Annotated in this window: 113 protein-coding genes (1 of these 113 running past the window's edge); 94 read left to right on the top strand and 19 right to left on the bottom strand. The window is 33.6% G+C overall.

The annotated features are described in order from the left end of the window. The 10 genes in view from priA to BUA73_RS00525 are tightly spaced (at most 43 nt apart) and all read left to right on the top strand, a layout consistent with a single transcriptional unit that may run on beyond the window. On the top strand, nucleotides 1-993 hold the 3' end of the coding sequence (gene priA, locus BUA73_RS00570; RefSeq protein WP_072901526.1) for a primosomal protein N'. 1,206 nt of this gene lie to the left of the window's left edge; only the last 993 of its 2,199 coding nucleotides appear in the window; its start codon lies beyond the left edge, outside the window; its stop codon occupies nucleotides 991-993. A 13-nt stretch (nucleotides 994-1,006) separates the two neighbouring features. After that, nucleotides 1,007-1,453, top strand: a complete 447-nt coding sequence (gene def / locus BUA73_RS00565; protein ID WP_072901147.1) for a peptide deformylase — start codon at nucleotides 1,007-1,009, stop codon at nucleotides 1,451-1,453. A 5-nt stretch (nucleotides 1,454-1,458) separates the two neighbouring features. Continuing rightward, nucleotides 1,459-2,388 carry a methionyl-tRNA formyltransferase gene (gene fmt / locus BUA73_RS00560; RefSeq protein ID WP_072901145.1) on the top strand — a complete coding sequence of 310 codons (930 nt, stop codon included), beginning with the start codon at nucleotides 1,459-1,461 and terminating at the stop codon, nucleotides 2,386-2,388. 36 nt (nucleotides 2,389-2,424) lie between these two features. Next, a complete protein-coding gene (rsmB, locus tag BUA73_RS00555; protein WP_072901143.1) occupies nucleotides 2,425-3,750 on the top strand; it encodes a 16S rRNA (cytosine(967)-C(5))-methyltransferase RsmB in 1,326 nt (441 codons plus the stop codon). Between the two features lie 9 nt (nucleotides 3,751-3,759). After that, a complete protein-coding gene (gene rlmN, locus BUA73_RS00550; protein ID WP_072901141.1) occupies nucleotides 3,760-4,797 on the top strand; it encodes a dual-specificity RNA methyltransferase RlmN in 1,038 nt (345 codons plus the stop codon). Between the two features lie 13 nt (nucleotides 4,798-4,810). Next, nucleotides 4,811-5,530: a Stp1/IreP family PP2C-type Ser/Thr phosphatase gene (locus tag BUA73_RS00545; RefSeq protein ID WP_072901132.1), complete on the top strand. Its 720-nt coding sequence runs from the start codon at nucleotides 4,811-4,813 to the stop codon at nucleotides 5,528-5,530. 1 nt (nucleotide 5,531) lies between these two features. Further along, nucleotides 5,532-7,406 (top strand): Stk1 family PASTA domain-containing Ser/Thr kinase, encoded by a 1,875-nt coding sequence (pknB, locus tag BUA73_RS00540; protein ID WP_072901130.1) that lies wholly within the window; start codon nucleotides 5,532-5,534, stop codon nucleotides 7,404-7,406. 43 nt (nucleotides 7,407-7,449) lie between these two features. Next, a complete protein-coding gene (rsgA, locus tag BUA73_RS00535; RefSeq protein WP_072901128.1) occupies nucleotides 7,450-8,310 on the top strand; it encodes a ribosome small subunit-dependent GTPase A in 861 nt (286 codons plus the stop codon). A gap of 3 nt (nucleotides 8,311-8,313) precedes the next feature. Next, entirely contained in the window at nucleotides 8,314-8,964 is a 651-nt protein-coding gene (rpe, locus tag BUA73_RS00530) for a ribulose-phosphate 3-epimerase (protein WP_072901126.1), read from the top strand. After that, nucleotides 8,964-9,599, top strand: a complete 636-nt coding sequence (locus BUA73_RS00525) for a thiamine diphosphokinase (RefSeq protein ID WP_072901124.1) — start codon at nucleotides 8,964-8,966, stop codon at nucleotides 9,597-9,599. The genes rpe and BUA73_RS00525 overlap by 1 nt, the downstream gene beginning before the upstream one ends. A 205-nt stretch (nucleotides 9,600-9,804) precedes the next feature. Here BUA73_RS00525 and rpmB read toward each other — a convergent pair whose 3' ends face one another. Beyond that, on the bottom strand, nucleotides 9,805-9,993 hold the full coding sequence (gene rpmB / locus BUA73_RS00520; RefSeq protein ID WP_072901122.1) for a 50S ribosomal protein L28: 189 nt from the start codon (nucleotides 9,991-9,993) through the stop codon (nucleotides 9,805-9,807). Nucleotides 9,994-10,186: 193 nt separating this feature from the next. Between rpmB and BUA73_RS00515 the strand changes: the two genes are divergently transcribed. The 6 genes from BUA73_RS00515 (at nucleotide 10,187) to BUA73_RS00490 (ending at nucleotide 15,988) form a co-directional block, all read left to right on the top strand. Continuing rightward, nucleotides 10,187-10,537, top strand: a complete 351-nt coding sequence (locus BUA73_RS00515; protein ID WP_072901120.1) for an Asp23/Gls24 family envelope stress response protein — start codon at nucleotides 10,187-10,189, stop codon at nucleotides 10,535-10,537. A gap of 13 nt (nucleotides 10,538-10,550) precedes the next feature. After that, nucleotides 10,551-12,218 carry a DAK2 domain-containing protein gene (locus BUA73_RS00510; RefSeq protein WP_072901117.1) on the top strand — a complete coding sequence of 556 codons (1,668 nt, stop codon included), beginning with the start codon at nucleotides 10,551-10,553 and terminating at the stop codon, nucleotides 12,216-12,218. 105 nt (nucleotides 12,219-12,323) lie between these two features. Further along, a complete protein-coding gene (recG, locus tag BUA73_RS00505) occupies nucleotides 12,324-14,360 on the top strand; it encodes an ATP-dependent DNA helicase RecG (protein WP_072901115.1) in 2,037 nt (678 codons plus the stop codon). 38 nt (nucleotides 14,361-14,398) lie between these two features. Further along, the gene (gene rsmD, locus BUA73_RS00500) at nucleotides 14,399-14,959 is read left to right on the top strand and encodes a 16S rRNA (guanine(966)-N(2))-methyltransferase RsmD (RefSeq protein ID WP_072901113.1); all 561 of its coding nucleotides are present in this window, start codon (nucleotides 14,399-14,401) and stop codon (nucleotides 14,957-14,959) included. 1 nt (nucleotide 14,960) lies between these two features. Then, nucleotides 14,961-15,449 (top strand): pantetheine-phosphate adenylyltransferase, encoded by a 489-nt coding sequence (gene coaD / locus BUA73_RS00495; protein ID WP_072901111.1) that lies wholly within the window; start codon nucleotides 14,961-14,963, stop codon nucleotides 15,447-15,449. Nucleotides 15,450-15,466: 17 nt separating this feature from the next. Beyond that, the gene (locus BUA73_RS00490) at nucleotides 15,467-15,988 is read left to right on the top strand and encodes a hypothetical protein (RefSeq protein WP_072901109.1); all 522 of its coding nucleotides are present in this window, start codon (nucleotides 15,467-15,469) and stop codon (nucleotides 15,986-15,988) included. A 27-nt stretch (nucleotides 15,989-16,015) separates the two neighbouring features. On the opposite strand, the gene ylbJ is transcribed toward BUA73_RS00490, so the two are convergent. Both ylbJ and BUA73_RS00480 read right to left on the bottom strand, forming a co-directional pair. Beyond that, a complete protein-coding gene (ylbJ, locus tag BUA73_RS00485) occupies nucleotides 16,016-17,146 on the bottom strand; it encodes a sporulation integral membrane protein YlbJ (protein ID WP_084671873.1) in 1,131 nt (376 codons plus the stop codon). Nucleotides 17,147-17,208: 62 nt separating this feature from the next. Continuing rightward, nucleotides 17,209-18,423, bottom strand: coding sequence for a nucleotidyltransferase (locus BUA73_RS00480; RefSeq protein ID WP_072901104.1), 1,215 nt, complete (start codon nucleotides 18,421-18,423; stop codon nucleotides 17,209-17,211). A 301-nt stretch (nucleotides 18,424-18,724) separates the two neighbouring features. On the opposite strand from BUA73_RS00480, the gene lplA reads away from it, so the two are divergent. From lplA to BUA73_RS00380, 20 genes are all read left to right on the top strand, one after another. Beyond that, a complete protein-coding gene (gene lplA / locus BUA73_RS00475) occupies nucleotides 18,725-19,705 on the top strand; it encodes a lipoate--protein ligase (RefSeq protein ID WP_072901102.1) in 981 nt (326 codons plus the stop codon). Nucleotides 19,706-19,787: 82 nt separating this feature from the next. Further along, the gene (gene lipA / locus BUA73_RS00470) at nucleotides 19,788-20,633 is read left to right on the top strand and encodes a lipoyl synthase (RefSeq protein ID WP_072901099.1); all 846 of its coding nucleotides are present in this window, start codon (nucleotides 19,788-19,790) and stop codon (nucleotides 20,631-20,633) included. 150 nt (nucleotides 20,634-20,783) lie between these two features. Beyond that, the gene (locus tag BUA73_RS00465; RefSeq protein ID WP_072901097.1) at nucleotides 20,784-21,977 is read left to right on the top strand and encodes an acetate/propionate family kinase; all 1,194 of its coding nucleotides are present in this window, start codon (nucleotides 20,784-20,786) and stop codon (nucleotides 21,975-21,977) included. A 117-nt stretch (nucleotides 21,978-22,094) separates the two neighbouring features. Then, nucleotides 22,095-22,607, top strand: a complete 513-nt coding sequence (locus BUA73_RS00460; RefSeq protein ID WP_072901095.1) for a YceD family protein — start codon at nucleotides 22,095-22,097, stop codon at nucleotides 22,605-22,607. 47 nt (nucleotides 22,608-22,654) lie between these two features. After that, nucleotides 22,655-22,837 carry a 50S ribosomal protein L32 gene (rpmF, locus tag BUA73_RS00455; RefSeq protein WP_072901093.1) on the top strand — a complete coding sequence of 61 codons (183 nt, stop codon included), beginning with the start codon at nucleotides 22,655-22,657 and terminating at the stop codon, nucleotides 22,835-22,837. Between the two features lie 180 nt (nucleotides 22,838-23,017). Continuing rightward, entirely contained in the window at nucleotides 23,018-24,040 is a 1,023-nt protein-coding gene (gene plsX / locus BUA73_RS00450) for a phosphate acyltransferase PlsX (RefSeq protein WP_072901091.1), read from the top strand. A gap of 100 nt (nucleotides 24,041-24,140) precedes the next feature. Next, nucleotides 24,141-24,374 carry an acyl carrier protein gene (gene acpP, locus BUA73_RS00445; protein WP_072901089.1) on the top strand — a complete coding sequence of 78 codons (234 nt, stop codon included), beginning with the start codon at nucleotides 24,141-24,143 and terminating at the stop codon, nucleotides 24,372-24,374. Between the two features lie 47 nt (nucleotides 24,375-24,421). Then, entirely contained in the window at nucleotides 24,422-25,156 is a 735-nt protein-coding gene (rnc, locus tag BUA73_RS00440) for a ribonuclease III (RefSeq protein ID WP_072901087.1), read from the top strand. After that, entirely contained in the window at nucleotides 25,149-26,261 is a 1,113-nt protein-coding gene (locus tag BUA73_RS00435) for an elongator complex protein 3 (protein ID WP_072901085.1), read from the top strand. The genes rnc and BUA73_RS00435 overlap by 8 nt, the downstream gene beginning before the upstream one ends. A 192-nt stretch (nucleotides 26,262-26,453) precedes the next feature. Next, nucleotides 26,454-30,032, top strand: coding sequence for a chromosome segregation protein SMC (smc, locus tag BUA73_RS00430; protein WP_072901083.1), 3,579 nt, complete (start codon nucleotides 26,454-26,456; stop codon nucleotides 30,030-30,032). A 5-nt stretch (nucleotides 30,033-30,037) separates the two neighbouring features. Further along, nucleotides 30,038-30,940 carry a signal recognition particle-docking protein FtsY gene (gene ftsY / locus BUA73_RS00425; protein ID WP_072901080.1) on the top strand — a complete coding sequence of 301 codons (903 nt, stop codon included), beginning with the start codon at nucleotides 30,038-30,040 and terminating at the stop codon, nucleotides 30,938-30,940. A 73-nt stretch (nucleotides 30,941-31,013) separates the two neighbouring features. Beyond that, entirely contained in the window at nucleotides 31,014-31,349 is a 336-nt protein-coding gene (locus BUA73_RS00420; protein WP_072901078.1) for a putative DNA-binding protein, read from the top strand. A 9-nt stretch (nucleotides 31,350-31,358) separates the two neighbouring features. Further along, a complete protein-coding gene (gene ffh, locus BUA73_RS00415; protein ID WP_072901076.1) occupies nucleotides 31,359-32,705 on the top strand; it encodes a signal recognition particle protein in 1,347 nt (448 codons plus the stop codon). 30 nt (nucleotides 32,706-32,735) lie between these two features. Next, on the top strand, nucleotides 32,736-32,981 hold the full coding sequence (gene rpsP / locus BUA73_RS00410; RefSeq protein ID WP_072901074.1) for a 30S ribosomal protein S16: 246 nt from the start codon (nucleotides 32,736-32,738) through the stop codon (nucleotides 32,979-32,981). Between the two features lie 20 nt (nucleotides 32,982-33,001). Beyond that, the gene (locus BUA73_RS00405) at nucleotides 33,002-33,229 is read left to right on the top strand and encodes a KH domain-containing protein (protein WP_072901072.1); all 228 of its coding nucleotides are present in this window, start codon (nucleotides 33,002-33,004) and stop codon (nucleotides 33,227-33,229) included. An 81-nt stretch (nucleotides 33,230-33,310) separates the two neighbouring features. Continuing rightward, nucleotides 33,311-33,805, top strand: a complete 495-nt coding sequence (rimM, locus tag BUA73_RS00400) for a ribosome maturation factor RimM (protein ID WP_072901070.1) — start codon at nucleotides 33,311-33,313, stop codon at nucleotides 33,803-33,805. A gap of 4 nt (nucleotides 33,806-33,809) precedes the next feature. Continuing rightward, nucleotides 33,810-34,496, top strand: coding sequence for a tRNA (guanosine(37)-N1)-methyltransferase TrmD (trmD, locus tag BUA73_RS00395; protein WP_072901068.1), 687 nt, complete (start codon nucleotides 33,810-33,812; stop codon nucleotides 34,494-34,496). A 137-nt stretch (nucleotides 34,497-34,633) separates the two neighbouring features. Continuing rightward, nucleotides 34,634-34,978, top strand: a complete 345-nt coding sequence (gene rplS / locus BUA73_RS00390; RefSeq protein WP_072901066.1) for a 50S ribosomal protein L19 — start codon at nucleotides 34,634-34,636, stop codon at nucleotides 34,976-34,978. Nucleotides 34,979-35,046: 68 nt separating this feature from the next. Continuing rightward, entirely contained in the window at nucleotides 35,047-35,886 is an 840-nt protein-coding gene (gene ylqF / locus BUA73_RS00385) for a ribosome biogenesis GTPase YlqF (RefSeq protein WP_072901064.1), read from the top strand. A gap of 12 nt (nucleotides 35,887-35,898) precedes the next feature. Next, nucleotides 35,899-36,708, top strand: coding sequence for a ribonuclease HII (locus BUA73_RS00380; protein WP_072901062.1), 810 nt, complete (start codon nucleotides 35,899-35,901; stop codon nucleotides 36,706-36,708). On the opposite strand, the gene BUA73_RS00375 is transcribed toward BUA73_RS00380, so the two are convergent. After that, the gene (locus BUA73_RS00375; RefSeq protein ID WP_072901060.1) at nucleotides 36,705-37,073 is read right to left on the bottom strand and encodes a YraN family protein; all 369 of its coding nucleotides are present in this window, start codon (nucleotides 37,071-37,073) and stop codon (nucleotides 36,705-36,707) included. The genes BUA73_RS00380 and BUA73_RS00375 overlap by 4 nt on opposite strands. A gap of 122 nt (nucleotides 37,074-37,195) precedes the next feature. Here BUA73_RS00375 and BUA73_RS00370 point away from each other — a divergent pair, with 122 nt between their 5' ends. The 41 genes from BUA73_RS00370 (at nucleotide 37,196) to BUA73_RS00170 (ending at nucleotide 84,088) form a co-directional block, all read left to right on the top strand. Next, the gene (locus tag BUA73_RS00370; protein WP_072901059.1) at nucleotides 37,196-38,734 is read left to right on the top strand and encodes a YifB family Mg chelatase-like AAA ATPase; all 1,539 of its coding nucleotides are present in this window, start codon (nucleotides 37,196-37,198) and stop codon (nucleotides 38,732-38,734) included. A gap of 18 nt (nucleotides 38,735-38,752) precedes the next feature. Next, a complete protein-coding gene (gene dprA, locus BUA73_RS00365; RefSeq protein ID WP_072901057.1) occupies nucleotides 38,753-39,814 on the top strand; it encodes a DNA-processing protein DprA in 1,062 nt (353 codons plus the stop codon). 50 nt (nucleotides 39,815-39,864) lie between these two features. Then, a complete protein-coding gene (gene topA / locus BUA73_RS00360) occupies nucleotides 39,865-41,934 on the top strand; it encodes a type I DNA topoisomerase (protein ID WP_072901054.1) in 2,070 nt (689 codons plus the stop codon). A gap of 222 nt (nucleotides 41,935-42,156) precedes the next feature. Further along, the gene (gene codY, locus BUA73_RS00355; RefSeq protein WP_072901052.1) at nucleotides 42,157-42,930 is read left to right on the top strand and encodes a GTP-sensing pleiotropic transcriptional regulator CodY; all 774 of its coding nucleotides are present in this window, start codon (nucleotides 42,157-42,159) and stop codon (nucleotides 42,928-42,930) included. A 348-nt stretch (nucleotides 42,931-43,278) separates the two neighbouring features. Next, nucleotides 43,279-43,980, top strand: a complete 702-nt coding sequence (rpsB, locus tag BUA73_RS00350) for a 30S ribosomal protein S2 (protein WP_072901050.1) — start codon at nucleotides 43,279-43,281, stop codon at nucleotides 43,978-43,980. A 39-nt stretch (nucleotides 43,981-44,019) separates the two neighbouring features. Continuing rightward, nucleotides 44,020-44,940 (top strand): translation elongation factor Ts, encoded by a 921-nt coding sequence (gene tsf / locus BUA73_RS00345; RefSeq protein WP_072901048.1) that lies wholly within the window; start codon nucleotides 44,020-44,022, stop codon nucleotides 44,938-44,940. 66 nt (nucleotides 44,941-45,006) lie between these two features. Beyond that, nucleotides 45,007-45,717 (top strand): UMP kinase, encoded by a 711-nt coding sequence (gene pyrH / locus BUA73_RS00340; protein ID WP_072901046.1) that lies wholly within the window; start codon nucleotides 45,007-45,009, stop codon nucleotides 45,715-45,717. A gap of 13 nt (nucleotides 45,718-45,730) precedes the next feature. Further along, on the top strand, nucleotides 45,731-46,285 hold the full coding sequence (frr, locus tag BUA73_RS00335) for a ribosome recycling factor (RefSeq protein WP_072901044.1): 555 nt from the start codon (nucleotides 45,731-45,733) through the stop codon (nucleotides 46,283-46,285). A 63-nt stretch (nucleotides 46,286-46,348) separates the two neighbouring features. After that, nucleotides 46,349-47,116 (top strand): isoprenyl transferase, encoded by a 768-nt coding sequence (locus BUA73_RS00330; RefSeq protein WP_072901042.1) that lies wholly within the window; start codon nucleotides 46,349-46,351, stop codon nucleotides 47,114-47,116. A gap of 1 nt (nucleotide 47,117) precedes the next feature. Then, nucleotides 47,118-47,930, top strand: a complete 813-nt coding sequence (locus BUA73_RS00325; RefSeq protein WP_072901040.1) for a phosphatidate cytidylyltransferase — start codon at nucleotides 47,118-47,120, stop codon at nucleotides 47,928-47,930. 123 nt (nucleotides 47,931-48,053) lie between these two features. Then, nucleotides 48,054-49,034: an AI-2E family transporter gene (locus BUA73_RS00320; protein WP_072901038.1), complete on the top strand. Its 981-nt coding sequence runs from the start codon at nucleotides 48,054-48,056 to the stop codon at nucleotides 49,032-49,034. 30 nt (nucleotides 49,035-49,064) lie between these two features. Next, nucleotides 49,065-50,231: a 1-deoxy-D-xylulose-5-phosphate reductoisomerase gene (gene dxr, locus BUA73_RS00315; RefSeq protein ID WP_072901036.1), complete on the top strand. Its 1,167-nt coding sequence runs from the start codon at nucleotides 49,065-49,067 to the stop codon at nucleotides 50,229-50,231. Then, nucleotides 50,231-51,253, top strand: coding sequence for an RIP metalloprotease RseP (gene rseP / locus BUA73_RS00310; protein WP_178139195.1), 1,023 nt, complete (start codon nucleotides 50,231-50,233; stop codon nucleotides 51,251-51,253). The genes dxr and rseP overlap by 1 nt, the downstream gene beginning before the upstream one ends. 24 nt (nucleotides 51,254-51,277) lie before the next feature. Next, nucleotides 51,278-52,327 carry a flavodoxin-dependent (E)-4-hydroxy-3-methylbut-2-enyl-diphosphate synthase gene (gene ispG / locus BUA73_RS00305; RefSeq protein WP_072901520.1) on the top strand — a complete coding sequence of 350 codons (1,050 nt, stop codon included), beginning with the start codon at nucleotides 51,278-51,280 and terminating at the stop codon, nucleotides 52,325-52,327. A gap of 36 nt (nucleotides 52,328-52,363) precedes the next feature. Then, entirely contained in the window at nucleotides 52,364-56,647 is a 4,284-nt protein-coding gene (locus BUA73_RS00300; protein WP_072901034.1) for a PolC-type DNA polymerase III, read from the top strand. A gap of 280 nt (nucleotides 56,648-56,927) precedes the next feature. Beyond that, nucleotides 56,928-57,389, top strand: coding sequence for a ribosome maturation factor RimP (gene rimP, locus BUA73_RS00295; protein ID WP_072901031.1), 462 nt, complete (start codon nucleotides 56,928-56,930; stop codon nucleotides 57,387-57,389). A 1-nt stretch (nucleotide 57,390) separates the two neighbouring features. Continuing rightward, nucleotides 57,391-58,479, top strand: coding sequence for a transcription termination factor NusA (nusA, locus tag BUA73_RS00290; RefSeq protein ID WP_072901029.1), 1,089 nt, complete (start codon nucleotides 57,391-57,393; stop codon nucleotides 58,477-58,479). Nucleotides 58,480-58,502: 23 nt separating this feature from the next. After that, complete coding sequence (rnpM, locus tag BUA73_RS00285) at nucleotides 58,503-58,769, top strand: RNase P modulator RnpM (RefSeq protein WP_072901027.1); 267 nt, start codon at nucleotides 58,503-58,505, stop codon at nucleotides 58,767-58,769. Further along, nucleotides 58,762-59,103: a ribosomal L7Ae/L30e/S12e/Gadd45 family protein gene (locus tag BUA73_RS00280; RefSeq protein WP_072901025.1), complete on the top strand. Its 342-nt coding sequence runs from the start codon at nucleotides 58,762-58,764 to the stop codon at nucleotides 59,101-59,103. The genes rnpM and BUA73_RS00280 overlap by 8 nt, the downstream gene beginning before the upstream one ends. Nucleotide 59,104: 1 nt before the next feature. Next, on the top strand, nucleotides 59,105-61,192 hold the full coding sequence (gene infB / locus BUA73_RS00275; RefSeq protein WP_072901023.1) for a translation initiation factor IF-2: 2,088 nt from the start codon (nucleotides 59,105-59,107) through the stop codon (nucleotides 61,190-61,192). A gap of 11 nt (nucleotides 61,193-61,203) precedes the next feature. Next, complete coding sequence (rbfA, locus tag BUA73_RS00270) at nucleotides 61,204-61,557, top strand: 30S ribosome-binding factor RbfA (RefSeq protein ID WP_072901021.1); 354 nt, start codon at nucleotides 61,204-61,206, stop codon at nucleotides 61,555-61,557. Further along, nucleotides 61,550-62,521: a DHH family phosphoesterase gene (locus BUA73_RS00265; protein ID WP_072901018.1), complete on the top strand. Its 972-nt coding sequence runs from the start codon at nucleotides 61,550-61,552 to the stop codon at nucleotides 62,519-62,521. The genes rbfA and BUA73_RS00265 overlap by 8 nt, the downstream gene beginning before the upstream one ends. Continuing rightward, nucleotides 62,508-63,383, top strand: a complete 876-nt coding sequence (gene truB / locus BUA73_RS00260) for a tRNA pseudouridine(55) synthase TruB (RefSeq protein WP_072901016.1) — start codon at nucleotides 62,508-62,510, stop codon at nucleotides 63,381-63,383. Before BUA73_RS00265 ends, truB begins: the two co-directional genes overlap by 14 nt. Nucleotides 63,384-63,408: 25 nt before the next feature. Then, complete coding sequence (locus BUA73_RS00255; RefSeq protein WP_072901013.1) at nucleotides 63,409-64,329, top strand: bifunctional riboflavin kinase/FAD synthetase; 921 nt, start codon at nucleotides 63,409-63,411, stop codon at nucleotides 64,327-64,329. A gap of 118 nt (nucleotides 64,330-64,447) precedes the next feature. After that, entirely contained in the window at nucleotides 64,448-64,711 is a 264-nt protein-coding gene (gene rpsO / locus BUA73_RS00250; RefSeq protein WP_072901011.1) for a 30S ribosomal protein S15, read from the top strand. A 195-nt stretch (nucleotides 64,712-64,906) separates the two neighbouring features. Beyond that, entirely contained in the window at nucleotides 64,907-67,009 is a 2,103-nt protein-coding gene (locus BUA73_RS00245; protein ID WP_072901009.1) for a polyribonucleotide nucleotidyltransferase, read from the top strand. 149 nt (nucleotides 67,010-67,158) lie between these two features. Beyond that, the gene (locus BUA73_RS00240) at nucleotides 67,159-67,395 is read left to right on the top strand and encodes a YlmC/YmxH family sporulation protein (RefSeq protein ID WP_178139194.1); all 237 of its coding nucleotides are present in this window, start codon (nucleotides 67,159-67,161) and stop codon (nucleotides 67,393-67,395) included. A gap of 80 nt (nucleotides 67,396-67,475) precedes the next feature. Beyond that, nucleotides 67,476-68,660, top strand: a complete 1,185-nt coding sequence (gene dapG, locus BUA73_RS00235) for an aspartate kinase (protein WP_072901004.1) — start codon at nucleotides 67,476-67,478, stop codon at nucleotides 68,658-68,660. 215 nt (nucleotides 68,661-68,875) lie between these two features. Continuing rightward, the gene (locus tag BUA73_RS00230) at nucleotides 68,876-69,493 is read left to right on the top strand and encodes a ClpP family protease (protein ID WP_242942307.1); all 618 of its coding nucleotides are present in this window, start codon (nucleotides 68,876-68,878) and stop codon (nucleotides 69,491-69,493) included. Between the two features lie 125 nt (nucleotides 69,494-69,618). Beyond that, nucleotides 69,619-71,898, top strand: coding sequence for an FtsK/SpoIIIE family DNA translocase (locus BUA73_RS00225; RefSeq protein WP_072901002.1), 2,280 nt, complete (start codon nucleotides 69,619-69,621; stop codon nucleotides 71,896-71,898). 81 nt (nucleotides 71,899-71,979) lie between these two features. Continuing rightward, on the top strand, nucleotides 71,980-73,311 hold the full coding sequence (gene rimO / locus BUA73_RS00220; RefSeq protein WP_072900999.1) for a 30S ribosomal protein S12 methylthiotransferase RimO: 1,332 nt from the start codon (nucleotides 71,980-71,982) through the stop codon (nucleotides 73,309-73,311). Continuing rightward, nucleotides 73,298-73,843: a CDP-diacylglycerol--glycerol-3-phosphate 3-phosphatidyltransferase gene (pgsA, locus tag BUA73_RS00215; RefSeq protein ID WP_072900997.1), complete on the top strand. Its 546-nt coding sequence runs from the start codon at nucleotides 73,298-73,300 to the stop codon at nucleotides 73,841-73,843. Before rimO ends, pgsA begins: the two co-directional genes overlap by 14 nt. A gap of 142 nt (nucleotides 73,844-73,985) precedes the next feature. Continuing rightward, nucleotides 73,986-75,104: a recombinase RecA gene (gene recA, locus BUA73_RS00210; protein WP_084671865.1), complete on the top strand. Its 1,119-nt coding sequence runs from the start codon at nucleotides 73,986-73,988 to the stop codon at nucleotides 75,102-75,104. Nucleotides 75,105-75,262: 158 nt separating this feature from the next. Continuing rightward, entirely contained in the window at nucleotides 75,263-76,804 is a 1,542-nt protein-coding gene (gene rny / locus BUA73_RS00205; protein ID WP_423230375.1) for a ribonuclease Y, read from the top strand. 169 nt (nucleotides 76,805-76,973) lie between these two features. Beyond that, on the top strand, nucleotides 76,974-77,681 hold the full coding sequence (locus tag BUA73_RS00200) for a pseudouridine synthase (RefSeq protein WP_072900993.1): 708 nt from the start codon (nucleotides 76,974-76,976) through the stop codon (nucleotides 77,679-77,681). An 8-nt stretch (nucleotides 77,682-77,689) separates the two neighbouring features. Then, the gene (gene mnmM, locus BUA73_RS00195; protein WP_072900991.1) at nucleotides 77,690-78,235 is read left to right on the top strand and encodes a tRNA 5-(aminomethyl)-2-thiouridylate-methyltransferase MnmM; all 546 of its coding nucleotides are present in this window, start codon (nucleotides 77,690-77,692) and stop codon (nucleotides 78,233-78,235) included. A 71-nt stretch (nucleotides 78,236-78,306) separates the two neighbouring features. Then, entirely contained in the window at nucleotides 78,307-79,179 is an 873-nt protein-coding gene (locus BUA73_RS00190) for a MurR/RpiR family transcriptional regulator (RefSeq protein ID WP_072900988.1), read from the top strand. Nucleotides 79,180-79,301: 122 nt separating this feature from the next. Further along, a complete protein-coding gene (locus BUA73_RS00185) occupies nucleotides 79,302-80,528 on the top strand; it encodes a BaiN/RdsA family NAD(P)/FAD-dependent oxidoreductase (protein WP_072900985.1) in 1,227 nt (408 codons plus the stop codon). A gap of 30 nt (nucleotides 80,529-80,558) precedes the next feature. Continuing rightward, nucleotides 80,559-81,221, top strand: a complete 663-nt coding sequence (gene cmk, locus BUA73_RS00180) for a (d)CMP kinase (RefSeq protein WP_072900983.1) — start codon at nucleotides 80,559-80,561, stop codon at nucleotides 81,219-81,221. Nucleotides 81,222-81,224: 3 nt separating this feature from the next. Next, entirely contained in the window at nucleotides 81,225-83,144 is a 1,920-nt protein-coding gene (locus BUA73_RS00175; protein WP_072900980.1) for a bifunctional 4-hydroxy-3-methylbut-2-enyl diphosphate reductase/30S ribosomal protein S1, read from the top strand. Nucleotides 83,145-83,206: 62 nt separating this feature from the next. After that, entirely contained in the window at nucleotides 83,207-84,088 is an 882-nt protein-coding gene (locus BUA73_RS00170; RefSeq protein ID WP_072900978.1) for a GNAT family N-acetyltransferase, read from the top strand. Nucleotides 84,089-84,126: 38 nt separating this feature from the next. Here the strand turns inward: BUA73_RS00170 and BUA73_RS00165 are convergent, their stop codons facing one another. Beyond that, the gene (locus BUA73_RS00165) at nucleotides 84,127-85,311 is read right to left on the bottom strand and encodes an aminotransferase-like domain-containing protein (RefSeq protein ID WP_072900976.1); all 1,185 of its coding nucleotides are present in this window, start codon (nucleotides 85,309-85,311) and stop codon (nucleotides 84,127-84,129) included. A gap of 138 nt (nucleotides 85,312-85,449) precedes the next feature. Here BUA73_RS00165 and BUA73_RS00160 point away from each other — a divergent pair, with 138 nt between their 5' ends. Then, on the top strand, nucleotides 85,450-85,635 hold the full coding sequence (locus tag BUA73_RS00160; protein WP_072900974.1) for a hypothetical protein: 186 nt from the start codon (nucleotides 85,450-85,452) through the stop codon (nucleotides 85,633-85,635). A 13-nt stretch (nucleotides 85,636-85,648) separates the two neighbouring features. Beyond that, a complete protein-coding gene (locus BUA73_RS00155; RefSeq protein WP_072900972.1) occupies nucleotides 85,649-85,897 on the top strand; it encodes a spore coat protein in 249 nt (82 codons plus the stop codon). Nucleotides 85,898-86,053: 156 nt separating this feature from the next. On the opposite strand, the gene BUA73_RS00150 is transcribed toward BUA73_RS00155, so the two are convergent. Further along, nucleotides 86,054-87,304, bottom strand: a complete 1,251-nt coding sequence (locus BUA73_RS00150) for a hypothetical protein (RefSeq protein WP_072900969.1) — start codon at nucleotides 87,302-87,304, stop codon at nucleotides 86,054-86,056. Between the two features lie 143 nt (nucleotides 87,305-87,447). Here BUA73_RS00150 and miaB point away from each other — a divergent pair, with 143 nt between their 5' ends. The 7 genes from miaB to BUA73_RS00115 all read left to right on the top strand — a co-directional run bounded on the left by miaB (nucleotide 87,448) and on the right by BUA73_RS00115 (nucleotide 96,378). After that, entirely contained in the window at nucleotides 87,448-88,776 is a 1,329-nt protein-coding gene (miaB, locus tag BUA73_RS00145; protein WP_093426654.1) for a tRNA (N6-isopentenyl adenosine(37)-C2)-methylthiotransferase MiaB, read from the top strand. Nucleotides 88,777-88,801: 25 nt separating this feature from the next. Then, a complete protein-coding gene (gene mutS, locus BUA73_RS00140) occupies nucleotides 88,802-91,417 on the top strand; it encodes a DNA mismatch repair protein MutS (RefSeq protein WP_072900964.1) in 2,616 nt (871 codons plus the stop codon). Continuing rightward, nucleotides 91,417-93,246 (top strand): DNA mismatch repair endonuclease MutL, encoded by a 1,830-nt coding sequence (mutL, locus tag BUA73_RS00135; RefSeq protein WP_072900962.1) that lies wholly within the window; start codon nucleotides 91,417-91,419, stop codon nucleotides 93,244-93,246. The genes mutS and mutL overlap by 1 nt, the downstream gene beginning before the upstream one ends. Before the next feature lie 11 nt (nucleotides 93,247-93,257). After that, the gene (gene miaA, locus BUA73_RS00130; protein WP_072900960.1) at nucleotides 93,258-94,187 is read left to right on the top strand and encodes a tRNA (adenosine(37)-N6)-dimethylallyltransferase MiaA; all 930 of its coding nucleotides are present in this window, start codon (nucleotides 93,258-93,260) and stop codon (nucleotides 94,185-94,187) included. Between the two features lie 113 nt (nucleotides 94,188-94,300). Beyond that, the gene (gene hfq / locus BUA73_RS00125; protein WP_072900958.1) at nucleotides 94,301-94,546 is read left to right on the top strand and encodes an RNA chaperone Hfq; all 246 of its coding nucleotides are present in this window, start codon (nucleotides 94,301-94,303) and stop codon (nucleotides 94,544-94,546) included. Nucleotides 94,547-94,626: 80 nt separating this feature from the next. Continuing rightward, on the top strand, nucleotides 94,627-95,910 hold the full coding sequence (locus tag BUA73_RS00120) for a methionine gamma-lyase family protein (RefSeq protein ID WP_072900956.1): 1,284 nt from the start codon (nucleotides 94,627-94,629) through the stop codon (nucleotides 95,908-95,910). Between the two features lie 30 nt (nucleotides 95,911-95,940). Further along, on the top strand, nucleotides 95,941-96,378 hold the full coding sequence (locus BUA73_RS00115) for a hypothetical protein (protein WP_072900954.1): 438 nt from the start codon (nucleotides 95,941-95,943) through the stop codon (nucleotides 96,376-96,378). A gap of 46 nt (nucleotides 96,379-96,424) precedes the next feature. Here BUA73_RS00115 and BUA73_RS00110 read toward each other — a convergent pair whose 3' ends face one another. Both BUA73_RS00110 and purB read right to left on the bottom strand, forming a co-directional pair. Continuing rightward, on the bottom strand, nucleotides 96,425-97,423 hold the full coding sequence (locus BUA73_RS00110) for a tyrosine recombinase XerC (protein ID WP_072901516.1): 999 nt from the start codon (nucleotides 97,421-97,423) through the stop codon (nucleotides 96,425-96,427). Nucleotides 97,424-97,540: 117 nt separating this feature from the next. Further along, nucleotides 97,541-98,971: an adenylosuccinate lyase gene (purB, locus tag BUA73_RS00105; protein WP_072900952.1), complete on the bottom strand. Its 1,431-nt coding sequence runs from the start codon at nucleotides 98,969-98,971 to the stop codon at nucleotides 97,541-97,543. 189 nt (nucleotides 98,972-99,160) lie between these two features. On the opposite strand from purB, the gene BUA73_RS00100 reads away from it, so the two are divergent. Then, nucleotides 99,161-99,367 carry a DUF378 domain-containing protein gene (locus tag BUA73_RS00100; RefSeq protein ID WP_072900950.1) on the top strand — a complete coding sequence of 69 codons (207 nt, stop codon included), beginning with the start codon at nucleotides 99,161-99,163 and terminating at the stop codon, nucleotides 99,365-99,367. Nucleotides 99,368-99,450: 83 nt separating this feature from the next. Further along, nucleotides 99,451-99,885, top strand: a complete 435-nt coding sequence (locus BUA73_RS00095) for a CBS domain-containing protein (protein WP_072900948.1) — start codon at nucleotides 99,451-99,453, stop codon at nucleotides 99,883-99,885. 68 nt (nucleotides 99,886-99,953) lie between these two features. Here the strand turns inward: BUA73_RS00095 and BUA73_RS00090 are convergent, their stop codons facing one another. The 4 genes from BUA73_RS00090 to BUA73_RS00075 are packed head-to-tail and all read right to left on the bottom strand — an operon-like array spanning nucleotide 99,954 to nucleotide 103,626. Further along, the gene (locus BUA73_RS00090) at nucleotides 99,954-100,991 is read right to left on the bottom strand and encodes an ABC transporter substrate-binding protein (RefSeq protein ID WP_072900946.1); all 1,038 of its coding nucleotides are present in this window, start codon (nucleotides 100,989-100,991) and stop codon (nucleotides 99,954-99,956) included. Between the two features lie 2 nt (nucleotides 100,992-100,993). Beyond that, nucleotides 100,994-101,764 (bottom strand): ABC transporter permease, encoded by a 771-nt coding sequence (locus tag BUA73_RS00085; RefSeq protein WP_072900944.1) that lies wholly within the window; start codon nucleotides 101,762-101,764, stop codon nucleotides 100,994-100,996. Beyond that, nucleotides 101,758-102,576 (bottom strand): ABC transporter permease, encoded by an 819-nt coding sequence (locus BUA73_RS00080; protein WP_072900942.1) that lies wholly within the window; start codon nucleotides 102,574-102,576, stop codon nucleotides 101,758-101,760. Before BUA73_RS00080 ends, BUA73_RS00085 begins: the two co-directional genes overlap by 7 nt. Continuing rightward, nucleotides 102,577-103,626 (bottom strand): ABC transporter ATP-binding protein, encoded by a 1,050-nt coding sequence (locus BUA73_RS00075; protein WP_072900939.1) that lies wholly within the window; start codon nucleotides 103,624-103,626, stop codon nucleotides 102,577-102,579. It lies immediately after the preceding gene. Nucleotides 103,627-103,831: 205 nt separating this feature from the next. Here BUA73_RS00075 and BUA73_RS00070 point away from each other — a divergent pair, with 205 nt between their 5' ends. Further along, entirely contained in the window at nucleotides 103,832-104,323 is a 492-nt protein-coding gene (locus tag BUA73_RS00070) for a YajQ family cyclic di-GMP-binding protein (protein ID WP_072900937.1), read from the top strand. Nucleotides 104,324-104,403: 80 nt separating this feature from the next. Here the strand turns inward: BUA73_RS00070 and BUA73_RS13965 are convergent, their stop codons facing one another. Further along, nucleotides 104,404-104,556 carry a hypothetical protein gene (locus tag BUA73_RS13965; protein ID WP_178139193.1) on the bottom strand — a complete coding sequence of 51 codons (153 nt, stop codon included), beginning with the start codon at nucleotides 104,554-104,556 and terminating at the stop codon, nucleotides 104,404-104,406. Nucleotides 104,557-104,719: 163 nt separating this feature from the next. Here BUA73_RS13965 and BUA73_RS00065 point away from each other — a divergent pair, with 163 nt between their 5' ends. Next, nucleotides 104,720-105,445, top strand: a complete 726-nt coding sequence (locus tag BUA73_RS00065) for an HAD-IB family hydrolase (protein WP_072900934.1) — start codon at nucleotides 104,720-104,722, stop codon at nucleotides 105,443-105,445. A gap of 48 nt (nucleotides 105,446-105,493) precedes the next feature. On the opposite strand, the gene BUA73_RS00060 is transcribed toward BUA73_RS00065, so the two are convergent. From BUA73_RS00060 to BUA73_RS00050, 3 genes are all read right to left on the bottom strand, one after another. Beyond that, entirely contained in the window at nucleotides 105,494-106,369 is an 876-nt protein-coding gene (locus tag BUA73_RS00060; protein WP_072900932.1) for a sigma-70 family RNA polymerase sigma factor, read from the bottom strand. 289 nt (nucleotides 106,370-106,658) lie between these two features. Then, nucleotides 106,659-107,177 carry a serine O-acetyltransferase EpsC gene (gene epsC / locus BUA73_RS00055; protein ID WP_072900930.1) on the bottom strand — a complete coding sequence of 173 codons (519 nt, stop codon included), beginning with the start codon at nucleotides 107,175-107,177 and terminating at the stop codon, nucleotides 106,659-106,661. Between the two features lie 161 nt (nucleotides 107,178-107,338). Then, on the bottom strand, nucleotides 107,339-108,208 hold the full coding sequence (locus BUA73_RS00050) for a hypothetical protein (protein ID WP_072900928.1): 870 nt from the start codon (nucleotides 108,206-108,208) through the stop codon (nucleotides 107,339-107,341). Between the two features lie 357 nt (nucleotides 108,209-108,565). Here BUA73_RS00050 and BUA73_RS00045 point away from each other — a divergent pair, with 357 nt between their 5' ends. After that, nucleotides 108,566-109,723: a DEAD/DEAH box helicase gene (locus tag BUA73_RS00045; protein WP_072900926.1), complete on the top strand. Its 1,158-nt coding sequence runs from the start codon at nucleotides 108,566-108,568 to the stop codon at nucleotides 109,721-109,723. An 86-nt stretch (nucleotides 109,724-109,809) separates the two neighbouring features. Here BUA73_RS00045 and BUA73_RS00040 read toward each other — a convergent pair whose 3' ends face one another. The 3 genes from BUA73_RS00040 to BUA73_RS00030 all read right to left on the bottom strand — a co-directional run bounded on the left by BUA73_RS00040 (nucleotide 109,810) and on the right by BUA73_RS00030 (nucleotide 112,122). Continuing rightward, complete coding sequence (locus BUA73_RS00040; protein WP_072900924.1) at nucleotides 109,810-110,136, bottom strand: hypothetical protein; 327 nt, start codon at nucleotides 110,134-110,136, stop codon at nucleotides 109,810-109,812. A gap of 162 nt (nucleotides 110,137-110,298) precedes the next feature. After that, entirely contained in the window at nucleotides 110,299-110,691 is a 393-nt protein-coding gene (locus tag BUA73_RS00035; RefSeq protein WP_072900922.1) for a hypothetical protein, read from the bottom strand. Nucleotides 110,692-110,769: 78 nt separating this feature from the next. Further along, complete coding sequence (locus BUA73_RS00030) at nucleotides 110,770-112,122, bottom strand: MATE family efflux transporter (RefSeq protein ID WP_072900920.1); 1,353 nt, start codon at nucleotides 112,120-112,122, stop codon at nucleotides 110,770-110,772. Between the two features lie 563 nt (nucleotides 112,123-112,685). Here BUA73_RS00030 and BUA73_RS00025 point away from each other — a divergent pair. The 3 genes from BUA73_RS00025 to BUA73_RS00015 all read left to right on the top strand — a co-directional run. Beyond that, nucleotides 112,686-113,864, top strand: coding sequence for an ornithine cyclodeaminase family domain (locus BUA73_RS00025; RefSeq protein WP_072900918.1), 1,179 nt, complete (start codon nucleotides 112,686-112,688; stop codon nucleotides 113,862-113,864). A 17-nt stretch (nucleotides 113,865-113,881) separates the two neighbouring features. Beyond that, nucleotides 113,882-114,973, top strand: a complete 1,092-nt coding sequence (locus BUA73_RS00020; RefSeq protein WP_072900916.1) for a putative NPN-dependent ornithine cyclodeaminase — start codon at nucleotides 113,882-113,884, stop codon at nucleotides 114,971-114,973. A 126-nt stretch (nucleotides 114,974-115,099) separates the two neighbouring features. Further along, nucleotides 115,100-115,343, top strand: a 244-nt coding sequence (locus tag BUA73_RS00015; RefSeq protein WP_341465296.1) for an HTH domain-containing protein, incomplete at its 3' end; no start/stop codon positions are given.

The following is a 115,343-nucleotide window of genomic DNA, read 5'->3' as shown; positions in this document are numbered from 1 at the left end:
TTCAGCAGAATACTGTATGAAGAAATAGATAAATGTCTAAATCAAGGTAATCAAGTTATACTATTCCTCAATAGACGTGGTTTTTCACCCTTTGTATCCTGTAGAAAATGTGGTTACGTGTTTAAATGTAAAAATTGTGATATAAGCCTCACCTACCACAATAATGGCCAAATGGTATGTCATTACTGTGGGTACACTGAGACTGCAGTAAATATATGTCCAAAATGCAAGAGCAAATACGTGAAGTATTTTGGAGTGGGAACTGAAAAAGTGGAAAAGGAAATTAATCGTTGTTTTAAAAATGCCAGAGTAATTAGAATGGATTATGACACCACTAGAAAGAAAGAATCCTACGAAACTTTGTACAATATTTTCAAAGAGAAGAAAGCTGATATATTGATAGGAACTCAAATGATAGCAAAGGGCTTAGATTTTGAGAATGTAACTTTAGTTGGCATATTGGCGGCTGATTTATCCTTAAATAATCCTGATTATAGAGCTGCGGAAAGAACATTCCAATTGATAACCCAAGTATCCGGTAGAGCAGGTAGGGGAGAGAAGAGTGGAAAAGTCATAATACAAACATATTCACCAGATAATTATAGCATTCAATGTGCCTTTAAAAATGACTATGCTTCCTTTTTTTCAGATGAAATAAAAATGAGAAAAGTCATGGAGTACCCTCCCTTTGGAAGAGTACTGCTTATCAATATAAGTTCACAGGATAAAAATAAATGTTACGAATATGTAAGTATTTTAAACCAAAAAATACGGAAGTTTGCGCATAATTATGATAAAATAAATATATTAGGACCTAGTGCTAGCACTATATTTAAATTGAAGAATGAATATAGATGGAATATAATCATTAAAGGAGATTTCAATCAAATTTTTGCAACAAATATAAAAAACATTGTTTATGAAACATTAAATATGGGAAAATATAAAAATATAAAGATAAGTTTAGATATAAATCCCAACTCATTTATATAAAGGGGGAAGTACAATGGCAACAAGAAACATAAGATACAATGGAGATCCTATATTGAGGAAGGAATGTCGCCTGGTAGAGGAGATAACAGAAAGAGAACTTGTTTTAATCGAAGACATGAAAGAAACTATGTATAGGTGCCAGGGCGTTGGTCTAGCAGCTCCTCAGGTTGGAATACTAAAGAGCATAGCGGTTGTTGATGTAGGTCAGGGTCCCATGGTAATGATTAATCCTGTTATTGTAGAGAGCAGCGGTTCTCAAATTGATTTTGAAGGATGCTTAAGTGTAAAGGATGTTAGGGATAAGGTGGAAAGGCCTAATTACGTAAAGGTAAAGGCATTAAACGAAAGAGGTGACAATATCACCATCGAGGGAACTGAGCTTTTGGCGAGAGCTCTTTGCCACGAAATAGATCACCTTCATGGTGTATTGTTTATAGATAAGAGCCTAAAGGAGAGATAAGGTTTATGAAGATTGTTTTTATGGGAACTCCGGACTTTGCAGTTCCTGCTTTAAAAGCTTTAATAAAAGAATTTGAGGTGTGTGCTGTGTTTACTCAGCCAGACAAACCAAAGGGAAGAGGCAAAAAGCTTTCTATGTCTCCCGTAAAGGAAGTGGCTTTGGAACACCATATTCCAGTGTATCAACCTACTGTTTTGAGAAAGGACAATGATTCAATAAATATAATAGAACAGTTAAAGCCGGATTTTATAGTTGTAATTGCCTATGGACAGATACTAACAGAAGAAGTGCTTAAAATACCTTCAAAAGGTTGTATAAATGTCCACGGTTCCATACTGCCAAAGTACAGAGGTGCGGCACCGGTGAATTGGGCAATTATCCAAGGGGAAAAGATCTCAGGAAATACAACTATGCTTATGGATAAGGGTCTTGATACAGGAGATATCCTTCTTAAGGATGAAGTTGTTATTGATGATGATATGACTGCAGGACAATTGCACGATATTCTCATGGAGAGAAGTGCAGACTTACTTGTAAGGACGTTGGAGGGTATTTGTAGAGGCGAAATTACCCCTGTAAAACAAGGTGAAACTACTACAATGTACGCATCCATGCTAAATAAAGAAATGGCAAAGATAGATTGGCACAAATCTGCAGAAGAAGTTCACAATTTTATAAGAGGTCTTAATCCATGGCCTGTTGCCCATACAAACTACAAGGATATTGTTATGAAAATACACAAAAGCACAGTTATAGAAAAAAACACACAAAATGAGCCTGGTATAATATTAAAGGTGGACAAAAAAGGTATAGTGGTGGCATGTAAAATGGGCAGCATTCTTATAAAAAATATACAATTTCCTGGAAAGAAATCAATGGATGTGTCTGAGTTCATAAAGGGGAATACAATTGAAGAAGGAGTAGTTCTTATATAAATATGAACAATTTATATAAAGAGCTTAATTTAATACATGAATAGTAGAGAAATTGCAGTAGAGATAATAAACCAGGTATTATATAAAAATGCCTATTCAAACATTACTTTAAATATGTATTTGAACAAGTACAAGGATATGAGCAAAGAAGATAAATCCCTCATTACTGAGATTGTGTATGGTACTTTAAAATACAAATTAATCATAGATGAAACTCTAAACTATTATTTGAGGGAAGGTGTGGATAGTCTTGACAAGATAACCTTATCTATTTTAAGAATCTCCATTTATCAATTCAAGTATTTGGACAAAATTCCCGACTTTGCCATAGTAAACGAGGCTGTGAATATTTGCAAAAAGCTAAGAGGTATAAAAGAGAGCAAACTTGTAAATGGTGTGCTCAGAAATTATATGAGAAAGGGCGAACCTCATTTAAAATGTGAAAGCTATGAGGAAAAGATATCTTATAAGTTCTCTTTCCCTCAGTGGATTATTAAATTGTACAAAGAGCAATACGGTGAGCACACTATGATTAAAATATTGGAAGGATCCAATATAAGACCAGCAGTTACTGTTAGGGCGAACCTTTTAAAAGCCCAGTACAATGAAATATTTGACATGTTATGCCAGGAAAATTATGAAGTAGAAGAAAGTGATGTTTGTCCTGAAGGCATAATTATAAAACATGGTAGTTCTATAGAGAAAAACAGGCTTTTTAAAGAAGGATACATAACGCCACAGGATGAAAGTGCCATGCTGGTAGCACCTCTTATGGGAGTGAAGGCCAATGATAGAGTTATTGATATGTGTAGTGCTCCTGGAGGAAAGACAACACACCTAGCAGAAATAATGCAAAATAAGGGTGAAATACTAGCCTTCGATATACATGAACATAAGATTAAACTAATAAAAGAAAATGCTGAAAGACTGGGAATTGATATAATTAAAGCATCCATAAATGATGCTGAACATTTTTATGAAGAGCTCTCTTGTTATGCTGATTGTGTGTTGGTGGATGCTCCTTGTTCTGGTTTAGGCATAATAAGAAAAAAGCCAGAAATAAAGTGGAATAAAGCAGAAAAACAGCTAAATGAGCTTTGTAACTTGCAAAAAACTACTTTGCAAAATGCAGCTAGATATGTAAAAAAAGGTGGGACTCTAATTTACTCTACATGTACACTGAATATGAAGGAAAATGACGGGATAATTGATGACTTTATAAAAAACAATGAGGAATACCATATTGAACCATTGTATATAGGCAAAAATGAAAATATACTATATAGTAACTTGGGGACAATAACTATACTACCCAATGAATATATGGATGGCTTTTTTATCTGTAAACTTAAGAGAGTGTAGGTGTAATGCATGATAAATTTATTGGATTTAACACTAGATGAACTTAAACAATGGATGAGTGAAAATGGAGAAAATTCATTTAGGGCTAAACAAGTACTAGATTGGATATATAAGGGTGTATTTGAATTTCAGCAGATGAACAATATTCCCAAGAGTAGTAGAGAAAAGTTCAATGAGGTTTTTACTATATCTATCCCCAGGGTTTTGGAAAAGATGGTTTCAAAAAAAGATGAGACTAGAAAGTACCTTCTTATATACGAAGACGGAAACATCATTGAGTCTGTAGTAATGAAATATGTTTATGGATATTCCATATGCATATCTACTCAGATTGGGTGTAGAATGGGTTGCAAATTCTGTGCATCTACCATTGATGGAAGAGTAAGGGATTTGACAGCTGGTGAGTTAATTGGAGAGATTTTGGCAGTTCAAAAGGACCTAGGACAGCGCATATCAAACATTGTTCTCATGGGAAGTGGTGAGCCATTAGACAATTATGAAAATGTAATTAAATTCATAAAAATGGTGAATGAAAAATATAGTTTAAATATAGGACAGAGACATATTACACTATCAACTTGTGGAATTGTTCCTAAGATATATGACCTTGCCCGTGAAGGACTCCAAATTACTCTTGCTATTTCTCTCCATGCTCCTAATGATATAATACGAAAACAGAGTATGCCAGTGGCAAATAGTTATAGCATTGATGAGCTCATAAAAAGTTGCCAATTCTACATAGATAAAACTAACCGAAGGGTAACCTTTGAGTATGCACTGATCAAGGGATTAAATGATTCTCCCTCCTGTGCAGAAGAGTTAAGTAAGATGCTTAAGGGCCTTCTCTGTCATGTTAACCTTATTCCTATTAATGAAGTAAAAGAGAGAGAGTATATAAAAGCTGACAAAGAAATTATAAATGAATTCAAAAGTATTCTTTTAAAAAATGGAATTGAGGCTACATTAAGACGGGAAATGGGAGGAGACATAAACGCGGCTTGCGGACAACTTAGAAGAAGCTATATTAACGGTTCTAAGATACCATAAGGGGGGATTATAATTGACAGGTGTTATTTCTGATATTGGAAATTACAGAAATCTCAATGAAGATTCGGTTGGGTATTTTGAAGAAGAAGATTTCAGAGTCTATGCAATTGCAGACGGCATGGGGGGGCATCTTGCTGGAGAAGTGGCCAGCAAGCTGGCTATAGACGGATTTTTAACATTCTTTAAACGCAAGGAAAATAGAATGGATATAGCTTCCTCTCTAGAAGAGGCTATAAAGCGAGTGAACACTTTGATTTATGAAAAATCACTGGGCAATGAAAAGTACAATGGCATGGGTACAACTATAACGGCTTGTGTAATATCTGACAAGATGATGTATGTTGGTCATGTGGGAGATAGTTCCTGTATGGTTATATATAAAGATATGTCCATTGCAAAACTTACAAAGGATCATTCCTATGCACAAAAATTAGTGGACTGTGGTGTAATAACAGAAGAAGAAAAAAATAAATGTGTAAACAAAAATATTATTACCAGAGCTGTAGGCACAGATTTTGATGTAGTTGTGGATATCATGAAGGTAAATATAGAAAATATATTTAAGGTTATTTTATGCAGTGACGGGTTGACTAATGGAGTTACACCTTATGACATTTTAGATAAGGCTGGAAAAATGTGCGAAATTGAAGCTTGTAAAGACTTGGTTGATTTGAGTAAGAATAATGGCAGTAAGGATAATATATCCATTATGATTTTTAAAGGAGCGGAGTAATATGGTTGGTATGGTGCTTGGTAATAGATATGAGATTTTAGAAAAAATTGGAGAAGGCGGCATGGCTGAGGTTTACAAGGCAAAGTGCAGGCTTTTGAATAGATTTGTAGCAGTTAAGATACTTAAATCTGAGTATTCTCATGATGCAGATTTTGTGGAGAAATTTAAGATGGAGGCAACGGCTTCAGCTATATTGTCTTCCAATAATATTGTTGGCATTTATGATGTGGGTTCTGATGAGGGCATAAATTACATAGTGATGGAACTTGTAACTGGTGAAACCCTTAAACAATGTATAAAAAGAAACGGCTCTTTATCAATTGAGGTGGTTTTGCATCTTGGAATACAGATTGCAAGGGCAATTGATTGTGCTCATAGAAATGGCATAATTCATAGGGATATAAAACCTCAAAATATATTAGTTACAAATGACTGGGTTGCAAAAGTAACAGACTTTGGCATAGCAAAAGCTGTGAACTCAGCTACAGTTACTAATACAACAAGGGTTATAGGTTCGGCACATTATTTTTCACCTGAACAGGCAAAAGGTTCAGTGTTGGATGGAAGGACCGATATTTATTCTTTTGGAATTGTTTTATATGAAATGCTTACAGGTAAAGTACCTTATGAGGCAGATAGCGCTGTTACAGTAGCCCTAAAGCATATACAAGAAAATGCAGTACCACCTATGAGCATAAATCCTAGGATACCTAAAAGCATGAACGATCTTGTTTTAAAGGCCATAAGCAAAGAACCGCTGAAGAGATATCAATCCATAAGAGATATGATATCCGACATGATCAATATTAAAAATAACAAAGATGTAGAGATTGATTTAGGTGAAGATAATGAAAATGATTTTACAAGGGTAATGAGACCGGTAAAAGCAGAGGAATATAAAAATAGAAGAGTTAACAATGATTCCAGTGCAAAAAGAAAGTATGACGAAGAAGATGATGATGAAGATGATTATTATGAGGAGTACGACGAGAACTCTAAAAAAGACAAGAAACAAAACATTATACTTGGAACTAGTATTGGTGTAGCCATTATAATAATAGCCTTACTGGGCATTTTCATATATAAAATGGTCAGCAGTGGGGGCGGCTATGTGTCAGTTCCTAGTATTGTTGGACTTGACAAATATGAAGCTGAAAAGAAAATCCAAAGTGCCGGCCTACTTTTTAAGGTAGAGGGTGAAGAAGATAGTATAAAACCTAAAGATGAAGTTATAAGTTGTAATCCATTAGAGGGTGAAAAAGTTGATAAGAATACAGTTGTAAAGGTAAAGATAAGCAAAGGTCAAGAGGAAACTGTTACTTTAGATGATTTTCATAATAAGGATTTTGAAGAAGTAAGAAGTAAACTTACAGATTTAAAATTACAAGTTGGAGAAGTAAAAAGAGAGTACAGCAATGATTTTGAAGAAAACCATATTATAAGCTACAGCCCTGGTTCAGGTGCTTCTGTGCCTGTAAATAGCAAAATTAATTTTGTTGTAAGCAAGGGTAAGGAAATTAAAAAGGTAAAAATGCAGAATGTAGTAGACAGAACATTGAGTGAAGCAGAACTGATAATAACAACTTTAAATTTGGGAGTTGGAACGAAAACACCAGTGATTACAAATGATATTTCCCTTAAAGATATGGTAATAAGTCAGAGTATATCTAAAAATACTGAAGTGGAAGAAGGAACAAAGATAAATCTAACATACTATAAATACGAAGAAAAGAAACCTGTGGTTGAAAAACCTGACCCTTCTCAAAATGAAGATGTGGAAAATGGAAATAAAGACGGTGCTACAAGCAGCGGAGATGTAAAACCAAAAACGAATAATAGCGGCAGTACTACAGATACTAAAAAACAAACAGAATAATTTACTATATTTAACAATAATATATAACAATTTTGGAGGAACGATGAAAGGCAGAATAATAAAAGGCGTTGGTGGTCTTTATGTGGTATCATCGCAGGGTAAGCATTACAATTGCAAGGCAAGAGGTAAGTTTAGACACAACAATTCTACCCCTATGGTGGGAGATGAAGTATGTTTTGATGTAGAAAAAGAAAATGATGGCGTAATCGGTGAAATATGTCCAAGAGTAAGTGAACTAATAAGGCCCTTTGTATCTAATGTAACTCAAGCCTTTGTAGTTTTTACTGTAAAGAGCCCGGATATAAACTTAGACCTTTTGAACAGATTCCTCGTACTTTGCCAGTACAATAATTTAAATATAGTGTTATGTATTAATAAAATGGACTTGGTAGAGGAAGGGTATGGAGAAGAAATTTTTAAAATGCTAGATACTCTTCCCTACGATAAAATATATTTAAATTGTCATAAAGATAATATGGAAAGTATAAAGTGTAGATTAAAAGATCACATTTCTGTTTTTTGTGGGCCATCAGGTGTGGGGAAATCCACCATACTCAATAGCTTAATTGGCGTTGAACACATGGAAACGGGAGATATAAGCATTAAACTTAAAAGAGGTAAGCATACCACACGACATGCGGAACTCATAGAATACGAAGAGGGCTTTGTTGTGGATACGCCTGGCTTTTCTTCCATAAAAACTGATTTTATAGAAAAAGAAGAATTACAAAACTGTTTTCCAGAGATAAGAGAACTAGCTGGGAATTGTAAGTTTTCCAATTGTATGCACCATAAGGAGCCAGGTTGCTCTGTTAAACTAAAAGTGGGAGAAGAAATTCACCCATTGAGATATCAAGCGTACATTAAAATTTTAGAAGAAATAATCAATACTAGGAGGTACTAAAGAATGAAGATCGCACCATCAATTTTATCGGCGGATTTTGCAAACTTAGGAAGGGATATAAAGGAAATAGAGAATTATGGAGCGGATTTGGTTCACATAGATGTCATGGATGGAGCCTTTGTACCAAATATAAGCTTTGGATGTCCTATTATAAAAAGTATTAGGAGTTATACTACGCTTCCTTTTGACGTCCATCTTATGATTGAAAACCCATCATTGTATATAGATGATTTTGTAAAAGCTGGAGCAGATATTATAACTGTGCACCATGAGGCTGACAAACATATAGATAGGACAATAAGTTATATAAAAAGTAAGAATGTAAAGGCAGCTGTGGCTATTAATCCTGGAACTCCAGTATGCGTTATCAAGGATCTTATACCTAAGTTGGATATGGTGCTTATAATGTCCGTTAACCCTGGTTTTGGGGGACAGAGCTATATAGATTATTGCTCAAAGAAGATTGCCGAAGTGAGAGCCCTTGCCAATGAATGCAATAAACAACTTCTCATAGAGGTGGATGGTGGTGTTACGGCTGATAATGTAAAAAAGGTAATTGACCACGGAGCAGACATTATTGTGGCGGGCTCTGCAGTTTTTAAAAATGGGGATGTAAAGTCCAATATAAATAAAATAAGAGAGGCAATTTTATAATGTTTGGAATAGTATTAGGGGGAGGAACACCTCCCTCGTCTGAAATTATTGAAGCTGTTACTAAGGGCGAAAATGTAATAGTCTGTGCAGATGGAGGTGCTAATACAGCCTATAAGTATAATTTGGACTGTAAAGCTATAATAGGGGATTCTGACTCTATAGATAAGGAAGTAAAAAAACATTTTAAAAACAAGAATTGTGAGTTTGTAGAGTACAGTCCCGAAAAAGATTACACTGATACAGAATTGGCAATTAAGTATTTAATCGAAGAAGGAATAGATTTTATTATAATGTTGGGATGTACTGGTACAAGGATAGATCACACCTTGGCCAATATAGGTCTTATGGTGGACTATGCCATTAAAGGATGTCACATCAAAATAATTGATGATAATAATATTGTGCAGGTTGTTAAAAGTAGTAAAACCATTAGTGGTCCTGTGGGAGCGATATTTTCCCTACAAGCTTTTAGAGAGGATGTAACAAACCTTAAAATTGAAGGAGCTAAATATCCCCTAAATGGCATTCAATTAAGGAGTGGAAGTCCCCTAACTGTGTCTAATGTGTTTGAAGAAAAAAATGTAAGCATCAGCTTTGACAGTGGAATTTTACTTTTAATATTTCCACGGGATTAGGTAAGAGGCAAATTAGAATAATTAGTAGAAGAGTCATAGAAAATTATAAGGGTAATATAATATAGTGTAGCATGATTTTTAGGAGATGGATATGAAGATCGTTGCAATTAAATTGCCTAAATTTATTTCTAGAATTGTTAAAGTTTTTATAAAAAAAGATAAAAAATAAAAAATGCAGTATTAATTACTGCATTTTAATTTATAATTATGCACGCTCAACTTTACCAGAACGTAAACAACTAGTACAAACTTTTAAAGTTTTAGGAGTACCGTTAACCATAACTTTAACTTTTTTTAGGTTTGGAACCCAAGTTCTGCTACTCTTATTCTCTGCATGGCTTCGTTGCTTACCGTAAACAACGCCTTTATTACAAACATCGCATATTCTTGACATGTAAAAGCACCTCCTCTTTGTATCTTATGGGAAATCTACGAATTCAAACACAAATTATTGTAACACACATTGTATTAATTAATCAATATGTATTGAAAAATTCTTAAACAATATTATAATAAAATTTGTTAACTTGAATAAAATTGATGTATAATGTAATATGATATTAAGAAAATATAAGGAGGTATAGTTTATGAGTGGAAGGCTGACCAATGAGTTTGGTATTATTCAGTATACTGATGAGGTGCTTGGAAATATTGTAGGATTGTCTACAATGGAATGCTATGGAGTAGTTGGCATGGCATCAAAAAATGCTAAAGACGGTTTTTGGGAATTGCTAAGACGTGAAAATTTAAATAAAGGTGTAAAAATTCATTTTAAAGATGAGATGGTAAGCATTGAATTGTTTGTAATAGTGGAGTATGGAATTAAGATATCTGTTATTGCAAACAATATAATTGAAAAGGTTAAATACACTATTGAAAATCTAACTGGATTAAAAGTTTCCAGTGTTACTGTGAATGTTCAGGGTATACGTGTCTAAGGAGGGATAACAATTGGATTACAAAGAGATTAATGGACAAAAGTTTTATAACATGTTGATAAACGCAGCAAACAAACTAGGAGAAGAGAAGCAATATGTTAACTCCTTAAATGTTTTCCCTATTCCTGATGGAGACACCGGTACAAATATGTGGATGACTTTTGATTCTGCCGTACAAGAAATTTTATCTATGAAAAATGATACAGTGGGAAATATAGCTAAAGTCCTTTCTAAGGGAGCACTTATGGGTGCTAGAGGTAACTCTGGAGTTATATTGTCTCAGATTTTAAGAGGATTTGCCAAGGGACTTGAAAACAAAAAAGTTGCCAATGTAGAGGATTTAAAGCTAGCTTTTAGTGAAGCAAGCAGATTTGCATATAAGGCTGTAATGAGACCTACAGAAGGAACCATATTGACCATAATCAGAGCTTGCTCAGAGGCAGCTGAAAAAAGCCATAAAACCCAGGTAGGTGATTTCTTTGAAGAAATCTTATCTTATGGTAAGGTGGTTTTAAATAAAACTCCTGAGATGCTTCCGCAATTAAAAGAGGCAAATGTAGTTGACGCTGGTGGATACGGCCTTTTACTTTTATTTAAAGGTATGTGTGAGGCTTTATCCAATAACATAGATGTTAAGAGAACAGAGGATTCTAAGGAACAGAAAATTGTTCGCAATTCAAATCCCCAAAGTCTTATAAGCACTGATAGCATAAAATTTGGTTATTGTACAGAGTTCTTTGTCATTAGTGATCATGTGGATTTAGAAGCATTTAAGGGAGAACTTGAAAAGCATGGAGATTCTATGGTGGTGGTAGGACTTGATGACATCGTAAAAGTTCATATACACACCGATGACCCTGGTTTAGTTTTGTCTAAAGCACTTAAGCTAGGAGAGTTATCAAAGATCAAGATAGAAAATATGAGAGAACAACATAGACATCTTATTTTTAAAGAAGAAGAAATACAGCAAAGTGAAAATAAAACTTCACAAGAGGAAAAAGAAACTGTTGTTGCGGAAGAGCACAAAAAATATGGTTTTGTAGCTGTGGCCAAAGGTCAAGGCATATCTTCGATTTTTAAAGAACTTGGAGTTACAAGAATTATTGAAGGCGGACAGACCATGAATCCTAGCACACAGGATATACTAAGTAGTGTTGAAAGTATAGATGCAGATAACATAATTATATTTCCAAACAATAAAAACATAATTATGGCGGCAAATCAAGCTGTTGATATAACGGATAAAAAAGTAGTGGTTTTACCAACAAAAACTATTCCTCAGGGAATAACTGCACTTACTGTATTCAATGAAGATGACGACTTGGAATCAAATATAGAAAATATGGAAGAGGCAATAAGGGACGTTTCTACTGGATCTGTTACTTTTGCCGTGAAGGATTCCGTAAATGAGGGTGTCACAATAAAAAAAGATGATATTCTTGGATTACAAGAAGATAAAATAGTATCTGTGGGTAAAGATATATACACTGTGTGTGAAGAGTTAATAGGTAAGATGATTACAGAAGATAGCGAGATTGTAACCGTGTATTACGGTGAAGATTGTGAAAAAGACAAGGTAGATGATATGATCCATAACCTTGAAAAGAAGTACAGCGATAAGGACATTCAATGTTATGAAGGCAAACAGCCTCTACATTATTTTATTATATCTGTTGAATAAGAAAAAAGCCCTAGGGCTTTTTTCTTTACATTATATTTGAACTTGTCAAAATAACATTGTATAATAATTACATTAACAAAAATACTATTGAAAGGATGATAATAGTTGCTTTCTGTAAATAGTGATGTTAAATTTATAAAGGGCGTAGGTCCTAAATCTCAAATTGAGCTGAACAAAATTGGAATTTATACAGTGATGGATTTACTTTTATATTTTCCTAGAGATTATGAAGGGGTAAATTTCGCTGAAAATATAAATAGCTGTGAAGATAAGGAAAAGATATTCATCTATGCCAAGGTTTTTAAGATTAACAGTGATATAAGGGTTAAGGCAAATATGACTATTTCCAGTGTGATCTTTCAACAAAATGGATGTAAATTCACGGCAAAATGGTTCAATCAACCCTATATAAAAAACTCCTTAAAAATTGATGATACATACTTGTTAAAGGGAATATGTAAGGTTGTAGGGAAGAACATAGAGATCACTAATCCTAAAATCATAAGAAATTCTCAGGGAGATAAAAATAAAATTATAGCCATTTACCCTCAAAAGGGTAGTATCACAAATAATTTTTTAAATAAAATAATAACAAATCTTCTAGTAGATATAAAAATTGTTGACAACCTCCCATATGATATAATAAAAAAATATAGATTAATAGATTTAGATAGTGCCATTAGAAATATTCACTGTCCTAAGGGAAGAGAACTTTTAGAACAGGCCAAGAGGAGATTGAAGTTTCAAGAGCTTTTTACATATTCAATGAAGATTCTTTGGTTAAGGGCTATGAGTCAAGCTAATTTAGGTAATTCCATTCCCATAAGTAGCGAGCTAATTAAGCTAAAAGAGAGCATTCCATTTCAGCTAACAGAAGCGCAGTGTAGAGCTATTCGGGAAATATTATTAGATCAAAAAAGTCCTTCTGTTATGAACAGGCTTGTACAGGGGGATGTGGGAAGTGGGAAAACTATTGTGGCAATTGTGGCAATGTACAATGTGGTAAAAGCTTCTTATCAAGCTTTGATGATGGCTCCCACTGAAATTCTAGCCAAACAACATTTTTCTGAGGTAAAGGAGAGATTAGAAGGTTTTGATATTAATGTGGAATTGTTGGTGGGGAGCACCACGGCAAAAAATAAAAAAATAATAAAAGAAAGGCTTAGAAATGGAGAAATCCACATTATCATAGGGACTCATGCTCTCATTGAAGAGGATGTGGAGTTTAAAAACCTTGGCCTAATAATTACTGACGAACAGCATAGGTTTGGTGTAAACCAAAGGTGTAGGTTGTCTAGTAAAAATAATAGTGCAGATGTACTAGTAATGACTGCAACTCCAATTCCACGAACTCTGAGTCTTTGCATATATGGTGACCTTGAGCAATCTATCATAGATGAGATGCCACCAAATAGAAAACCAGTGGAGACCTTTTATATAAATAAAAAACAGAGAAATAAGGCATATGGATTTGCTTTAGAAGAAGTGAAAAAAGGGAGACAGGTATACGTAGTTTGCCCTCTTGTAGAAGAAAATGATAAAATGAAATTAAGCTCTGTGGAAATTCTGTACCAGGAATTAAGAGAGACCTTTTTTAAGGGGGTGGATATTGAATTTTTGCACGGCAAGATGAATGCTAAGGATAAGGAAGAGGTTATGAATAGGTTCAATCAGGGTATAGTTAAAGTATTAGTCTCTACAACTGTCATTGAAGTAGGAGTGAATGTGCCCAATGCCACCGTGATGATTGTGGAGAATGCGGAACGATTTGGTCTATCTCAGCTTCATCAATTAAGAGGAAGGGTTGGAAGAGGAGAGCATAAATCCTATTGCATCTTGTTGCCAGAAATTAAAAGTGATCATACAAGAAAAAGAATGGAGATAATGAAAAACATTAGCAATGGATTTTTGCTAGCTGAAGAGGACATGAAGCTAAGGGGTAGTGGTGAATTGTTTGGATTTAGGCAACATGGAGATTCTGAACTCATTATTTCTGATCTTGTGGAGGACTACAATATCTTAAAGGCAGCAAACCAAGAAGCAAAGTTTATATTTAATTCAGAGGACAGCAGTTCTTTGGAATTGAGAAATTATATTGAAAATTACATAAAGAACTCTAGCAATTATATTTGTTTTAACTAGATAATTTAAATAACTACATAAATTTGGAGGTAAATCAATTGAGAGTAATAGCAGGAACGAGAAAAGGCAGAAAGCTTCTTGGCCCAGTGGGCTACGATACAACTAGACCAACACTGGATAGGGTTAAAGAAGCAATGTTTAGTATAATACAAAATCATATTATGGATGCAACGGTGGTGGATGTATTTTCAGGCACTGGAAGTCTTGGTATTGAAGCAGCTAGCAGAGGTGCCTCAAAGTGTTACCTTTTTGATAGGGACAATGTTACGTTTTCATTTTTAAAACAAAATATAGAAAATCTTAAACTTGAAGATATCTGTTTTTCAATAAAGGGCGATTCTTACGAAAGTCTAAAAATGCTTGCCAACAAAGGAGAAATATTTGATATAATTTTTATAGATCCTCCTTACGCAAAGGATATGATTCCACCAGCTATAGAAATTATTGAAAAAACAAAATGTCTTAGAGAAGATGGTATAATAGTATGTAAAATAGACAGTAGTGAACAAGTGTATGATAGCAATAAAACCATAATGCTCAGTGATAAGCGCAGATATGGCAATACCACAGTTCTCATATACAAGTATAGGGAGATTTAATATGGTAAGTGGAGTTTATCCAGGGAGTTTTGATCCAATTACTGAGGGTCATTATGATATAATTAAAAGGTGCAGTAAGTTGTTTCAACAGGTCACAGTATTAGTCATGATAAATCCTGATAAAAATTATATGTTTAATTTAGAGGAGAGAATAGAGCTTGTAAAACAACAATGTAAAGATCTACAAAACGTTAAAGTATGTGGCTACCAAGGAATATTAGTTGAATATATGAGGGCCAATAATGAAAACATAATAATAAAGGGTATAAGAAATTATAGTGATTATGAGTACGAGCAATCTATGGCTTGTATAAATAAATCTATAAATGAAAGTGTGGAAACTTTAGTTATGTTTAGTAAACCATTGTTTATGCATATAAGTTCATCCACGGTGAAGCAGATGGCTTTTCTTGGTTTACCTGTAAGCCAATACGTTTGCAATGTAGTAGAAGATGCTATAAAAAACAAAGTAAAATCAAAAGAAAAATAATACAGGGAGGTGTGGTTATGGATGTAATCGGTTTATTAGAATATTTTCAAGAGGTTTTAGATACCTCGTCTAAAATTCCCATGAGTGGCAAGGTATTAGTAAGCAAAAAGGAAATGAATGAAATAATAGATAAGATAATAGATAATCTTCCCGATGAACTAAAAAAAGCTACTTGGATTTGCTCTCAAAAGGATAAAATTATTAATGATGCTGAAGAAAAGGCTAGGGCCATTGAGCGGGAAGCTGTGGAGCTTATGAAGCAAAAAGTTAACAACCACGAAATCGTAAAAGAGGCGGAAGAAAAAGCTAAAAAAATCTTAGCCAGTGCCCAAAAACAATCTAAAGCTGTGACAGAGGGAACTAAAGAGTATTCCCTTGCACTATTAGAACAAGTGGATAATAGTATAAACACGAATTATTATAATTTTATGGACAAAGCTGAAAAGGAAATGGAATCCTTTAGGCAAAATATTGATTCATACATTAAAAAAATGAATTCAAATATTAAAGAAAATATGGAAGAAATAAAAGAGCTATAGCAAAGTAAATCATCCTAAAAAGTCAGACTACGACTTTTTAGGATGATTTTGTTTTTTAATTGAGAAAAGGACGTTAAAAACTAAAAGCAATAAGGTTAAGATTATCATTATAAAATATTTGGCTTTGTAATCTGCCTTGTAACAATAAGCCATAGTTGTAGAGGAAATATTTTGAAATAGTGTGAAATAAATTGCCACTGTAATCAAGAAACTCAGCATGCCTTGAAATAACTTTCTTATTACATATTTCTTTATAGAGAATCCATGGCTTATTACTATGCTGTAAACTTGGAGTATAATGCAAATTCCACTAAAGGATATGGCAAAGCTAATAAGGCCTAATTTAATGTATACAGGTGCATTTATAGAAGAAATAAGCATACAGCCATTTGTCAGCTCAAAAAGTGACATTAAAAAGGAGCTTATAACTCTAATAATATTATTACTTGAGATAAGTGAATTAAAAACCTGACTTTTCATTATTAAGTTATTTAAAACAGAAAATATTATAACGTATGCACCTACTTTTATGGTTACAGAAATTCCATCGTCTATGCTCATGGAAAAGGCCTTGGCGAAGGAAGGCAAAGCATTTTTATTAGTTAATAAAACAGTATTGTTTTTGTGGGAGCTATTTTTGTTGTTAAGTAAAAGTCCCATAAGTATGCAGGATAAATAATTGGACAGGAGAAGTATGATTCCGTAAAAAGAATTTTTTAAAATACTTAAGGAGACTGTCCCTAAGATAAAAAGTGGACTAGCATTTGATGCTATGTTTAAAAGTCTTTGTGCATTATCATATGTAATTTGCTTATTTTCATATAGAGAGCATGTGTATTTTGCTCCCATGGGGTACCCACATAAAAAACTAATAAGTATTACTATGGAGCAAGAAGATGGTAGCTTAAGTGGTTTGCATATAAGTGGGCCCAAGTAGGGTGCGTAAAACTCTTCCCCCTTAAAATGTATAAGAATATTGCACAAAACAAGAAAGGGAAAAAGAGTGGGGAAAAGGGCCGTTACAAAGAGTTCTAATCCTTTTGAACAGCCTTCCATGCAGGTTTCTGGATAGATTAAAACAAAAATTAAAATACTAGTTATAAGTAAAATGCCTAATTTGTTATTGTTTTTTTTGCTATTTGGCTTAGTAGTAATCAAAATAAAACCACCTTAGAATTATTATATATATTATTATATAATTCTAAAATAAATTTATTACATTATTCTACGATTAAAGGGCTTCTGTAGTAATCTTCATTGTATCTTAAGTTTTTATCCAATATAGAGTAAGAATTTGTGCCTAGTATATCAAGTTTTAAAAAATCATCTTGTTCTTTAGGTATTTTAGTTATAAGAGGGATATTACTCTTTCGCTTTATATCCGAAAGAAGCTGCCGTCCTACCGCATTAAATCCTAGAACTCTTGCATATGGACAAGGTTCTTTCTGCATATATGACAAATTAGCTAATTCCTCTGAACCTATAAAATAATTGCACAGTATTCTTTGGACCCTTGTTGTTGTATATCTTTTAGATTTGCTTTTTTCAATTATTTCACAATAGTCTTGGCAGCTTAAAATATTGGAGTGTATCTTATTTTCAAGACCTTCTGAGGCACCTGGTATGCCTACAATTTCCTTATGTACAGCTTTGTATTTTAAGTAGGGAAGCATATAGTGAGAAAATATCAGGGATTCTTTGGGTAAACTGCTTAGCAAGTTATAAGTAGAGGAAGGAAGGTATTCCTTTAAGTTTTGTATATCTTTATTATCTTGTAACAAAGCCTTACGTATGGCGGTGGCACTGGATATATGGCTTAAATTTGAAGAATTATAGGAACTCCCAACACGTTTAATAATATGAGGTATTATATTGCTCTTAAGTTTAATAAGAGATTTTAAATACTCGATACCTAGTATGGAATTTGATGAAGTTAGGATTTGTTTTAATTCTTCTGTATTGAAGTATTCACCTTTAAGCTTAAAGTATCCTTCTAATGCTTTTTCCCTTGCTGAGGCAAAGGAGATGCCGAGTTTTAGTAAGCTATGCAATGAGTTTTTATATTCTAAAGGTTCTTCTACTAAAACCATAGAAATTCTCCAAAGCAGTGGCATATTATCAATTTCACACCCAAAGCACAAATGATCCGTAACACCTAGGCTATCTAACAAAGATACAGCTCCAAAGGCGAAGGATTCCGCAGAGGCAATGGAGTAGACAAGGGGTAGTTCTATTACTAGATCTATTCCATTATTTAATGCCATCATGGTTTTGTGCCACTTATTCACCAATGAGGGTTCTCCTCTTTGAACAAAGTTGCCACTGACAACAGCTATTATGGCATGAGAGTTTGTTGTTTTTTTTGTGTATTCTAAATGAAACTTGTGTCCTAGATGAAAAGGATTGTATTCTGCTATTATTCCTGCTATGCCCATGATAAAATTGTCACTGATATGGTAGTGACACTCCTTTCAATGTATTGGTGACGAAATCTGTTCACTAATATTTATTATACCATGTTTTTATTATGGAAAACATGAAGGGATTTACTCACATCAAAGCATTTTTAAAGTATCATTTTAAATTTAAATAAGCAGATTTTTTTTAGTTGTATTTTCAATAGACAATGGCCATGAATTCATTGACATAAAAATCAAAGTATTTTATTATAAAACTGGAATACATGTATTATGAATTTTAAGTTATACCAATATATAATCTAGAGGTAATATTCATATGATATTTGTTAAAAATGAAAATACTAATCCATATTTAAATCATGCAGTAGAAGAATACATCATGAACAAGTTCCAGGATGACTGTTTTATGCTTTGGCGAAACGAATCCTGTATCCTTATTGGTAAGAATCAAGATATTATGTCAGAGATAAATACAGAATACATTAAAGAACATAATATTACCGTGGTAAGAAGAATGAGTGGAGGAGGAGCGGTGTTTAACGATTTAGGAAATCTGAATTTTACGTTCATATCAAAGAAAGCTCCTAAACAGGGAGTGGAATTTTCTACATTTACAGCTCCCATAATAGAAGCATTGTCAAAACTAGGAGTAAAGGCAGAATTGTCTGGAAGAAATGATATAACTATAGACAATAAAAAAATTTCCGGCAATGCACAATTCCACAGTAGAGATAAGGTGATTCACCATGGAACCCTTTTGTTTTCTTCTTGCATAAGCGATTTAGTAGCAGCATTAAAGGTAAAGGAAATAAAGTTTTCAGATAAGACTGTAAAATCTGTAGCCAGTAGAGTAAGTAATTTGTCGGAATATTTGAATGAACCTATGAGTGTTATTGAGTTTAAAGAATTCCTTTTCGATTATGTTTTTTCTACAAAAAACAATGGTGTTATATACGAATTGAACGAGGAAGATTGGGGTGCCATAAAAATTATTGCGGAAAATAAATATTGTACTAGATTGTGGAATTATGGCTCTTCTCCAAAATTTAATTTTCATGGAGAAAAGAAATTTCCTGGGGGTATAGTTCAAGCTAATATGTTTATTGAAAATGATATAATACAGGATATCAATATCAATGGGGATTTTTTTAGTGAAAAAGATGTGTCCGAGTTGGAAAACCTAATCAGATATAATAAATATCAATGCAATTATGTAAGGGAGGCCCTGAGAGAAATTAATGTTTCAGAGTATATGAGCAACATAAGCTTTGATGATTTAATAAATGTTATGTTTTAGTATAATTGATAAAATATCAAAATACAGGGGAGGCGAAATCTGTGCGGAGTCACTTTTAGTGTGATTCTGTATGGGGTAAAATATGAATGAAAGAAAACCACAATGGTTAAAAGTTAAAATTGGAGAAGGAACACCAGGTGCTGTTAGAAATGCAATAAAAGAGTTTGGCTTAAATACTATATGCGATGAAGCAAATTGCCCTAATAGGATGGAATGTTTTAATAAAAAAACTGCGACTTTTATGATTTTAGGTAAAAATTGTACGCGAAATTGTACTTTTTGCAATGTGACAAAAAGAGTGCCAGAGCTTGTAAACAAAGAGGAGCCACACAATGTAGCTATGGCTGTAAAAAAATTGAAACTAAGGCACATAGTAATAACCTCAGTTACAAGGGATGATCTTGAAGACGGTGGTGCACAGCAATTTGCAAAGGTTGTTGAAGAAATAAGGGCTTTAAATAAAAGTACTAGAATAGAAGTTCTTATTCCAGATTTTAAGGGTGATGATAAAGCCATTGAAACAGTTATAAATTCAAAACCAGATATTATTGGTCATAACATAGAAACAAGCCATGTGCTATATTCTACTGTGAGACCTATGGCTGTTTACGAAAGAGCTCTATACGTTTTAAGAAAGACAAAAGAAATGGCTCCTAATATACTGACTAAATCAGGCTTTATGCTAGGGCTTGGAGAGACAGAGGAAAATGTTTTAGAGTTATTAAAAGATTTGAAGGATAATAAATGCGATATAGTAACCATAGGGCAGTATCTACAACCATCTCCAGCCCACCATGCAGTTATAGAGTATGTTCATCCAGAAGTTTTTAAAAAATATGAGAATATGGCTAGGGAAATGGGATTTAAGTATGTATTTTCTGGACCATTGGTTAGGAGTTCATATCATGCTGAGGAAGTATTTGAATAAATAAAATTTTTTTGCTGCCAAAGTGGTAATTTTAGAAACTGAACACATGTTTTGCAAATTTTCTATAAAACTATGTCTTGAATTAAGGGAGTAAAAAGAGTATATTAATATTGTATGCAAAAACGAAACTCATTAATTAGGAGGATTTTTATGAAAATTTTAGTTATTAACTGCGGAAGTTCGTCATTAAAATATCAATTAATTGATATGGAAACTGAAAATGTTTTAGCAAAGGGTTTAGTAGAGAGAATTGGAGTTGAGGGATCTGTATTAACTCAGAAAACATATAAAGGTGACAAGTATGTAGTTGAGACTCCAATGAACAGCCATCAGATTGCTATAGAATTAGTTTTAAATGCATTAACTGATGAAGTTCACGGAGTTATTTCAAACATGGATGAAATAGCTGGTGTAGGCCATAGAATAGTAAGCGGAGGAGCAAAGTATACAAAATCTGCTTTAGTTGATGAAGCTGCCATGGAAAACATTGAAGAATGTTGTAAGCTAGCTCCACTTCACAATCCAGCTCACATTATCGGAATAAAGGCATGTCAATCTTTAATGCCAAAGACTCCAATGGTTGTTGTATTTGATACTGCATTCCATCAGACAATGCCAGAAAAAGCATTCATGTATGCTCTACCATACGATACATATGAACAAAACGCTGTAAGAAGATACGGTGCTCACGGAACATCCCACAAATTTGTTTCAACTATAGCAGCGGAAATGATGGGAAAAGATATAAAAGATGTAAAAATGGTTACTTGCCATCTTGGAAACGGTGCTAGTATGTCAGCTGTTGACGGCGGAAAGTGCGTAGATACATCAATGGGATTAACTCCACTTGAAGGCCTAATCATGGGTACTAGATGTGGAGATATTGACCCAGCTATAATACCATATTTAATGAAAGCTAGAAATCTTACTCCAGAACAGATGGATACAATGATGAATAAGCAATCTGGTGTACTTGGTGTATCAGGTGTAAGTTCAGATTTCAGAGACGTTGAAGATGCAGCAAAAGAAGGAAACCATAGAGCACAATTAGCTCTTGATATGTTCCACTATAGAGTTAAAAAGTACATTGGAGCTTATGCTGCAGCAATGAATGGACTTGATTGCCTTGTATTCACAGCTGGCTTAGGTGAAAACTCCATAGGATCAAGAGAAGAAATCTGTAAGGATATGGAATTCTTTGGAATCAAACTTGACAAAGAGAAAAACAATGTAAGAGGAAAAGCTGTAGAAGTTAGTGCAGCGGATTCTAAGGTTAAAATCTTCGTTATTCCAACAAATGAAGAGTTAATGATTGCTAGAGACACTTTAGAACTTGTAAAATAATGATGTAAAGTTTGGAGTCTTGACAAACTCCAAACTTTTATTAGAAAATATCTTGACATTTTGCTTTATTATTTATATAATAACTCTTGTTTACTAATACTGTTAAGGAGTATGTGTATGAAAATTGACATTTTGGAACTTATAAATGGTAAAAAGGATAAAATGGAAATACATACTGAAATAAGCAGAGATAAGTTTAATTTTAACGATAAAGAGATGACATTTTTGGGACCTATACGTTTTAGTGGCGTCATGAAGAAGAAAAAAGATAGCTACGTTCTCAAGGGAATATGTGAAGTTATTTTAACCTGTCCTTGCGATAGGTGTCTTGATGAGGCAGTTTTAAATCTTAAATTTGAGATTGAGCAACAGTACTCTACTGAAGAATTGGGCCTAGATGTAAAATTAATAGTAAATAATGTTATTGACTTGTATGAAGTAGTGGAGGAATATCTTTATTTGAATATTCCCTTACAAATCATATGCAGTCCTAGTTGCAAAGGTTTATGTAGCTACTGTGGTGTAAACCTGAATAAAGAACAATGTAAGTGCAGTGACGAAGTAGAGGGTGAAGTTTCAGAACAGGAAATAGACCCAAGGTTTTTAAAGTTAAAAAGCTTATTTAAATAATAATAAGTTATTATAAACTTCATATATAGTTTAAGGAGGTGTTTGTAGTGATTGAGCCAAAAAGAAAAATATCAAAAAAGAGAAGAGATCAGAGAAGAGCTCAAAACTTTAAGCTTAGCATGCCTGGTATAGTTGAGTGCCCACAATGCCATGAATTCAAACTAGCTCATAGAGTATGTAAGAATTGTGGATATTACAATAACACAAAAGTAGTATCTGATAACGAATAATAAGAAAGTCGAAAGACTTTCTTTTATTTTACTTCAAAACCACTGTAGTGTATGTTCAGTGTAGGTATGATATAATAAATATTAGTTATAATATAATAAATATAAGCTTATAATAAGTTGTATAGCTATAATACTTTTTAAAGGAGGAAATGCGCTAAAACTTGCGTATAGGATACATATATGATAATCGCAATAGATGGCATGGGTGGGGATAATGCACCAGTGGAAGTTGTAAAAGGCTGTGTAGAAGCATTAGATGCATACCATGATATAAAGATAATTATTACTGGTAAAGAAGAAAATTTAAAGGCAGAGCTGTCAAAATATCAATACGACAAGGAAAGAATAGAAATCCTTAATGCCGAGGAAGTCATCACTAATAATGAGCATCCTGCTATGGCAATAAGAAGAAAAAAGGACTCTTCGCTTAGCAAAGCTTTGTACTTAGTAAAAGATAAAAAAGCTGATGCTGTGGTATCGGCCGGAAGCACAGGTGCCTTTTTGACTGGAGCTACTCTTATAGTGGGGAGAATTAAGGGCATTGATAGGCCGGCTTTTGCTCCCATATTGCCGGGAAAAAATGGCGCTTTTATGGTGGTAGATGTTGGAGCAAATGTGGATTGTAAACCTGAAAATCTTGTCCAATTTGCTATGATGGGTTCCGTATACTTCAATAAAATTTTGAAGGTAAAAGAACCTAAAGTTGGCCTTGTAAACATAGGTTTAGAAGAAGAAAAAGGAAACGAACTCACAAAGGAAACCTTTAAGCGTTTAAAAGAAACAGATTTAAACTTCATCGGAAACGTGGAGCCTAGAGAAATTCCAGTGGGGGATGTTAACGTACTAGTATGTGATGGATTTGTGGGAAACACCATTTTAAAATTATATGAAGGAGTTACATCAACCCTATTTTCTATTATAAAAGATGGTATAATGAAATCTTTCAGGACCAAGGTTGGAGGAATGCTTATAAAGCCAATCTTTAAAAAGTTCAAAAAAGATTTTGATTACAAAGAGTATGGAGGGGCAGCGTTTTTAGGTACTAAGGGTATATGCATAAAGGCCCATGGAAGTTCAGATGCTAAAGCTTTTAAAAATGCTATTAAACAAGCTAAAAACAATTTTGATTCTGATGTAACGGGTACTATTAGCCATGAACTTGAAAAAATTCTTCACAAAAATAAAGAAATAGAAGAAATATAAAAAAATATATTTTTTGTATTAAAAAAATAGTTGATTAATATATATAAACATATTAATATTTATGTATAACATTATAAGTAATCTATTTGGAGGAAAAAAAATGATTTTTGAAAAAGTAAAGCATATTATTGTGGATCAACTTGGAGTTAACGAAAATGAAATTACTACTGATTCTGTTTTTACAGAGGATCTAGGAGCTGATTCCTTAGATGTTGTAGAGTTTATAATGGCTTTAGAGGAAGAGTTTGATATAGAAATCCCTGATGAAGCTGCAGAAAAAGTTTCTACAGTAGGAGACGTAGTTGAGTATATACGTTCACACGTTGACGAATAATTGGATCCCGCTTAAAGCGGGATTTAATTTAATAAAGGAGTTGCAATATGATAAAATACAGACGAGATTTGCATGAACTGGAGGAAAAACTAAACGTTAAATTTAAAAATATCGAGTTATTAGAAGTGGCACTTACTCACAGTTCTTACGCAAACCAGAGAAAACATATAAAATTTAATGAAAGATTGGAATACTTAGGTGATGCTGTACTTGGATTGATTGTAGCTGAATATCTTTTTAAACAATGCAAAGATAAGTCAGAAGGTGAGCTCACAAAGATAAGGGCACTTATCGTATGTGAAGGCACTCTATATGCAATAGCGGACAAGTTACAGATAGGGAATTTTATGCTGATGAGCAAAGGTGAAGAAATAACAGGCGGAAGAAACAGAGTATCAATTTTAGCTGACTGTATGGAGGCTATAATAGCTGCTATATATTTCGACCAAGGCTTTGAGGTGGCTAGAAATTTCGTTCTTGAAAACTTTAATGACCATATCAGTAAGGCTATTCAGAACGAGCTTATTATGGACTATAAAACTAAGCTTCAAGAATTAGTTCAAAAACAAAATGGTGGAGATATTGAGTACAAGGTTATGTCCCTGGCAGGACCTCCCCATAGACCTACTTTTAAAATGGAAGTATTTATTGGTGACAAGATATACGGTTCTGGAGAAGGTGGTAGCAAAAAAGAGGCTGAACAATCTGCTGCAAAGGAAGCTCTTTCAAAATTGAACTCAGCAAATACTACGGTTAGGGATGAGAAAGATAACCATGAATAGACGACACTTTATAATACCAGTTTTTGTTCCACACATTGGATGCCCTCACAATTGTGTGTTTTGCAATCAAAACACCATAACTGGAAAGAAAAGAAATCTTCTAGTAGAAGACATTACAGCAAAATCAGCTGAAAATATTATAGATGAGCACTTAAAAACTATTAATATGCATGATGGTGAGAAAGTTGTGGAAGTATCGTTCTTTGGTGGGACCTTTACAGCCATTCCTGTAACAAAGCAAATAGAACTTCTTCAAGTTGCGTACAAATATAAAATTCAAGGTACAATTCAACATATTCGTCTGTCTACAAGGCCAGACTACATAGACCACGAAGAACTTCAGCTATTGCAAAGATTTGGTGTAGATATAATAGAGCTTGGTGTGCAATCCCTAGATGAAGAGGTACTAAAAAAATCTGGAAGAGGACACACAGCAAAGGATGTTTACAAGGCCTGCAATCTTATAAGGGAATATAATTTTACTTTAGGAATACAGATTATGCTTGGTTTGCCAGGCGATGATTTTGAAAAGGACATAAAGACAACAGAGAACATATGTGCTATAAAACCGGATTTATGTAGAATTTACCCAGCTTTAGTTATAAAGGATACGCCAATGGAGCATATGCTTAATAGAGGAGAATACACCCCTTACACTTTAGAAGAGGCAATTGAAATTTGTTCTTTTGTATTAAGTATGCTTATAACTAGCAATATAAATGTCATAAGAGTTGGTCTTCAGCCTACGGAAGATATAAATGAAAATGCTCAGGTTATTGCCGGACCTTTTCATGCTGCTTTTAAGGAACTTGTTGAAAGTTACATTATGAATGAAGCTATATACAACCATTTAAAAGATTTATGTGAAAAAAATGTGGAGATCGTAATAAATCCTAAAAACATATCAAAACTCTATTCTAACAAAAAATATTATTTTAAAGTTTATAGGGACAAATTGCAAGTGAACTATGATGTGTTACAGAATTGGGAAATTAGTATGGATGAAATAATTTTAAAATACGGAAAAGAACAGGTCATCTTATCTATAAAAGAAAGTATGGCAAAGAAAGTTAGTTGTATTTCTTGTAGAAATGAAGAGCAGTAATAATTTTAGTGAAAGTGAGACAATTTCAGTTAGTAAGAACCGCTTTTGCGGTTTTTATACATTTACGAGGTGAGTGAAATGAGAAAAAAGCAAAGAGATAAATTAGTTAAAGTGTTGTGTGGTATCTTAGCTGGGGTTATGATACTGGCAACCTTCAGCGCATTATTAAACTTATAATGGGGAGAAAGAGGCATGCATTTAAAATCTATTGAAATTAGGGGGTTTAAGTCCTTTGCAGATAAAACAGAGCTAGAGTTAAAGGACGGCATTACCACTGTGGTTGGGCCTAATGGCAGCGGGAAGAGCAATGTTTCCGATGCTGTGCGATGGGTTCTAGGGGAACAGAGCGTAAAAAATCTTAGGGGTTCCAAGATGGAGGATGTAATTTTTGCAGGTACTGAATTTAGAAAACCTCTAGGATTAGCTCAAGTATCTCTATTGTTAGACAATGAAAAGGAAGATCTTAAAATAGACTACACTCAAGTGAAGATTACAAGAAGATTGTACAGATCTGGAGAAAGCGACTATTTCATAAATAATTCCCGCTGTAGATTGAAGGACATTCAAGAGTTATTCATGGATACGGGTATAGGCAAGGAAGGGTATTCTATAATCGGACAGGGAAAAATTGATGCTATTCTCGGGGGAAAACCAGAAGATAGAAGAATTTTATTAGAAGAGGCTGCAGGAATTGTTAAATACAAGACTCGAAAAGAAGAAGCTGAAAAAAAACTTCAGAGTACCGAAGACAATTTAGTAAGAATTGTTGATATTATGAATACTTATGAAGAAAGGCTTGTTCCTCTAAAAGAGGATATGGAAAAAGCTAAATACTTTCTTGAGTTGTCTAATAATCTTAAACAAATAGATGTAGCCTATATGCTGAACAATATTCAATCTATTGAAAAGAAGATTGAAGACTTTTTTCATGAAAAGTTTGCCGTATCTGAAATTTTAAATGGAATAGTGAGCTCTAGAGATAAGCTAAAATCACTTTTGAAGTCCAAAAAGTCGGAATTGGAAGACCATGAGAATAAAAATAAAGAAAATAGAGAAATGTATTATGGTCTTAGAGAAGACATAAAGTCTATTGAAAATGAGATTAATATTTTTCACGAGAAAATCAATTCTATAAACACTTCTTTGAAAAAAAATGATAATGAGCTTGTTAATATTGACAATGCTATATGTGGCATAAATGAAAATTTAAAAAATATAAATTTAGAGCTAAAATCACATAGGGAAAGATACTGCGAAATTGAAAGTGTCTACGACGAAATAGAAAGTCAACTATCTCAAGAAGAATGTAGAATTAAGCAAAATAACCATGTAAATGAAGAAAAATATAAAGTCTTGCAGAGTATTGGCAATGAACAGCGCAAGGCTGAAGATGCTATCAACCAATACACTAATTCTCTGAACTTAAATAAAATTAACATTGAAGAAGCTGAAGAAGAAATAAACAATTTGAACAATGCCATTAAATTAAATGAATCTACTATTTATTCCTTCAATGCTGAGGAAAAAAAACTAGTGGAAAACATAGATAAAACATCAATTTATATTAGAGAAAGTGATGCAAAGCTCAAGGACTTTAGGATAAAATTTAAAAAAGAAGAGAATGACAACAACAGAAGAAAGATCATGGTGAGCAATGAAAGCCAAAAATTAAAAATGCTGATTGACCTTGAAAATCAACACGAGGGTTACTCAAAAACTAGTAAAGCTATTATGGAAGGTGTAAGATTGCGTAAAATTCCTTCTGTTGCCTCATGTTTTCTTGTGGGAGATATTATAACTTCTGATGAAAAGCTTGAAAGGGCTATAGAGGTATCTCTTGGTGGGGCTATTTCAAATATCATCACGGATACAGATGCAGATGCAAAGTTGCTTATAGAATATCTTAAAAATAACAAGCTAGGAAGAGCAACCTTCCTTCCGCTAAACACTATAAAGGGTAAAAACGTGAACATCACCAATGAAATTAAGAGCAGTGATGGTTTTATCAATGTGGCTAGTAAGCTTGTCATATGCGAAGAAAAGTTTAGAAAAGCAATAGATTTTATCCTTGGGAATATCCTTGTAACCCACAACATGGATCAAGCTCTTAGATTGGCAAAGAAAATCAACTATTCACACAGGATTGTGACCTTAGAGGGTGATGTGGTGAATATTGGTGGTTCTCTTACTGGTGGAAGCACTTATAGTAAGGTTTCCAACGTTATGGGTAGGAAAAGAGAAATATCAGATTGCAGTAGAAATATGGATAATCTGAACAGGGAAATTGAAGTTAGCAATGCAAATCTTAAGCATATGGAAATATCTATAAACAGAGAAGATGAGAAAAATCTTGATCTAAGGGATACCCTTCACCAATTAAACGTTGAATTGGCAAGAATTAAAGAGAAAATACACAACATAGAATCTGAACAAGAAAAAGATAAAGAGAAGATATCAGCTGTAAGGCGAAAAAAATCTGAATATGAGAAGATCATAATCGATAACCTAGCATCCGTTGAAAAGTTAAAGGAAAAGCTTCTTTGCTTAGAGCAAAACAGTGAAAACTTAAAAAAAGAAGTTGAAAACAATAGCGTGGAAGTAAAAGCCATTGTAGAGAATATGGAAGAAAAAAGAAAAAACAACTTTGAAAATAAGTTAGAACTTACTAAGCTAGAAGAAAACATAAAGAGCAGTGAAGAAAAGATAAAATTTTATGAGAAGGAACTTAAGTTACAGCAGGAAAGAGCAAACAACATTCATGAGGATAAAAAACACAATTCACATGAAATTGTAAAATACCAAGAAAGTATAAAAAATAGCAATATTAAAATGGCTCTTTTCAAGGATAAACTAAGAACGTTAGAAGAAGAGTTCAAGGGAGCGGATGGGAAAGGTGTTTTGTTGAAAAACAGCATTTCTAATCTGGAAAATAGGATTGAAGACAAAAATATGGAAATAGAAGAAAAAAACAAGGAAGTAGGCAAGTTAGAGCTTCAACTTTCAAAATGTGAAAATGATAGAGAATCCATGTTATCAAAACTTAATGAAGAGTATGGCCTTACTTTTGCGGAAGCACTATGTTATAAAAATCATGATTTAGATCTTGTTTCGGCAAAAAAACAAATAGAAGATTATAGAAATTCCATAAAAGAACTGGGTATGGTAAACCTTGCTTCCATAGAGGAATACAAGGAAATCAATGAAAAATATTTGTTTATAAAAGCTCAAAGTGAGGATTTAGAGCAATCTAAGGTTGAAATAATTGCTTTAATCCAAGAGATGACCGACAAGATGAGAGCTATATTCAAAGAAAATTTTGCAGTGCTAAATGACTATTTCCACGAGACTTTTTCTCAATTATTCAAGGGTGGTAGTGCTTCCCTTATGATTGAAGATGGAGATGAACTTAATGGAAAAATAGAAATTAATGTTCAACCACCAGGTAAAAAGCTTCAAAACATAAGCCTCATGTCTGGTGGGGAAAAGGTTCTGTCAGCCATTGCGCTGCTATTTGCTATTTTAAAAATGAAGCCTACTCCATTTTGCATATTAGATGAAATAGAGGCAGCTTTAGATGATGCAAACGTGGGCAGGTATGCTGAATACCTAAAGATGTTTTCGGATAAAGTACAATTTATTGTTATAACTCATAGAAAAGGAACCATGGAGGTCAGTGATGCCATTTATGGTGTTACCATGGAGGAAAAGGGCATATCTAAGATTGTATCTCTTGACCTTAAAAAAAATGTATATAACCATGAGGAGGATTAGTTAAGATGTTTGGTGGACTGTTTGATAAATTAAAAGAAGGTCTTACAAAAACCAGGGAGAATTTATCTAGTAAAGTGGCGGATATTTTAAAATCCACTGTAAAAATAGATGAGGATATGTACGAGGAGTTAGAGGAAGCCCTTATTACATCGGATATAGGTGTTGAGACTACTTTAAGTATAATTGAAAGTTTAAAGGCAAGGATTAAAGAAGAAAAGATTAAAGAGCCTTCAGGGGTTATGCCTTGTCTTAAAAATGTTATAAAAGATATGATGAAGTATGAAGAAGGAGAAGAGGTCTTCCCTAAAGTAATACTTATTATAGGAGTCAACGGCGTAGGCAAAACTACATCTATTGGTAAAATAGCCCATAAGTACAAAAAAGAAAAGAAAAAAGTTTTGTTGGTAGCTGCTGATACATTTAGAGCTGCGGCCATTGATCAATTGCAGATATGGAGTGATAGGGTAAACGTTGATATGGTGAAGCATCAAGAGGGGTCTGATCCTGGAGCAGTTGTCTTTGATGGTATTCAAGCTGCAAAGGCAAGAAATGCAGATGTGGTAATTTGCGATACTGCAGGAAGATTGCACAACAAAAAAAATCTCATGGATGAATTGTCGAAGATAAATAGAATTATATCAAGGGAAGCTAGTGATATGAAAATTGAGACCCTTCTAGTTTTAGATTCTACCACAGGTCAAAATGCTGTGGAACAGGCAAGACAGTTTAAAGAGGTCTGCAATATTGATGGAATTATTTTAACAAAATTAGATGGAACTGCAAAAGGTGGAATAGTTGTTTCCATAAGAGAGCACCTTAAAATTCCTGTAAAATACATAGGTGTGGGAGAAGGCATGGAGGATTTGCAGGCTTTTGATTATGAGAGTTTTGTAGAAGCATTATTTTAGCATTGTTAAGTAAAAATACTTGACACAATGAAAATGAGATGATATTATAATAAATGTGTTTAAGGTGATGTTTATGGATGAAAGAACTAAAATGCTTATTTTGTTTGATATATACGGAGAACTCCTTACGGAGAAACAAAAAACTATAATGGATTATTATTATAATGATGATTTGTCTTTGACCGAAATAGGGGAAAATGGCAAAATATCTCGTCAGGCTATTCATGACACAATTAAAAGATGCGAGAAACTGTTGATAAGTTATGAAGATAAATTGGGTGTTTTGCAAAAAAACATGCAGATAAAAAAGACCAAAGCTGAGATATCAAAAATGTTACATAGTCTAGAGTGCAATGATAATTTGGAAGTTATTAATAGCATAATTTCTAAGTTAGATGAAATTAATTAGGAGGTTCATATGGTTTTTGAAGGTTTATCAACAAAATTGCAGGATGCAGTGAAAAAACTAAAGGGCAAGGGTAAATTAACTGAGAAAGATATAAAGGAAGCCATGAGAGAAGTTAAATTAGCTCTTTTAGAGGCGGACGTCAATTTCCTTGTGGTAAAAAAGTTTATAAATACTGTTAGTGAAAAGTGTATGGGAGAAAGTGTTCTTGGAAGTCTTACACCTGGACAACAGGTAATAAAAATAGTAAACGAAGAACTTAAAAACCTTATGGGCTCAGAAGAGAGTAAACTAAACTTTTCTTCAAAGGGACCTTCAGTAATTATGTTAGTTGGTCTTCAAGGCGCAGGAAAAACTACTATGTGTGGTAAACTGGCATTGAATTTAAGAAAATCCAATAAAAGGCCTCTTCTAGTAGCTTGTGACGTGTACAGACCAGCGGCAATAAAACAATTACAAGTAGTTGGCAAGCAGATTGACATTCCTGTCTTTACAATGGGTGACAAAACGTCTCCTGTGGATATTTCAAAGGCGGCAATTCAGCACGCTATGAAAAATGACAATAATGTAGTAATAATAGATACTGCAGGTCGATTACATATAGATGAAGAACTTATGAATGAGTTATGCCAAATTAAACAAGAGCTTACGCCTTCAGAAATCCTACTTGTAGTAGATTCCATGACTGGACAGGATGCTGTAAATGTTGCTCAAAGTTTTAATGATAAATTGGATATATCAGGAGTAATTTTAACCAAGTTAGATGGAGATACAAGAGGCGGAGCAGCACTTTCTATTAGTTCTATGACTGGAAAGCCAATTAAATTTTCCGGTATTGGAGAGAAAATGTCAGATTTGGAGGTTTTCTACCCCGATAGAATGGCTTCTAGGATACTAGGTATGGGAGATGTGCTTTCTTTAATAGAAAAGGCACAACAGTCAATAGACGATGAAGAAGCTAAAAAACTTGGGAAACAGATGTTAACTGAAGATATTGACTTTGAAACCATCCTATCTATGATGAGACAGATGAAAAAGCTAGGACCACTCGGCAAAATTTTAGAAATGATGCCTGGTGTCAATGCCAAGCAGTTACAAGGTGTAGATCTCAGCAAGGGCGAGAAAGAAATCGAAAAGTTGGAGGCTATTATAAACTCCATGACATTAAAAGAGAGAAAGAACCCTTCCCTTCTTTCACAACCATCAAGAAAAAGACGAATTGCAGATGGTTCGGGGACTACTATTCAACAAGTTAACAAAACTATTAAAGACTGTGAAAACATGAGAAAAATGATGAAGCAAGCAAAGGGTATGCAAAAGAAGTCTAAAAAAGGCTTGTTTGGCAAATTTCCTTTTTAAATAATTCTTTGCTATTAGGAGGTGAAACATATGTCAGTTAAAATTAGATTAAAAAGAATGGGTGCTAAAAAAGCTCCTTTCTACAGAGTAATTGTTGCAGATTCAAGAGCTCCAAGAGATGGTAGATTCATAGATGAAATAGGATACTACAATCCAACAACAGAACCTGTTACAGTAAAAATCGATGCTGAAAAAGCAGCTAATTGGATAAAGAATGGTGCACAACCATCAGAAACTGTTAAGAGATTATTAGATAAAGTTGGAGTTTCTAAATAATTAACGGAGGCGCATCTCATATGAAAGAATTACTAGAGGTAGTAGCCAAGTCACTTGTAGATTATCCAGATAAGGTTGAGGTGAGAGAAGTTGCAGGTGAGCAATCCATAATTCTTGAGCTTAAAGTAGCAGAAGAAGATATGGGCAAGGTTATCGGCAAACAGGGTAGGATTGCAAAAGCAATCAGAACCATAATAAAAGCCTCAGCTATCAAAGAAAATAAGAGAGTAGTCGTTGAGATATTATAATGATGCTCTTTAAAGAAATAAGAGTTAGGTATCCTAGCTCTTATTTTGTATTCTCTAGGCTTATAATTTTGGAGGAATCGTATGAAAGAATTTTTAGTTATAGGTGAGATTTGTAAACCCCATGGTGTAAAAGGTGAGGTAAAAGTATTTTCCCTTACAGATAACCTAAGTAGGTTCAAAGAACTTGAAAGTGTTTTAATAAATAACAAAGAGTATGCAATAGAGAGCTGTAAACTTCAATCTGATAGAGTAATATTGAAACTTGAAGGCGTAAATTCAATGGATGAGGCTGAAAGATTTCGAAATGCTAAGATAATGGTGAATAGAGAACATGGCATAGAGTTAGATGAAGATTCATACTATATAGCCGATCTTATAGATTGTAAGGTTTTCGATGAAAACCGCCTTTATATTGGTGTGCTAGAAGAGGTAATTGAGACCGGAAGTAATGATGTATACCTTGTAAAGGATGATAAGAAAAAGGAAATATTAGTCCCTGCCATTGCAAGTATTGTAAAATCCGTAGACATTAAAAATGAAGAGATTGTAATACTACCAGTGGAAGAGTGGATGTGATGCAATGAGGATAGATATTTTAACCTTGTTCCCAGAGTATTTCAATGTGTTTGAGTATAGCATCATTCATAGAGCCATGGAAAAAGGTATTGTGGATATAAACACACATAATATAAGAGATTATTCTATTAATAAACATAAAAAGGTGGATGACTATCCTTATGGCGGTGGCGCAGGCATGGTGATGACACCACAGCCCTTAGCTGATTCTATAGAAGCTGTTAAAGCTGTAAACTCTGGTAGAGTTATATATTTGGGTCCTAGAGGAACAACCATGACTCAAAAAAAAGCTATTGAATTGTCAAAGGAAAAAGAGATAATCTTTTTGTGCGGTCATTATGAAGGCATAGATGAAAGAGTTAGGGCTTATATAGATGAGGAAATTTCTTTAGGGGATTTTGTTTTAACAGGGGGAGAAGCAGCCTGTATTCCCATAGTGGATTCAATATGTAGAATGATTCCTGGAGTTTTATCTTGTGAGGAAAGTTACAGCGATGAGTCTTTTTACAATGGACTTTTAGAATACCCTCAGTATACTAGACCAGAAGAGTTTAGAGGAATGAGAGTACCTGATGTTTTATTGTCTGGGCACCATGAAAATATAAAAAAATGGCGAAAGCAAATGTCCATAGACATAACAAAAAAATTTCGGTATGACTTGTATGAAAAATATATAAGCAATTTAAAATAGTGCTTACAGATATATAATATTAAAGAAAAAAATCTTGCGTGTGTAAAAACATTGTGATATAATATCAAATGTGCGAACCAGGCGGTCCTCTGTTGTTAACACAGCACGAACGTCAATAATGATAGGAGGTTGTACATATGTTTGAAATGATAAAAACAATAGAAGCTGAACAATTAAGACAGGATCTTGTAAACTTTGCTGTAGGTGATACTGTAAAAGTTCACATCAGAATCAAAGAAGGCGCAAAAGAAAGAATACAGATTTTCGAAGGAACAGTTATTAAGAGACAGAACGGTGGAATAAGAGAAACTTTCACTGTAAGAAGAGTTGCTTACAACTGTGGCGTTGAAAAGACTTTCCCAGTTAACTCCCCAATGATAAGCAAAATTGAGGTTGTTAGACATGGTAAAGTTAGAAGAGCTAAGTTATTCTACTTAAGAGACAGAGTTGGTAAAGCTGCTAAAGTTAAAGAAAGATTATAATGATTGGGGACTTTTTAAGTCCCTTTTTTGTTATTTAAAATTTATAGATATATAGAGAGGTGTTTTATATGCAAATACAATGGTATCCGGGTCATATGGCAAAAACTAAAAGAGCTCTCATGGAGAGTTTAAAGCTTGTGGACGCTGTCATAGAGATTAGAGATGCTCGAATCGTGAAGGCCAGTGCAAACCCAGACATAGAAAAAATATGTGAAAATAAGCCTAGAATTATCCTTCTTAATAAATGCGATTTAGCCAGAGATTCAGTGACTGACAAGTGGATTAAGTATCTCACTAGTGACAATGTAAGAGTTATAAAAACTAATAGCAATAATGGCAGTGGTCTTAGGGAAATTAAGCCTACTCTTGAATTGTTGCTAAAAGATAAAATTGAAAGGATGAAATCTAAAGGAGTTCAGAATTTTGTAATGAGAGTTATGGTAGTGGGCATACCCAACGTGGGAAAATCTTCTTTCATCAATAAAATGGCAAATAACAAAACTGCCCAGACGGGAGATAGGCCTGGTGTTACAAAGAGCAATCAGTGGATAAAGACGAAAGTTGGAATTGAGTTGCTTGATACTCCAGGGGTTTTGTGGCCAAAATTTGAGGATAAGGAAGTGGCGCTAAATCTTGCTTTCACTGGAGCCATAAAAGACGAAATAATGGATATTGAGGAACTGGCGTTGAATTTAATAAGAAAGCTGCAAGAAGATTATCCTGAATCCCTTAAGAATAGATATAAACTGGATGAGCTAGATGAAGATCCTCTAATAAATATGGAGGAAATAGCAAAGAAAAGAGGATGTGTTATGAGAGGCGGGATAGACTATAATCGCGTTTCTGTCATGATACTTGACGAATTCAGAGGCGGAAAACTTGGTGGAGTATCCCTAGATTATTTATAAGGAGTATGGATTATGTATAAAAATTTAAGTGAGATTCACAGTGCCAGCATATTAGATATAAAAAAAGCCATGGAACCTTATATGAACTGTATGGATAAGTATTACCACACTGATGAACTTAGATGCACATTAGAAGCTCTGTCACAGGATAAAAGAACTGGAGTAATTAAGATTCATAGTATGATTTTGAAAAGAAAATTGGATTTTGAAAATGAAATTCTAAGGGTTAATGGGCTGTACAACTTTGACAAGAAATACAATGTTAGATACTTGGCAGGAGTTGATGAAGTTGGCCGTGGCCCATTGGCGGGGCCTATAGTGGCTGCAGCAGTGCTCTTGGACCTTGAAAAAGTAATATGTTACATAAATGACTCAAAGAAAATAGTAGAAAGCAAGAGAAGACAATTAAGCAATTTAATAAAAGATTCTGCTATATCATATAATATTGTAGAAATTTCTAATGAAGGAATTGATGCAAAGGGAATAGGATATTGCAATAATGAAGTATTTATAAAAGCTGTAGAGGGCTTGTCTATAAGTCCAGATTTAATCCTTACGGATGGTTACTCCATAAAAAACTATGATAAAATCAAAAATGAGTTTGTCATAAAGGGAGATACTAAAAGTGCCAGCATCGCATGTGCTTCAATAATAGCTAAGGTATATAGAGACGACTTAATGAAAAAATACCACGAAAAATATCCTCAGTACGGATTCGATAAAAATGTAGGATATGGAACTTCGGAGCATATAAATGCCATTAAAAAGTACGGAAGCACAGATATACATAGAAAGAGCTTTCTTACAAGGATAGATGTTTAAAAACGGTAAGCATCTTCGAAAAAATTTAAGACTGTATTGTTATCATTATAGTTGAAGTATACTTCCATTACATCAAAGCAGAAGTTTTTAAATTTGATTTTTTTACTCAAAATGTAGTATTGAGCCACTGTGAATATCTTTCTCTTTTTTTGAAAATTCACCGCTTCACAGGGATAACCGTAATTATTACAAAATCTACTTTTTACTTCTACAAAGTGAATAGTAGATTTTTTTTCACATATAACATCAATTTCCCCTATTTTACAGGCAAAATTCATCTCTAAAATTTTAAAATCCCTATTCAAGAGATAATCCTTAGTTAAATTTTCTCCTTCAGAACCTATGTCTTTATTGAATTTTTTCATTTATATTTATCTCCTAGCCATTAAGTGTATTATTATGATAATTTATGTCTATAATTTAAGTATTGACTTGTAATTTTTATTTCATACCTTATTTATACAATATTTAATATTTGGAGGTTTATATGATAAGTAAAATTAAAAGTGCCACCTTTGTTGGCATAGATGGAAAAATCATAAATATAGAGGTGGATATCAGCCGTGGTTTACCTATATTTAATATAGTAGGGTTGGGAGATACGTCCATAAAAGAATCTAAAGAGAGAATAAGAGCAGCTCTCATTAATTCGGGATATAGCCTTCCTTTAGGGAGAATAACTATAAATTTATCTCCGGCATACATAAGGAAAGAGGGATGTATGTTTGATGTGGCCATTGCCTTAGGGATATTGATGAAATCACAGCAGGTTCCAGAGTTTGATTTAAGTGATGTATTAATTATGGGAGAGCTTTCTCTAGATGGATGTATAAATAGTGTAAATGGGGTGCTCCCTATGCTCTGTGAAGCTAGAAAAAGAGGAATTAATAGGATAATTTTGCCTAGAGACAACGAAAATGAAGCCACATTAATAAAAGAATTAGATATTTATCCCGTGAGCAATATAAATGAATTGATTCACCTGCTGACCTATAAGGATTTATTGCCTTATAAGCATAAAACAAAAATAAAACACGAAAACAATTACGTGGATTTTGCTGATATTCACGGCCAAAATGTGGCAAAACGGGCTTTGGAGATTGCTGCAGCCGGAGGACATAATATTCTTATGTTTGGACCAGCAGGTACTGGCAAGTCAATGCTAGCAAAAGCTTTCCCTGGAATTCTTCCTCCACTTACCTATGAAGAAGTATTAGAAGTTGTGAAGATAAACAGCATAACAGGAAGGATAAAAAACGATGAAGTGGATTTTTCACCACCCTACAGAGCACCACACACTAGCATAAGCAAATTTGCACTGCTGGGAGGTGGGAGAAAAACATTGCCTGGGGAGGTGTCCTATGCTCATAGAGGTGTTCTATTCTTAGATGAAATCCTTGAATTTAAAAAGGAGGTTTTGGAGGAGCTGAGAGGTCCTTTGGAAGAAAAATCTATCACCATAGATAGAGTAAATTCTACTTGCACCTACCCCTGTGATTTCATGCTCATAGGAGCAATGAATAACTGCCCTTGTGGAAATTACTTATCTGATGCTCCTTGCACTTGCAGTCAAAAAGAAAGGGTGAATTATCTAAGGAGATTGTCCTCTCCTATTTTAGATAGAATAGATTTATATTGCTCTGTGAATAAAATAAAATATGAAGAAATAGGGTACGAAAAAGGTGATAGCTCCAATGAAATTCGCAAGCGAGTAATAAGGGCTCGTGAGATTCAGAAAATTAGATTGCAAAAAGATAATATAAATCTAAATAGCAATATGACTAACTCTCTAGTAAATAAATACTGTAGGCTGGATGATAAATCAAAAAATATAATGGAAACTATGTTTAAAAAGTTCAACATATCCATGAGAGCTTACTACAGAATACTTAAGGTCTCAAGGACTATAGCCGATTTAAATGGGCAAAAAAATATTACGCCTCAGAATCTTATGGAAGCATTTAATTATAGAAAAGTAATGCCTACAGGGGACAAAGACATAGATTTAGTAAGAAAGGCATTATAATATTAGACGGTGATAAATATGAATATATATGATATATGGTTTTCAAAAATAAGCATGTATTGTGAGGAAAAATTAAAGCTAATAAAAGACTACAATAATTCACAGGAAATTTACAAAAATGTCACTAAAGGCGATTTGGTTTTGCCAAGAAATAAAACCGATGAAGCACTGTATTCCTTTGATAAGGTTGAATTAAATAAGGAATGTGAATACCTAATTTCTAAAGATGTACAAATTGTAAAGTATGGTGATGATAATTACCCTATTTCTTTAAAAGATTATAAGTATGCACCTGCAATTCTATATTATACCGGAGATATAACTGTATTGAATAATAGAACTTGTGTTTCCGTTGTAGGTGCTAGAAAAAGCACGCCTTATGGTGAAAAAGTAGCTAAGCATATAGCTAGAGATCTTGCTGCTAACGGAATTTGCGTGGTTAGCGGTCTGGCTAGGGGCATAGATTCTTGTGCACAAAGAGCGGCTATATTGTCAAAGGGTAAAACCTGTAGTGTCTTTGGGTGTGGAGTGGATGTAATATATCCACCAGAAAACATAGATTTATATAAAGACGTAAAGAACAATGGAGTCATAATTTCCGAGTATCCGTGCAGAACAAAACCCCTACCTTTTCACTTTTTAGAAAGGAATAGGCTAATAAGTGCACTTGCTGCTGCTGTAGTGGTGGTGGAAGCTGGTGAAAAAAGTGGAGCAATGAATACAGCCTCATGGGCAGCGGATCAAAATGTGCCTTTGTTTGCTGTGCCAGGTGATATTACATCTGCAACTAGCAAAGGGACTAATGAGCTTATACAAGAAGGCGCTAATATATTTCTTAAAATGTCAGATATATATAGTTTATTACATATGGAAGAAATAAAATCTTATAATTATTCCAACGACATACCAGAGAAGTATAAAAAGCTTTATAACGTTTTAAGTGACACCCCAGTTCATATAAATGAAATTATTAATAGAAGCAATATTGACATAATGTGTTTATATGAGTTATTATTTGAAATGCAGACTATGAATATTGTGAATTGTATAGATGGCAGTTTTTATGTTAGGGTAGAATAGTACATTAGTTTAAAATAAACATAGATTACTAAAATTATGGAGGGGAAATAATGGGACAGAAATTAGTTATAGTTGAGTCACCTACGAAGGTAAAAACCATAAAAAAATATTTAGGCAGTACTTACGTAGTTGAAGCAACCATGGGGCATGTTAGAGATTTACCCAAAAGTCAATTGGGTGTTGATATTGAAAATAATTACGAGCCTAAATATATTACAATTAGGGGAAAAGGTTCAGTACTTGAAAAATTGCGAAAAGAGGCAAAGAAAGCAGAAAAGGTCTATCTGGCAACGGACCCCGACCGCGAAGGAGAAGCTATATCTTGGCATTTAGCCCAAACTCTTAAAATAGAGGATAAAAAAATATTTAGAATTGAATTTAATGAAATTACAAAAACTGCAGTAAAAAATGCTATAAAGAATCCACGCACTATAGACGAAGATCTTGTGGATGCCCAACAGGCAAGAAGAGTTTTAGATAGACTTGTGGGATACGAAATCAGCCCTATACTTTGGAAAAAAGTAAAATGGGGACTAAGTGCTGGTAGGGTTCAGTCTGCAACTCTAAAGGTAATTTGCGATAGAGAAAAAGAAATCAACCAATTTGTTCCCGAAGAATATTGGACTATTGAGGCTAAGCTTAAAAATACATCTGGCGATACAGCTCTTTTCAAACTTACAACAAAAAATGGTAAGAAGCTAACTATAAATAATAGCGAAATGTGTTCCTCTGTGAGCAAAGAATTAGAGAATAAGGATTTTATAGTAAAAAATGTTTCTAAACAGATGAAGGAGAAATCTCCTCTACCTCCTTTTACAACTAGTACCTTACAACAGGATGCCAATAGGAAGTTAGGCTTTACAACTCAACGTACCATGATGATAGCTCAAAAGTTGTATGAGGGAATAGATATAAAGGGGCATGGCACAGTAGGTCTTATAACTTATATGAGAACAGACTCAGTTAGAGTTTCTAGTGAAGCTCAGAGTATGGCACGGGATTATATCCTTGAAGAGTACGGAAAAGAGTATGCACCATCAAGTGCCAATGTGTACAAAAGTAAGAAGGATATACAAGATGCTCATGAAGCCATTAGACCTAGTGATGTGTCCATAACTCCAGAGTTAGCTAAAGATTCTATGAAATTAGAAGAGTACAAGATGTATAAACTAATTTGGTCAAGATTTGTTGCGTCTCAGATGAGCAATTGTAAGTACGAAAACACGTCAATTGACGTGGTAAACGGAGACTATGGTCTAAAGACCACCGGCAATATTATTATTTTTAATGGTTTTACAAAGGTTTATGAAAATAATTCTGATGAGCTTGCAAAGGCTATACCAGTTTTTCAACAAAATGAAACTTTACATTGTGTAAAAAAAGATAAGATTCAGCATTTCACACAGCCACCAGCTCGATTTACAGAGGCCAGTCTGATAAAAGCCATGGAGGAAAATGGCATAGGAAGACCGAGTACCTATGCACCTACAATAGGCACTTTGCTTGGAAGAAAGTATATTGAAAGAGAGAAGAAAAACTTAATACCTACGGAATTGGGCTTCATTGTAAACGATATAATGTCTCAATATTTTGCGAACATAGTAGATGTTGAGTTTACAGCTTGCATGGAGGAAAAGTTGGATGAGATATCAGTAGGAAACCTTCAATGGAAATCCGTAGTAGATGAGTTCTTTACTCCAGTAAAGAAATTGATTGAAGTGGCTGAAAATGAGATTTCAAAAGTAACCATAGAAGATGAAGTTACAGATATAAAATGCGAGAAGTGCGGAAAATTCATGGTGATTAAAAAAGGTAGATATGGAGATTTTCTTGCTTGCCCAGGGTATCCAGAATGCAAAAACACTAAACCCATTGTAGAGGAAATAGACATTCCATGTCCAAAGTGCGGTGGCAAGGTGCTAGTACGAAAAAGCAAGAAAGGCAATAAATTTTATGGATGTAGCAATTATCCAGAATGCAATTTTGTAAGTTGGTATGAACCTACCAATGAAAAATGCCCAGTTTGTGGGGAAATAATGGTAAAGCGATTTTCAAAAGCTAAGGGTGATTACCTAAGCTGTAGTAATCCGGAGTGCAAATATAAACAAAATTCTCAATAAACAAGTCAGCAAATGTATTAAATTGTAAAAATAAATTATGATTATTAGAATAATATTATATAAATTTAATAATTGGGTATAATTATAATATTAGTTTGTATTGTAAACATGAAATTAATGTGTTATTATATGATGTGTGTCAGACAATGTGAAATATTGAAAATTGTTATGCAAATAATCATGTATTAATATATTAATTTTATAAAAATTAGGAGGAATAAAATGACACTACTTAACAAAACAAGAATGCTAAATAAAATACTACAAAAATCGGGAAACGACCCAGTATCTTTTACTGACATATGTACTTTACTAGGTGATATACTTGAATCAAATGTATACATAGTGAGTAGAAAAGGTAAAATACTTGGTTATAGTCTTTCAAGCACATTCAAAGGCAGTGATGAACAAAAAAATTCAGAGGATCAAGTAAGATTTTCTGAGGAGTTTAACGAAATGATGCTTACAAAGGACGAAACAAGCGAAAATTTAAAAGGGAATGGATACACTCTTTATATAGGAGAGAATCAACATGAAATCACTGATAAAATTTCTACTATGATTCCCATCGTAGGAAATAGAGAGAGACTTGGAACTTTACTTCTTACAAGACAGGAAAAAGAATTTACAGAAGAAGATTTAATTTTATCTGAATACAGCACAGCCATAGTTGGCATGGAGATCCTTAGATCTAAGAACCTTGAGATGGAAGCTGAGGCAAGAAAAAAAGCTATAGTTCAATTGGCTATTGGAACTCTTTCATACTCAGAACTTGAAGCTGTAGAGCATATATTTAGAGAACTTGATGGTAGCGAAGGACTTTTAGTTGCATCCAAAATAGCAGATAAAGTTGGAATTACTAGGTCTGTTATAGTAAATGCCCTTAGAAAGTTTGAAAGTGCTGGAGTAATAGAATCTAGATCTTTAGGTATGAAGGGAACTCATATCAAAATACTTAATGATAAATTGATGGATGAGTTAAACAAAATAAAATAACATAACATAAAGGGGATTGGATGACAATCCTCTTTACTATTTAAAAAGATTTTTAATCTTTTTATAGGCTAACTTCTCAGCTTCACGTTAAGTTTTAACTCAACGTGAAGCTGAGAAGTCGTTATCTAGTGGGGTGTCTCATTTCACCTTCCTCCTATAAGAGGAAGGTGTGTTACAAGAGATAGCATCAGATAAAATTGTATTTAGTTATTACTAGAAAATTATGTTGAATATGAATTTCATATGTGATAGAATAGGAGGGTAATATAACACACACTATGATTAATATTGGTTGTTACAAAGTAATAAAAACATAGTGGAGGAAAAAACCAAACGGAGGAATTTAAAATGGCAGTAATTAGCATGAAACAATTATTAGAAGCTGGTGTTCATTTCGGACATCAAACAAGAAGATGGAACCCTAAAATGGCTCCTTACATCTTTACAGAAAGAAATGGTATATACATAATAGACCTACAGAAAACTGTAAAGAAAGTGGATCAAGCGTACGACTTTATAAAAGAAATGTCTTTAGATGGTAAAGATGTTCTTTTTGTAGGTACAAAAAAACAAGCTCAAGAAGCAATCGAATCAGAAGCTATTAGAGCAGATATGCATTTTGTAAACAACAGATGGTTAGGTGGTATGTTAACTAACTTTGATACAATCAAGCTTAGAATTAAAAGACTTGAAGAAATCGAAAAGATGGAACAAGATGGAATATTTGAAGTACTTCCAAAGAAAGAAGTTACTTTATTAAAGAAAGAAGCTGAAAAGTTACAGAAAAACCTAGGCGGAATAAGAAACATGGACGTAAGCAAAATAGGTGCATTATTCGTAGTTGACCCTAGAAAAGAAAAGAATGCCGTATCTGAAGCAAAAATACTTGGCATACCAGTTGTTTCAATTGTTGATACTAACTGTGATCCAGATGATGTTGATTATGTAATTCCAGGAAATGACGATGCTATAAGAGCTGTTAAATTAATAGCAGCAAAAATGGCAGATGCTATCATCGAAGGAAGACAAGGTGAACAACTAGCTGAGTAATAAAATACGATACACTTTCAGTTTAAGGAGGAAGTAATTATGATTAGTGCAGCAATGGTAAAAGAGTTAAGAGAAACTACCGGAGCAGGTATGATGGATTGTAAAAGAGCTTTAACTGAATCTAATGGAGATATGGAAAAAGCTATAGAAATATTAAAGGAAAAAGGATTAGCTGCTGCAAAGAAAAAAGCAGGAAGAATAGCAGCAGAAGGTCTTGTAAAGACTTTTATATGTGAAGATGGAAAGAGTGCAGCGATTGTTGAAGTTAACTGCGAGACAGATTTCGTTTCTGCCAATGATTTATTTAACAGCTTCGTAGAAGGGGTTGCAGAACAAGCTGCAAAATCTTCTGCAACAACAGTTGAAGAATTAGAAGCAGAAAAATATGTAAAAGATGAAAACTTCACATTAAAAGAAGCTCTTACAGAGTTAATCGCTAAGCTTGGCGAAAACATGTCTATAAGAAGATTTGAAAGATTCAATGTGGAAAAGGGTATTATAAATAGCTATATTCATGGCAATGGTAAAATAGGAGTACTTGTACAACTTGCTTGTACTGCTTGTGATGAGTGCCTTGCAGAAGTTGCAAAAGACGTTGCAATGCAAGTTGCAGCTGCAAACCCACTTTACCTTAACAAAGATGCTGTAGATCCTACAGAACTTGAAAAAGAAAAAGAAATTTTCAGAGTTCAAGCTCTAAATGAAGGAAAGCCTGAAAAAGTTATAGACAAAATGGTTGAAGGAAGAGTTAAGAAGTACTACAAGGAAAATTGCCTTGTTGAGCAGGTTTGGGTAAAGAATCCTGATCTTACTATTGAAAAATATCTTTCAGAAGTTAGTAACAAAGTTGGTGCTCCTATTACAGTTGATAAATTTGCTAAGTTTGAAAAAGGTGAAGGAATCGAAAAGAAGCAAGAAGACTTTGCTGAAGAAGTTAAAAGGCAAATGGGTGGTAACTAACATATAAAGAGAACACGCCGTGTTCTCTTTTTTTGAAATATATTATTTTTTTGGAGGTAAAACTTTATGTCAACAGCAAAGTATAAGAGAATAATGCTAAAACTTTCTGGGGAAGCTTTAGCGGGGGAAAATGGTTTCGGTTTTAATTTTGATTTAGTAAAAAATATATCAGCTGAGATAAAGAATTTAGTCAATATGGGTGTTCAATGCGGTATGGTTGTTGGTGGCGGTAATTTTTGGAGAGGTCGACAAGGAAATGACATGGATAGAGCCACTGCTGATTACATGGGAATGATGGCTACGTGCATAAACGCTTTAGCACTTCAAGATGCTTTGGAGGCTATGGGTGTTCCCACAAGAGTGCAAACTGCTATAGAAATGAAAGAAATAGCAGAACCCTACATCAGAAGAAAGGCTATGAGACATCTTGAAAAAGGAAGAGTAGTCATATTTGCAGCAGGCATTGGAGAACCATATTTTTCAACAGACACAGCGGCAGCATTAAGAGCTGCTGAAATTGAGGCCGATGTTATATTACTTGCTAAAAATGTTGATGGAGTTTATGATATGGATCCTAAAAAATATTCTAATGCGAAAAAATATGATAAGCTATCTTATATAGAAATATTGGAAAAAGGGTTACAAGTAATGGACACAACTGCTACATCATTATGTATGGACAACAATATCCCTATTCATGTTTTTGCTCTTAATAAGCCTGAAAATATCATAAATGCCGTATGCGGCGATAAAATAGGAACAATAGTAAGTAAATAAGTGGAGGTAAGCTATGGAAAATTTATTAGTAAATCTAACAGAAAAAATGGAGAAATCTATTAACGTTTTAAGAGAAGACCTAGGAGCACTTAAGGCAGGAAGAGCAAACCCTAAGATGCTAGACAAAATTGAGGTAGAGTATTATGGCACTCCAACCATGATAAATCAGCTGGCAAACGTTTCAATTCCAGAGGCAAGAATTATTTTGATTCAACCTTATGATAAATCAGCTATGAAGGATATTGAAAAAGCAATTTTAAAATCTGACCTTGGGCTTAATCCATCCAGTGATGGAAATACCATAAGATTGATAATCCCAGAGTTGACTGGTGAAACGAGAAAGGAACTTGTTAAATCCGTTAAAAAATCTGGTGAGGACCTTAAGATTGTTTTAAGATCACAAAGAAGAGATGCCAATGATAAGATAAAAAATGCAAAGAAAAATTCTGATATCACTGAGGATGAAGCAAAAATTTTAGAAGATAAAGTTCAAAAAGAAACTGACAAGTTTGTAGTCCTTGTAGAAAAAATAGTAGCAGATAAAGAAAAAGAAATAATGACAGTATAGTAATATTGTAAGTCAGTAGAAATACTGACTTACTTAGTATGAATTCAATAAGGAGTGATTGCTTTGGGCATTTTTTTAAACTTGATAAAAAATAAAAGTAGAGCATATAATAAACATCATATTGATATGAACAATATTCCAAAGCACATTGCAATTATAATGGACGGTAATGGTAGATGGGCCCAAAAGAGGAAACTTCCTCGAACCGTTGGACATAAAGCTGGGGTAGAAACTATTAGGAATATTGTAAAGGAATGTAGTGCCTTAGGTGTATCTTATCTCACTCTGTATGCCTTCTCTACGGAGAATTGGAAAAGGCCACAAGATGAGGTTTCCACTCTTATGAACTTGCTTGTGATATATTTGAAAAATGAGTTAAGTGAACTGCACAATAATAATGTAAGAATAAATTATATTGGTGACATAAATGCTTTACCAATTCAATGTATTAATGAACTTATAAAGGCAAAGGAAAATACAAAAGACAACACAGGGTTAACTCTTACTCTAGCCTTAAATTATGGTGCTAGAAGTGAAATGTTAAGAGCTGTAAAAAATATATGTATTGAATTTAAAGAGGGAAATACTAAAATATCAGATATTGACGAAAATTATTTTAGCTATCATTTGTATACAAAGGATTTGCCAGATCCAGATTTGCTTATAAGAACAAGTGGTGAAGAGAGGTTAAGTAATTTTCTCTTATGGCAACTTTCATATACAGAATTTTGGTTTACTAATATATTATGGCCTGATTTTACAAGAGAAGATCTAAGGCAAGCTATAATAAGTGTTCAAAACAGAGATAGAAGATACGGGGGATTAAAATAGTATGAATAGTAAATTTGCAAGGTATTTAGGCGCTATATGTCTTATACCAGTTATTATCTTTTTATTTATAGGGGGAAATTATTTGAAATACTTCCTTATGGTACTTTCCCTAATTGGATTAAGGGAATTGTACGCTGTTTTACATGAAAAGGATTATCATGTTTTTTCCTATGTTGGATTTATTTTTACAATTATTTATTACATATCCATGGGCTATAAAACAGAATTTACTTTGTTTTTAATAATAATAATGATGGTTGTTTGCCTTGCGGTACCTGTTTTTGATTTAAAGCGAAATTTTGTGGAAGCTTCTCTTACTATATTCGGTTTTCTTTATGTTCCATTAATGTTTTCACTTATTTCAAAAATTGAAATGTTTCAAAACGGTAGATTCCTTGTATGGCTAGTTTTGCTGTGCTCTTGGGGCAATGATACCTTTGGGTATTATGTGGGAAAAACCTTTAAGACATTTTTTAAAAAGCACCAACTTTGTCCTAATGTTAGCCCAAATAAATCCATAGAAGGTGCCGTGGGCGGCGTTTTGGGTAGTACATTGTTTTGTTCTCTATTTGGTCTTTATCTTAATTCCATCAACATAAATATAGCAATTTATCATTTTGTCATAATCGGTTTTGCTGGAGCCTTTTTTGCAATAATAGGAGATCTTTGTGCATCCATAATTAAACGATATCTTAAAATAAAAGATTACAGCAACTTAATACCAGGCCATGGAGGAATTTTGGATAGATTCGATAGTACCCTTTTTGTTGCAGTGGCAGTATTTTTCTATTTTAATCTATTTTTAAATCTATAAAGTTAAAATAAACAATGATTTTGGTCATTGTTTTATTTTTTTATTAGGTTTAAATGATGCAAAGAATAATATATAATATTATTTATGAATATACTATAAGGAAATAATATATAGGAGAAGAAATTGAAAGATGTATATAAAAAACTTATGTACTCAGCTTTTCTTTATTTACTTATAGTTTTTGTATTTAAGTATTTAAACGATTATATGACACTAATTATTATGATACTTTTTTTATACTTTTCCACATACTTGTTTAATGGTTTCATGGAAAAATGTTTCAAAGAAAGTAAAGGATTTACTACTTTTATATCTTTAATGATTATAAACTGCATAGTGATTTTTACCATGTATATCATGGCAAGGTACGCTGTCAATAAATCTTACCTAATAAAAGATGGTATAATGTATTTGTCTCATATATACGAGATTCTTGAATACAGTGTACTTAGAAAACTTCAATTTGGAGATTTAATAAAGAATTCTTTCCAGATTTTTTTAAAAGGTATAAAGTACAATTCACTGTTAACTAAAGGTATTGTATTGACTACCAACTTCTTTGTGTCGTATATAATGGCAAACATAATAGTTTATTTTATTCTTCGGGATAAAAATATAATAACTACCACCATGAGAAAATTTCTGAGTGGACATAGCATAAACGCCTTTAAAGCTAAATTAAATAATATAAAATTAATCCTTGTCATTGATTTTAAGATAATGTTTATATGTACCCTTACCACCATATTAGGGTTCTATATTTTAAACGTACACCATGGTTTTTTGTTAGGTATTTTATGCGGTATATTTGATTTACTGCCCTTTGTCGGCACTTTTATTATTTTCATACCATTACTCTTGTATTACATATGTATGAAAAACTATATAGTAGCCATAGGACTTTTGATTTTATTTTTGATTATAGGTATAATTAGAAGGGTATTTGAAACGAAGTTTCTTAAAAACAGTTTTGATGTGCACCCACTTATAATCATAGTCTGTGTATACGTATTTACAAAAAACATGGGTTTTATTGGCGTACTCACAGGTTCATTTTATGCTATTTCCTTAAAGGAAATATGGGAAAGCACACAAATTAACTAATTATCTATTACTGTACTAAGGAGAATAAAAATGCATAATATAAGTATTTTAGGGGTTACAGGCTCCATTGGAACGCAAACTCTTGACGTGATTAGAAAAGATCACAATATAAATTTAGTGGGAATTTCGGCAAAAGCCAGCGTAGACAAAGTGTGGGATATAATAAAGGAGTTTAAGCCAAAATATGTGGCTATGATGGATGAATCTTGTGCTGAAAAGTTAAAATCCATGTGCCAAGACCACAAATACATCATCCATATTTATAGTGGAATGGAAGGGCTAATTAAAATAGCAACTCTAAAGGAAGTAGATATGGTGGTTACCTCTGTGGTGGGTATGATTGGACTGAGGCCAACCATGGAAGCAATAAAGAGCAAAAAGAATATTGCTCTTGCAAACAAAGAGACCTTAGTTGTAGGTGGCAAATTTGTCATGGAGGAAGCCAGAAAAAATGGTGTTTCCATCCTTCCAGTGGACTCTGAGCATGGTGCCATATTTCAGTGCTTGCAGGGGAACGAAAAAAAGCAGCTAAAAAAGATCCTTTTAACAGCTTCCGGTGGACCTTTTAGGGGTAAGAGCTTTAAAGATATTGAACGCTCTACACTAAAAGAAGCTTTGAGTCACCCTAAATGGAATATGGGTAAGAAAATAAGTGTAGACTCTGCTACTCTTATGAATAAGGGATTAGAGGTTATTGAAGCACATTATTTATTTGACGTAGATTATGAAAATATACAGGTTGTAGTCCATCCAGAAAGTGTAATTCATTCCATGGTGGAATACAAGGATAATAGCGTAATGGCACAAATGGCTGTGCCTGATATGAGATTACCTATTCAGTATGCACTTAATTATCCTCATAGGCTAAAGGGGGTCGTGGAGCCATTAGATTTTTATAGTTTAGGAAAACTTACCTTTGAAAAGCCGGATTTAAACACTTTTAAATGCTTAAGGTTGGCATATGAGGCCGGCAAAAAGGGAGGAAACTTACCCGTAATATTAAATGCTGCCAACGAAATAGCTGTAAATTCTTTTATTGAAGGAAAAATAACTTTTGGTTGTATAGGTGATATAATAGAAAATGCACTTTCTCACTTTGAGTACCAGGAAAATATAAAACTAGACGATGTATATACTATAGACAATTGTGTGAGAAGATATGTAAGGGAAATAATCAATTTAAGGAGAGATTCATAGTGGGTATTTTATATGTAATAATAGGAATATTGGCCTTTAGTTTGCTAATCATCATTCACGAATTAGGCCATTTTGCTGTAGCAAGGCTCATGGGTGTGAGAGTAGAGGAGTTTTCCATAGGGATTTTTGGCCCTACCTTATATGAGAGACAAGGAAAAAACGTTAAATTTATTATAAAAGCAGGATTGTTTGGAGGATATGTAAAGCTTTTTGGTGAAGAAGATGAAGAAGAGTCAAAGGAACCTTACTCCTTCGCTTCAAAAAGTCCCTTTCAGAAAATATTGGTTTTTATAGCAGGGCCTTTTATGAACATAGTTCTTGGTATATTATTATTTGCCATATTCACAAACAATATTGGATACGGAACTAATGAAATAGATAAGGTATCTGACAATAGTCCAGCCATGATATCTGGATTAAAACAGGGAGATAAAATACTGAAACTAAATAATTCAAAGATAAGCACTTGGGATGATTTTTCAATTAAAATGGCTCAAACAGATCACAAGGATAATGTGCTGCTTCAAGTGGAAAGAAACAAAGAACTAATGGAATTCAATGTAAAGCCTACTTTGCAAGATAATAGATATGTTATAGGTATTTTATTTAAGACCATAGACCCTAATTTTTCTCAATGTATAAAAAGCGGGGTAGATGAGTCCATAAGCATTACAAAGCAGACCTTTGCTTTTTTCGGAAATATTTTCAAAGGAAAAGTAAAAAAAGATGATGTGGGTGGTCCCATAACTATGGTAAGAGTAGCTGCTAAAAGTGCTTCACTAGGCATTAATAACTTGCTGTTCTTCCTTGCATTAGTAAGTATGCAACTAGCTATCTTTAACCTTTTACCTTTCCCAGCTCTAGATGGCGGCTGGATTTTTATAATGCTATTCCAAATTATAACGGGGAAAAAAGTAAAGGAGGAAACAATAGGTACTATAAACTATATAGGTATGATGATTCTCATGGCGTTTATGCTTATAGTATTGTTGAAAGATATTATAAGTCCAATTAAGTTTTAATAATCAGGAGATAATATAATTATGATAGAGAGAATAAAAACAAAGGAAGTCAAAGTTGGCAATATAAAAATAGGAGGAAACAATCCCATTGCAGTGCAATCCATGACTAATACTGATACGAGAGACGTGGAAGCCACTGTAATGCAAATAAAGCGTCTTGAAGAGGTAAAATGTGATATGGTAAGGTGCGCTGTTCCAGACATGGAAGCTGCAGAGCGCATAAAAGAAATTGTCCAACGAGTTAATATTCCAGTAGTGGCAGATATACATTTCGATTACAGATTGGCATTGGCATGCATTAAAAATGGTGTATCTGCTATTAGAATCAATCCTGGAAACATAGGCGATGAAAGTAGAGTAGTGGAAGTTTTAAAGAATGCCAAATTAAACAATATCCCAATTAGAATAGGTGTAAATGGCGGCTCCCTAAGCAAAGAAATATTGTTAAAATACGGTGGAACTACCTGTGAGGCCCTTGTGGAAAGTGCCATGGAGCATGTTAGGATTTTAGAAAAACATGACTTTAATGATATAGTTATATCCTTAAAAGCTTCAGATGTAATAAAGACTATAGAGGCAAACAGACTCCTGAGCAAACGCACACCTTATCCTCTACATCTTGGTGTAACAGAGGCGGGCACTTTGTTTCAAGGCACTGTTAAGTCTGCCATTGGCATTGGAACACTATTATCAGAGGGTATAGGGGACACTATAAGGGTTTCCCTTACTGGAGATGTTATAGAAGAAGTAAAGGTTGGAAGAGAAATTCTGAAGTCCCTTGGATATATAAACGAGGGGATTAAGTTTGTTTCTTGTCCTACTTGTGGAAGAACACAAATTGACCTTATAAATATAGCAAAAATGGCAGAAGATAAACTTAAGAATGTAAATAAGAACATAAAAGTTGCCATTATGGGTTGTGTTGTCAATGGTCCAGGTGAAGCAAGGGATGCCGATATTGGTATAGCTGGAGGGAAGAACGAAGGTCTTATTTTCAAAAAAGGGGAGATCATAAAGAAAGTAAAGGAAAAAGATTTACTTGATGAGTTGCTAAAAGAAATTGATAAAATGTAATACTTAGATGATTATGAGATAAACCTTAGGAGGAAATTGGATTTGGAAATTATAGATGTCTTAAGGGATGAGTTGCCTGAAAACGAAAAAGATTATACTGAAGATCTTAAGCTTATAAAAGTACAATATTTTAAAAGTAGAGAGACACTTGTACTTGTAATGAAGAGCAAAAATAGCATCAGTGATATGGTAAGGCATAAAATAGTTGATATATATAAAAAATATTTTAATAGATTATGCAATGTAGAATTAAAACTATATAAGGATATATCTTCTGTTACTTTAACAGAAGCCATACAAGAGTATTGGGAGGAAATTATAAAAGCTACTGAGGAAATTGATCCTCTTGTAAAGCAATGCCTTTCAAAATGTTCTAGAGTTGCGGAAGAAGATGTTCTTACTCTTAAATATGGAAATGCTTTTATTTGTAAGTTTTTAAAGAATAAAGGCTTAGAAAAAAGATTGTCTCAAGAAATTAATAGCATATTTGGTTTGCAATGTGCTGTTAATCTCCAATTCGATAAGGAGCTTGAAAGACAATGCATTATTGAAGAACAGGAAAACATAGATAAGAGCATAAAAAATATTGCAATAAAAAAGGAAGCTAAATCCAACGTGTCCAATTCACTGCCTAAGACTTCTAGTCAAGGAAAAGAACAGAGCTCTAGTGTTATATTTGGCAAAAGCATAAAAGAAGAAAGTGTGCCAATAAAAGATATTCCAATGGAAGAGGGCATAATTTGTGTTGAGGGAGAAATATTTAAATTAGAAATAAAGGAGACAAAGACATCAAAGAAATTTTTCGTGTTTTCTATAACGGACAATACAGGCTCATTAATTGGCAAGGTTTTCACCAACAATTCTAACGTTGAAAAACTTGAAGACAATTTTAAAGTGGGAACTCACTGTAAAATTAAAGGCCAGTTAAAAGAAGATTTATTTGCAAAAGAATTGGTCATAATGGCAAATAGCATATGCCTCACCACAAAAATTGAGAAACTGGATTTATGCGACGAAAAAAGAGTAGAGCTCCATCTTCACACCACAATGAGCGCAATGGATGGCATGACTTCAGCCTCAAAATTGATATCAAGGGCTGCAAAATGGGGTCATAGGGCTATAGCCATAACTGATCATGGGGTTGCACAGGCTTTTCCAGAAGCAATGGATAGTGGCAAAAAGAACAACATCAAAATTCTATATGGTATGGAAGCCTACATGGTAGATGATGATTCAAAAATAGCTATAAATACTGATTGTGAAGATTTTAAATGTGAATTCGTGGTATTTGATATAAGAAAGACAGGCAATTGCTATAAAAAGGATAAAATTATTGAGATATCTGCATGTAAAGTAAAGGAAGGAAAAATCGTTGATGTATTTCAAAAGCTAATTAACCCTGAAATGGAAATACCATATAATATCTGCGAAGATACAAAAATAACAAATGACATGGTGTTAAATTGTGAACCTTTAGAACATGTCTTTAAAGAATTTATTGAGTTTTGTAAGGGCGCTATATTGACTTCTTATGATATAGAATTGTCTATGGCTTTTATAAATTACAACTGTGAATTGTTAGGTTTAAAAATCAACAATGGTTATTTAGATATTTTGCATATGTGCAGGTATTTAGTATCAGGTGTTAAGAAGTTTAAGCTCACAGTAGTAGCAAAACATTTTGGAATTCTCTGTGACAATATTCATAGAGCTGAGGACAGTGTAAAGGTGATGACACAGATTTTCTTAAATTGTATCTCTATGTTAAAAGAGAGGAATATAGAGAATCTTGAAGAGTTGAATAACAGATACAAAGAAGAGTTTGATGTAAAAAAAGCAGATACATATCATTTAATTATCCTTTGTAAAAATCAACAAGGCCTTAGAAATCTCTATGAGCTAATATCTGCATCAAATTTGGATTTTTATAATAAACGGCCCCGCCTTTCAAAAAGTCTTATCAACAAAAAGAGAGAAGGGCTTATAATAGGTTCAGCCTGTGAGGCTGGCCAGGTATTTAGAAAAGTACTCTTCGGAAAAAAATACGAGGATATGGTAGAGTTATTAAAATTTTATGATTACTTAGAGATACAACCCATCGGAAATAATAATTTCTTAAAACAAAAGGGTTACTGTAAAAATGATGAAGATTTAAGGGATTTAAATAGGGAGATATATCATATATCAAAATTACAGGGGCTTCCTGTAGTTGCCACGGGGGATGTACATTTTTTAGACCCTGAGGATGAGGTTTACCGACGAATACTGATGGCAGGTCAAGGTTTTACTGACAGCGATAATCAGCCACCTCTTTATTTTAAAACCACAGAAGAGATGTTAAAAGAATTCTCCTACCTAGGTGAGGATGTGGCTAGAGAAGTTGTTGTAACAAATACAAATTTAATAGCGGATTCAATTGAAAATATTAAACCTATTCCTGATGAAACATTTCCACCTAAGATCGAAGGTGCGGAAGAAGATATAAGGAATATGACACTGAACAAGGTCCATTCTATTTACGGTGAAGAGCTTCCGGATGTGATTCAAAAGAGATTGGACAAAGAACTTAATTCTATAATCAACAATGGATACGCCGTATTGTACTTAATTGCACAAAAACTTGTGGCCAAATCTACCCAAGATGGATATTTGGTTGGTTCTCGAGGATCTGTAGGTTCTTCCTTCGTGGCCACCATGTCAGATATAACAGAGGTTAATGGACTTCCCCCACATTACGTATGCCCTAATTGTAAATTCAGCGAGTTTGTATTGGATGGTTCAGTGGGAAGTGGCGTAGATATGCCAGACAAGATGTGTCCTCACTGCGGAACACAGTTTAAGAAAGATGGATTCGATATACCTTTTGAAACCTTTCTTGGGTTCAATGGAGATAAAGAACCGGACATAGATCTGAATTTTTCAGGAGATAATCAAGGTGATATCCATAAGTATACAGAGGTACTCTTTGGCAAGGGTCATACCTTTAAAGCAGGTACCATAGGAACCATAGCTGAAAAAACTGCTTATGGTTACGTTAGAAAGTACCTTGAAGAGAGGAACTTAAAAGTGTCTAGTGCAGAAATTGATCGTCTAACTTTGGGCTGTACTGGGGTCAAGAGAACCACCGGTCAACATCCTGGTGGTATTATGGTTGTGCCTAGTGACAACAATATACACAATTTCTGTCCCGTACAACATCCAGCTGATGACCAAAACTCTGATATTATTACTACCCATTTTGATTACCACTCTATAAGTGGTAGATTGTTGAAATTAGATATACTTGGACACGATGATCCAACCATACTTAGAATGTTAAAGGATATTACAAAAATAGATCCTAAAACAGTTCCTTTAGATGATAAGGATGTACTGAGCCTTTTCACTTCTCCCAAAGCTCTTGGTCTAACAAAGGAACAATTAGGTTGTGAAGTTGGAACTTATGGACTTCCCGAATTTGGAACGAAATTTGTTCGACAAATGCTTTTGGATACAAAACCTGAAACTTTTTCGGATCTTGTGAGAATTTCTGGACTGTCCCATGGAACAGACGTTTGGATAAACAATGCTCAATATTATATAACCCAAGGGTATACCACTCTAAAAGATTGTATAGCAACAAGAGATGACATCATGGTGTATCTAATATATAAAGGACTTCCTCCCAAAACGGCCTTCTCTATTATGGAGAAAGTAAGAAAGGGAAAAGGGTTGTCCGAGGAACATGAGCAAATTATGAGGGATAATAACGTACCAGAATGGTATATTGAGTCCTGTAAGAAAATAAAGTATATGTTTCCTAAAGGTCATGCTGTGGCCTATGTTATGATGGCCATAAGAATAGCATATTTTAAGGTCCACTATCCCCATGCTTACTATGCCACGTATTTTACTGTAAGAGGTGACGATTTTGATGGGGAGTTAATAATAAAAGGTGATGACGCTGTTGTGGAAAAAATGAAAGAGCTCTACGACCAAGGAAACGAAATAAGCACAAAGGATAAAGGCCTTTTAACAATATTAGAATTATGTCATGAGATGTATCTAAGAGGAATAAAGTTTTTAAGGGCTGATATATACAAATCCAGTGCGAAAAAATTCACTGTGGAGGGGGATAACATCCGCCTGGCCTTAAGTGCCCTATCAGGAGTTGGAGTAAATGCAGCTCAAAATATAGAAGAGAATAGAAAGAATGGTGAATTTATTTCAAAAGAAGATCTTCGAGTTCGCTGTAAGTTAACAAAAACAGTCATAGAAACCCTTGATAGGCACGGTTGTCTTAATAATTTGCAAGAGACGAATCAGCTTTGTCTTTTTTAAGAATTTTTTAAAATAGTATATTAATTATATTGATTGGGTAGACTATATATGGTATAATACTTAATAGTGACTTCTAATAGTTTTGATAGAACTTAAAGAGTGGGTTTGTACCCGCTCTTTACGTTTTTAAAGACGCAACAGTAAAGGTTGCGTTTTTGCTTATAATAATTAATAACATATTATTTTTAGGCAAATTATACATATGAAAGGAAGGTGAAAACCGTTATTAATCTAGTGAATTATCCCTTCGGATTTTCATGGATTTTGCATAACGTTAGAAATGAATCAATTTATACTAGATAATGTAAAACGTTTAATAGAGCCCTTAGTTGAGCAATGTGGATACGACTTATACTACATGGAGTTTGTAAAAGAAGACGGTGAAAACTATCTTAGAGTTTATATTGACAATATTGAAAGACCTATAATTTTAGATGATTGTGTTAAGGTGAATAAATTAGTAAGTGATATGTTAGATGAAAAAGACCCTATACAAGAATCATATTACTTAGAGATTTCTTCTCCGGGAGTAGAAAGAGCTCTGCACACCGACGCACACCTTAATAGGTACATAGGAGCAAAAGTAAATGTAAAATTAAGAGAACCACACAAAGGAAAGAAAAAAATTGAATGTGTATTAAAGGGCTTTGATAAGGAAAACATAAGTTTAGAATTCAAAAATGAGTTACTTTCTGTAAATAGAAGAAATATTATTACCATTAGTTTAAAAGGGGAGTACTAAAATGAGTGAAGAATTTATTTCAGCTTTAAAGGAAATTGCCAAAGAAAAAGGCATCAGCGAAGAATATTTATTTGATGTTATAAAGGATGCGGTAGTTTCTGCGTACAAAAAAAATTGTTCTAAGAATATTTCCAGTGTCTATGCTAAATATCTTAACAACAATACTCAAAATGTAAAAGTCACTATAGATTCTGATTCGGGTGAGTTCCATGTATACGCTCAGAAAGAAGTTAAAGATGGAATATGGGATGAATCCAATGAAATAGAATTAGAAGAAGCTAAGGAAATAGATCCAAGATATGAAGAGGGAGACATTGTAGAAATAGAAGTTACTCCTAAAAACTTTGGAAGAGTGGCAGCACAAGCGGCAAAGCAAATTGTAGTTCAAAAAATAAAAGAAGCATCTAGAAATGCTCTTTATGAAGAGTTTGTGGAAAAGAAAGATGACATAATTACGGGTATTGTAACTAGAAAAGACAAAGAAAATATATTTGTGGACATAGGAGCTATGGAGTGTATTGTAGGTCCCAAAGAGCAAATACCTGGCGAAAACTACGAGTTCAACAAGAGAATAAAGTTATTAATATCTCAAGTTAAGGCTACTACTAAGGGACCTCAGATTGTTCTTTCAAGGACTAGTCCAATGTTAGTTAAAAGGTTATTTGAATTGGAAGTGCCAGAAATACATGATGGTCTTGTGGAGATAAAATCTATTTCTCGTGAAGCAGGCTCTAGAAGCAAAATAGCTGTATATTCAAAAGACAACAATGTGGATCCTATGGGTGCATGTGTAGGTGCTAAGGGCATAAGAGTTCAAAACGTAGTAAACGAATTAAACAATGAGAAAATTGATATAGTAGAGTGGAATGAAGATCCAAAAATCTATATAGCTAGTTCACTTAGTCCTGCTAAAGTTTTAGATGTATATATAGAGAACGAAAGTGAAAAAGCGGCAAAAGTTGTGGTAGACGACAGCCAATTATCCCTTGCCATCGGTAAAGAAGGCCAAAATGTTAGATTAGCAGCAAGGCTTACAGGATGGAAGATTGACATAAAAAGTAGCTCCCAGATGAATGTAACAGAGTCATAATAACTTTATATAGGAGTGATTTTATGAAGACAAAGAAAGTTCCAGAAAGAAGATGTGTGGGCTGCATGGAAATGAAGCCTAAAAAGGAATTGATTAGAATTGTAAGAAACAAAGAGGGAGAAATAAGCGTTGACCTTACTGGAAAAAAACCTGGAAGAGGGGCTTATGTTTGCAAAAATCAATGTTGTTTTAATGAGGCTTTTAAAACGAAGAGATTAGACAGAAGTTTAGGGCACAACATAGAAGAAGAGGTTTACGACAAATTAAAGGATGAAATAACCAATGCATAGCAATAAGGAAAATTTTTTGAATTTCTTAGGCATAGGTAAAAAGGCCGCTTATATAAAAGAGGGTTACAACAAAGTAGAAGCTGAGATAATGAAAAAAAATATTGTAGCAGTTTTCATTTCTCCATCTCTTTCAGAAAACTCTACAAAAAAATTTATAAATTACTGTGAAAAATACAATATTACATGGCTGCAAGATGATATTGTGTATGACATGGGAAAAGCATTGAACAATACGAATTTAATGGTGTTGGGAATATGCGACAAAAAATATTGTGAAAGATTAGTAGCTCTATACAATAAATATATAGAAGCTAAGAAAGCCGGGGGTGAATAGTTTGGCAAAAGTAAGAATATATGAATTAGCAAAAGAGTTAGACGTTACAACAAAATATCTCATTAACATCCTTTTAGTAGAGTTCGACATAAAGGTTAAAAATCATATGAGCGTTATAGATGAAGAAGATGCGGAACTGTTAAAAGAATTACTATCAAATTCTGATAGTAAAGCTAAAATGGGAGCCAATGATATTGCTAACGAATACGAAGAATTTGAAGATACCGATGCGATAAAAGCTGCTAAAAAGAAGAAAAACAAAAGAAATCCTGACTCTTCTGCACAAACTCAATCAAAAGAGGATGATATGGAAGATGAGGACGATGACAGCAATGTAATCGAATTAGTTGAAAACGAAATCACTGTTGGTGAGCTAGCTGAGAAACTTGGAGAATCAGCTACAGATGTAATAAAGCAACTGATGTTCTGTGGTGTAATGGCAGGAATAAACCAAAACATCGACTTTAATACTGCGGAAAAAGTTGGAGAAAAATTTAATGTCTCAATAGTTAAAAAGAGCATTGACGAAGATGAAAAACTAAAAGATCAAGAAGAGGATGATGAGGATTCAGATTCCATAAAAAGATCTCCAATAGTAACTGTTATGGGCCACGTTGACCACGGTAAAACATCATTACTGGATGCTATAAAACAGACTAGAGTAACTGCATCTGAAGCTGGTGGAATAACACAGCACGTTGCAGCATACACAGTAAAAATTAAAGGAGAGAAGATAACTTTCCTTGATACACCTGGCCACGCAGCTTTTACTGCTATGAGAGCTAGAGGAGCACAAGTTACAGATGTTGTAATATTAGTTGTTGCAGCTGATGATGGTATAATGCCACAGACTGTAGAAGCTATTAATCACTGTAAAGCTGCTGGGGTTGAAATAATTGTAGCGATAAACAAAATAGATAAACCTGCAGCTAACATCGATAAGGTTAAGCAGGAGCTTACAGAATACAATCTTATTCCTGAGGATTGGGGTGGCAGCACTATATGCGTTCCTGTATCAGCACACACAAAAGAAGGAATTGACACTTTACTAGAAATGGTACTTTTAACTTCAGAAATTCTTGAATTAAAAGCTAATCCAGAAAGAAAAGCAAGGGGTACCGTTATAGAAGCAGAGTTAGATAAGGGCAAAGGCGCCATTGCCACATTAATCGTACAAAATGGTACTCTTCATGTGGGAGATTCCATTGTAGTTGGAACAAGTTATGGAAGAATAAGAGCTATGCTTGATGACACAGGCAAAAATATTAAAAAGGCAGGTCCATCTACACCTATAGCTGTCTTAGGATTATCAGAAGTGCCAGAAGCTGGCGATAAATTCGTGGTTATGAAAGATGAAAAAACTGCTAGAAACACAGCAGAAAATAGAAGACAAAATATGCGTGAACAGAGGTTAATGAAATCTCACAAAGTTTCTCTTGAGGACCTATACAAACAAATCCAAGAAGGTTCTATTAAAGAGCTTAGCCTTGTGGTAAAGGCCGATGTTCAAGGATCTGTAGAGGCTCTTTCACAGTCACTTGAAAAGCTTAGCACTGATAACGTAAAAGTAAGAGTTATCCACGGAGCAACTGGTGCTATAACAGAAGCAGACGTTATATTGGCTTCGGCATCTAATGCAATTATTTTAGGCTTTAACGTTAGACCAGATGCCAATGCAGTATCTCTAGCAGATAAAGACGAAGTTGACATTAAAACTTATAGAGTTATATACGATGCAATAGATGACGTAAAAGACGCTATGGTGGGACTTTTAGACCCTGAGTTCAAAGAAGTTATTCTTGGTTCTTGTGAGATAAGACAGGTATACAAAATCTCAAATATAGGAACCATTGCAGGATGCTATGTTCTAAATGGCAAGCTTACAAGAAATTGCAGTGTGAGAATTGTAAGAGACGGTATAGTTATTTTTGAATCAACTCTTGCATCTCTTAAGAGATTTAAAGATGATGTTAAGGAAGTTAACAGTGGATATGAATGTGGTTTAAGTATCGAGAAATTCAACGATATAAAAGAAGGCGATATAGTAGAAGCCTTTACCATGGAGGAAATTAAGCCGCAAAGTTTATAAAGGAGTTAAATATGGCAAAGTATAGAAGTGGTAGAATTAATGAAGAAATGAGAAAGCATATTAGTTCAATAATACAAACTAAAATAAAGGATCCTAGACTATCAGCCATGATTAGTGTTACAAGAGTAGATGTTACTAGTGATCTTAGCTATGCTAAAGTTTACGTCAGCATATTTGCAAATGAAGAGGATGAAAGCAAGTCTTTTGATGCTCTAAAAAAATCAGAGGGATTTATAAGGTCTGAATTGGGTCATCTTATAAAATTAAGACATATACCTCAGATAATAATTGAAAAAGATGATAGTCTTGCTTATGGTATGCACATAAATTCTATTTTAAAGAGTATTGAACATAAAGATGAATAAGCTCAATGAAATAATTGAAGCCATAAAATCTGCTCAGAGGATTGGCATATCCTGCCACACATCGCCTGATGGTGACTCCCTGGGCAGTGCTTTGGCTCTTTTGCAAATTCTAAGAAGTATAGGTAAAGATGCTTACATAATGAGCAAAGAATGCATACCGGACTCATTTTTATTTTTACCGTATTCTTGTGAGTTTTCTGAAATGAATCCTAATGTAAAATCCGGCACTCATGCTGTGGTGATTTTAGATTGCGGAAATGTGGAAAGAATAAATGCAGATATAAACTGCAATTCAAAGACATATTCTGTTATAAATATAGACCATCACAAAAGCAATGAATTGTACGGGGATTTAAACTATGTGGATACAACAGCAGCAGCTGTGGGAGAAATAATATATAGTATCATGTTGGAACTTGGCGTAAATTTAATAGCTGACATAGCTATGTGTATATATACTTCTTTAGTAACTGATACAGGCTCTTTTAAATTTTCTAATACCACTTTAAGAACCCATGAAATTGCTGGCAAAATGATTAGCACTGGTATTGATTTTTCAAAAATGCATAGACTATTATTCGAAAATAGATCTTATGGTAAAATTAAGCTTTATGGAAAAGTTATTGATGGGTTGGAACTTATGTTCCACGATAAAATAGCCATTCTTACCCTTAAACAATGTTATATTGATGAACTAATGCTAAAAAACGAAGATTCTTCTGACATTATAGATTTTGGAATGAAAATAGGTACAGTGGAGATGGCTGTATTATTAAAAGAAAATGAAGATATGACAAAGGTGAGCTTGAGATCTAAAGAGTATATTGATGTTCGCAGTATTGCAGAGCACTTTGGAGGCGGCGGCCATACAAGAGCTTCTGGTTTTGCAACATATATGGACATAGAAACCACCAAAAAAAAATTGCTTGAAATTATAAAGGAATATTTAAATGAAACAACTTAACGGCATAATTATAATCGATAAACCAAAAGAAGTGACTTCCTTTCATGTGGTAAGAGATATGAAACGCATCTTAGACATGAAAAAGATAGGACATACAGGGACTTTAGATCCTATGGCTACAGGAGTTCTGCCTATTTGCATTGGCAAAGGGACAAAAGCTGTAAACTACCTTATAAATGATGATAAAGAATACATTGCTGAAATTAAGCTAGGAGAAAACACTGATACATACGATTCTGAAGGAGTAGTAACTGATATGTTTCCAATTGACATAACAAAGGATGAGTTGGAGAAGGTGCTTGTGTCATTAACAGGAGAAATTTCTCAGAAACCTCCTAAATATTCTGCTTTAAAGCTTAATGGAAAAAGAATGTACGATCTAGCTAGAAATGGAGTCGAATTTGAGGTTCCAACAAGACAAGTGACCATATACTCTATAAATCTTTTGGAATACAATGTTCCATTTATAAAAATTAAAGTGAAATGTTCTAAGGGTACATATATAAGAAGTTTAGCTTATGACATTGGTGAAAAGCTTGGATGTGGTGCTTATATATACAATTTAAGGCGCACAGTAGCGGGAAGGTTTCATATAGATAATGCTGTAACACTAAGTGAACTTCTTCCTGAAAATGTGGAAAATTATTTGATTAGCATTGAATCATTATTTTCTCACCTACCATCTTTAGATGTTGATGCATATTTTGAAAAATTGCTTACCAATGGTGTAACTGTAAAAGACTATAGACTAATCTCAAAAATTCAAAGTAATGGTTTGTATAGGACTTACGGCGAAACAGGGGTTTTCTTGGGATTGTGCAAGAGGGAAGCAGATTATCTTAAATTAGAATGTTCATTCTAGAAAGTCACTATAAAGAGGTGGTTTTATGATACTTTTAGATGATAAATGTACAGAATTAAAGCATAAAACCTTTATAGCATTGGGAAGCTTTGATGGTTTACATTTAGGACATTTGGAACTTATTAAAAAAACTGTAAGCTTGGCAAAAGAGAATAACTGCTACAGCATGGTTTATACTTTTGACAATCATCCTATGACAGTTATAAATGCAGAAAAAGCGCCTAAACTTATTCAATCTAATGAGGATAAGATATCTTTATTAAAGGCTGAGGGCGTAGATTACGTTAAATTTGAAAAGTTTGACTTTAAGTGTATGAATACAGAATGTGATGATTTTGTATGCGCTCTGGCAGACAAATACAATGCTAATGGCATTGTGGTAGGGTTTAATTATAGGTTTGGAAAGGGTAATAGGGGAGATATTGAACTCCTATCAAAACTATGCTCAACCTATAATTTAAAATTGCATATATGTCCACCTTTTATTATAGATAAAAATATTGTAAGTAGCACTTTTATTCGAAACTTAATACTTAATGGACAAGTTTCCAGTGTAAAAAAATATCTAGGAAGATATTTTTCCATAGAAGATACTGTTATACACGGAAAGGAAATTGGTAGGGTATTAGGTTTTCCCACTGCAAATCTTATTTTAGATTCTAGATTTATAACACCTAAAAGAGGTGTCTACTTTACAATAGTTCAGTTTAACAATATATTTTATAAAGCAATAACCAATGTGGGTTATAATCCTACGGTGAGCGGTACAAAATTAAGTATAGAGTCTCATATACTAGATTTCAATGAAAATATATATGGATGCAAAATAAAAGTTTATTTTCTAGAATGGTTGAGAGATGAGATGAAATTCGGCAGTTTAGAGGAATTAAAAAACAGACTTAGCTTAGATAAGGAATCTGTTTATAAAAAACAAAATATTTTATAAAAAATAATTTACATTGATACTTATGTTTGTTATAATCAATATGAACCTTAAACTAAGAATTCCGATTTGCCGACGATTTCTTGGATTAAGGGGATAATTTTTCGGAGGTGTTTTTAACATGGATAAGGCAACAAAAGAGCAGTTAATAAAAGAGTATGGTAAACACGAAGGAGATACAGGTTCTTCTGAAGTTCAGATAGCTTTACTTACTCACAGAATCAATCATTTAAATGAGCATTTAAAGGCTCACAAAAAAGATCATCATTCAAGAAGAGGTCTTTTAATGATGGTTGGTCAGAGAAGAGGTCTTTTAAATTACCTTGCAAAACAGGATATTGAAAGATACCGTGATATCATTGCAAAATTAGGCTTAAGAAAATAATTATAGAGCGGCTTTGCCGCTCTATAATTTTAAAAAAAAGAAATATATTTTTCACGTAAACAAAGTTAACTAAGTGCTAGTATTAGAATAGACAGTCTTGGGAAAAATATAAACAGACTTCTTAGCTTATGATGGAATTTTAATCCATCATATAAATATAAATTTAAATATAATGTGTATATTGGAGGTAAGTTAATGAATCATATACATGAATGTGAAATAAGTGGCAGAAAGATGAAAGTTGAATTTGGGAAAGTAGGTATGCTTTCAGATTGTGCCATTTTTATGAGTTACGGCGACACTGTAATTATGACAAACGTAAATGCATCAAAAGAACCAAGAGAAGGTATAGATTTTTTCCCATTAAGTGTTGAGTACGAAGAAAGACTTTACTCCGTGGGTAAAATTCCTGGCGGTTTTATAAAAAGAGAGGGAAGACCTTCGGAAAAGGCAATTCTTAGCGGAAGAGCTATTGATAGACCAATACGACCTCTTTTCCCAAAAGGTTATAGAAATGATGTTCAAGTAGTTTGCACAGTTGTTTCTGTAGAACAGGATAACATACCAGAAATACTAGCGATGAATGCTGCTTCTATGGCTTTATCTCTATCAAGTCTACCTTTTACAACACCTATCGGGAACGTATTAGTGGGCCTTGTAGATGGCAAATTTGTCTTAAATCCTACTGTGGAAGAGAGAGAAAAAAGCACACTTCATTTAACTGTCAGTGCTACTGAAGAAAGAGTAATGATGATTGAAGCTGGCGGAGATGAAATCGAAGAAGATGTAATGATAGACGCTATAAGATTTGGCTTCCAAGGATGTCAAAATATTATAAAATTCCAAAAAGAAGCTATGGCTATGTTTGGAAAAGAAAAGCCTGAACCTGTGCTTTACAAAGTAAGTGAGGATTTAGAGAAGGACATAAGAAACAACTTTGGAGATAAAATTAAGGCAAGTATGTACATTACAGATAAAGATGAGCGAAATGATTCTTTAAGCAAGGTAATGCTAGAGATAATGGAACATCTTGGAGAAGGGTATGGCGAAGTAGCTTCTGATGTAGGCGATATTACATATAGAATGCAAAAAGAAGTTGTTAGAGATATGCTTTTAAACCATCATAGAAGACCAGACGAAAGAAAATTTGACGAAGTAAGACCTATTAGCTGTGAAGTTGATATTTTGCCTAGGACTCATGGAACAGGATTGTTTACAAGAGGTCTTACTCAAGTAATGACTGTTGCAACATTGGGAGCCATTGGAGACGCTCAGACTCTTGATGGAATTGAAGAGGAAACAACAAAGAGATACATGCACCACTACAATTTCCCTTCCTACAGTGTTGGAGAGGTTAGACCACTAAGAGGACCAGGAAGAAGAGAGATCGGTCATGGTGCTTTAGCAGAAAGAGCTCTTGAACCTTTAATACCATCTGAAGAAGAATTCCCATACACAATTAGACTTGTATCTGAAGTACTAAGTTCTAACGGTTCTACTTCACAGGCTTCCGTATGTGGTAGCACACTTGCTTTATTAAATGCTGGAGTACCTATAAAGAGACCAGCAGCTGGTATAGCCATGGGGCTTATTACAAGTGAAGATTTATCTCATGAAGAAGTAATCACCGATATTCAAGGCCTTGAGGACTTTTTCGGAGATATGGACTTTAAAGTTGCAGGTACAGAAAAGGGTATAACTTCTATTCAGGTAGATACTAAAATATCAGGATTATCTGAAAAAGTTATTCACGATGCTATATACGGTGCTAGAAAAGCTAGATTCCTTATACTAGACAAAATAAAACAGTGTATACCAGAAGCAAGAAAGGAATTATCACCATACGCTCCAAGACTTCTAAAGATGAAGATAGATCCTGAGAAGATAAGAGACGTAATTGGTTCCGGTGGAAAAACCATAAAGAAGATAATTGCCGATACTGGTGTTGCCATTGATACCAATGACGATGGTACTATTATAATTGTGTCTTCAGACTTAGAAGCTGCTAACAAAGCATACGAAATCATTGATATGATAACAAGAGATGCTAAGGTTGGGGAAGTTTATCTTGGTAAAGTAACTAGAATTGCTGCCTTTGGTGCTTTTGTAGAAATTCTTCCAAACAAAGAAGGTCTAGTTCACATATCAAAGTTAGATAATAAACGAGTTAATAAGGTTGAAGATGTGGTTTCCATAGGCGATGAAATACCAGTTAAGGTAATTGAAATAGATGCACAGGGAAGAATCAATCTTTCAAGAAAAGATGCTATGGAAGAGGAAAAAGAAGATAACAAATAAAAAAAGGGCATGTATATGCCTTTTTATTTTTTCTTGATTTCAAATACAGGCTATATGCATATAATAATATAGATATACCTTTTAATAGAATAAAACTTTCAATGTTGGAATATACATCTATATATATTTCATATTGGAGGTTAAATGCCATGGAAAGACTGTTAAGCCAGTTATTAAACTATGATATAATAAATATTAACGATGGAAATAAGTACGGAACACTTAGAGAAAACCAGGTTGCCATTGATAAAGATGGCAAATTCAAATTGATCATAATAAAAGATTTTCCTAGAATCCTTGTGGGGTTGCCCAATGACGATTCTAGCAGTGTACCTTGGGATTCTGTAAAAAGGATAGGAATAAAAACTATTATTATTGATGTTTAAAAGTTTTTTAGTTCTGTGTTTTATAAATAAAGCATTTTGATTATAATTCACAACAATTAATTGTATTAGTAGGTGATTTTATGAAGATAATAGTTCAGAAATTTGGTGGAACTTCTGTGTCCACCAATGACAAAAGAGAAAAAATAGTAGAAAAAATAAAAAAAGCTATTAAAGATGGATATAGTCCTCTTATTGTTGTGTCAGCCATGGGGCGTATGGGAGAACCCTATGCCACAGACACATTGCGTTCTATGATAGATAATAGATTTAGGGAGAGTAATCTTCAGGCAACAGATATGCTTATAAGCTGTGGAGAGACAATATCCACCATAGTTATGAGCAATAAATTGTATGAACACAATATGGAGTCTATGCCATTAACCGGTGGTCAAGCGGGTATTTTAACTAATTCCGATTTTGGAAATGCTGAGATATTGGATGTAAATACTGATAGGATATTGTCTCTTTTAAAACAGAATATAATTCCTGTGGTAGCTGGTTTTCAAGGAGTGGATAAACACGGATATATAACTACCTTAGGTAGGGGCGCTAGTGATGTTACTGCTGCGGTTTTGGGAGCATACCTAAAAGCCGAAAAAGTAGAAATATATACGGATGTAGATGGCATAATGACTACTGATCCTAGAATTGTAGAAAAAGCATCCTTAATCAATAAGATTGATTATGCAGAAACTTGTGAGCTGGCGGAACAGGGTGCTAAAGTTATTCATCCTAGAGCTGTCCAAATAGCCCAAAAATATAACATTCCGCTTATAATAAAAAATACCATGAGTGAATGCGAAGGTACCACCATAGGATCCTTCGATGACACTCACTATACAAAGCCAGTTACAGGAATTGCATACCTTAATGACAGGGTTCAATTCCATGTTAAATCTAGTAATGAAAATTATTTTAAATTATTTGATTCCTTTGCTGAAAATCTTATTAGCCTTGACCTTATAAATGTATTTCCAAAAGAAAAAATATTTACTGTAGACGCAATAAATATGGGAAAAGTAAAGACCATATTGGAAGAATATAATTTAGAGTATACTATAACAGAGCATTGCAGCAAAATATCAATAATTGGCATGGGTATGAAGGGCAGACCTGGTGTTATGGCAAAAATCCTCACTGCTCTTACACGGGTGAACATTGAAGTACTTCAGACAGCGGACTCCCATATGACAATATGGTGTCTTGTTAAAGAAGAAGAAGTAAATGACGCCATAAGATCGCTGCACAAAGAATTTAATTTGTAAACAACATGTATAAAAAAATCTTCTAAAACGAAAGCTAATAGAAAATACGTTTTAGGAGATTTTATTTTATGGATACTAACTTTGAAGATTTAAAAGAGTCATATTTGAATTATGAAGGTAAAAACAAAATTACAAATGAAGAAAACGAAGATGGTGATGATTGCAATAATGTCAATGAGGAGGATCCCTCCAATCAAAATGATAACATAAAAGAAATGGGAATGCCCAATATAGCAAAAACCTTGGATCCTAGTATTCAAGTTGTTCCAATCATAGGTCAAATTGAGGGCCATAACGTACAAAACCCTCAAACTAAAACTACTAAATACGAACATCTAATTCCCATGCTTATATCCATGGAGAGAGATGATGATGTTAAGGGCATATTAACTGTACTCAATACAGTAGGTGGAGACGTGGAAGCAGGCCTTGCCATCGCTGAGATAATTACTAGTCTAAGTAAGCCAGTTGTATCTCTTGTCATAGGAGGAAGCCATTCCATTGGTGTTCCCTTGGCAACATGCGCTGACTATTCTTTTATATCTCCATCAGCTACAATGATAATTCACCCAATTAGGATGAACGGTCTTGTAATGGGCGTACCTCAAACATTTAATTACTTTAGCAAGATGCAAGAAAGAATATCAGATTTTGTAGTTCGTACATCTCATATCCAAAAGGAGGTTTTTGAACAATTAATGTTGGAAAACAAAGAACTTCTAAACGATATGGGCACCATATTAGTAGGCAGGGAAGCTGTGGAATGCGGATTGATCGATGAGGTTGGAGGAGTTACCGATGCTATAAAAAAATTAAAACAGCTTATGGAATAATGATCATTTAATAAAAAAAAGATAAAAACCTGGTTAAGCCTTTATTGTCCTAACTAGGTTTTTTATTGTATTCATGATATAATTATAAAGTATGTAGATATTAGTTTGTATGGGAGGAGATATTCTTGGCAAATAAAAAAAAGAATACTCAGTTTAAAGAAAAAACAGATATAACGGGAATAGTGTGTATTGTGCTTGGGCTACTTATTCTCATAAGTTTAATGTCTGTATTTTTTGAGAATTCATCGCCCGGCCTTTTTGGAATGATAGTGAGAAAATTATTGTTCTCTTTATTTGGGCTAGGAGCATATATATTGCCTTTTATACTGTTTTTTATGGGAATATGCTATATTTCAAAAAACGGAGAAGTGCAATACAATAAAAATTTTTATATTTGTATTACTCTAATAATAAATACTCTTGTGTTGCTCACCATGTCGACGTATAAAGGTTTTTACAGTGATAGTATATTTAACGTGGCAAAAAATTTTTATAATTGCAATCATATTTTTCATGGTGGTCTAATATGTTATCTTATGGTGGTGCCAGTTAAATTATTTCTCGGCACAATTGGAGTGTATATAATCAACATCGCTGTTTATTTGGTTTGTTTTATAATGATGTATAATATATCCTTATCACAGCTATTTTACAAAATTAAAGGAAAAACTGCACAAAAAGACAATAAAAAAAATAATAAAAAAGAAGGTTATGACAAAATAGATGTTGTTTCGCAAAATGATGTAGAGCACAGTGTTACTAGCAATTTAGATACAGAAAAAGAGTTAAAAAATAAATCTGATGTTATAAATCTGCTTAAAAACTATGAACCTGAAAAAGAAGTTTACAATGCTATTGAAAAGGAAGAAAATGTATTATATAATAATAACTGCACAGAAACTGAAAACAACAGCCACATAAAAAAAGAAGAAAAGGCTTCAGTTAATTGTGAAAAGGAAGTTCCTATTGCAATAAAGGACAACAGTTCAACGGATTACAAATTTCCACCGGTGAACCTCTTAAAGGAAAACAATTTTTTAAAAAACAAGAGAACTGATAGAAAAGAGCTGATGGATAGCGGTTTGAAACTAAAAGAGACCTTAAAAAGTTTCGGTGTCAATGTCACTGTAAATCATATCATACAGGGACCAGCAGTTACTCGCTATGAAATCCAACCTGAATCTGGGGTAAAGGTAAGCAAGATAGTAAACTTGTCTGATGACATAGCTTTAAATTTAGCAGCTTCAGGTATAAGAATGGAAGCCCCAATACCTGGAAAGGCCGCAATTGGCATAGAGGTCCCAAATCAGAATGTTATGCCTGTATTTATACGAGAGCTGATTGATAAGGATGCATTTAAAAATTATAAGGGAAATATTGCTGTTTGTCTTGGAAAAGACATTGCTGGAAATGAAGTGGTAACTGATTTATCAAGGATGCCTCACCTTCTTGTGGCAGGAGCTACCGGCTCTGGGAAAAGTGTGTGTATCAACACCCTTATAGCAAGTTTATTATACAAATACACACCAAAGGAAGTTAATCTACTGCTTATAGATCCAAAAGTTGTAGAGCTAAGTATATACAACGGTATACCTCATCTTCTTATTCCCGTGGTTACAGATCCTAAAAAAGCTGCTGGAGCGCTTAACTGGGCTGTGAATGAAATGACTAGAAGGTATAATCTTTTTGCCGAAAATGGGGTAAGAAATATTGAAGGATATAACCAACTAAAAAGTGATTCTCCGGATGAAACACTGAGCTATACTGTAATAATTATAGATGAGCTAGCAGATCTTATGATGGTATGCCCTAAAGAAGTAGAGGATTACATAGCAAGACTTGCCCAGATGGCTCGTGCCGCTGGTATGCATCTCGTTATAGCTACTCAAAGACCTTCTGTGGATGTTATTACAGGAACAATCAAGGCAAACATCCCATCTAGAATATCCTTTGCAGTATCTAGCCAGATTGACTCTAGAACTATACTAGATTCTTCTGGTGCTGAAAAACTTCTTGGAAAGGGAGATATGCTTTTTTACCCTGTAGGAGAGCCAAAGCCTATAAGGATACAGGGAGCCTTTATATCCGAAGAAGAAGTTGAAAATATAGTTAATTTTATCAGAAAGCAATCCGATGAGGTCACCTACGATGAAAATATAATTGAACAAATTCACAGCAGTTCTCCAGACAATAATGGAGAAGGTGATGATAAAAGCAACTCTGAGGAGGAGCCTCTGTTAGATGAAGCTATGGAATACGTGGTGAAGAGCGGCTATGCTTCTGCCTCCATGTTACAAAGAAAATTTAAAATTGGCTATAACAGAGCAGCTAGGCTTATAGATATTATGGAGGATAGAGGTGTTATATCGGGAAGAAACGGAAGTAAACCAAGAGAAATCTTATAAAATTATAAGGTAAAATAAATTTATATCTAAAATGTACTACAATACATACAATCATAAGATAAAATTCAGGAGGAATAATTAGTGGAAAAACATACTCTAGCCTTTGTTAATTTAGGTTGTGATAAAAATAGAATCGATGGAGAGTTAGCATTATTTCAGCTAAATCAGCGATATAGAATTGTACCTAACCCAGAAATGGCTGAAATTATCATTATAAATACTTGTGGTTTTATAGAGGCATCTAAGCAGGAATCCATAAACACCATTTTAGAAATGGCAAAATACAAAGAAAAAGGTAAGTGTCACACACTATTAGCGACAGGTTGTCTCACTCAAAGATATGGAGAAGAGCTTTTAAATTTAATGCCAGAGCTGGATGGTATTCTTGGTGTAAATGACTATGATAAATTAATAGAAACTATCGAACAAGCTAAGACATCTATAAGACCATGTCATTGCAATTTTAGCAACGAAAAAATTAATGAAGGTGAGCGGATTTTAAGTACAGAAAAAGGTAGAGCTTTTATACGAATAAGCGAGGGCTGCGATAACGCCTGTGCTTACTGTGCTATCCCAAAGATAAGAGGGAAGTACAGAAGTAGGCCTATGGAAAGCATAATAAAAGAAGCCAATGCGCTTGCAGAAAAAGGAGTAAAGGAACTCATAATTGTAGCACAAGACACCACAAGATATGGTGTAGATATTTATGGTGAAAAAAAGCTTCATACTTTGCTGAATAAAATAAGCTCCATTGAGAATATTAAATGGATAAGAATTCTTTATTGCTATGTGGAAGAACTCACAGATGACATAATTAGTGAAATAAAGAATAACAACAAGGTATGTAAGTACCTTGACATACCTATACAACACATATCTGACAGTGTACTTAAAAACATGAGAAGAAAAGGAAGACGCAAGTTAATAGAAAACAACATTAAAAAGCTTAAAAATGAAATACCTAACATAATAATAAGAACTACATTAATTGTTGGTTTTCCAGGGGAGACTGAAGAGGACTTTAAAGAATTAAGAGAATTTGTAAAAGAAACTAAATTTGACAGACTTGGAGTTTTTAAATTTTCAAAAGAAGAGGATACTGCAGCCTTTGATATGGAGAATCAAATAAGTGAAGAGGTAAAAGAAAGTCGTGAAAAAGAAATAATGTTATTACAACAGGAAATATCGAAAAAAAGTAATGAAAATAAAGTTGGAAAAGTATATAATGTAATTGTAGATTATTTTGATGGCATATTATATCATGGCAGAAGCTTTGAAATGGCACCTGAAGTAGATGGTGAGATATTGTTTACATCCACAAGGCTGCATGAAGCTGGAGATATGCTTGAAGTTAAAATACAAAAGGCAATGGAATATGATTTAATAGGAGTTGAGGTAGATGAACTTAGCTAACAAGCTTACTATACTCAGAATTTTTTTAGTACCAATCTTTCTAATATTTATATGTGTACAGGGAATACCCTATGGCAACGTTATTGCAACTGCTATTTTTATCCTTGCAGCTTTAACAGATAAGGTAGACGGCTATATAGCAAGAAGTAGAAATCAAGTTACAAACTTTGGAAAATTCATGGATCCCCTGGCAGATAAGCTTTTAGTTACAGCAGCTTTAATTTGCTTAGTTGAGTATCAAATTATTTCTTCTCTTGTGGCTATAATAATAATAGCACGGGAATTTTCAGTATCTGGGCTTAGAACCATAGCTGCCTCTGAGGGTATTGTAATTGCGGCTAGCAATTGGGGAAAACTTAAAACTGTAATTCAGATTGTAGCAATAATCATGGCTCTAATAAATCTTACATATAAAAATTATTATTTAACTTTGGGAACGGACATCTTCATGTGGTTAGCGGTTATAATAACAGTTATATCAGGATTAGATTATTTTATGAAAAACAAAAATGCAATAAAAATGAATAAATGATCATTAAATAAGACAAAAAAGGCTGCCATAGCCTTTTTTTCTTGGATAAATTTAATTTTAGTGTATTAACTAACTTAAATATGGGTTATAATTAAAATGTAATATATATTTGAAAGGAGCTGAACCCAAATAGGGGGAAATTATGAACAACGAGAAAATTAAAGCCTTAGAATCAGCATTAGAACATATTGAAAAACAATTCGGCAAAGGTGCTGTAATGAAATTAGGTGAAAAATCACAGTTAAATATAGATGTAATATCTACCGGATGTTTAAGTCTTGATATTGCCCTAGGCACTGGAGGAGTTCCAAAGGGAAGAATCATAGAAATATACGGCCCTGAATCTTCAGGAAAAACTACTGTAGCTCTTCACATTGTGGCTGAAGCACAAAAAAATGGAGGTATTGCTGCCTTTGTAGACGCTGAACATGCCCTTGATCCAATTTATGCAAAATCCCTTGGAGTAGACATAGACAACTTAATAGTGTCTCAACCTGATAATGGAGAGCAGGGATTAGAAATTGCAGAAGCTCTTGTAAGATCTAACGCCGTGGATGTTATAGTTATTGACTCCGTTGCTGCACTGGTTCCAAAAGCAGAAATTGAAGGAGAAATGGGTGATGCTCACGTAGGATTGCAGGCAAGACTTATGTCCCAAGCTTTGAGAAAATTAGCTGGTGCTATAAGTAAGTCAAAATCCATTGCTGTATTTATAAACCAGCTTCGTGAAAAGGTAGGAGTTATGTTTGGTAGCCCTGAAACAACTCCAGGAGGTAGAGCTCTTAAATTCTACTCGTCGGTGAGGATGGATGTTAGAAAAACCGACACCATAAAACAAGGTGAGGACTTCTTAGGAAATAGAACAAAAGTAAAGCTAGTAAAAAACAAAGTTGCCCCTCCATTTAAAGTGGCAGAGTTTGATATTATGTACGGTAAGGGAATTTCCATTGAAGGAAATATCATAGATACCGGTGTGGACAATGGCATAGTTCAAAAAAGTGGAGCATGGTTTTATTATGGAGAAACAAGGCTTGGCCAAGGAAGAGAAAATTCAAAACAATTCCTAGTAGACAATCCTAACATAGCGGTTGAGATAGAAAATAAAATAAGAGAAAAATTCTCATTGCCTCTTAGAGAAGTAGTAGAAAGTGTTAAAGCGGACGACAATAAAGACACTGATACAGGCAAAGAAACATCAAAAACGGCTGCAAAAGACACCGGAAAAGAATCTACTAAGCAAAGCAAGAAAGATAAAGAGTAGTTGTTATTCTCTTGACAGAGTAAAATAATTAATATAAAATTAATACAAATGCTGTTGTATAAATTAATAAGTATTACAATTTTTTAAATATAACACCTTTTCTAGCTTTTAAAGATAAGCGCTATTATTGAATTAAAGGAGGTGTTGTTATGGATTTAATGCAAATAATTTTAATTGTATGTGGTATAGTTGTATGTATTGCATTAATAGCTTTTGTACTGACTTATGTGTTAAAGAATAAATCCGAAGCAAATGTCAGTAGATCCCTAGAAGAAGCTACCTCAATTATTGAAAAATCCAAAAAAGACGCAGAGTCAATCAAAAAAGAAGCACTATTAGAAGCAAAAGAGGAAGTTCACAAACTTCGTTCTGATTTTGAAAAAGAATCACGAGAAAGAAGAAACGAAATCCAAAGGCTAGAAAGACGTAATATCCAACGTGAAGAACTATTGGATAAGAAAACTGAAGCACTAGAAAAGAAAGAGGAATCTCTCAATTCTAAGCAGCAAGACATCGAAAAACTTGAAACTGAAGCAAAGCGAATTCATGATGAACAAAAAAAAGAATTAGAAAGAATATCTAATTTGAATTGTGAGGAGGCAAAACAGATTCTTCTTGATGAAGTGAGAAAAGAAATAACTCACGAAACTGCTATTATGATTAAAGATGTTGAAACGAGAGCAAAAGAAGAAGCTGATAAAAAAGCCCGTGAAATTATAACTTGTGCTATTCAAAGATGTGCTGCAGACCATGTTGCCGAATCAACTGTAAATGTTGTTCCTCTACCAAATGATGAGATGAAAGGTAGAATAATTGGTCGTGAGGGTAGAAACATAAGAACTTTAGAAACCCTTACAGGTATCGATTTAATTATTGATGATACTCCAGAAGCAGTTATTTTATCTGGTCACGATCCAATTAGGAGAGAAGTAGCAAGAATTGCTCTAGAAAAGCTTATAGTGGATGGAAGAATCCACCCAGCTCGTATAGAGGAAATGGTTGAAAAAGCAAAAAAAGAAGTGGATAACATTATTCGCGAAGAAGGAGAACAAGCAACTTTTGAAACTGGTGTACACGGAGTTCATGCTGAAATAGTAAAACTACTAGGAAGGCTAAAGTTCAGAACTAGTTACGGTCAAAATGTTCTTAAACATTCTATTGAAGTTGCATACCTTTGTGGAACTATGGCTGCAGAATTGGGCTTAGATCCTACCATTGCAAAAAGAGCAGGTTTACTTCATGACATAGGTAAGGCTGTGGATCACGAAGTAGAAGGACCTCATGCTACAATAGGTGCAGAGGTTGCAAAAAAGTATCATGAATCTAACATAGTTGTAAACGCCATAGCTGCTCACCATGGAGATATGGAGCCACAGAGTATAGAGGCTATCCTTGTTCAAGCTGCAGATGCTATATCAGCTGCTAGACCTGGTGCGAGAAGAGAAACATTAGAAGCTTACATAAGAAGGCTTGATAAATTAGAAGAAATAGCCACATCTTATGACGGCGTAGACAAATGTTATGCTATTCAAGCTGGACGTGAGATTAGAATAATGGTAAAGCCTGATGAAGTGGATGATGTAGCTTCTGTAGAGATGGCAAGAAGTATCATAAAAAGAATTGAAAACGAATTAGAATATCCAGGACAAATTAAAGTCAATGTAATAAGAGAAACAAGAGCTGTAGAATACGCAAAATAAAGAGAAAAAAATCCTTTTTAAAGGATTTTTTTTCTTTACATAGGCTTTAAATGCAAAGTAAGTCAATTCATATTCCTTCCATTGCATTATTTTGTGATATAATATAAGTTAATAAGATATACATATAGGAATTAATCATAGAAAATAACAAGAGATAATAGGTGAGTGTATGGAAAGATTGCAAAAATATATGGCATCCTGCGGAATTGGTTCTAGAAGGAAGTGCGAAGAATATATCCTTCAAGGTAGGGTAAGAATTAATTCGGAAATTGTTAAAGAATTAGGTGTAAAAATTAACCCAAATATAGACGAGGTTATGTTTGATAACCAACTGATAAACCCTGAAAAAAAGAAAGTTTATTATATGTTAAATAAGCCTTTAAAGTGTGTTACTACGGTAAAGGATGATAGAGGAAGAAAAACAGTGGTAGAAATAATCAATTGTAAAGAAAGAATATTTCCCATAGGGAGATTAGATTATATGACTTCTGGTTTACTTTTACTTACAAATGATGGGGATATCTATAATAGAATAATGCACCCTAGAGTTCAAATAAATAAGACATATATTGCAAGTATTCGGGGTAAACTAAGTGAAACTGAAAAAAATAAATTTAAAACTGGTATAGATATTGGAGGATACATCACTGCACCAGCTAGTATAGAAGTATTAAGTGAAAAAAGCAATGAATCTTTGGTGAAGGTTATGATCCACGAGGGTAAAAACAGACAAATACGAAGGATGTTTGAGAAAATAAATCATGAAGTGTTGTCGCTTAAGAGAGTTCAAATTGGAACATTATCCTTAGGAGATTTACCCTGTGGTGGATACCGAGAACTAACAAAAGGTGAAATAAAATATTTAAATAATTTGTAGGTGATATTATGTTTGAATATGTAAACAATGTCAGTATGATGAGCCACAATATAATAAAATCCTATGTGAAGTTTCCTAGAATTGCTGTGGACTGCACTTTAGGAAATGGTCTTGATACGGATTTCCTCAGTTCTCACTTTAAAAAAGTTTATAGCTTTGATATACAAAAAAATGCTATTGATAGCTACACTAGCAAAAAGCCTGAAAATGTGATTCTTATATATGATTCCAATGAAAATATTATGAAATACATAACTGAGCCCAAAGTGGATTGCATAGTATACAACTTGGGGTACCTACCAGGGGACAATAAGGTAATCACCACCACAGCTGAAAGCACTATTTCTAGTCTAAAAAGCGCCTTAAATCTCATAGCAAGTAAAGGGTTTATACTTATATGCTCATACCTAGGTCACGAAGAAGGAAAAAGAGAAAATTTATATTTAGAGGATTTTCTTAAAAAGATAAATAAAAAGACCTTTGGAGTCATGAGCCATAGATACATAAATAGAAAAGAAGATTCCCCTATACTATATATTATAGAAAAAAAGTAAAACTCATTGATATATTTTTTTGTTAGTGGTAGTATATATAGAGGTAAATTTGCTAGTTAGGAGCTGAATAGATGGAAGAAAGTAAAGATTTAATGAAAATTATACAGGTAAAATTCCCTCGATTAAGTAAGGGACAGAAATTAATAGCAGAATTTATATTAAAACATTACGATAAAGCAGCCTTTATGACTGCAGCAAAATTGGGTGATAGTGTAGGTGTCAGTGAATCAACTGTTGTTAGGTTTTCTAACGAACTAGGTTACTCAGGATATCCAGAATTGCAGAAATCACTGCAAGAAATGATAAAAAACAAATTGACTACAGTGCAAAGAATAGAGCTATCTAACCAATATATCTCTGAAGAAAATGCTCTTAAAGGCGTGTTAAAATCCGATATGGAAAACATAAGAGCCACTTTAGAAAAGATAAACCACAAGACCTTTGAAACGGTTGTGGACAATCTTTTTAAGGCAAAAAGAATATATATAATAGGGCTTAGAAGTTCTAGTGCAATGGCTGAATTCTTAGGTTTTTACTTGAATCTAATTTTAGATAACGTGCATATTGTAAACTACGGTGTCAGCGATATATTCGAGCAGATGATAAATATATCTGAAAATGATTTAGTAATAGGAATTGGTTTCCCAAGATATGCTATGAGGACCATAGATGTACTTGCCTTTGCCAAAAGTAGGAATGCAAGGGTTGTGGCTTTGACAGATAGCCTCCTTTCCCCATTGGCTGTAAAAGCAGACTATACTCTTATAGCTCAAAGCAATATGGCATCTTTCGTAGATTCACTTGTAGCCCCACTCAGTGTCATAAATGCACTTATTATAGCCGTGGGATTGAGAGAAAAAGAAAAAATTTCAAATACCTTTTCTTCTCTTGAGGAAATCTGGCAGGACTACGGTGTTTATTCAGAAAAAACGGAAAAAAAATAATAGCTATTCAAGTAAGATAACATCTTACTTGATTTTTTTGTAATATAGGAAGACTTTTGAGCTTCCATAGTAGGAGTATTTACTTCAAAAAATAAATAATTGATTTAAATGAGGTGTATTATTTGAGTAATATAATTATCATTGGTGGCGGCCCAGCAGGGATTATGGCTGCTATAAAAGCTAGCGAAAATCATAGGGTGACCCTAATTGAACAAAATGAGAAACTTGGAAAAAAGCTTTATATAACGGGTAAAGGTAGATGTAATGTAACAAACAATGCAGATATAGGAAGTTTTTTTGACAATATCCCTAAAAATCCACACTTTCTTTACAGTGCATTTTATTCCTTTACCAATGAGGATGTTAAGAATTTTTTTGAGAGTTCAGGAGTTAAGTTGAAAGTGGAAAGAGGGGAAAGAGTTTTCCCTTGTAGTGATAAATCTTCTGATATAATAAAAGCTTTAGAAACAAAATTGCGCGAAAAACATGTTAATGTGTTATTAAATTCACGTGTTTCTGAAATGATAATAAGGGATAGCAAAGTGCTAGGAATAAAGATGTCCAGCGGTGAAATTCTAAAGGCAGACAGCTTTATTATAGCTACAGGAGGAGCCTCATATCCTCAGACTGGCTCTACAGGTGATGGCTATATTTTTGCAAAAAAATGCAATCATAATGTGGTAGACGCTGTTCCTTCTCTTATTCCTATGGTTTGCAGTGAAGAATGGATAGATAGCCTTCAAGGTATTTCACTTAAAAATGTTACCCTGACATTAAAGCAAAATGGTAAAATTCTATTTCAGGATTTTGGAGAAATGCTATTTACTCATTATGGTATATCGGGACCCATAGTTTTAAGTGGAAGTGCGAGGATTCCCTTATCTACAGTGAAGAAAGGACTTAATGCCTATATAGATCTTAAACCAGCTTTAAGTTATGATGAATTAGATCTTAGGATACAAAGAGACTTCAAAAAGTTCATAAACAAAGATTTTAAAAACTCTTTAAATGAACTCTTGCCAAGTAAGTTAATTGATAGAGTCATATATTTAACTGGAATTCCAGAGGATAAGAAAATAAATAGTATTACAAAAGAAGAGAGAAAAAAGCTTGTTGAAATTTTAAAGGGATTTCCCCTTACTATAGTAAATTATAGACCAATAGCTGAAGCAATAATAACTAGTGGTGGAGTAGATACAAAAGAAATAGATCCATCCACAATGAAATCTAAATTTATGGATAATCTTTATTTTGCAGGTGAAATCCTAGATACCCATGGCTATACCGGAGGATTTAACCTTCAAATAGCTTTTTCTACAGGATTCCTTGCAGGGGAAAAAGTAAAATAAACTCGCAACAGTAATAAATGAAAAAGGGTGATGAAAATGAACAGTATAGCTATAGATGGACCAGCAGGAGCAGGCAAAAGCACCATAGCCAAAATGTTGGCAAAAAAGCTTGAATACGTATATATTAATACAGGAGCGATGTACAGAGCTGTAACATATTTAGCTCTTAAAAATAGTATAGAAGACAATAATAATGAGGAAATAAGAAATATCATCGCATCCATGAATATTGAATTCATAGATGATGATTTGTTTCTCAACGGCAAGAATATCCAAGATGAACTTGGGACACCATATATAAGTAGAAATGTGTCTAAGTATGCTGCACAAAAAATAGTCCGTGAAGAACTTGTAAAACTTCAGCGCAACATGGCGAAAACCGTAAATGTTGTCATGGATGGTCGAGATATTGGAACTGTGGTTTTAAAGGAATCTAATTGTAAGTTTTTCTTAACTGCTACTCCTGAAAAAAGAGCAGAAAGAAGATACAAAGAGCTTATAATTAGAGGTGATACATCTGTTACTTATGAAGAAATTCTAAAGGATATTATTAAAAGGGATAATTATGATTCTACTAGAGAAATTGATCCTTTGAGAAAAGCAGAAGATGCCATAGAAATTGATTCTACAGATATGACTTTAGAAGAAGTAGTAGATAAAATGATGGAATATATACGTAATAGGAGAATATAATTCATGAAAGAAGTTATTTTAGCCAAGGAAGCAGGTTTTTGTTTTGGAGTAAAACGAGCAGTAAATATAGCTCTTCAGTGTATAAATAATAATAATGGAAATATATATACTTTAGGGCCTTTAATTCACAATGGAGATGTGGTTCAAAGGTTAAAAGAAAAAAATATTGTGAGCATAGATATTTCACAAATTGATAACTGCAGTAAAGATGATATAGTTATAATACGTTCCCACGGAATAACTCCAAAGATAATGCATAAACTAATAAAATCTGGGGTTCAAATAATAGATGCCACATGCCCTTATGTAGTTAAAATTCAAAAAAAAGTGGAATTATATCATAAAGAAGGATATAATATAATCATTGTAGGGGATTCAGAGCATCCAGAAGTTCAAGGCATAAATGGTTTTTGTGGAGACAGTGCTTTGATAACTAAAGATGGATCAGAAATAGACACTTTCAATGGACGGGTGTGTATTGTATCTCAAACAACGGAAAAGGTAGAAAACTATAATAAGGTGGTTGAGAAAGTTAAAAGTCTAAACATTGATCACATGGCTATAAACACCATATGTAAAGCCACTAGTCTTAGACAGAAATCTGCCTATGATATTTCAAAACAAGTAGATGCTATGATTGTAATAGGTGGGAAAAATAGTTCAAATACTAACAAACTTTTTGAAATCTGCAAAAAAAACTGTGAAAAGACTATTCACATCGAAAATTATTTAGAAATACCTGATTGGTTAAAATCAGATAATATAAAGAAAATAGGTATAACGGCAGGTGCTTCAACACCTAGCTGGGCTATTGAGGAGGTCATTACTAAAATGCAAAATTTCAATGAACAGGATAATTTAATGAATGAGCAATTAAAGTACATGGATGAAAACCATCTAGATATAAAAACAGGAAAAATAATAAAGGGTGAAATTATATCAGTTCAGAAAAAAGAAGCCTTTATAGATTTAAACTATAAAAGTGACGGTGTTCTTCCTCTATCTGAAGTTACATCTGACAGTGATGCAGATTTAACCACCATATTTAATATAGGTGACATAATTACTTGCAAAGTGATCAAATTAAAAGATTCCCATGGAAATGTAGTTTTATCTACAAAAGAATTGGAAAGACAAGAAGGATACGAAACACTAAAAAGTGCCAGTGAAAATAAAACCAAAATAAATGTATTGGTAAAAGAAGAAGTAAAAGGTGGTTTTATATGCAATTTCAAGGGAATAAAACTATTCATGCCTGCCTCTCTTGCAAAACTCAATATATACGATGATGTAAAAGAGTTAATTGGCCAAAACGTGGATGTTTATATAGAAGAGTATAAAAAAGTTAGAAACGATACAAAAATTATTGTATCTAGAAAAGCTGTTCTTCTAGAAGAGAAAAATCAAATTGTAGAAAAAGCATGGCAACATATAAAACCTAATACCGTTGTAGAAGGCGTAGTAAGAAGAATAAACGATTTTGGAGCTTTCGTAGATGTAAATGGCATAGATGGTTTGCTTCATATCTCTGAACTTTCTTGGTCAAAGGTAAACTCTGTGAAGTCAGTATTGAAGGTTGGCGATAAAATACAAGTATATGTTCTGGATTGCAATAAAGAAACAAATAAACTTTCCCTTAGCTTAAAGAAGCTTATTGACAACCCATGGGCAAAGATTGAAGAAAAATATCCTATAGGCTCCATAGTTCTTGGAAAGGTCATAAGATTTGCATCCTTTGGGGCATTTGTAGAGTTAGAGCCTGGAGTAGAAGCCTTGCTTCACATATCTCAGATAAGCCACAATAGAGTAGAGAAAGTTGAAAATGCTTTGACTATCAATGAAAGCATTAAAGTGAAAGTTATGGATGTAAATAAAGAAAAGAAGAGAATATCTATAAGCACAAAGGAACTACTAGATATATAACATACAAAAGCTACCTTTGGGTGGCTTTTTTTATCATTTAATTTTAATATGAGGTAATCTTAATGGTTGACTTTGAATTCCTTAATAACTTTAATATAAATTACATTGAATGTAATAGCTGCAAAAGTAAAATATTCAATCCCCTTAATAAAGATTTTATTTCATCGTATTATGGAAAAAGACTTATAGGAAGATTATCTATTAGGAGTAAGTGTTTGCTTTTAAAACATAGAGATAAAATCTTCGGATATATTTGGGTCAGTTCTTTTAAAGATAAAATTTGTTTTGTGCAAGAATTATATATACAAGATGATACACCAATAGGTTCAATAGGTGCTATAGGAAATATTTTCAGTCCCTATAGCCTGATAAATTATACCTCTATACGAAAACCAAAGACAAATTTATATTTAGAATCGCTAGGATTTAGTAAAAAAAGAAGTGTATTAAAGATGTCCATGAATAGAGCTTTTTTGAAATATAATATGGAAAAGCTCCCCTGCGAAAGCTCTGTAAAGTATTACAAGGAAGGGGAAGACGAAGAAATAAGATGCAAAGTTCAGAACGAGATATTTAGGACAGCCAATAGAAAAGAGCTCAATGTAAATGATATTTATATGGATGAAAGACAAGCTTACTATATAAATAAAGGCGCCTTGTTTTTAAAAATTGGAAATGAAATAGTGGGCTACTCTCAACTCATAAGCAATGAGGGATTCATCACCATCGTAAATTTCGGAATAATTCCACAGTATAGGGAAAAAGGCTATGGCAAAATATTGTTAAAGGAAATTATTAATTTGTCCATAATACTGTTTCCCACAGAAAAAACAATAAAAATAGATGTATTTGAAAACAACTACAAAGCCATATCGCTGTATAAAAAGTTCGGATTTTTCGAGGAATGTATAGTAGATAGCTGGGAAATGTACACAAAAATATAGGTTATGATTTTTACTTCATAACCTATATTTTAATTTTATCATAATCTATCTTTTATTATTTTACCTAATATATCTAAGCCTTTTTTTGTGTTTTTTTCATCCATATAGGAATAGTTAAGACGTATGTGATTGTGATCTCCACCACTAGCGTAAAAAGAATCTCCAGGGACAAAGGAAATACCATTTTCTAAGGCAACGCCAAGAAGATGCTTGCTTTCAATGGTGGAAGGTAATTTTAAATATGTAAAAAGTCCTCCTTGTGAGTCGGTGTATTCAACTATATTATCCAAGTTTTCTTTAATACATTTTATGAAGAACTCCTTTCTTTTTTTATATACACTTCTCAAGATCTTTATATGGCCTTCCAAGTTGTAATTGTTAAGAAACTCCCAAGTTATGTACTGATTTAATGTACCGCACTGTAAGTCAGCACCTTGCTTGCACACAAGTAGTTTGTCAATAATATTACTCTGAGCACAAACCCAACCTATTCTAAGCCCTGGGCAGAAGGTTTTAGAAAAGGTTCCAAGGTGAACAACATATCCACCTTTGTCAAAACTTTTTATACTGGCATTAGGTTCTCCAGTAAAAATTAATTCCCTATATGGATTGTCTTCTATAATAGGGACATTGTATTTCTCAGCCAAAAAGCAAAGATATTTTCTCTTTTCAAGAGACATAGTTATGCCCGTTGGATTTTGAAAATCAGGTACTGTATATATGAATTTCACCCGTTTATTTCTCTTTAGAATGGTTTCCGCGTAATTCACATCCATGCCATCCTGTTCCATCATCACTTCTTCATATTCCGGCTCATACGCATTAAAGGCAGTTAAAGCTCCAAGGTAAGTAGGCCGCTCTACAATAATGGTATCACCTTTATTTATGAACAATTTCCCAACAAAGTCCAATCCCTGCTGTGAGCCAGATGTAATTAATATATTTTCTATTGTACAGTTTAAGCTGTTTTCTTTGTTCATTATTTTTTGGCATATGGATTCTCTAAGCTTAGTAAATCCCTCAGAAGCACCATATTGCAATGCTATTTCGGGGTAACGCTGAAGAATACTGTTTGTTATCTTATTTATTTCTTCAGATGGAAACAGTTCCGGGGATGGAAAACCGCCGGAAAATGATATTATGCTTTTGCATTCGGAAATCTTCATAAGCATTTGAAGATCTTCTGCTTGCCCATGAACTCTAGACGAAAAATTTATATTCATTATTACTATCTCCCAAAATTTATTTCATACATACAATTATACTACTAAGGCAAATGTATTCCAATACGTATATTTTCTTTGACTTTAGGAAAACCTACAATAGGACAGTTAATTAAAGTTAAAAAGGAGATGATTATAATGTGTAATTTAAGTATGCTAGATTTACAAAACCTTAGACATTTAATTGGAGCTCATGCCAGTGTAGAAAAGAAACTAAATGCTTATGCTGAAAAATGTACTGATTCACAAATTAAACAGACCTTTTTGAATCACGCAAATGATAGCAAGCAAACAAAAGACGAATTAATAACATTTTTAGGTTAGGAGGAGAGAAAATATGGACGATAAAGTTATGCTAAACGACTACTTAGCAGGTTTAAACGCAGATTTAGCCACTCTTGGAAGTGCTATAGCTCAAACGGAGGATGAAACTTTGTATAACAAGTTAAAAGCTCTTAGAGATGCAGATGAAGTTCGTCAAAGAGAAGTATACAAAATAGCTAAATCCAAAGGATACTATATTCCTGCAGAACCAGCTACAGAAGAACAAATTTCCACAGTTAAAAGCCAGGTAACTACAGGCTAAGGAATAAATAATATTATAATTTAAAAGTAGTTATAGTAGAAAAACATAATTTAAACTGTCACTTACTACAACTTACTTAATTTCAGATATATTAAAAAGGATGTTAAAAAACATCCTTTTTAATATTTACATCATATATAGACCTTGTACGACTTTTTACATACTTTTTGGCATTCTGCCTAAATTGGTATTGTCCACAGTTCTATTCCTTAAAGACTCTACAGGGCTTTCTTCATCTTCATATCTATAATCCTGTCCTTTTTTATTAATGTATTCCTTAATGACCTTATGAGTTGGAACCTCATCTACAGGAGTGTTTAAAGTATCTTGGAATTTGAAGAAGTTATGATCTTTATTAAGATCATTTATAGAAACATATTCCTCCAATTTAGAAGTGTTCTCTACAGTATTTTTTAATATGTTTCTTATATAGTTTTTATTTTCATGAAGCTTTAACAGTTCAGGGAATGAACCATCAGGTATACATTGTTGCCATTCTTTTTGTTCGTACTTTTTCAATAGTTCTGCCGCTTTGTGAAGGTGTGATACCTCTTGAATAAAATGCTCTTCCCAAATTTTCTTTATGTAAGGATCAGTTTCATCTTCGTAGCAAGAATAATATAAATAACATTCTGTGTATTCATGCATCAATAGGTTTTCTAAAAATGTCATTTGGGTGTTCATCAAACTGCCGTACTGTGAAACGTGCTGTTCTTCAATTAAACCTATTTCTTGATATAATTGCCTTCCTATATCGTTGTGATACAGTGCGGAAGTATTCATGTAATAATTCATAGTTTGTTGTTCCGCAGCAGTTATTATTCCTACATGCAATTTAGTTAGAGGATGAGCTGTTTTTGCATCGATAAAATTTCTTATGTTGTCAAAAGGATATCTGTGCTCTGATATAGTAGGTCTTCCTGGCATTATTTCAGTGTAGTGTCCAACTAAATGTTCTGACTTAACACCAACTTCCATCTCTAACAAGTCTGAATATCTGTATAGATGATCAAAATCTTCTAGTAAAGCAAAATCTAAGGCTGCTTTTACCATCATATCTGGTTCATTTTGTGCTATTCCAGCAGTTAAATCAACAGCCAATTGTTCATAGCTAATTGTATGCTCTAAAATCGTCTCATCTAAAGGTTTTAGTGCTGCAATAACTTTTTGTTGTTGCTGTTCAACTCTTCTTATTAATGCTAACTCTCGTCTTATGTCGTTATCAGGACAATTTCTTGAAAATTGGTGGCCAAACCAAACTGCCTCATACTCAGTACCGTTCATCAAAATAATTCTTGTTTTTGTGTAGGGATCTACCTCGTTTTTGTTGTATGGCTTAGGGTAAATTGAAGACCAATTTTTAAACGCAGCATCCACATTTATTGGCTTTTCTTCAAATGGATTCATAAAACCACTCCTTTTAATTTATATTTGTAAAACCTCATTCGTTAATCTACCCATTCCATTTTCAGTTTATACCACTTTTGAGTGGATTCTTTTTATGTTATAATACAATTGAGTATTTATAGATTTGATTGGAGGATAAAATTTTGAAAGAAAACTTAAAATATTATATAGAAACTTGGGGTTGCCAGATGAATGAAGAGGATTCTGAGAAGATATCTGGTATGCTTAAAATAAAAGAATTTAATAGAGTCTATTCTGAAGAAGAAGCAGACGTTATTGTGTTTAATACTTGTTGTGTAAGAGAAAATGCCGAACAAAAAGTTTTTGGCCACTTAGGCATTTTAAAAAATATAAAAGAGAAGAAACCATCGTTAATTATAGCTGTATGTGGATGCATGATTCAACAGGAAGGGATGGCAGAAACCATAGCGAAAAAATACCCCTTTGTAAACCTACTTATAGGCACGCATAATTCTTACATGTTTCCTCAGTACCTAGATAGGCTCCTTAAGGGTGAAAAGCAGATAGTTGAGGTATGGGAAAAAGAAGGCCAAATAATAAACGATATTCCCATAGATAGACTTAGCCCTACAAAAGCATTTGTCACTATAATGTATGGCTGTAATAACTTCTGTACATATTGCATAGTTCCATACGTTAGGGGAAGAGAGAGAAGCAGAAAACCAGAGGACATCGAAAATGAAATAATAAACTTAGTAAATAAGGGCTATAAAGAAGTGACACTTCTAGGACAGAATGTAAATTCCTATGGCAAAGGGTTAGAACCTCATATTTCTTTTGCAGATCTTCTTAGAAGATTAAACAAAATTCAGGGTCTAGAGAGAATTAGGTTTATGACATCGCATCCAAAGGATTTATCCCATGATGTTATAGATGCCATAAGCCAATGCGAAAAAGTTTGTGACCACGTACATCTACCAGTCCAGTCTGGATCTACTGAATTATTAAAGAAGATGAACAGAAATTACACAAGAGAACATTACTTAGATTTAATAAAGGAAATTCGTGAAAAAATACCTACTGCTTCCATAACCACAGATATAATTGTGGGATTCCCTGGTGAAACAGAAGAAGATTTTAATGAAACATTAAAATTAATCCAAGAAGTTAAATATGATTCTGTATTTACTTTCCTTTACTCAAGAAGAGAAGGTACACCCGCCTTTGACTTTGAAGATCAGATTCCCGAGGATGTAAAGCACCAACGCTTTGAGAGACTTGTACAAGAAGTAAATAAGATATGTGAAGAATTAAATAAAGAGTACTATGATAGAGTTGTCCCTGTTTTAGTAGAAGGTGTAAGTAAAAATGATAAAAATATGCTTACTGGAAGAACTACCACTGCAAAATTGGTGAATTTTAAGGGAAATAAAGATAGCATAGGAAAAGTAGTAAATGTTAAAATTACCAAGACAAAGTCCTTCTCACTATTAGGTGAGGAAATACAGTAGTCTTATATTAAAGGAAGTGTTTATATTGTCATTAACTCCAATGATGAGGCAATACATGAATGTGAAAGAGAATTGTAAGGACTGCATCTTATTTTTTAGATTAGGTGACTTTTACGAAATGTTTTTCGAAGATGCAGAAATAGCCTCAAAAGAACTTGAATTGGTCTTGACTGGCAGAGATTGCGGTCTGGAAAATCGTGCTCCAATGTGCGGTATACCGTATCACGCAGCCAATAACTACATAGGAAAACTAGTTTCTCGAGGTTATAAGGTTGCCATATGCGAACAAATGGAAGACCCATCCCTTGCTAAAGGTATTGTAAAAAGAGATGTAATTAAGATTGTAACTCCGGGTACGTATTTGGATTCAAATTTTCTAGAGGATGGTAAAAATAATTTCCTTATGAGCATTGATATGAGAGATGGAGTCCGTACTGGCATAAGTGCAGCTGATATATCCACTGGTGAGTTTTATTGCACCAGTGGAAGTATACCAATTCACCAAATCATAGATGAAATAAGCAAGTTTAACCCCTCAGAGATTTTATTATTTGAGGATGCTAATCCAGAATTAATAAAAATTATAGAGGATAGATTTCCTTCTGCCATAACATTTATACCTTATGACAGTGATTATTCTGATACGGTTCCCAAGGATATATCAATAAATAATTGTCCTAAAAACCAAGACAAATCTCTCATTAGTTCTGTAAATTTACTTTTAAGATACATTAATTATACTCAGAAAACGGCTATGTCAAATATTATTTCTGCGGATTATTATGAAATTGTTGATTATATGATAATAGACAATAATTCAAGATTAAATTTGGAGCTTACAGAAAATATTAGAGAAAAAGGAAAAAGAGGAACACTTCTTTGGGTCTTAGACAAAACTTCAACTGCCATGGGGGCTCGCCGCCTAAGAAAGTGGATAGAACAGCCATTGTTAAATACCTGTGCAATTTTAAAGCGTCAAGAGGGAATTGAAGGCCTTATGGAAAACCCTTTTGCCCATGAGGATTTAAAGGACTCCCTAAAGGGTATATATGATATTGAGCGATTAGTGGGCAAAATTAGCTCTAAAAGTGTCAATGGCAAGGAATTGCTTTCTCTTAGAAATTCCATAGGGAAACTACCTGCTATAAAGAAAATTCTAATGAGTTTCCAAGATGGTATATTAAAGAAATTTGGTGAAGAATTAGATTGTTTAGATGATATTTATGAGTTAATCTACCATTCTATATGTGAAGAGGCTCCCATGTCCCTTAAAGATGGTTCTATTATAAAACAGGGCTACAACGAAGAGGTAGATTCTCTTAGATACGCCAAAGCTCATGGAAAGGAATGGATCTCAAATCTAGAGTTGCAGGAAAAAGAGGCCACAGGGATAAAATCCTTGAAAGTTGGCTATAACAAGGTCTTTGGTTATTATATAGAGGTAACCAAAACTAATCTAGCCTCTGTACCAGAGGACAGATATATTAGAAAGCAAACCCTTAGCAATGGGGAAAGATACATTACCCCTGAACTAAAAGAAATGGAAGCAAAAATTCTTGGTGCAGAGGAGCGATTGATTTCTCTTGAGTACGAGCTTTTTGTACAGATAAGAGATGCTGTGGAGAAGGAAATATGCAGACTTCAAAAAGCAGCACTTGTAATCTCAGAATTAGACTGCATAAGCTCTCTTTGCACTGTTGCAAAGGAAAACTCCTATGTTAAACCTGTCATTAACAACGATGGTATAATAGATATAAAAGGTGGCCGTCACCCAGTGGTAGAAAACAGTATGAAGAATTCTACCTTTGTGGAAAATGACACCTATGTTGATACAGATGACAATCAACTTTTGATTATAACGGGGCCAAATATGGCAGGGAAATCCACTTATATGAGGCAAGTAGCTTTGATAACTCTCATGGCTCAAATAGGCAGTTTTGTGCCTTGTTATAGTGCTAACGTATCTGTGTGTGATAGAATATTTACTAGGATAGGTGCTTCCGATGATCTGGCTTCTGGTAAAAGCACCTTTATGGTGGAGATGTGGGAAGTTTCCAACATACTGAAAAATGCTACGCCTAATAGTTTAGTAATACTTGACGAAGTAGGAAGAGGAACCAGTACTCACGATGGTCTCAGTATAGCTTGGGCAGTAATAGAGTTTATGTGCAACAACTCTTCTCTTAGATGCAAAACTCTCTTTGCTACCCATTATCATGAACTAATCGAACTTGAAGATAAAATCAAGGGTGTGAAAAACTATTCTATTGCCGTAAAGAAGGTGGAAAACGAAGTTGTATTCCTTAGAAAGATCATAAAGGGTGGCACAGATGAATCCTATGGCATAGAAGTTGCCAAACTTGCAGGGCTACCAGTTGAGGTAACAACTAGAGCCTCAGAGATTCTCGGCTCCTTAAAGAATAATACAAAGGTCCATGAGAAAATGCCATTACTTCGTGAAGAAAAAAAGGCCAAATCAAACAGTAATAGAAACATACAACAATTGAGTTTTCAGTCAATTGAAGAAAATAATGTTGTTGATGAGTTGAAAAATACAGATATTTTGAAGATGTCTCCGTGGGAAGGCTTTCAAAAGCTACATGAGCTTATAGAAAAAGCAAAAAGGATTGATAATATATAATGAGCAAAATAAATTTATTATCTAAAGAAACCTCAAATAAGATAGCGGCGGGAGAAGTGGTGGAAAGACCAGCTTCTGTTGTGAAAGAACTGATTGAAAATAGCATCGATGCCAATTCTAAAAACATAGAAATTAGAATAGAAGACGGCGGACAAGATTTGATTTTCATAAAGGATGACGGCATGGGTATGGATGAAGAAGATCTAAAACTTGCTTTTTTGCCTCACGCTACGAGTAAGATATGCTCCATAGAGGATATTTACAGTATATCCTCCTTAGGATTTCGTGGTGAGGCTCTGCCAAGTATAGCATCCATTTCCAATGTAGTGGTTCAGAGTAGATCACAGGATAGTATGAGTGGACATGAAATAAAAATGGATGCCGGACAGTGCACTTGCTTTAAAGAAATTGGTTGTGCACCAGGCACCATATTTGAAGTTAGAAATTTATTCTTTAATGTTCCAGCTAGGCAGAAATTCCTAAAGTCATCAAACCGAGAAGCAGCGGTAATCTCAGAAATGGTGTTGAAGATGGCCTTATGTAACAGCCATATAGGCTTCACCTACTTTAATAACAATAAAAAAGTGTATTCAACATCTGGCTCTGGGGATCTTTTAGAAAACATACGAGTTTTGTATGGCAAAGAGGTCTATGAAAATTCTTATTATTTTGAAGGCCACAATGATATTGCCACGGTTTACGGTTATATTGGCAATGATAAAGTTAGTAGGGGAAGTAGAAGCCGTCAAACTATTTTTATAAACAAAAGATTGGTGAAAAACCAACTTATATCTGTAGCAGTGGAAAATGCCTTTAAATCATTTTTGACCATCAATAAATATCCCTTTTTTACTATTTTTCTAGAGATTTACCCTGAATTAATAGATGTAAATGTGCATCCCTCAAAATCTGAAGTAAAAATAAGAGATGACAAAATGATTTATAAATTGGTTTTTGACTCTGTGCACAGTGCTTTAAGAGATAACTTAAAGGAAAGCTTTAATATAGATTTTGAAAATGATCACAATGATGAAAATCATAAGATTGTTGAAAAACCAGTACATGAGCAAAAGAACTTTATTGAGTATGTGGATAAGGATACAAACTTTAATTCTATACAAAAGCTTCAGGAAAGAGCTTATAAGGCCCCTGTTATTGAAAGCAACCATGAAGTTAAAGAGGAACAGAATTATAATTACGTTAATAGTAAAACTGAAACAAACATTCCTATGGAGATTTTGCAAGCAAAGTTTCCAAAATTAAAAATCATAGGGCAGTACAACAATACCTATATAATAGGCGAGGCTTTTGGGCAGCTATACCTTATTGACCAACATGCTGCCCATGAAAAAATCATGTTTGAAAAGTATATAAATCAAATTTCAAAGCATAAAGTTATAAGTCAAATAGTTTTAGTGCCAGTTTTATGTGAACTTTCCCCTTCAGAGTACGCTACTTATGAAGAAAATGTATCTATTTTTACTGATATGGGCTTTAAAATTGAACCCTTTGGAGATACAACCCTTAGCATTAGAGAATTTCCACTTTTACTGGGAGAGGTGAATTGTAAAAAGACCTTTTTCAGTATCATTGAAAACTTAAAGACCATGGGAAGTGGTTCACAAGCTGAAGTAAACTATAATAAAATTGCAACTATAGCGTGTAAATCTGCAGTTAAGGCTAACAATGAACTTTCATTTGAGGAAATGGAATTTCTCATAGATGAGTTGCGATTTATAAATGATCCCTTTAGGTGCCCTCACGGTAGACCAACTATAATTAAATTTACACTTACAGATATAGAAAAAATGTTTAAACGAATACAGTAAAGAGGATAGATATGAAAACAAAAATTCTAATAATTTCAGGCCCTACAGCGGTAGGCAAGACTGATATATCAATAGATGTAGCCAAGAAGCTAAATGGGGAAATTATATCTGCGGACTCCATGCAGATATATAAACACATGGATATAGGTTCTGCGAAGATTACAAAAGAAGAGATGCAGGGAATACCACATCATTTAATTGACTTTGTAGACCCCAAAAGTGAGTTTTCAGTTTCAGAGTTTTCCAGTATGGCAAAAAATCTTATAGAGGACATAACTCAAAGAGGAAAACTGCCTATAATCACCGGTGGAACGGGACTTTATATAGATTCCCTTATATATAACTATAATTTTGCAAATAGCACAAGAGATGACGAGTACAGGGAAGAGCTAAAAGCCTTGGCAGAAGAAAAGGGCAATGAGTACATTTACAATATGCTAAAAGAAGTCGATATAGAGTCTTATGAAAGGCTAAGCCTTAAAGATAGTAAGAGAATAATAAGGGCTTTAGAAGTGTATAAGACAACTGGTAAGACCATCGGAGAGGTAAATAGTGAAGTTGATGTGTATGACATTCCTTACCAAATTGATTACTTCGTTTTGACAATGGATAGAGAAGCTCTGTACAATAGAATAAATGCTCGCGTTGATCTTATGATAAAAAAAGGCCTTTTAAAGGAGGTAGAGTACCTCATTAATAGTGGTTTAAATGAAAATATGCAGTCTATGAAGGGTATAGGATACAAAGAGATAATCCTTTACTTTAAGGGCATTTTAACCCTGGATGAAGCTATATATGAAATAAAAAAGGGCAGTCGCAATTATGCAAAACGTCAGCTCACTTGGTTTAGAAAAGATAAAAGAGTACAATGGATAAATAAAGACAATTTTCTTTCCAATGAAGACATATCTTCGTATATATGCCATAGAGCTACTATTTAATATATGCTTTCAAATAGTTTCATTATATTTTAGAAATATAAAGGATATTTATGATTCACATAGAATTTTAAAATATATAATATCAATATAATTTTCTACAGGAGGTGAGTTTTTTGGCAACTAAACAGATTAATAATTTACAAGATATTTTTTTGAATAATGCAAGAAAAAGCAAATTAACTGTAAACATTCGTTTGCTAAACGGATTTCAGCTTAAAGGTCTCGTAACAGGTTTTGATAGTTATACTGTAGTTTTGGAGTCCAATGGCGAACAGATTATGATATATAAGCATGGAATATTATCTATTACTCCGCAAAAGCCTATATTATATAATTCACAGCTATCAGATAAAGAATAGGAATTCCTATTCTTTATTGCTTTAAAAGAAAAAATATAATATTATACTATTGTAGAAAACGGAAGAAGAGGAGATTTAAAATGTTAAAAGATACTATGGATTTACTAAAATGTGCTTATAGCATTAATAATAATACAATGGAATTATATAGGCAAGCCATCAAAGATGTTGAGCCTGTTTTTAAAGAACTTAACGAAATAAGAGAGTACAATCAATTAAAAGTCCTTGAGGCCTTTAAAGAGGAAAGGATCAGTGAAATGCACTTCACTAATTCCACAGGTTATGGTTACGGGGATATTGGAAGAGATACTCTAGATTTGATGTACGCAAGGATATTTAAATGTGAAGCTGCTCTAGTAAGACCCCACTTTGTCAACGGAACCCATGCTCTTGGAACTGCATTGTTCGGAAATTTACGACCAGGGGATACAATGCTTTCAGTATGTGGGCTACCCTATGATACCTTGCACGGTATAATAGGACTCACTGGCAATGGAATGGGAAGTCTTAAAGAATACGGTGTAAATTATAAACTTGTAAATTTAAAAAACAATAAAATTGATATAGATGAAGTAGTAAAAAGTATAAAAGAAGATACTTCTATTAAATTAGTACATATTCAGAGATCCACAGGATATGGGTGGAGGAATTGTTTAAATGTCGAAGAAATTGGGCATATTATAAATAAGGTGAAAGAAATCTCTAAAGATATAATTTGCTTTGTAGACAATTGTTATGGTGAGTTTGTAGAGACAAGAGAAGCAACTGAAGTAGGTGCAGACCTTATGGCAGGTTCCCTTATAAAAAATATAGGTGGTGGTATTGCTCCTACAGGTGGATACATCGTGGGTAAAAAACAGTATGTTGAAAACTCCTCGTATAGATTGACAGTACCTGGTATAGGGGGAGAGTGTGGCTCCACCTTTGGCGTTATGAGAAGTTTATATGAAGGACTTTTCTTAGCTCCTCATGTTACCATGGAATCAGTGAAAGGTGCCATTTTCTGTGCTAGAATAATGGAGCTAGCAGGCTTTGAAGTTTTGCCTAAATTCAATGAAAAACGCAGTGACATAATTCAAGCTATAAAATTTAACGATAAAGAAAAGCTTATTCAATTTTGCAAAGGGATACAAAAAGGTTCACCTATTGATTCCTTTGTTGAATGTGAACCTTGGGAGATGCCAGGATACGAAGATGAGGTTATAATGGCAGCAGGTGCATTTATACAAGGTGCCTCCATAGAGCTTTCTGCTGACGCCCCAATTCGTGAGCCATATATAGCTTATCTACAAGGTGGCTTGACCTTCGATCACGCTAAAATTGGTATACTGATAGCACTAGATAGGATATTAAATATAAAATAAGCAAAACATTTACTTAAGGAGAATAAATTTATGATTGAAAAATGCCATAAATGCCACAGCTTAGATATAGTTGACGTGGATGGAGTATTGATGTGCAACAATTGCGGTGAAATATTAAATGGTGACTGTAAAAAAGAGATAAGTATAAAAATAGACAGTGTTGAAGCTCAAAATCACGCTGAAAGCTCTATATCACAAGATGACGATTTAAATATAGAGGCATTAGAAAATCTGAATGATGAAGATGATTTATCTGAGGAAGAAATCGGTGACTTTCAACCTTTTTCTGATTTAAGCTATTTATTAGACTCTGAAGAAGAAATGGATAGCGACCAAGAGGATGTATTAAATAGAGAAGGCCAATGGTGTTTTATAGATGACGTGGATGACTTAGCAGAAGACTTAAGCTATGAGGACTACAACAACGCCTATGAGGAAAAATACCCTGGACTCCTTATACGCAAATAAAAATAAAAGTAAAAAAGTGCAAAGGTAAAATCCCTCTGCACTTTTTTTACTCAATATCTTCATTTAATGGATTAGCATAAACTGCTTCTCTTAAATTCTCCTCATCAATGTGGGTATAGATCTCAGTGGTGGATATACTTTCGTGGCCCAAGATATCTTGTATGGATCTTACATCTACATTGCCGTACTTATACATAAGAGTGGCAGCAGTATGACGCAATTTGTGTGGGGTTAATTTATCGTAGTCAAGACCAGCAAGCTTTGCATATTTTTTTACCATTCTCTCCACAGTACGCTCTGATATTCTCATCTTTTTGCTAGAAATAAATAGTACATTTTTCAGCTCTTGGGGTAAAGTACTGTCTTGAGCTTCTCTTAAAGGCAAGTATTTGTTTAAAGCTTGCATTACTGCTTTATTAAGATAAACTACACGTTCCTTATTGCCTTTACCTATGACTCTTAAAGTATCATCTACAATTTTATTTCTATCTATAGAGCACAATTCCGAAAGTCTTAAACCACAATTCAAAAAAATGCTCACAATGCAATAATCTCGTTCCTTATTTTTTCCTCCCATTTTTTCAACAGTATCAAGAAGTCGCTTGCTTTCTTCAAGGGTGAGGTACACTGGATTTCTTTTAGGCACTTTGGGAATAGGGAGGTGATGAGTAGGGTTTACAGTTATTATTTTTTTTATGTCGCAAAGATATGTGAAAAATGCCTTTAAACAAGATATTTTTCTCGCGCGGGCGTAGGCGCTATTATCTAATTCAATCTGAGTATAAGAGAGAAAATCAACTAGTATTTCAATGGTAGCATTAGTTAAGTATTCATCCTTAAATTGATCTAATTTACTTTGATTTTTTTCTTCGTTTTTATCTTTATTTTCGTTCTCACTGTTTTCGTTTATTGAAAGCAAGTACAAAGAAAACAGTTTTAAATCAGAGGCATATCCTTTAACTGTGTTAGGTGAGAGGCCTTTTACAGCTAAACAATAATTTAAAAAGTCAGAAATTGTTTTTGGAAAATTTTCTTTGAAATCCATTAATATATCACTTCCCTTATTTTCATATAGAATAATGTCGTGAAATTTGTATTTCACGACATTATTGTTATCACCTTAGGGGAGTTTACCTCCCTTTAAATTTATCAAAAATCATAATTAACAATTTACTTCTGATTTTATGCCCATAGAATCTTTATTGGCATCTAGTATTGGCTGAACATAGTCATTTATAAAATCCACAACTTGCTCTGGAGCTCTTCCTGTGAATTTTTTTGCATCTATTATATGGAGTATTTCTTCACTGGACATATTAAATGTAGGATCAGCAATAATTCTATTTATCAAATCGTTTTCAAGACCTAGTTCCTTTACCTGTCTTGCAGCTTCCATGGAATGAATCCTTATTCTTTCGTGCAACTCTTGTCTGTCGCCACCTTTTTTTACGGACTCCATCATTATGTTTTCAGTGGCCATAAATGGCAATTCACGCTTTACATGGGATTCGATTACCTTAGGATATACAACCATATTTTCAGTTATGTTTATATAAAGATTTAATACTCCATCAAGAGCTAAAAAAGCTTCTGGTACTGATATTCTCTTGTTTGCAGAGTCATCAAGTGTTCTCTCAAACCACTGTGTTCCAGCAGTTATAGCTGGGTTTAAGGCATCAATAATAATGTACCTGCAAAGGGATCCCATTCTCTCAGATCTCATTGGATTTCTCTTGTATGCCATGGCAGACGAACCAATCTGATTTTTTTCAAAAGGTTCTTCCATTTCTTTCATGTTTTGCAAAAGTCTTAAATCATTGCTGAATTTATAAGCACTCTGAGCTATTTCTGATAAAGTATTTAACACTATTGAATCCACTTTTCTTGAGTAGGTTTGCCCTGTAACAGGATATATATCTTTGAAGCCCATCTTTTCTGCTACCATTTTATCAAGTTTTTTTATTTTATCATGGTCTCCATTAAATAGATCCATAAAACTAGCTTGAGTTCCAGTAGTTCCTTTTACTCCTCTAAGCTTTAAGTTGCCTATGACAAAATCAAGATTCTCCATATCAAGCACAAGTTCTTCTAACCAAAGTGTAGCCCTCTTCCCCACCGTGGTTAGTTGGGCAGGTTGGAAGTGGGTGAAGCCTAGGGTAGGCATATCTTTGTATTTTATAGCAAAATCCTTTAGGGAAGCCATAACAGTAACAAGTTTCTTCTTTATAAGAAGCAATGCTTCTCTCATTACTATAAGATCTGTATTGTCACCAACAAAACAAGAAGTTGCACCAAGATGAATAATTTTCTTTGCATTAGGACACTGCAATCCATATGCATAAACATGGCTCATAACATCGTGTCTTATTTCCTTCTCCTTTTTCTCAGCATCCTCAAAGTTGATGTTATCTAGGTTATTTCTAAGCTCTTCAATCTGCTGATCTGATATATTAAGGCCTAATTCCTTTTCAGATTCTGCCAGTGCAAGCCACAACCTTCTCCAAGTTTTAAACTTAGTTTCTTCAGAAAATATTTTAGACATCTCCAATGAAGCGTATCTTGAATTCAAAGGGTTGTTATATTTATCTCTCATTTTTATCCTCCATCCGTATGAAAAATCTAATATAAGTTTATTCATTCATTATTATAGCATATATAAATAAAATAGTTAATATTTATGTTCGTGTTCTGAAAAACTTTTATCTACAGTCATAAATGCCCTCCCCTTCCAATATATTAACTATATAATATATTAATTGGCATTTAAAAAGGAGGGATTAACATGTTTAAGCTAAAGACCATAGACAAGATATCCATTGTACTTGTTTTAATAGGCGCTGTTATATGGGGTTTATATGGAGTCGTTGGAGTTAATATAGTAGACGCTCTTTTCAAAGCTGTTCCATTTATAAGTAGAACCATATACACCATAGTTGGCCTTGCAGGACTAAACTTAATATTTTTCATACTTAAGACCCAAACAGAATAACATATTGTCATTAATTTGTAAGTAGTATAACTTCTTTAAGTATGTTAAAATATAGATATACATTGCTTGAAGGAGGTATAATATTGAACATTGCTTTTTTTATTAAACCAAAACTAGAGGTTGTGTATTTAAAAGATAGCGATACCTTAGAAGACGGCTTAGAAATTCTAAAAGAACATAAATTCACTTCCATCCCTATTATCGATGGTAAGGGAAGGTACATCGACTCCATTAGCGAAGGAGATGTGCTATGGTATTTAAGAGATTTAATGAATTCAGATGACTCTACCGATTTAAATGATAAAATGAAAACCATACAAATGAGTCAAGTACCAAGGTTTAGAAAAAATTCACCAGTTAGAATTAACTCAGATATGGAGAACCTTATCTCCATGTCAATATGTCAAAACTTCGTCCCTGTAGTGGACGACGACAATGTTTTTATAGGGATTATCACAAGAAGCTCTATTATAAACTACTGTTTTTGTACAATGAAACAAAAAAAAAGCATGGCATAAAAAAACTGCTGTATATTTAACTATATGCAGCAGTTTTCCTTTCTAAATTATTCATATCATGCACACATTTATTTGTGTATTTTTACGTCAGTCCAGATCCTATCATATAGCTTTATGTTTTCCTTAAGGTCCACAAAAACCTGTGCTTTATCAATGACACTTTGCTCTGGATATGCTATAGGATTATTTCTTGTGTCCTCATCTAACATTTCCTTTGTATATTTATTTGGAGTAGAATATCCTATATATTCACAGTTGCGCTTTGCGGCTTCTCTTCCAATGATGAAATTAATAAATTTCTCTGCTAACTCTTTGTTTTTCGCATCCTTAGGGATTACTAAATTGTCAAACCAAAGATTCGTACCCTCTTTTGGAACTACATAACATAAATCCTGGTTTTCTTCTATCATCACCATGGCATCACCGGAGTATACCACAGCCATGGCTGCCTCTCCTCCAATCATAAGATCCTTTACTTCATCACCAGTATAGGCCAATACCAATGGTTTTTGGGCAATCAATAACTTACCAGCTTCCATAAGCTCTTTTTCATCAACAGAATTTATGGAATAACCTAATTTTTTTAATGCAACTGCCATGGAATCCCTTTGACTATCCATCATCAAAATTTCTCCTGCATATTTTTCATTCCACAAATCATCCCAAGAATTGATTTCATCTTTAATTAAACTCTTGTTGTATATTATACCCACAGTTCCCCACATGTAAGGCACAGAGTAGATATTTTTCTTGTCAAAATCCAGATCCTTAAAACTATCATCTATCTCCTTAAAGTTGGGTATATTGTCATAGTTTAAAGGTTCTAGCATACTTTCGTTTATAAGCTTTGAAATCATATAATCAGAGGGCACTGTAACATCGCATTGACCTCTAGAATGTTTTAGCTTTACATACATCTCCTCATTTGTGCCAAATTCATTGTAACTTACCTTTACATTGTACTTTTTGGAGAACTCATCTAAAAGATTCATATCTATGTAATCCCCCCAGTTGTATATATTGAGGGTATTCTCCCTATGGTTACATGATACAAAAAACATGGAACTAATTATAATCATAAGTACAAATAAAACTCTTTTTCTCATAATCACTTTTCCCTCCACATTTTCTTATTTACTATGAAAAGCGACATAACAAGGATTAAAAAAATCAAAGTACAAAGGGCATTTATTTTTGGATGTATTCCCCTTCTAGCCATGGAGAATATATTTATAGATAAATTTGATACTCCAGAACCAGTATTGAAGAAGCTGATGACAAAATCGTCTATAGATAAAGTAAATGAAATAAGTGCCGCTGAAAAAATACCATCGTAAATTTGAGGTATAATAACTTTTGTAAGAGTATAGAAAGGAGTTGCACCTAAGTCTAATGCCGCTTCAATGGTATTGTCGGGTAGTTGTTTTAATCTAGGCAATACTGCCAAAACCACATAAGGTGTACAAAAAGTAATGTGAGACAAGAGCAAAGTGAAAAAGCCCTTCTCTATCTGCAAAATATTGAAAAGTAACATTAGACTTACAGCAGTTACTATATCAGCATTGAGCACCGGTAGATAATTCAAATTCAAAAACAAAGACTCTTTAAAAGATGAAGTTTTGTATATACCAATTGCTCCCAGAGTGCCAAGCACCGTAGAAAAAAAGGAAGCCATAATTCCTAAAACAAGAGTATAGTAAAGAGATTTCATAAGCTCAGTATCTTGAAATAATTCATAATACCACTTTAAAGTAAAACCACTCCACCCCATTCTGCCCTTAGAGTTGTTAAATGAATACACCATGAGAAAAAGTATAGGTGCATATAAGAAAAAGTAAATTAAAACCATGTATGAAGCTTTTAAATATTTTTTTACCATAACACTCCCCCACCTTTACTTTTGTCATTTTTAGGTACAAGGGCAATGATTAACACAATCATTAAAATAATAGCTATGGAAATTGCTGAACCAAAGTTCCAATCGTACAAAGTTAGGTACTGCTGTTCTATTAAATTTCCTATTAGCATGTACTTTCCCCCACCTAGTAATTTTGAAATCACAAAAGTTGTGACACAGGGCATAAATACCATGGTAATGCCTGAGATTACACCCTTTATACTCATAGGGAAAATCACCAAAAGAAAGGCCTTTATTTTGGTGGCACCTAAATCATAGGCTGCCTCAATAAGACTTTTATCCATATTATTCAAACTAGTAAATATAGGCAGAATCATAAATGGCAGGTAATTGTACACCATGCCGATTAATACTGCAGTCTCCGTATATAGAAGTCTTACATTATTAAATCCAAATAATGATAAGATGGCACTTATTGGCCCATTCTTGCCCAATAAGGATATCCACGCATATGTTCTAAGCAAAAAGTTCATCCACATAGGTAGCATTAATAATATCAAAAGTGTGTTTTTATGTTTTTCCTTTAGACCACAAATTATATAAGCCATGGGATACCCTAAAAGAAAACATATAAAGGTAGCTTTCAAAGCTAGTAATAGGGAGTTATACATGATCTCCATATAAATAGGGCTTAAAAATCTTTTGTAGTGCTCTAGTGTAAATGTGGGATTGGAGATATCTATGGTAAAACTGTAGTAAAGAATAGCCCCAATTGGAAATACAATAAAAAGAAAAAGCCATATTAAATAAGGAAATGACGTGAACTTCTTCATCTACAATTCATCCCCTTCCATTATGTGAATATCATTTTCAAAAATATTCAAACCTATAACAGAATCTTCCCCTACATACATAGTGGTGTGTATCAGCCAATCAGTTTGACTTTGTTCCTCTTTTGCTATTAGTTCATAATGAACGCCTTTAAAAGTAACAGACTGAACCTTTGCTCTAATCATACCTTTTTCCGCTGGCACAATTTTTATATCCTCTGGCCTTACAACTACAAGTACATCCCTTACCCCATTAGGAATAGGATCTACGCATTTAAAGTCCACTTTAGAAAAGTTTACTTTATAATCTTTTTCCATATGACCCTTTACAATGTTAGATTCACCTATAAATCTAGCTACAAATGAATTGTTAGGCTCATTGTATATATCAACTGGTGAGCCCATTTGCTGTATTTCTCCCCTATCCATTACTATGATTTTATCTGACATGGTAAGTGCCTCTTCTTGATCGTGAGTTACATATATAAAAGTAATGCCAAGCTGTTGTTGCATGTTTTTTAGTTCTCTTTGCATCTCTTTTCGAAGCTTTAAGTCCAGAGCTCCTAAAGGTTCGTCCAATAGTAAAACCTGAGGCTCATTTACTAGTGCTCTAGCTATGGCAATCCTCTGTTGCTGGCCTCCACTAAGGGAAGATACCTTTCTCTTTTCAAACCCTTCAAGATTCACCATTTTAAGCATTTGGCTTACTTTTTCATCTATCACACTCTTTTTTAACTTCTTCAACTTAAGGCCAAAAGCTATATTTTCGTAAATGTTCATATGATTAAACAATGCATACTTTTGAAATACTGTATTTATATTTCTTTTATATGGCGGAATACTGTTTATACTTTCACCATTAAAAACAAGTTGCCCTCCATCTGCATACTCAAATCCTCCTATAATTCGAAGGGTGGTAGTTTTACCACAACCACTAGGGCCAAGCAATGTTAAAAACTCGTTCTTTTTTACTGTAAAGCTAATATCTTTTAAAATATCCACATTCCCATAACTTTTTTTGATATTACAAAGCTCTAATATATCATTGGACATATTACATCTCCCTCCTAAATTATCTTCTAAAAACTACTAATAGTTTATCCTTTAGATGTTTTTGTATTCAGCATTTGTTTTAAATCATATGGTTATTATGCAAATTATTTGGTATAATCAATAAGGTAGGTGTATATAGAAAAGGCGTATGCAATTTTGTATTATACCATAAAACCATAGAAAATTGAATAGATGAGGTGAAAATATGGCAAGCAATTATTCATTTGATGTAGTTTCTGACGTGGATTTGCAAGAGGTAGACAATGCCATCAATCAGGCGAAAAAAGAAATTTTAAGCAGATACGATTTCAAGGATTGCACAGCTGAAATTGAAAGAAGCGAAAACGAAATAAAAGTACATGGTCAAGACGATTACAAGCTCAATGCCATGAAGGAAATACTTGATGGGAAACTTATTAAGAGAGGTATATCTGTAAAAGCTCTTGAGTACGGCAAGTCAGAAGATGCAGCCATGGGTACAAAGAGACAGACTGCAAAAATTATAAAGGGAATATCAAAAGATAAAGCAAAACTTATCGTTGCAGATATTAAAGAGAGTAAATTAAAAGTTCAAGCGCAGATCATGGATAATCAAGTAAGGGTTCAAGGCAAAGATAAAGATTTACTTCAAGAAACCATAGCCCTTCTAAAAGGAAAAGACTACGGTATCGCTTTACAATTTATAAACTTTAGATAAAATTATATGGATTTAAAAGCTAAAAGCTGAAGTCAACTTTGAACTTCAGCTTTTAATCTAAACTACTAGTATGTACTCTCTTATTTATCGAACACTCCACCTGTTTTCTTATTTCTTTTGCCCTTGGCAGCATGACCAATTGTTTTTTCTGGTCTTGGCAAATTGCCCTGATTGCTTTTCTTCTTTTTTTCCTCAATCAACTTCTTCATTTTTTCTAATACTTCCTTTTCCATACCGTAAATCCTCCAATTATATCATCCATCATAAGTTATACAGATAAAATAATTATACCACACATTATATTTACATTTGTATTGATTACATGATAAAAATAAATTATAATGTTTAAAATATGTACTTGTGAAACAAACTATAAAATAAAGGTAGGTGAAAAATATGAATAAACAAATAGCAGCCTTTTTTGATATTGACGGAACTCTTTACAGAGAAGGACTGATAACAGAGGTTTTCAAAAAACTTATAAAAAGCGAAATAATACAACCTTCTAGGTGGTACAATGAAGTTAAACCCTATTACGTAAAATGGGATAAACGCCAAGGCAATTATGATAACTATCTTTTAAAAATGGCTGAAATATACACAGAAGCAATAAAAGGTCTACACGAATCACAGGTAGAGTTTATCGCAAAGCTTGTAGTAGATCAAAAAGGTGATAGGGTCTATACCTATACTCGAGACAGAATATCTTATCATAAAAAAAATAATCATAAGGTTATTGCCATATCTGGTTCACCCATTGAATTAGTAAAAAACATGTGTGAAAAATACGGATTTGATGATTATATTGGCAGTATTTATGAGAAACAACAGGATAAATACACTGGGAACATAACGCCAATGTGGGATAGTGTAAGCAAAAATAAGGCCATAAATACATTTAAGGAAAAATACAATTTAGACCTTACAAACTCCTATTCCTATGGTGATACTTCCGGAGACTACACCATGATGCACATGGTTGGAAATCCTGTAGCTATAAATCCCACAAAGGAATTGCTTATGAAGATCATGGATGACGATATGATAAGAAACAAAATAAAAATTATTGTAGAGAGAAAAGATGTAGTATACAACCTCTCACCGCAAAATATAGAATTTTAAAAATAAAGGCAAGCACCTCAAAGTATGTGCTCGCCTTTTCTATATCTCCTAAGAAAAATCGTTTAGCATTGAAATGTCTTCGCAGCAACGTATTTTCCTTAAAGCAGAATTTTCAATCTGCCTTACCCTTTCTTTGCTTATGCCTAATTTTTTCCCAATATTTTCAAGAGTTTCACATTTATCATTTTCAAAACCATATCTCAATTTCAAGACAGTTTGTTCTCTCTTTGATAAGAAACTTAAGATATAGTTTATTACATTTCTCAGCTCTTTTATGTCGTACATATTTTCCGGGCATTTATCACAATCCTCGGGAATCAATTCCATAAACTCAGTGTTGTCTTCGCAATTTATGGTATTGTTAAGAGAAGTTACATTAATTAAGTTGCCCATTATATAAATTGCATCATTTAATTTGTCGCTTTTCACATTTATCTCATCCGCCATGGATTTTATATCCATATTGGATATTTTCTCATTGTTAGTCCACGCTCTCCACACTTTTTGTATTAGCTCAAATCTGTGGTAGGGAATCCTTATGGAAAAACCTAAATCGAATATGGCTTTTAATATCTCCTTGTCAATCCAACAGACACTATAAGTGGATAGCTTAGTATTTTTAGACGGATCATACCTTTCAACAGCTTCCATAAAGCCCATATAAGCATTTTGCATAAGATCCTCCATAGTCAGATCGTTATTGTACAAATGCAAATATTTAAGCACCCTACTGTAAACTAATTTTTTGTTTTTTGCAATCAATATTTCAAGAACTTCTTTGTGACCCTGTTTATAAAAATTACTCAATTCTTCATTGCTACACTGTTTAAACCTTTCAAGATCAATTCCTTTATCACCAATAGGTAGATGTTTGTTATATTGAAAGCAATCAGCAAAATCACTTGCAGGCATTTCCTGATACATAAATATTCCCCCAAATATTATATTTTTATTTATGCCGACATTCAAGCTGAATGATACTATTAATTTTATATTTTATGAATATTTTATCACATTAACCCATCATATTTGTTAACTTGTTGTAAATAATTTATGATTCTATTTCCCTTTCTATGATAAGTTTCTTTACAACTTAAGCATATCTAGATGAAAACTCCTTGCATGAAAAACAAAAGCATAAATGCATGACTTAAATTAATTCCTGCATTTTGCTTTTGTAAATAAATCATATTTTTTAAAAAACACTGCATATTTAAGCGTTTTTTCTAACAATTCTCCCCGGAATTCCAACCACAGTGCAATCTGGAGGTACATCCTTTAACACAACAGAATTGGCACCTACTTTAACATTATTACCTATATTTATTGGGCCCAAAACCTTGGCCCCACAACCAACTATTATATTGTCTCCAAGAGTTGGATGACGCTTACCTTTGTCTTTGCCTGTACCGCCTAAAGTTACACCTTGAAATAAAGTAACATTGTCACCTATAACTGTAGTTTCCCCAATTACCACGCCAAATCCATGGTCTATAAATAAACCTCGTCCGATTACAGCTCCAGGGTGGATCTCTATGCCAGTAAAAAATCTTGATATCTGTGATAACAATCTAGATAAAAAGAACAGCTTCTTTGTATATAGAAAGTGTGCTATTCTATATACAATAAGAGCGTGAATAAATGGGTATAATAGAAAAACTTCTAATTTATTTTTTGCTGCTGGATCTTTTTTAGTTGCATTTTCTAAATCGTAAATTAGCCCTTTTATCATTTTATATGATTCCTCCTTCAGTTTGCCAAGACAACTATATTTGATTATTCCTATCAGTTTACTATGAATTGATTTAAAAAAATAATATATAACTTTTAGTTATATATTATTACCTATTAATCTAGTATGATTATATCAAAGTTTTAGAAATGTGTAAATAATTATTTTGCTTTTTCAGTGATTTTTCTTATAGTTTCCTGATATAGTCTATTTTCCTCTGTTAAAGACAAAATTTTCTCACTGTATTCCTTCTGTATTCTAAGCAATTCGTTGTACTTATCTTCCTTAAGTTGCAAAATCTCTCTATTCTTATTCAATTCAACTTTTTCAATGGCTAAAGACAATTTATTATTATAGTTTTCCTCAAATTGCTGGCTCATATCTGCATTTTCTTTATTTAGAACCTGAATTTTTTTATTCAACTCTTCCACATTTATTCTATAGTTTTCTACTATATTTTTTAATTCATCATTTTCCCCTTTTAAGGCTTCCCATCTTTTCTTCATAAGCTCCATACTTTCTAATTGTTTCTCATCCTCCATAAGTTTGCCCTCTAATTCTAACAGTTTTTCTTCTTGCATTTTATTTAGCGATTTTATACTAGCGCTATTTTCATGGTTATTTTCAATTTGTTTTTTTAGATTATCATTTTCTTTTCTCAATTCTTCTATGGTATGTTTAAGTTGAGATGCTTTTTCTTCTGCTTCCTTCAATTCTTCTTTGTGATGTTCCTTTAGTTTTTCACTTTGAGCTATTATGTCCTCTTTGTTTCTTTTGCATTCATTCACCGTTAAATCCATTTTTGCGATTAAATTTGAAAATATATCAACCATCCTTCTGCTTATATTCTGCAATTCACTTATATCGCTTTCAGTGTCTATAACGGAATTCATTGTGACTCTGTTTAAATTATACAGGCTTATAAGCTGTTCCATAAATTCTTTATTGTTAATTCCAGCTTCCTTGGCCATATTGGTAAATGCATTCTTTATTTCCTCATCTATTCTTACGCTAAATATTGTATCACTCATCCTTAGCCTTCCTTTCAACACTTTATCTTATGTCTAATCTGTTTAAAGCTCTCTACTTTTAAGTATACATTACACTGGGTCTGTTTGTAAAGTAAACTTGTGTAAACTTAATGTTTACACATTAAAATTATATGTATACATCTGTTTACTTTTTAAGGCGATGTTTACACTAATTTATCTTAAAATTTTTACACTAGATATAACTATTGTTATGTCTAGTGTAAGGTTATAATATATAAAAACATAAAAATAAGCCATGAAAAAGTGGAAGCAAGACATCAAAGTAAAAAAAGAGATAAAAAATATAAAGTATGATATAATATTAGCTATGATAAAAAGCGGAAGGAGATTACTAATTTGAATACATTTGAAGAACTGAATTTAAATAAAGATTTTATAGAGGGCCTAAAGAAGCAAAATATAGACGTTCCAACAGAAATACAATCCAGTGTTATACCAGTAGCCATGGAAAACAAGAATATTGTGGCCGAATCCTACACAGGCAGCGGAAAAACCTTGGCTTACCTTTTGCCCTTGTTTTGCAAAGTAGATTGTAGCCGTCGCGAAAACCAAGCTATTATATTAGCCCCTACTCACGAGCTAGTAATGCAGATAGAATCACAAATAACCCTCTTAGCAGAAAACTCAGGAGTTTCATGTACTTCTACCCCTATAATTGGAGAGGTAAATATAGAAAGACAGATAAAAAAATTAAAGGAACTTAAGCCTCATATAATAGTAGGAACACCGGGAAGGGTTCTCGATCTTATAAGGAAAAAGAAAATAGCTTGTCACACAGTAAAAACCATCATAATAGATGAAGCTGACAGACTTCTTACAGGTTCATCTACAGATATAATAAAAAATATAGTTAAGGCTACCATGCGCGATAGACAAATAATGTGTTTTTCTGCCACCATAAAGAAAAATACTTTAGATACAGTGTCACAATTCCTTGAAAGCTATGAATTCATAAAAATAGACAGCAAAGCCTCTATAAATCCAAATATAACAAATTACTACGTAGTATGTAATCAAAATCAAAAGTTTGAGACATTGAAGAAAGCTTTAAATGCCGCCAATGCAGATAAATCTATAGTGTTTTCTAACAGCAAATATGATTTAGACAATATAGCTATGAAGTTAAATTACCACAATAAAACTACCTTTGTACTCAGCGGCAATGTGGATAAGGAAAAGAGGAAGCAAGCTATGGAAAGTTTTAGAAATGGCAAAATCAATATATTAGTAGCTTCTGATATTAGTGCTAGAGGTATGGATATATACAACGTGACTCACATTTTCAACTTAGACATGCCGAAGTCTGCTAATGAATACATACATAGATCCGGAAGAACTGCTAGAGGAAATAACATGGGTACCTGCATCTCCATAGTATCCCCTCACGAATTAGCTGACCTTAAGAAAATCCAAAAGATGCTCCACGTAGACTTTACTGAAGTAGTACTTCATAACGGTAAATTTCAAGTTGTAGACAATAGAAAGAAAAACTAATTTAAAAAAAGTTGCCTACATTTTATCATTCTACCACCCCTTGAAATTGTAAGAGCTAATGACATTTAATCATTAGCTCTAATACTTTATTTATTGTTATTTCTAAACCACTCCATTGCCTCTGGATTATCTAACATAGCCTTTTCTTCATTGCTTAAGTCTAACTCATCTTTAGTCACCTTTGTGCCTGTGTTGTCAAGGTTATACATATTTCCGTTTTCATTTGTATTTGCATTATTGTTTTTAGTTTCTTCTTTTTTCTCTTGTTCTTTCTTTAACTTATCCGATTCTGCCAGGGCTATACGCTCTTTTTCAGCATTGTTGTTTTTAGTGTTTCTTATGGCCACAAAAGATATAGATGCTATTATTGTTATTGCAATCACAGTTATTAATGCCATTTTCTTTTTATTCATTTCAAATTCCCCTCCAGCTATATTACTATATTTAGTATACATTGAATTGTTTACGTATTCAATAATTTAACTTAGAACACCACACATATATTATTGTAGTTTAATTTTCATAGACAAAAGAACCGTAGACGAAATATAATTGCTCTCGTCTGCGGTTCTTATTTAACTCTTCTTATCAAATTTTTCTTTACATTTTGGACAAGTTATTGTTAAACTGCCCTTACCTCTTGGCACCCTAAGTTGCTGTTTGCAGTTGGGGCATTTGAAGTATTTATATGTTTTAGAATCCGTTAGTCTTTTTTTCATCTTATAATACTTCATTTGAAACGGAGAAAACACGCTTATAAAAATATTGTTTTCATGTTGCCTTTTTCCAATGTTTTTAGAAAGAGTTCTATATATAAAGAAAAGCATGGTTACATTAGCCAAAAAACTGAAAACATATTTTCCAAATAAAGCCCCTATAAAAGCTAATAGTATACCAACAGCCAGTATAAATTTTGAAAACTGGTCTACTCCATATCTTCCTCTCATGAAATTTCTCAGCCAATACATTTTTATCACCCCTACCAATTCAGTTGATAATTGGTATTATATATCTAAACGCCACATTTGTCTATATATTTAAGGAATTTAAATATTAGTTAGATTAACAGCCCATTTATACCCCTTATACCTTATCATGCCTAGAACCAGCCTTACAATTTGCTCAACTTGTATGATAATGAATACAGTGCCTATGCTTTGTATTTTAAATACCTTTACACATAAAAAGGCCAATGGGATGCCAATTGCCCACATTAGACCACTATCTAGCAGTGTAAGGACTTTGCTGTCTCCCCCAGCTCTAAGAGCTCCAAATACAAGGACAATAAAAAGCCTTAGAGATATTTTAAGAGAAAATATCCTCACAATGGTAACTGCAGAAGCAAAAGCTATTGGTTCTTGTAGATTGAATAGCATTACCATAGGTTTAGCAAAGATGACAATGACCACAGACATTATCAAAGCTAAAAAGCCAGCAATCCCTATAAAGTAATCCCCTTCTTTTTTCGCCTTGTTTATGTCTCCGCTGCCTAGAGTGTGTCCGGTTATAACCGTATTGGCATTGGATAGTCCCATGATTACAAAGAAAAACACTTCGCTTATCTTTGTTCCCACATAATACGCATCCATGGCCTTTGTTCCAAGGGAACCAAAAGCTTTGATGAATAATGTGCTTCCGAAACCAAATAGCAACTCGTTGAAAATAAGAGGAAATACTTTTCTCATTACTGCTCGTACAAATTTAATATCAAATCCAAACATTTCTTTAAATGTGCCTATAAAAGGTTGTTTTGTTTTGTAAGCGTATATTACGTGTATAATAAGTCCTAAACTTTGAGCCATAACCGTAGCTAATGCTGCCCCGCCTACGCCCATTTTAGGTAAACCTAATTTCCCGAATATAAGTAAATAGTTAAATATGCAATTGGTAATCATACTGACAAAGCTAATTATAAGGGACATCTTAGCTTTATGTACAGCCCTATACACATAATTAAATGAAAAACAAAGCAAGGATGGAAGATATGAATATTTGACAATCTGAAGATATGTATTTCCATATGAAATAACTTTATCATCATTTAAATAGAATCTTAAAATTTGTGGCCCAAAAAAACCTGCCACAAGTAAAAAAAGCAGACCAATGAATGTAGTCAAAATCAAAGAAAGTCCGAAACTTCTCTTTAGATTTTTGCTATCCTTGGCACCGAAAAATTGTGCACAAAATATGCCAACACCACTAACTATACCAAATGCCACACCATTTGAAATAGATTCTACCTGTGCAGCTGTACCCACAGCACTAACCATGCCTATCCAAGATACCATAAGAGAATCTACTATTCCCATGCAGGACGATAGGACTGATTGAAGAGCCAATGGCACAGCAATGGAAGACACCCTTCCATAAAATTCTTTAGAAGCTACATATTTACCCACGTTATCACCTCATGTCATTATTAGTTTCCCCCTATTTCACCTCCCAAATAAAAATAAGCAGTGGTTTTATCATAACTGCTAAAGGCAATTATATCACAATAAAATCAGTACATACAAATATAAATTTTCAAATTAATCATATATATTAATGAGTTATCTATGTTTTTTAACTTCTTGCATATGTTTTCAAAGGAATAGATAATTAGTTCATAATTATGCACTTAAAAACCTCTAAACCCTTTATACAACAAGGCTTAGACCATGTTTTTCAAGTACATTTTGTATGTAAACACAATACAATATTGCTTTTTGTAAATATTTTCTTATCTGCTTTTGTAGGACTTCTTTGCTTTCGAAAGTACATATTAGTTGATATTTTGAGACTTGTTTTAATTAAACTTCTTTTTCAATATTAACGTGATATAATGTATGTGTAAAAAAATATTGAAATTAAATTCATTATTTTCACGATATAAACAGACTTCTTAGCTAAGGTGTAGTTTAACTCCAACTAAGGGTAGAAGTCGTTATAATACATACATATATTAATGAGGGGGATTTTTATGAGTTTTGAATTACCAAAGTTTACGCCACCAGATTTTACAACAGAAAAGTTTGTCAATGCAGCAGAAATTACTTTGAAGGAGGTCGTTAAACCAGGTGTAGCTCCAAGTGGATTTTATCTTACATCTCACATGCCAACTTATTATCATCATAAAGGTCAATGGATTCTTCCAAAACACAACAGCCAAAACTGTGTTGCCGTTTTAAAAGATGAAACTATTGAGATAAAAGAGTTAAATAATCTTCAAGTTGGAGACATGGTTGTAATGGGAAAAGAAGAGGACGGCTCCACTGGAGTTGTTAACTACAAAGAAGGTTTTGATGATTCTGTGGTAAGCCCTTATGGGAAAGCTGTTGAAACTTCTTATACAGAATCCTATGAATTCCTTTTCGATTTAATGAGATATGAGAAAGAAAACAATGGTCATATAGTTTGGGTACTAGGGCCTTCTGTTGTATTCGATTATGACACTAGAATTGGTTTGTCTCAACTTGCCGAGAATGGATATGTCAATGCTCTTCTTGCTGGTAATGCCATGGCAACTCACGACCTTGAAGGTGGTTATCTAGGCACTGCTCTAGGTCAAAATATATACACACAAAAATCCGTTCCAATGGGACATTATAATCACTTAGATTTGTTAAATGCAGTTAGAACAGCTGGATCCATTGATAAATTTATAAGTGAAGGCAATGTAAAAGACGGCTTTATTAAAACTCTTAATAGACTTGATATACCTTTTGTTTTAGTAGGTTCTATAAGAGACGACGGACCTCTTCCAGAAGTATATCATTGTGTTTCACAAGGTCTTGATGCTGTTAAAGAGCAAACTGATAAGGCAACACTTATTATCTGCCTTGCCACCATGCTACACTCTGTCTCTACAGCAGAATTAGCTTCTAGCTATAGGGTGAAGGATGATGGAACTGTTGCTCCTGTATTTATGTATTCCATAGATGTCACTGAAAACGTTGTAAATAAGGTAGCTGCGGCTAGAGAAAATATAGCAGTAAGAACTTTAGTTACTAATGTTCAGGACTTTGTAGTTAATGTTCAAAAGGCCTTACTAACTCCTGTAGATGATTTCCTTGTGCAGCCAGCTGAAGTAAATATGGCTGAAAAAGTTGAAAACAAAGCAGAGCATCAGGAAAGTATGCACCATGAATGTAAACTATAATTATTAGGAGGATTATTATGTCATTAAATATACCAAAATATACGGCACCAGATTTTAATCAAGATTTTTTGAAGAATGCTCCAAATGTTAAGCTAGAAGAAGTAAAAAAAGATGGAGTTTCACCTTTTAACTATCATGCACTATCAGTATTCCCTGAATACTTTAAAATAAACGATAAATGGATTTTAGCTACAGAGAGCCGTATGGACACCGTTTGTGTGGCAAATGATGAACCAGGCAATGAATCCGTAAGAATCGTTGAATTTAGAAATCTAAAAGCAGGCGACAAAGTTGTAATAGGAAGAACTGAGGATGGCAGTGAAGGAATCTATATGTACACTCAAGGGTTCGTTACAGAAGCTGAAGATGCTGATACCTTCGCTTTTAGAAGTGGTCGTTCAAGAGAAACCGCGTTTTCCATAGATTATGATCAATTATACGAGATATTAAAACACGAAAAAGAAAATAACGGATACGTTACATGGGTTCTTGGTACATCTATTAGTTTAGATTCAGACACAAGAGATGCCCTTACAAGACTAATAAGAGAAGGATATGTAAATGCTGTTTTATGTGGTACAAGCTTAGCTGCCTTCGATTTAGAGTGTGCAACTTTTGGTACAACCTGGGGACAGGAAACTTTCGAAAGAGAGCAGAACACATATGACAACTATTATGAAACTATCAATGCCGTAAGAGAAGCGGGCTCTATTGAAGAGTATGTACGTTCGGGAAAAGTAAAAGATGGTATAATGAAAGCTCTCGTTGAATGCAATGTGCCCTTTGTACTTGCAAGCACCATAAGAGATAGATTTACATTGCCAGGAACTTATGACAATGTGTATGAAGCTCAGAATGCAATGCGCGTTCACGCTAAAAAAACTTCAACTATAATCATGGTTTCAACAATCCTATTTACAATAGCAACTGGAAACATGACACCTTCATATAACGAGTTTGACGGAGTTGTAAGACCAGTCTACATGTATACTGTGGACATACAAGAATTTGCCGTTAATAAATTGGCAGATAGAGGTACATTGACTGCTACCTCCCTTGTAACAAATTCTCAAGACTTCATAAAGAATATTGGACGTGCTTTAACATAATAAATTATAAAGAAACCACTGTGTTTAAATAATAAAATGTACCCTATAGAGTAGACATTATAAAAAAGTCTACCTATGGGGTATTTTTGTGTATAATAGAATAAATAACATTAGGAGAATATACAAATGAGTAATAAACTATTTACAAAAGAAGAAGTTAAAATATTATCTAAAAATAAATATGTTAAGAATGTAAGTAATAAAGCAATTACTTATACTGATGAATTTAAAAGTATTTTTATTGCAGAGTATGAAAAAGGGAAATTTCCAAGAGAAATATTTGAAGAGTTTGGCTTTGATATAAATATTCTTGGAGTAGAACGAGTTAAATCCTGTGGAAAACGTTGGAGAGCTGCTTTTAAGAAAGATG

The sequence above is a fragment of the Hathewaya proteolytica DSM 3090 genome (assembly GCF_900142225.1).
Classification (GTDB): Bacteria; Bacillota; Clostridia; order Clostridiales; family Clostridiaceae; genus Hathewaya; species Hathewaya proteolytica.
The sequence above is the reverse complement of the archived record's forward strand: the minus strand, read 5'-3'. Positions and strand labels throughout refer to the sequence as shown.

Excerpts from the sequence above, each read along its gene's own strand:
- def (WP_072901147.1), top strand. The coding sequence starts at position 1,007 with ATGGCAACAAGAAACATAAGATACAATGGAGATCCTATATTGAGGAAG.
- fmt (WP_072901145.1), top strand. The coding sequence starts at position 1,459 with ATGAAGATTGTTTTTATGGGAACTCCGGACTTTGCAGTTCCTGCTTTA.
- rsmB (WP_072901143.1), top strand. The coding sequence starts at position 2,425 with ATGAATAGTAGAGAAATTGCAGTAGAGATAATAAACCAGGTATTATAT.
- rlmN (WP_072901141.1), top strand. The coding sequence starts at position 3,760 with ATGATAAATTTATTGGATTTAACACTAGATGAACTTAAACAATGGATG.
- pknB (WP_072901130.1), top strand. The coding sequence starts at position 5,532 with ATGGTTGGTATGGTGCTTGGTAATAGATATGAGATTTTAGAAAAAATT.
- rsgA (WP_072901128.1), top strand. The coding sequence starts at position 7,450 with ATGAAAGGCAGAATAATAAAAGGCGTTGGTGGTCTTTATGTGGTATCA.
- rpe (WP_072901126.1), top strand. The coding sequence starts at position 8,314 with ATGAAGATCGCACCATCAATTTTATCGGCGGATTTTGCAAACTTAGGA.
- BUA73_RS00525 (WP_072901124.1), top strand. The coding sequence starts at position 8,964 with ATGTTTGGAATAGTATTAGGGGGAGGAACACCTCCCTCGTCTGAAATT.
- rpmB (WP_072901122.1), bottom strand. The coding sequence starts at position 9,993 with ATGTCAAGAATATGCGATGTTTGTAATAAAGGCGTTGTTTACGGTAAG.
- BUA73_RS00515 (WP_072901120.1), top strand. The coding sequence starts at position 10,187 with ATGAGTGGAAGGCTGACCAATGAGTTTGGTATTATTCAGTATACTGAT.
- coaD (WP_072901111.1), top strand. The coding sequence starts at position 14,961 with ATGGTAAGTGGAGTTTATCCAGGGAGTTTTGATCCAATTACTGAGGGT.
- BUA73_RS00490 (WP_072901109.1), top strand. The coding sequence starts at position 15,467 with ATGGATGTAATCGGTTTATTAGAATATTTTCAAGAGGTTTTAGATACC.
- BUA73_RS00480 (WP_072901104.1), bottom strand. The coding sequence starts at position 18,423 with ATGGGCATAGCAGGAATAATAGCAGAATACAATCCTTTTCATCTAGGA.
- lplA (WP_072901102.1), top strand. The coding sequence starts at position 18,725 with ATGATATTTGTTAAAAATGAAAATACTAATCCATATTTAAATCATGCA.
- lipA (WP_072901099.1), top strand. The coding sequence starts at position 19,788 with ATGAATGAAAGAAAACCACAATGGTTAAAAGTTAAAATTGGAGAAGGA.
- BUA73_RS00465 (WP_072901097.1), top strand. The coding sequence starts at position 20,784 with ATGAAAATTTTAGTTATTAACTGCGGAAGTTCGTCATTAAAATATCAA.
- BUA73_RS00460 (WP_072901095.1), top strand. The coding sequence starts at position 22,095 with ATGAAAATTGACATTTTGGAACTTATAAATGGTAAAAAGGATAAAATG.
- plsX (WP_072901091.1), top strand. The coding sequence starts at position 23,018 with ATGATAATCGCAATAGATGGCATGGGTGGGGATAATGCACCAGTGGAA.
- acpP (WP_072901089.1), top strand. The coding sequence starts at position 24,141 with ATGATTTTTGAAAAAGTAAAGCATATTATTGTGGATCAACTTGGAGTT.
- rnc (WP_072901087.1), top strand. The coding sequence starts at position 24,422 with ATGATAAAATACAGACGAGATTTGCATGAACTGGAGGAAAAACTAAAC.
- BUA73_RS00435 (WP_072901085.1), top strand. The coding sequence starts at position 25,149 with ATGAATAGACGACACTTTATAATACCAGTTTTTGTTCCACACATTGGA.
- smc (WP_072901083.1), top strand. The coding sequence starts at position 26,454 with ATGCATTTAAAATCTATTGAAATTAGGGGGTTTAAGTCCTTTGCAGAT.
- ftsY (WP_072901080.1), top strand. The coding sequence starts at position 30,038 with ATGTTTGGTGGACTGTTTGATAAATTAAAAGAAGGTCTTACAAAAACC.
- BUA73_RS00420 (WP_072901078.1), top strand. The coding sequence starts at position 31,014 with ATGGATGAAAGAACTAAAATGCTTATTTTGTTTGATATATACGGAGAA.
- ffh (WP_072901076.1), top strand. The coding sequence starts at position 31,359 with ATGGTTTTTGAAGGTTTATCAACAAAATTGCAGGATGCAGTGAAAAAA.
- rpsP (WP_072901074.1), top strand. The coding sequence starts at position 32,736 with ATGTCAGTTAAAATTAGATTAAAAAGAATGGGTGCTAAAAAAGCTCCT.
- BUA73_RS00405 (WP_072901072.1), top strand. The coding sequence starts at position 33,002 with ATGAAAGAATTACTAGAGGTAGTAGCCAAGTCACTTGTAGATTATCCA.
- rimM (WP_072901070.1), top strand. The coding sequence starts at position 33,311 with ATGAAAGAATTTTTAGTTATAGGTGAGATTTGTAAACCCCATGGTGTA.
- trmD (WP_072901068.1), top strand. The coding sequence starts at position 33,810 with ATGAGGATAGATATTTTAACCTTGTTCCCAGAGTATTTCAATGTGTTT.
- rplS (WP_072901066.1), top strand. The coding sequence starts at position 34,634 with ATGTTTGAAATGATAAAAACAATAGAAGCTGAACAATTAAGACAGGAT.
- ylqF (WP_072901064.1), top strand. The coding sequence starts at position 35,047 with ATGCAAATACAATGGTATCCGGGTCATATGGCAAAAACTAAAAGAGCT.
- BUA73_RS00380 (WP_072901062.1), top strand. The coding sequence starts at position 35,899 with ATGTATAAAAATTTAAGTGAGATTCACAGTGCCAGCATATTAGATATA.
- BUA73_RS00375 (WP_072901060.1), bottom strand. The coding sequence starts at position 37,073 with ATGAAAAAATTCAATAAAGACATAGGTTCTGAAGGAGAAAATTTAACT.
- BUA73_RS00370 (WP_072901059.1), top strand. The coding sequence starts at position 37,196 with ATGATAAGTAAAATTAAAAGTGCCACCTTTGTTGGCATAGATGGAAAA.
- dprA (WP_072901057.1), top strand. The coding sequence starts at position 38,753 with ATGAATATATATGATATATGGTTTTCAAAAATAAGCATGTATTGTGAG.
- topA (WP_072901054.1), top strand. The coding sequence starts at position 39,865 with ATGGGACAGAAATTAGTTATAGTTGAGTCACCTACGAAGGTAAAAACC.
- codY (WP_072901052.1), top strand. The coding sequence starts at position 42,157 with ATGACACTACTTAACAAAACAAGAATGCTAAATAAAATACTACAAAAA.
- rpsB (WP_072901050.1), top strand. The coding sequence starts at position 43,279 with ATGGCAGTAATTAGCATGAAACAATTATTAGAAGCTGGTGTTCATTTC.
- tsf (WP_072901048.1), top strand. The coding sequence starts at position 44,020 with ATGATTAGTGCAGCAATGGTAAAAGAGTTAAGAGAAACTACCGGAGCA.
- pyrH (WP_072901046.1), top strand. The coding sequence starts at position 45,007 with ATGTCAACAGCAAAGTATAAGAGAATAATGCTAAAACTTTCTGGGGAA.
- frr (WP_072901044.1), top strand. The coding sequence starts at position 45,731 with ATGGAAAATTTATTAGTAAATCTAACAGAAAAAATGGAGAAATCTATT.
- BUA73_RS00325 (WP_072901040.1), top strand. The coding sequence starts at position 47,118 with ATGAATAGTAAATTTGCAAGGTATTTAGGCGCTATATGTCTTATACCA.
- dxr (WP_072901036.1), top strand. The coding sequence starts at position 49,065 with ATGCATAATATAAGTATTTTAGGGGTTACAGGCTCCATTGGAACGCAA.
- rimP (WP_072901031.1), top strand. The coding sequence starts at position 56,928 with ATGAATCAATTTATACTAGATAATGTAAAACGTTTAATAGAGCCCTTA.
- nusA (WP_072901029.1), top strand. The coding sequence starts at position 57,391 with ATGAGTGAAGAATTTATTTCAGCTTTAAAGGAAATTGCCAAAGAAAAA.
- rnpM (WP_072901027.1), top strand. The coding sequence starts at position 58,503 with ATGAAGACAAAGAAAGTTCCAGAAAGAAGATGTGTGGGCTGCATGGAA.
- BUA73_RS00280 (WP_072901025.1), top strand. The coding sequence starts at position 58,762 with ATGCATAGCAATAAGGAAAATTTTTTGAATTTCTTAGGCATAGGTAAA.
- rbfA (WP_072901021.1), top strand. The coding sequence starts at position 61,204 with ATGGCAAAGTATAGAAGTGGTAGAATTAATGAAGAAATGAGAAAGCAT.
- BUA73_RS00265 (WP_072901018.1), top strand. The coding sequence starts at position 61,550 with ATGAATAAGCTCAATGAAATAATTGAAGCCATAAAATCTGCTCAGAGG.
- truB (WP_072901016.1), top strand. The coding sequence starts at position 62,508 with ATGAAACAACTTAACGGCATAATTATAATCGATAAACCAAAAGAAGTG.
- BUA73_RS00255 (WP_072901013.1), top strand. The coding sequence starts at position 63,409 with ATGATACTTTTAGATGATAAATGTACAGAATTAAAGCATAAAACCTTT.
- rpsO (WP_072901011.1), top strand. The coding sequence starts at position 64,448 with ATGGATAAGGCAACAAAAGAGCAGTTAATAAAAGAGTATGGTAAACAC.
- BUA73_RS00245 (WP_072901009.1), top strand. The coding sequence starts at position 64,907 with ATGAATCATATACATGAATGTGAAATAAGTGGCAGAAAGATGAAAGTT.
- BUA73_RS00240 (WP_178139194.1), top strand. The coding sequence starts at position 67,159 with ATGGAAAGACTGTTAAGCCAGTTATTAAACTATGATATAATAAATATT.
- dapG (WP_072901004.1), top strand. The coding sequence starts at position 67,476 with ATGAAGATAATAGTTCAGAAATTTGGTGGAACTTCTGTGTCCACCAAT.
- BUA73_RS00230 (WP_242942307.1), top strand. The coding sequence starts at position 68,876 with ATGGGAATGCCCAATATAGCAAAAACCTTGGATCCTAGTATTCAAGTT.
- pgsA (WP_072900997.1), top strand. The coding sequence starts at position 73,298 with ATGAACTTAGCTAACAAGCTTACTATACTCAGAATTTTTTTAGTACCA.
- recA (WP_084671865.1), top strand. The coding sequence starts at position 73,986 with ATGAACAACGAGAAAATTAAAGCCTTAGAATCAGCATTAGAACATATT.
- rny (WP_423230375.1), top strand. The coding sequence starts at position 75,263 with ATGCAAATAATTTTAATTGTATGTGGTATAGTTGTATGTATTGCATTA.
- BUA73_RS00200 (WP_072900993.1), top strand. The coding sequence starts at position 76,974 with ATGGAAAGATTGCAAAAATATATGGCATCCTGCGGAATTGGTTCTAGA.
- mnmM (WP_072900991.1), top strand. The coding sequence starts at position 77,690 with ATGTTTGAATATGTAAACAATGTCAGTATGATGAGCCACAATATAATA.
- BUA73_RS00190 (WP_072900988.1), top strand. The coding sequence starts at position 78,307 with ATGGAAGAAAGTAAAGATTTAATGAAAATTATACAGGTAAAATTCCCT.
- cmk (WP_072900983.1), top strand. The coding sequence starts at position 80,559 with ATGAAAATGAACAGTATAGCTATAGATGGACCAGCAGGAGCAGGCAAA.
- BUA73_RS00175 (WP_072900980.1), top strand. The coding sequence starts at position 81,225 with ATGAAAGAAGTTATTTTAGCCAAGGAAGCAGGTTTTTGTTTTGGAGTA.
- BUA73_RS00170 (WP_072900978.1), top strand. The coding sequence starts at position 83,207 with ATGGTTGACTTTGAATTCCTTAATAACTTTAATATAAATTACATTGAA.
- BUA73_RS00165 (WP_072900976.1), bottom strand. The coding sequence starts at position 85,311 with ATGAATATAAATTTTTCGTCTAGAGTTCATGGGCAAGCAGAAGATCTT.
- BUA73_RS00160 (WP_072900974.1), top strand. The coding sequence starts at position 85,450 with ATGTGTAATTTAAGTATGCTAGATTTACAAAACCTTAGACATTTAATT.
- BUA73_RS00155 (WP_072900972.1), top strand. The coding sequence starts at position 85,649 with ATGGACGATAAAGTTATGCTAAACGACTACTTAGCAGGTTTAAACGCA.
- BUA73_RS00150 (WP_072900969.1), bottom strand. The coding sequence starts at position 87,304 with ATGAATCCATTTGAAGAAAAGCCAATAAATGTGGATGCTGCGTTTAAA.
- mutL (WP_072900962.1), top strand. The coding sequence starts at position 91,417 with ATGAGCAAAATAAATTTATTATCTAAAGAAACCTCAAATAAGATAGCG.
- miaA (WP_072900960.1), top strand. The coding sequence starts at position 93,258 with ATGAAAACAAAAATTCTAATAATTTCAGGCCCTACAGCGGTAGGCAAG.
- BUA73_RS00120 (WP_072900956.1), top strand. The coding sequence starts at position 94,627 with ATGTTAAAAGATACTATGGATTTACTAAAATGTGCTTATAGCATTAAT.
- BUA73_RS00115 (WP_072900954.1), top strand. The coding sequence starts at position 95,941 with ATGATTGAAAAATGCCATAAATGCCACAGCTTAGATATAGTTGACGTG.
- BUA73_RS00110 (WP_072901516.1), bottom strand. The coding sequence starts at position 97,423 with ATGGATTTCAAAGAAAATTTTCCAAAAACAATTTCTGACTTTTTAAAT.
- purB (WP_072900952.1), bottom strand. The coding sequence starts at position 98,971 with ATGAGAGATAAATATAACAACCCTTTGAATTCAAGATACGCTTCATTG.
- BUA73_RS00100 (WP_072900950.1), top strand. The coding sequence starts at position 99,161 with ATGTTTAAGCTAAAGACCATAGACAAGATATCCATTGTACTTGTTTTA.
- BUA73_RS00090 (WP_072900946.1), bottom strand. The coding sequence starts at position 100,991 with ATGAGAAAAAGAGTTTTATTTGTACTTATGATTATAATTAGTTCCATG.
- BUA73_RS00085 (WP_072900944.1), bottom strand. The coding sequence starts at position 101,764 with ATGGTAAAAAAATATTTAAAAGCTTCATACATGGTTTTAATTTACTTT.
- BUA73_RS00080 (WP_072900942.1), bottom strand. The coding sequence starts at position 102,576 with ATGAAGAAGTTCACGTCATTTCCTTATTTAATATGGCTTTTTCTTTTT.
- BUA73_RS00075 (WP_072900939.1), bottom strand. The coding sequence starts at position 103,626 with ATGTCCAATGATATATTAGAGCTTTGTAATATCAAAAAAAGTTATGGG.
- BUA73_RS00070 (WP_072900937.1), top strand. The coding sequence starts at position 103,832 with ATGGCAAGCAATTATTCATTTGATGTAGTTTCTGACGTGGATTTGCAA.
- BUA73_RS13965 (WP_178139193.1), bottom strand. The coding sequence starts at position 104,556 with ATGGAAAAGGAAGTATTAGAAAAAATGAAGAAGTTGATTGAGGAAAAA.
- BUA73_RS00065 (WP_072900934.1), top strand. The coding sequence starts at position 104,720 with ATGAATAAACAAATAGCAGCCTTTTTTGATATTGACGGAACTCTTTAC.
- BUA73_RS00060 (WP_072900932.1), bottom strand. The coding sequence starts at position 106,369 with ATGTATCAGGAAATGCCTGCAAGTGATTTTGCTGATTGCTTTCAATAT.
- epsC (WP_072900930.1), bottom strand. The coding sequence starts at position 107,177 with ATGATAAAAGGGCTAATTTACGATTTAGAAAATGCAACTAAAAAAGAT.
- BUA73_RS00050 (WP_072900928.1), bottom strand. The coding sequence starts at position 108,208 with ATGAGTGATACAATATTTAGCGTAAGAATAGATGAGGAAATAAAGAAT.
- BUA73_RS00040 (WP_072900924.1), bottom strand. The coding sequence starts at position 110,136 with ATGAATAAAAAGAAAATGGCATTAATAACTGTGATTGCAATAACAATA.
- BUA73_RS00035 (WP_072900922.1), bottom strand. The coding sequence starts at position 110,691 with ATGTATTGGCTGAGAAATTTCATGAGAGGAAGATATGGAGTAGACCAG.
- BUA73_RS00025 (WP_072900918.1), top strand. The coding sequence starts at position 112,686 with ATGAGTTTTGAATTACCAAAGTTTACGCCACCAGATTTTACAACAGAA.
- BUA73_RS00020 (WP_072900916.1), top strand. The coding sequence starts at position 113,882 with ATGTCATTAAATATACCAAAATATACGGCACCAGATTTTAATCAAGAT.